Source organism: Mucilaginibacter pallidiroseus (assembly GCF_007846085.1).
In the GTDB taxonomy this organism is placed as follows: domain Bacteria; phylum Bacteroidota; class Bacteroidia; order Sphingobacteriales; family Sphingobacteriaceae; genus Mucilaginibacter; species Mucilaginibacter pallidiroseus.
In genome coordinates this window covers 576,716-692,058 of record NZ_VOEJ01000001.1, presented here as the reverse complement: position 1 = coordinate 692,058, position 115,343 = coordinate 576,716, and the positions used below count along the sequence as shown (strand labels likewise).

102 protein-coding genes and 3 tRNA genes (2 of these 105 running past the window's edge) are annotated in these 115,343 nt (G+C 42.2%); 58 read left to right on the top strand and 47 right to left on the bottom strand.

Going from position 1 to position 115,343, the window contains the following annotated elements; genetic code table 11:
• Together FPZ43_RS03085 and FPZ43_RS03080 are read left to right on the top strand one after the other, a co-directional pair.
• On the top strand, positions 1 to 108 hold the 3' portion of the coding sequence (locus tag FPZ43_RS03085; RefSeq protein WP_146380371.1) for a DUF4268 domain-containing protein. The gene continues 351 nt to the left of window position 1, outside the view; only the last 108 of its 459 coding nucleotides appear in the window; the start codon falls outside the window, past its left edge; it ends in the stop codon at positions 106 to 108.
• 42 nt (positions 109 to 150) lie between these two features.
• Positions 151 to 1,353, top strand: coding sequence for a DUF763 domain-containing protein (locus FPZ43_RS03080; RefSeq protein ID WP_146380370.1), 1,203 nt, complete (start codon positions 151 to 153; stop codon positions 1,351 to 1,353).
• Here FPZ43_RS03080 and FPZ43_RS03075 read toward each other — a convergent pair.
• From FPZ43_RS03075 to FPZ43_RS03065, 3 genes are all read right to left on the bottom strand, one after another.
• The gene (locus tag FPZ43_RS03075) at positions 1,345 to 1,881 is read right to left on the bottom strand and encodes a DUF4142 domain-containing protein (protein ID WP_186461748.1); all 537 of its coding nucleotides are present in this window, start codon (positions 1,879 to 1,881) and stop codon (positions 1,345 to 1,347) included. The two genes, FPZ43_RS03080 and FPZ43_RS03075, sit on opposite strands and share 9 nt — an antisense overlap.
• A 115-nt stretch (positions 1,882 to 1,996) precedes the next feature.
• Positions 1,997 to 2,296 (bottom strand): CHC2 zinc finger domain-containing protein, encoded by a 300-nt coding sequence (locus tag FPZ43_RS03070; protein WP_146380368.1) that lies wholly within the window; start codon positions 2,294 to 2,296, stop codon positions 1,997 to 1,999.
• A gap of 155 nt (positions 2,297 to 2,451) precedes the next feature.
• Positions 2,452 to 5,025: a phosphoenolpyruvate carboxylase gene (locus FPZ43_RS03065; RefSeq protein WP_146380367.1), complete on the bottom strand. Its 2,574-nt coding sequence runs from the start codon at positions 5,023 to 5,025 to the stop codon at positions 2,452 to 2,454.
• Between the two features lie 200 nt (positions 5,026 to 5,225).
• Between FPZ43_RS03065 and FPZ43_RS03060 the strand changes: the two genes are divergently transcribed.
• On the top strand, positions 5,226 to 7,394 hold the full coding sequence (locus FPZ43_RS03060) for an FUSC family membrane protein (RefSeq protein WP_146380366.1): 2,169 nt from the start codon (positions 5,226 to 5,228) through the stop codon (positions 7,392 to 7,394).
• Between the two features lie 61 nt (positions 7,395 to 7,455).
• Here the strand turns inward: FPZ43_RS03060 and FPZ43_RS03055 are convergent, their stop codons facing one another.
• Complete coding sequence (locus tag FPZ43_RS03055) at positions 7,456 to 8,631, bottom strand: glycosyltransferase family 2 protein (protein ID WP_146380365.1); 1,176 nt, start codon at positions 8,629 to 8,631, stop codon at positions 7,456 to 7,458.
• Positions 8,628 to 9,551, bottom strand: coding sequence for a glycosyltransferase family 2 protein (locus tag FPZ43_RS03050; protein WP_146380364.1), 924 nt, complete (start codon positions 9,549 to 9,551; stop codon positions 8,628 to 8,630). The genes FPZ43_RS03055 and FPZ43_RS03050 overlap by 4 nt, the downstream gene beginning before the upstream one ends.
• A 76-nt stretch (positions 9,552 to 9,627) precedes the next feature.
• On the opposite strand from FPZ43_RS03050, the gene FPZ43_RS03045 reads away from it, so the two are divergent.
• The 7 genes from FPZ43_RS03045 to FPZ43_RS03015 all read left to right on the top strand — a co-directional run bounded on the left by FPZ43_RS03045 (position 9,628) and on the right by FPZ43_RS03015 (position 14,471).
• The gene (locus tag FPZ43_RS03045) at positions 9,628 to 10,125 is read left to right on the top strand and encodes a hypothetical protein (protein ID WP_146380363.1); all 498 of its coding nucleotides are present in this window, start codon (positions 9,628 to 9,630) and stop codon (positions 10,123 to 10,125) included.
• Between the two features lie 8 nt (positions 10,126 to 10,133).
• Positions 10,134 to 11,264: a fused response regulator/phosphatase gene (locus FPZ43_RS03040; RefSeq protein ID WP_146380362.1), complete on the top strand. Its 1,131-nt coding sequence runs from the start codon at positions 10,134 to 10,136 to the stop codon at positions 11,262 to 11,264.
• Between the two features lie 3 nt (positions 11,265 to 11,267).
• Positions 11,268 to 11,603 (top strand): STAS domain-containing protein, encoded by a 336-nt coding sequence (locus FPZ43_RS03035; protein ID WP_146380361.1) that lies wholly within the window; start codon positions 11,268 to 11,270, stop codon positions 11,601 to 11,603.
• Positions 11,604 to 11,605: 2 nt separating this feature from the next.
• Positions 11,606 to 12,157 (top strand): ATP-binding protein, encoded by a 552-nt coding sequence (locus tag FPZ43_RS03030; protein WP_146380360.1) that lies wholly within the window; start codon positions 11,606 to 11,608, stop codon positions 12,155 to 12,157.
• The gene (locus tag FPZ43_RS03025) at positions 12,154 to 13,308 is read left to right on the top strand and encodes an acyltransferase family protein (protein WP_146380359.1); all 1,155 of its coding nucleotides are present in this window, start codon (positions 12,154 to 12,156) and stop codon (positions 13,306 to 13,308) included. Before FPZ43_RS03030 ends, FPZ43_RS03025 begins: the two co-directional genes overlap by 4 nt.
• 38 nt (positions 13,309 to 13,346) lie before the next feature.
• Positions 13,347 to 13,820, top strand: coding sequence for a response regulator transcription factor (locus tag FPZ43_RS03020; protein ID WP_146380358.1), 474 nt, complete (start codon positions 13,347 to 13,349; stop codon positions 13,818 to 13,820).
• 111 nt (positions 13,821 to 13,931) lie between these two features.
• On the top strand, positions 13,932 to 14,471 hold the full coding sequence (locus FPZ43_RS03015) for a DUF4199 domain-containing protein (RefSeq protein WP_186461747.1): 540 nt from the start codon (positions 13,932 to 13,934) through the stop codon (positions 14,469 to 14,471).
• An 81-nt stretch (positions 14,472 to 14,552) separates the two neighbouring features.
• Here FPZ43_RS03015 and rseP read toward each other — a convergent pair whose 3' ends face one another.
• The 6 genes from rseP to FPZ43_RS02985 form a co-directional block, all read right to left on the bottom strand.
• A complete protein-coding gene (gene rseP / locus FPZ43_RS03010; RefSeq protein ID WP_146380356.1) occupies positions 14,553 to 15,884 on the bottom strand; it encodes an RIP metalloprotease RseP in 1,332 nt (443 codons plus the stop codon).
• A gap of 27 nt (positions 15,885 to 15,911) precedes the next feature.
• A complete protein-coding gene (locus FPZ43_RS03005) occupies positions 15,912 to 17,093 on the bottom strand; it encodes a 1-deoxy-D-xylulose-5-phosphate reductoisomerase (RefSeq protein ID WP_146380355.1) in 1,182 nt (393 codons plus the stop codon).
• 10 nt (positions 17,094 to 17,103) lie between these two features.
• The gene (locus FPZ43_RS03000) at positions 17,104 to 18,603 is read right to left on the bottom strand and encodes a GH3 auxin-responsive promoter family protein (protein WP_146380354.1); all 1,500 of its coding nucleotides are present in this window, start codon (positions 18,601 to 18,603) and stop codon (positions 17,104 to 17,106) included.
• A gap of 2 nt (positions 18,604 to 18,605) precedes the next feature.
• Positions 18,606 to 19,334: a hypothetical protein gene (locus tag FPZ43_RS02995; RefSeq protein WP_146380353.1), complete on the bottom strand. Its 729-nt coding sequence runs from the start codon at positions 19,332 to 19,334 to the stop codon at positions 18,606 to 18,608.
• A 9-nt stretch (positions 19,335 to 19,343) separates the two neighbouring features.
• Positions 19,344 to 20,312, bottom strand: a complete 969-nt coding sequence (locus FPZ43_RS02990; protein WP_146380352.1) for a glycosyltransferase — start codon at positions 20,310 to 20,312, stop codon at positions 19,344 to 19,346.
• Positions 20,313 to 20,439: 127 nt separating this feature from the next.
• Positions 20,440 to 21,390 carry a glycosyltransferase family 2 protein gene (locus FPZ43_RS02985; RefSeq protein WP_146380351.1) on the bottom strand — a complete coding sequence of 317 codons (951 nt, stop codon included), beginning with the start codon at positions 21,388 to 21,390 and terminating at the stop codon, positions 20,440 to 20,442.
• A 368-nt stretch (positions 21,391 to 21,758) separates the two neighbouring features.
• Here FPZ43_RS02985 and FPZ43_RS02980 point away from each other — a divergent pair, with 368 nt between their 5' ends.
• Complete coding sequence (locus FPZ43_RS02980; protein ID WP_186461746.1) at positions 21,759 to 22,520, top strand: energy transducer TonB; 762 nt, start codon at positions 21,759 to 21,761, stop codon at positions 22,518 to 22,520.
• Positions 22,521 to 22,526: 6 nt separating this feature from the next.
• On the opposite strand, the gene FPZ43_RS02975 is transcribed toward FPZ43_RS02980, so the two are convergent.
• Positions 22,527 to 24,026, bottom strand: a complete 1,500-nt coding sequence (locus FPZ43_RS02975; RefSeq protein WP_146380349.1) for a malate:quinone oxidoreductase — start codon at positions 24,024 to 24,026, stop codon at positions 22,527 to 22,529.
• Positions 24,027 to 24,288: 262 nt separating this feature from the next.
• On the opposite strand from FPZ43_RS02975, the gene FPZ43_RS02970 reads away from it, so the two are divergent.
• Positions 24,289 to 24,819 (top strand): hypothetical protein, encoded by a 531-nt coding sequence (locus tag FPZ43_RS02970; protein WP_146380348.1) that lies wholly within the window; start codon positions 24,289 to 24,291, stop codon positions 24,817 to 24,819.
• A gap of 266 nt (positions 24,820 to 25,085) precedes the next feature.
• Entirely contained in the window at positions 25,086 to 26,096 is a 1,011-nt protein-coding gene (locus FPZ43_RS02965; protein ID WP_146380347.1) for a glutamine synthetase beta-grasp domain-containing protein, read from the top strand.
• Positions 26,097 to 26,132: 36 nt separating this feature from the next.
• Here the strand turns inward: FPZ43_RS02965 and FPZ43_RS02960 are convergent, their stop codons facing one another.
• Positions 26,133 to 26,543, bottom strand: coding sequence for a gamma-glutamylcyclotransferase family protein (locus FPZ43_RS02960; RefSeq protein WP_146380346.1), 411 nt, complete (start codon positions 26,541 to 26,543; stop codon positions 26,133 to 26,135).
• A 117-nt stretch (positions 26,544 to 26,660) separates the two neighbouring features.
• On the opposite strand from FPZ43_RS02960, the gene FPZ43_RS02955 reads away from it, so the two are divergent.
• The 5 genes from FPZ43_RS02955 to FPZ43_RS02935 all read left to right on the top strand — a co-directional run bounded on the left by FPZ43_RS02955 (position 26,661) and on the right by FPZ43_RS02935 (position 32,357).
• Positions 26,661 to 28,019 (top strand): glutamine synthetase family protein, encoded by a 1,359-nt coding sequence (locus tag FPZ43_RS02955; protein ID WP_146380345.1) that lies wholly within the window; start codon positions 26,661 to 26,663, stop codon positions 28,017 to 28,019.
• Positions 28,020 to 28,170: 151 nt separating this feature from the next.
• Positions 28,171 to 29,208, top strand: coding sequence for a hypothetical protein (locus tag FPZ43_RS02950; protein WP_146380344.1), 1,038 nt, complete (start codon positions 28,171 to 28,173; stop codon positions 29,206 to 29,208).
• Positions 29,209 to 29,245: 37 nt separating this feature from the next.
• Complete coding sequence (locus FPZ43_RS02945) at positions 29,246 to 30,115, top strand: HAD-IIA family hydrolase (protein WP_146380343.1); 870 nt, start codon at positions 29,246 to 29,248, stop codon at positions 30,113 to 30,115.
• A 5-nt stretch (positions 30,116 to 30,120) separates the two neighbouring features.
• A complete protein-coding gene (locus FPZ43_RS02940) occupies positions 30,121 to 31,161 on the top strand; it encodes a glycoside hydrolase family 43 protein (RefSeq protein ID WP_146380342.1) in 1,041 nt (346 codons plus the stop codon).
• Positions 31,161 to 32,357, top strand: coding sequence for an aldose epimerase family protein (locus FPZ43_RS02935; RefSeq protein WP_261380973.1), 1,197 nt, complete (start codon positions 31,161 to 31,163; stop codon positions 32,355 to 32,357). The genes FPZ43_RS02940 and FPZ43_RS02935 overlap by 1 nt, the downstream gene beginning before the upstream one ends.
• Before the next feature lie 43 nt (positions 32,358 to 32,400).
• On the opposite strand, the gene FPZ43_RS02930 is transcribed toward FPZ43_RS02935, so the two are convergent.
• On the bottom strand, positions 32,401 to 32,976 hold the full coding sequence (locus FPZ43_RS02930; RefSeq protein ID WP_186461745.1) for a nucleotidyltransferase family protein: 576 nt from the start codon (positions 32,974 to 32,976) through the stop codon (positions 32,401 to 32,403).
• A gap of 154 nt (positions 32,977 to 33,130) precedes the next feature.
• Between FPZ43_RS02930 and FPZ43_RS02925 the strand changes: the two genes are divergently transcribed.
• The 4 genes from FPZ43_RS02925 to FPZ43_RS02910 are packed head-to-tail and all read left to right on the top strand — an operon-like array spanning position 33,131 to position 37,015.
• Positions 33,131 to 34,324 (top strand): molybdopterin molybdotransferase MoeA, encoded by a 1,194-nt coding sequence (locus FPZ43_RS02925; protein WP_146380340.1) that lies wholly within the window; start codon positions 33,131 to 33,133, stop codon positions 34,322 to 34,324.
• Between the two features lie 16 nt (positions 34,325 to 34,340).
• Entirely contained in the window at positions 34,341 to 34,823 is a 483-nt protein-coding gene (gene moaC / locus FPZ43_RS02920; RefSeq protein WP_261380972.1) for a cyclic pyranopterin monophosphate synthase MoaC, read from the top strand.
• A complete protein-coding gene (locus tag FPZ43_RS02915) occupies positions 34,804 to 35,979 on the top strand; it encodes an NTP transferase domain-containing protein (protein ID WP_222430913.1) in 1,176 nt (391 codons plus the stop codon). Before moaC ends, FPZ43_RS02915 begins: the two co-directional genes overlap by 20 nt.
• On the top strand, positions 35,969 to 37,015 hold the full coding sequence (locus FPZ43_RS02910) for a HesA/MoeB/ThiF family protein (RefSeq protein ID WP_146380339.1): 1,047 nt from the start codon (positions 35,969 to 35,971) through the stop codon (positions 37,013 to 37,015). Before FPZ43_RS02915 ends, FPZ43_RS02910 begins: the two co-directional genes overlap by 11 nt.
• 20 nt (positions 37,016 to 37,035) lie before the next feature.
• Here FPZ43_RS02910 and FPZ43_RS02905 read toward each other — a convergent pair whose 3' ends face one another.
• The 3 genes from FPZ43_RS02905 to FPZ43_RS02895 all read right to left on the bottom strand — a co-directional run bounded on the left by FPZ43_RS02905 (position 37,036) and on the right by FPZ43_RS02895 (position 38,185).
• The gene (locus FPZ43_RS02905) at positions 37,036 to 37,455 is read right to left on the bottom strand and encodes a molybdenum cofactor biosynthesis protein MoaE (protein WP_146380338.1); all 420 of its coding nucleotides are present in this window, start codon (positions 37,453 to 37,455) and stop codon (positions 37,036 to 37,038) included.
• A 1-nt stretch (position 37,456) separates the two neighbouring features.
• Positions 37,457 to 37,699: a MoaD/ThiS family protein gene (locus FPZ43_RS02900; protein WP_146380337.1), complete on the bottom strand. Its 243-nt coding sequence runs from the start codon at positions 37,697 to 37,699 to the stop codon at positions 37,457 to 37,459.
• A 63-nt stretch (positions 37,700 to 37,762) separates the two neighbouring features.
• Positions 37,763 to 38,185, bottom strand: coding sequence for a secondary thiamine-phosphate synthase enzyme YjbQ (locus FPZ43_RS02895; protein WP_146380336.1), 423 nt, complete (start codon positions 38,183 to 38,185; stop codon positions 37,763 to 37,765).
• A gap of 413 nt (positions 38,186 to 38,598) precedes the next feature.
• Between FPZ43_RS02895 and FPZ43_RS02890 the strand changes: the two genes are divergently transcribed.
• Positions 38,599 to 39,045: a BLUF domain-containing protein gene (locus FPZ43_RS02890; protein WP_146380335.1), complete on the top strand. Its 447-nt coding sequence runs from the start codon at positions 38,599 to 38,601 to the stop codon at positions 39,043 to 39,045.
• Between the two features lie 169 nt (positions 39,046 to 39,214).
• Positions 39,215 to 39,517 carry a hypothetical protein gene (locus FPZ43_RS02885; protein ID WP_146380334.1) on the top strand — a complete coding sequence of 101 codons (303 nt, stop codon included), beginning with the start codon at positions 39,215 to 39,217 and terminating at the stop codon, positions 39,515 to 39,517.
• Between the two features lie 12 nt (positions 39,518 to 39,529).
• Here the strand turns inward: FPZ43_RS02885 and FPZ43_RS02880 are convergent, their stop codons facing one another.
• Positions 39,530 to 41,518 carry a tetratricopeptide repeat-containing sensor histidine kinase gene (locus tag FPZ43_RS02880; RefSeq protein ID WP_146380333.1) on the bottom strand — a complete coding sequence of 663 codons (1,989 nt, stop codon included), beginning with the start codon at positions 41,516 to 41,518 and terminating at the stop codon, positions 39,530 to 39,532.
• Positions 41,519 to 41,676: 158 nt separating this feature from the next.
• Between FPZ43_RS02880 and FPZ43_RS02875 the strand changes: the two genes are divergently transcribed.
• Positions 41,677 to 42,096, top strand: coding sequence for a GNAT family N-acetyltransferase (locus tag FPZ43_RS02875; RefSeq protein ID WP_146380332.1), 420 nt, complete (start codon positions 41,677 to 41,679; stop codon positions 42,094 to 42,096).
• 76 nt (positions 42,097 to 42,172) lie between these two features.
• Here the strand turns inward: FPZ43_RS02875 and FPZ43_RS02870 are convergent.
• A tRNA-Gly gene (locus tag FPZ43_RS02870) sits at positions 42,173 to 42,248 on the bottom strand.
• 264 nt (positions 42,249 to 42,512) lie between these two features.
• Between FPZ43_RS02870 and xylA the strand changes: the two genes are divergently transcribed.
• The gene (gene xylA, locus FPZ43_RS02865) at positions 42,513 to 43,841 is read left to right on the top strand and encodes a xylose isomerase (RefSeq protein ID WP_146380331.1); all 1,329 of its coding nucleotides are present in this window, start codon (positions 42,513 to 42,515) and stop codon (positions 43,839 to 43,841) included.
• Positions 43,842 to 43,897: 56 nt separating this feature from the next.
• Here the strand turns inward: xylA and FPZ43_RS02860 are convergent, their stop codons facing one another.
• Positions 43,898 to 44,728: a glycosyltransferase family 92 protein gene (locus FPZ43_RS02860; protein WP_146380330.1), complete on the bottom strand. Its 831-nt coding sequence runs from the start codon at positions 44,726 to 44,728 to the stop codon at positions 43,898 to 43,900.
• Between the two features lie 154 nt (positions 44,729 to 44,882).
• Between FPZ43_RS02860 and FPZ43_RS02855 the strand changes: the two genes are divergently transcribed.
• From FPZ43_RS02855 to FPZ43_RS02845, 3 genes are read left to right on the top strand one after another with little or no spacing between them, the layout of a single operon-like run.
• Positions 44,883 to 46,307, top strand: coding sequence for an inorganic phosphate transporter (locus FPZ43_RS02855; protein WP_146380329.1), 1,425 nt, complete (start codon positions 44,883 to 44,885; stop codon positions 46,305 to 46,307).
• A gap of 6 nt (positions 46,308 to 46,313) precedes the next feature.
• Positions 46,314 to 47,129 carry a universal stress protein gene (locus tag FPZ43_RS02850; protein ID WP_146380328.1) on the top strand — a complete coding sequence of 272 codons (816 nt, stop codon included), beginning with the start codon at positions 46,314 to 46,316 and terminating at the stop codon, positions 47,127 to 47,129.
• Entirely contained in the window at positions 47,126 to 48,184 is a 1,059-nt protein-coding gene (locus FPZ43_RS02845) for a metallophosphoesterase family protein (RefSeq protein ID WP_146380327.1), read from the top strand. The genes FPZ43_RS02850 and FPZ43_RS02845 overlap by 4 nt, the downstream gene beginning before the upstream one ends.
• A gap of 67 nt (positions 48,185 to 48,251) precedes the next feature.
• On the opposite strand, the gene FPZ43_RS02840 is transcribed toward FPZ43_RS02845, so the two are convergent.
• The gene (locus FPZ43_RS02840; RefSeq protein ID WP_146380326.1) at positions 48,252 to 50,195 is read right to left on the bottom strand and encodes a TonB-dependent receptor plug domain-containing protein; all 1,944 of its coding nucleotides are present in this window, start codon (positions 50,193 to 50,195) and stop codon (positions 48,252 to 48,254) included.
• A 95-nt stretch (positions 50,196 to 50,290) separates the two neighbouring features.
• Between FPZ43_RS02840 and FPZ43_RS02835 the strand changes: the two genes are divergently transcribed.
• Entirely contained in the window at positions 50,291 to 51,769 is a 1,479-nt protein-coding gene (locus FPZ43_RS02835; RefSeq protein WP_146380325.1) for an aminotransferase-like domain-containing protein, read from the top strand.
• A 65-nt stretch (positions 51,770 to 51,834) separates the two neighbouring features.
• Here FPZ43_RS02835 and FPZ43_RS02830 read toward each other — a convergent pair whose 3' ends face one another.
• From FPZ43_RS02830 to FPZ43_RS02815, 4 genes are all read right to left on the bottom strand, one after another.
• Complete coding sequence (locus tag FPZ43_RS02830) at positions 51,835 to 52,350, bottom strand: DUF4145 domain-containing protein (protein WP_146380324.1); 516 nt, start codon at positions 52,348 to 52,350, stop codon at positions 51,835 to 51,837.
• Between the two features lie 492 nt (positions 52,351 to 52,842).
• Positions 52,843 to 52,927, bottom strand: a tRNA-Leu gene (locus FPZ43_RS02825).
• A 67-nt stretch (positions 52,928 to 52,994) separates the two neighbouring features.
• Positions 52,995 to 53,067, bottom strand: a tRNA-Gly gene (locus tag FPZ43_RS02820).
• A gap of 107 nt (positions 53,068 to 53,174) precedes the next feature.
• Positions 53,175 to 53,660, bottom strand: coding sequence for a regulatory protein RecX (locus FPZ43_RS02815; protein WP_146380323.1), 486 nt, complete (start codon positions 53,658 to 53,660; stop codon positions 53,175 to 53,177).
• Positions 53,661 to 53,719: 59 nt separating this feature from the next.
• Here FPZ43_RS02815 and FPZ43_RS02810 point away from each other — a divergent pair, with 59 nt between their 5' ends.
• Both FPZ43_RS02810 and FPZ43_RS02805 read left to right on the top strand, forming a co-directional pair.
• Positions 53,720 to 56,179 carry a bifunctional UDP-N-acetylmuramoyl-tripeptide:D-alanyl-D-alanine ligase/alanine racemase gene (locus tag FPZ43_RS02810; RefSeq protein WP_146380322.1) on the top strand — a complete coding sequence of 820 codons (2,460 nt, stop codon included), beginning with the start codon at positions 53,720 to 53,722 and terminating at the stop codon, positions 56,177 to 56,179.
• On the top strand, positions 56,180 to 56,776 hold the full coding sequence (locus FPZ43_RS02805) for a DUF502 domain-containing protein (protein WP_146380321.1): 597 nt from the start codon (positions 56,180 to 56,182) through the stop codon (positions 56,774 to 56,776).
• Here the strand turns inward: FPZ43_RS02805 and FPZ43_RS02800 are convergent, their stop codons facing one another.
• The 4 genes from FPZ43_RS02800 to FPZ43_RS02785 form a co-directional block, all read right to left on the bottom strand.
• Positions 56,777 to 58,048 carry a TCR/Tet family MFS transporter gene (locus FPZ43_RS02800; RefSeq protein ID WP_146380320.1) on the bottom strand — a complete coding sequence of 424 codons (1,272 nt, stop codon included), beginning with the start codon at positions 58,046 to 58,048 and terminating at the stop codon, positions 56,777 to 56,779.
• Positions 58,045 to 59,283 (bottom strand): TCR/Tet family MFS transporter, encoded by a 1,239-nt coding sequence (locus tag FPZ43_RS02795; protein ID WP_146380319.1) that lies wholly within the window; start codon positions 59,281 to 59,283, stop codon positions 58,045 to 58,047. The genes FPZ43_RS02800 and FPZ43_RS02795 overlap by 4 nt, the downstream gene beginning before the upstream one ends.
• Before the next feature lie 106 nt (positions 59,284 to 59,389).
• Positions 59,390 to 60,097: an LOG family protein gene (locus FPZ43_RS02790; protein WP_146380318.1), complete on the bottom strand. Its 708-nt coding sequence runs from the start codon at positions 60,095 to 60,097 to the stop codon at positions 59,390 to 59,392.
• Positions 60,098 to 60,212: 115 nt separating this feature from the next.
• Positions 60,213 to 61,697 (bottom strand): sodium:solute symporter, encoded by a 1,485-nt coding sequence (locus tag FPZ43_RS02785; RefSeq protein ID WP_146380317.1) that lies wholly within the window; start codon positions 61,695 to 61,697, stop codon positions 60,213 to 60,215.
• 124 nt (positions 61,698 to 61,821) lie between these two features.
• Here FPZ43_RS02785 and trpA point away from each other — a divergent pair, with 124 nt between their 5' ends.
• On the top strand, positions 61,822 to 62,613 hold the full coding sequence (gene trpA, locus FPZ43_RS02780) for a tryptophan synthase subunit alpha (RefSeq protein ID WP_146380316.1): 792 nt from the start codon (positions 61,822 to 61,824) through the stop codon (positions 62,611 to 62,613).
• On the opposite strand, the gene nhaA is transcribed toward trpA, so the two are convergent.
• The 6 genes from nhaA to sucC all read right to left on the bottom strand — a co-directional run bounded on the left by nhaA (position 62,603) and on the right by sucC (position 67,575).
• A complete protein-coding gene (gene nhaA, locus FPZ43_RS02775; RefSeq protein ID WP_146380315.1) occupies positions 62,603 to 63,769 on the bottom strand; it encodes a Na+/H+ antiporter NhaA in 1,167 nt (388 codons plus the stop codon). The genes trpA and nhaA overlap by 11 nt on opposite strands.
• Before the next feature lie 6 nt (positions 63,770 to 63,775).
• Entirely contained in the window at positions 63,776 to 64,108 is a 333-nt protein-coding gene (locus FPZ43_RS02770) for a DMT family transporter (protein ID WP_146380314.1), read from the bottom strand.
• A gap of 6 nt (positions 64,109 to 64,114) precedes the next feature.
• Complete coding sequence (locus FPZ43_RS02765) at positions 64,115 to 64,735, bottom strand: L-threonylcarbamoyladenylate synthase (protein ID WP_146380313.1); 621 nt, start codon at positions 64,733 to 64,735, stop codon at positions 64,115 to 64,117.
• 169 nt (positions 64,736 to 64,904) lie between these two features.
• Positions 64,905 to 65,312 carry a hypothetical protein gene (locus FPZ43_RS02760; protein WP_146380312.1) on the bottom strand — a complete coding sequence of 136 codons (408 nt, stop codon included), beginning with the start codon at positions 65,310 to 65,312 and terminating at the stop codon, positions 64,905 to 64,907.
• A gap of 342 nt (positions 65,313 to 65,654) precedes the next feature.
• Positions 65,655 to 66,185, bottom strand: coding sequence for a YceI family protein (locus FPZ43_RS02755; protein ID WP_146380311.1), 531 nt, complete (start codon positions 66,183 to 66,185; stop codon positions 65,655 to 65,657).
• A 199-nt stretch (positions 66,186 to 66,384) separates the two neighbouring features.
• Entirely contained in the window at positions 66,385 to 67,575 is a 1,191-nt protein-coding gene (gene sucC / locus FPZ43_RS02750; RefSeq protein WP_146380310.1) for an ADP-forming succinate--CoA ligase subunit beta, read from the bottom strand.
• Positions 67,576 to 67,808: 233 nt separating this feature from the next.
• On the opposite strand from sucC, the gene FPZ43_RS02745 reads away from it, so the two are divergent.
• The 4 genes from FPZ43_RS02745 (at position 67,809) to FPZ43_RS02730 (ending at position 71,017) form a co-directional block, all read left to right on the top strand.
• Positions 67,809 to 68,468 carry an ABC transporter ATP-binding protein gene (locus tag FPZ43_RS02745; RefSeq protein ID WP_146380309.1) on the top strand — a complete coding sequence of 220 codons (660 nt, stop codon included), beginning with the start codon at positions 67,809 to 67,811 and terminating at the stop codon, positions 68,466 to 68,468.
• Position 68,469: 1 nt separating this feature from the next.
• Positions 68,470 to 68,772, top strand: coding sequence for a hypothetical protein (locus FPZ43_RS02740; protein ID WP_146380308.1), 303 nt, complete (start codon positions 68,470 to 68,472; stop codon positions 68,770 to 68,772).
• Complete coding sequence (locus tag FPZ43_RS02735) at positions 68,753 to 69,370, top strand: HAD family hydrolase (RefSeq protein WP_146380307.1); 618 nt, start codon at positions 68,753 to 68,755, stop codon at positions 69,368 to 69,370. The genes FPZ43_RS02740 and FPZ43_RS02735 overlap by 20 nt, the downstream gene beginning before the upstream one ends.
• 63 nt (positions 69,371 to 69,433) lie before the next feature.
• Positions 69,434 to 71,017, top strand: a complete 1,584-nt coding sequence (locus FPZ43_RS02730) for a S41 family peptidase (RefSeq protein ID WP_146380306.1) — start codon at positions 69,434 to 69,436, stop codon at positions 71,015 to 71,017.
• A gap of 56 nt (positions 71,018 to 71,073) precedes the next feature.
• On the opposite strand, the gene smc is transcribed toward FPZ43_RS02730, so the two are convergent.
• The 6 genes from smc to FPZ43_RS02700 form a co-directional block, all read right to left on the bottom strand.
• Entirely contained in the window at positions 71,074 to 74,628 is a 3,555-nt protein-coding gene (smc, locus tag FPZ43_RS02725) for a chromosome segregation protein SMC (RefSeq protein ID WP_146380305.1), read from the bottom strand.
• Between the two features lie 100 nt (positions 74,629 to 74,728).
• Positions 74,729 to 75,514: a PhzF family phenazine biosynthesis protein gene (locus FPZ43_RS02720; RefSeq protein WP_146380304.1), complete on the bottom strand. Its 786-nt coding sequence runs from the start codon at positions 75,512 to 75,514 to the stop codon at positions 74,729 to 74,731.
• A 10-nt stretch (positions 75,515 to 75,524) separates the two neighbouring features.
• Positions 75,525 to 76,181, bottom strand: coding sequence for an ATP-binding cassette domain-containing protein (locus FPZ43_RS02715; RefSeq protein ID WP_146380303.1), 657 nt, complete (start codon positions 76,179 to 76,181; stop codon positions 75,525 to 75,527).
• Positions 76,162 to 76,482 (bottom strand): hypothetical protein, encoded by a 321-nt coding sequence (locus tag FPZ43_RS02710; protein ID WP_146380302.1) that lies wholly within the window; start codon positions 76,480 to 76,482, stop codon positions 76,162 to 76,164. The genes FPZ43_RS02715 and FPZ43_RS02710 overlap by 20 nt, the downstream gene beginning before the upstream one ends.
• 145 nt (positions 76,483 to 76,627) lie before the next feature.
• Positions 76,628 to 77,488, bottom strand: coding sequence for a sigma-70 family RNA polymerase sigma factor (locus FPZ43_RS02705; RefSeq protein ID WP_090466905.1), 861 nt, complete (start codon positions 77,486 to 77,488; stop codon positions 76,628 to 76,630).
• A 176-nt stretch (positions 77,489 to 77,664) separates the two neighbouring features.
• A complete protein-coding gene (locus FPZ43_RS02700) occupies positions 77,665 to 78,504 on the bottom strand; it encodes an MBL fold metallo-hydrolase (protein WP_146380301.1) in 840 nt (279 codons plus the stop codon).
• 120 nt (positions 78,505 to 78,624) lie between these two features.
• Between FPZ43_RS02700 and FPZ43_RS02695 the strand changes: the two genes are divergently transcribed.
• From FPZ43_RS02695 to FPZ43_RS02645, 11 genes are all read left to right on the top strand, one after another.
• Positions 78,625 to 79,317, top strand: coding sequence for a class I SAM-dependent methyltransferase (locus FPZ43_RS02695; protein WP_146380300.1), 693 nt, complete (start codon positions 78,625 to 78,627; stop codon positions 79,315 to 79,317).
• Positions 79,318 to 79,457: 140 nt separating this feature from the next.
• Positions 79,458 to 80,015 carry a hypothetical protein gene (locus FPZ43_RS02690; protein ID WP_146380299.1) on the top strand — a complete coding sequence of 186 codons (558 nt, stop codon included), beginning with the start codon at positions 79,458 to 79,460 and terminating at the stop codon, positions 80,013 to 80,015.
• A gap of 186 nt (positions 80,016 to 80,201) precedes the next feature.
• Positions 80,202 to 81,128: a hypothetical protein gene (locus FPZ43_RS02685; RefSeq protein WP_146380298.1), complete on the top strand. Its 927-nt coding sequence runs from the start codon at positions 80,202 to 80,204 to the stop codon at positions 81,126 to 81,128.
• Between the two features lie 10 nt (positions 81,129 to 81,138).
• Complete coding sequence (locus FPZ43_RS02680; protein WP_222430912.1) at positions 81,139 to 82,683, top strand: phosphatase PAP2 family protein; 1,545 nt, start codon at positions 81,139 to 81,141, stop codon at positions 82,681 to 82,683.
• An 11-nt stretch (positions 82,684 to 82,694) separates the two neighbouring features.
• Positions 82,695 to 83,495: a hypothetical protein gene (locus FPZ43_RS02675; protein WP_146380296.1), complete on the top strand. Its 801-nt coding sequence runs from the start codon at positions 82,695 to 82,697 to the stop codon at positions 83,493 to 83,495.
• 73 nt (positions 83,496 to 83,568) lie between these two features.
• On the top strand, positions 83,569 to 84,666 hold the full coding sequence (locus tag FPZ43_RS02670; RefSeq protein ID WP_146380295.1) for a hypothetical protein: 1,098 nt from the start codon (positions 83,569 to 83,571) through the stop codon (positions 84,664 to 84,666).
• A 91-nt stretch (positions 84,667 to 84,757) separates the two neighbouring features.
• Entirely contained in the window at positions 84,758 to 85,225 is a 468-nt protein-coding gene (locus tag FPZ43_RS02665) for a RidA family protein (RefSeq protein WP_146380294.1), read from the top strand.
• A 2-nt stretch (positions 85,226 to 85,227) separates the two neighbouring features.
• A complete protein-coding gene (locus tag FPZ43_RS02660) occupies positions 85,228 to 86,337 on the top strand; it encodes a D-TA family PLP-dependent enzyme (RefSeq protein ID WP_146380293.1) in 1,110 nt (369 codons plus the stop codon).
• An 86-nt stretch (positions 86,338 to 86,423) separates the two neighbouring features.
• Positions 86,424 to 87,494: a dipeptidase gene (locus tag FPZ43_RS02655; protein WP_146380292.1), complete on the top strand. Its 1,071-nt coding sequence runs from the start codon at positions 86,424 to 86,426 to the stop codon at positions 87,492 to 87,494.
• A gap of 3 nt (positions 87,495 to 87,497) precedes the next feature.
• Positions 87,498 to 90,101, top strand: a complete 2,604-nt coding sequence (locus tag FPZ43_RS02650) for an MGH1-like glycoside hydrolase domain-containing protein (protein WP_146380291.1) — start codon at positions 87,498 to 87,500, stop codon at positions 90,099 to 90,101.
• Between the two features lie 97 nt (positions 90,102 to 90,198).
• The gene (locus FPZ43_RS02645) at positions 90,199 to 91,128 is read left to right on the top strand and encodes a sugar phosphate isomerase/epimerase family protein (RefSeq protein WP_146380290.1); all 930 of its coding nucleotides are present in this window, start codon (positions 90,199 to 90,201) and stop codon (positions 91,126 to 91,128) included.
• A gap of 17 nt (positions 91,129 to 91,145) precedes the next feature.
• Here FPZ43_RS02645 and FPZ43_RS02640 read toward each other — a convergent pair whose 3' ends face one another.
• From FPZ43_RS02640 to htpG, 3 genes are all read right to left on the bottom strand, one after another.
• Positions 91,146 to 91,424: a hypothetical protein gene (locus FPZ43_RS02640; protein ID WP_146380289.1), complete on the bottom strand. Its 279-nt coding sequence runs from the start codon at positions 91,422 to 91,424 to the stop codon at positions 91,146 to 91,148.
• Positions 91,425 to 91,458: 34 nt separating this feature from the next.
• Positions 91,459 to 91,971 (bottom strand): DUF4251 domain-containing protein, encoded by a 513-nt coding sequence (locus tag FPZ43_RS02635; RefSeq protein ID WP_146380288.1) that lies wholly within the window; start codon positions 91,969 to 91,971, stop codon positions 91,459 to 91,461.
• Positions 91,972 to 92,229: 258 nt separating this feature from the next.
• On the bottom strand, positions 92,230 to 94,113 hold the full coding sequence (htpG, locus tag FPZ43_RS02630) for a molecular chaperone HtpG (RefSeq protein WP_146380287.1): 1,884 nt from the start codon (positions 94,111 to 94,113) through the stop codon (positions 92,230 to 92,232).
• A gap of 198 nt (positions 94,114 to 94,311) precedes the next feature.
• On the opposite strand from htpG, the gene FPZ43_RS02625 reads away from it, so the two are divergent.
• On the top strand, positions 94,312 to 94,809 hold the full coding sequence (locus tag FPZ43_RS02625) for a hypothetical protein (RefSeq protein WP_146380286.1): 498 nt from the start codon (positions 94,312 to 94,314) through the stop codon (positions 94,807 to 94,809).
• 192 nt (positions 94,810 to 95,001) lie between these two features.
• Here FPZ43_RS02625 and FPZ43_RS02620 read toward each other — a convergent pair whose 3' ends face one another.
• Genes FPZ43_RS02620 through FPZ43_RS02610 form a run of 3 tightly spaced genes read right to left on the bottom strand, consistent with a single transcriptional unit; the run spans position 95,002 to position 98,346 of the window.
• A complete protein-coding gene (locus FPZ43_RS02620) occupies positions 95,002 to 95,574 on the bottom strand; it encodes a thioredoxin family protein (protein WP_146380285.1) in 573 nt (190 codons plus the stop codon).
• Positions 95,575 to 95,627: 53 nt separating this feature from the next.
• Complete coding sequence (locus FPZ43_RS02615) at positions 95,628 to 97,001, bottom strand: sensor histidine kinase (RefSeq protein ID WP_146380284.1); 1,374 nt, start codon at positions 96,999 to 97,001, stop codon at positions 95,628 to 95,630.
• The gene (locus tag FPZ43_RS02610) at positions 96,991 to 98,346 is read right to left on the bottom strand and encodes a sigma-54-dependent transcriptional regulator (RefSeq protein ID WP_146380283.1); all 1,356 of its coding nucleotides are present in this window, start codon (positions 98,344 to 98,346) and stop codon (positions 96,991 to 96,993) included. The genes FPZ43_RS02615 and FPZ43_RS02610 overlap by 11 nt, the downstream gene beginning before the upstream one ends.
• 313 nt (positions 98,347 to 98,659) lie before the next feature.
• On the opposite strand from FPZ43_RS02610, the gene FPZ43_RS02605 reads away from it, so the two are divergent.
• The 9 genes from FPZ43_RS02605 to FPZ43_RS02565 form a co-directional block, all read left to right on the top strand.
• A complete protein-coding gene (locus tag FPZ43_RS02605) occupies positions 98,660 to 99,913 on the top strand; it encodes an efflux RND transporter periplasmic adaptor subunit (RefSeq protein WP_146380282.1) in 1,254 nt (417 codons plus the stop codon).
• Between the two features lie 133 nt (positions 99,914 to 100,046).
• Positions 100,047 to 100,724, top strand: a complete 678-nt coding sequence (locus FPZ43_RS02600) for an ABC transporter ATP-binding protein (RefSeq protein ID WP_146380281.1) — start codon at positions 100,047 to 100,049, stop codon at positions 100,722 to 100,724.
• Between the two features lie 115 nt (positions 100,725 to 100,839).
• The gene (locus FPZ43_RS02595; protein ID WP_146380280.1) at positions 100,840 to 103,215 is read left to right on the top strand and encodes an ABC transporter permease; all 2,376 of its coding nucleotides are present in this window, start codon (positions 100,840 to 100,842) and stop codon (positions 103,213 to 103,215) included.
• Positions 103,216 to 103,291: 76 nt separating this feature from the next.
• The gene (locus tag FPZ43_RS02590) at positions 103,292 to 105,721 is read left to right on the top strand and encodes an ABC transporter permease (RefSeq protein WP_146380279.1); all 2,430 of its coding nucleotides are present in this window, start codon (positions 103,292 to 103,294) and stop codon (positions 105,719 to 105,721) included.
• A 106-nt stretch (positions 105,722 to 105,827) separates the two neighbouring features.
• Positions 105,828 to 108,188: an ABC transporter permease gene (locus tag FPZ43_RS02585; RefSeq protein ID WP_146380278.1), complete on the top strand. Its 2,361-nt coding sequence runs from the start codon at positions 105,828 to 105,830 to the stop codon at positions 108,186 to 108,188.
• Between the two features lie 51 nt (positions 108,189 to 108,239).
• Positions 108,240 to 110,627 (top strand): ABC transporter permease, encoded by a 2,388-nt coding sequence (locus FPZ43_RS02580; protein ID WP_146380277.1) that lies wholly within the window; start codon positions 108,240 to 108,242, stop codon positions 110,625 to 110,627.
• A 107-nt stretch (positions 110,628 to 110,734) separates the two neighbouring features.
• Positions 110,735 to 111,763, top strand: coding sequence for a DUF4097 family beta strand repeat-containing protein (locus FPZ43_RS02575; RefSeq protein WP_222430911.1), 1,029 nt, complete (start codon positions 110,735 to 110,737; stop codon positions 111,761 to 111,763).
• A gap of 22 nt (positions 111,764 to 111,785) precedes the next feature.
• Positions 111,786 to 114,155 (top strand): ABC transporter permease, encoded by a 2,370-nt coding sequence (locus FPZ43_RS02570; RefSeq protein ID WP_146380275.1) that lies wholly within the window; start codon positions 111,786 to 111,788, stop codon positions 114,153 to 114,155.
• Positions 114,156 to 114,417: 262 nt separating this feature from the next.
• On the top strand, positions 114,418 to 115,343 hold the 5' portion of the coding sequence (locus FPZ43_RS02565; RefSeq protein ID WP_146380274.1) for an ABC transporter permease. The gene runs 1,537 nt beyond the window's last position; 926 of the gene's 2,463 nt are visible here — the first part of the coding sequence; the start codon lies at positions 114,418 to 114,420; its stop codon lies off the right edge, out of view.

The window sequence follows — 115,343 nt, the reverse complement described above, 5'->3', positions numbered from 1 at the left end:
GTTTATCAGCAGGAAAACTGGCCGCAACTGATATCATTTTTTAAACCACGCATTATAGCGCTTGATGAGTTTTGGACCGATGTTAAATATGCTTTTGGAGCGGTGTAAGTCTCTTCGCTAACTCAAATTTTTATTGCTAAATTTGTTAGCATGAAAAGATCGGGTAGTGCAGATATGCCTTTACACCATGGCCATGTTCCGTTATGGCTTGCCGAGCGGATGGGTAAATTGGGCATTGCTGTAATTGAAAATATTGTGCTTGATTACGGCAAAGACGAAGTGCTACGCCGCCTCAGCAATCCATTTTGGTTCCAAAGCCTTGGCGCTGTGATGGGTATGGACTGGCATTCGTCGGGAATCACCACATCAGTGATGGGCGCTTTAAAACGCACCGTAAATGTAAGATGCCGGGAGTTAGGCATATACATTTGCGGTGGAAAAGGCAAAGCATCTAAACGCACGCCCGATGAACTGCTGGCTGTAGGTAATACCACGGGTTTGGATGCCAATTACCTTGTTAGGTGCAGTAAGTTAAGTGCAAAGGTAGACAACACCGCCATTCAGGATGGCTTTCAACTTTATACGCATAATTTTATACTTAGTGACACGGGTAAATGGGCTGTGGTGCAGCAGGGGATGAGTGATAGCAGCAGCACCGCAAGGCGATATCATTGGCACTCGGAGCAGTTAACCTCTTTTGTAGATGAGCCGCATACTTTTGTTTACGGTAAGAATAGTGGTTTAATTTTGAACATGACCGACAGGCAAGCGGCCGGAAGCCGTAATGCGGTAATGCGGATTGCTGCCGAGCAGCCCGACCGTATGATGAAAGAGATTAACCGGTTAGTAATGCCATCACACCACGATTTAAAGGCTAAGGATATTGACCTGAAAAGGTTAGGAGCAGTTTTATGGCTTGCGCACGAAAAAGAGCCTAAGGATTTTGAGGAGTTGCTGCTGTTGCAGGGCTTGGGGCCGCGTACGCTGCAATCACTAGCGCTTGTAAGCGAAGTTATACATGGCACGCCATCCAGGTTTAATGATCCGGCCAGGTTTTCATTTGCGCATGGTGGAAAGGATGGTCATCCGTTCCCGGTACCATTGAAGGTGTATGACGATACGATTAACACCTTGCAAAAAGCAATGTACAAAGCCAGGTTAGGTAATAATGATACGAATGAAGCGATCAAGCGCCTCCACAAAATATCAATGGAAGCAGAAAATGGGTTTACGCCCAACGCCAATTTTGACAAGGTTATTGAAAAGGAGAGAAGCGAATCGTGGAAATATGGCGGACGCACGGTTATGGGTTACGCCAAGCCGCCTGTAGATCAGCAACTGAAACTATTTTAAACCCTCGCTTTGGCAAATGGCATTTGCGTTTTTTAAATGCTCCTGCAATTGTGTAATGTATTTGGCCGCAAAGTCGCTCACCTCTGCGTCGGGATCATTTTGAGCAGTATTAAATAACTTTACAGCTCTCTCATGGTCGGTAACAGCTAACTGCACATACTCCTTATCAAAAGCCGAAGCTGTTTTTGCAGATAAGCTTTTCAAATGGTACGCTTCATTTTCGCTTGTAGTGCCATTGACATTTACACCTTTTTTTGAAGCAAGTTTATGTAGATTCGATAGCAGGTCGGTTTGGTCTGCAATTATCATTTTTGCAAGCGCCCTAACGCTGCTGTTTTTTGAATTTTGAAGCGCTATGCTACCGTACTTAACCTCAGCATTACCAAATGCTACAGCCGATTTAAGAAATGCTGATGTAGAATCGGCCGCCGCAACATTATTGTAATTTTTTGACTTCCGCGACCGGTTACAAGCTGTAAAGCTGCTCAGCATTGTCGCGGCAATAAGTATATAAACAACGGTCTTCATTGGGGTTGTGTTAAGTATAAATAAACACAACAACGAAAAATTCATTCAGTTTTCACAATCATAACCGCCAAGTTTAGCAACGCGACTGAAAGGGTACGATAAATGCCGTAACGTGTTAAGCCACTACCTTTTTTGTAACACCAAAAGTTTGTTGTGCCAGTTGAGATATTACCTCGTTCCGCGACTTGCCGTCAATGCCCATCAAAAACTCAACGGCGCCACCCTCTGCGCCGCAGCCAAAGCATTTAAAGGTGTTTTTTTCTGGCGATACCATTAGGGAGGTAGTATCGTCTTTGTGAAATGGGCATTTGCCCTTTAAGGCTTTCCTGCTGGGTTGCAGCAAAACGTAACGTGAAATTATATTAACCAAGTCCAATTGCGCATACTTCGCAACATCATTTTCGTCGAAATTCATTAGGATAAAATAGCTCTTCAAATATACAAAAAGCGTATTTGCCAAGGAAAACGTTAAGCCGCTTGTTGAAAAATTAAAAAGCCAAATACATGTTGCGAAAAAGCCCCATCAGCATTCAGAGCTAACGGGGCTTTTGAGTTGAGAACAAATTTACATTATACAAGATTACGGCCGGCGTTGATGATGCCATAAACCGTACGTATAACCAATTTTTTATAGATACCCTCCAGTTCGCTATCTTTTACGGTGTCAAGTTGGTTTAAGGCATAGTGCTGTATTACAACCAATGGTAATATTATCTTTTCACGTATCGCGATAGAGCGGCTTTCAATAGGGTATTCTTCCATTAACACTTTGCTGTCGGTAAGTTCAAGCAACAGGCTTCTGGTAAGTTCAAATTCAGCTTTAAGCCCTTTCCAAAATTTCCCAAATTTCTTGTCCTTCTCCATGTACGCCGTAATCCTGAAATCCGATTTGGACATAGACATCATGCAATTGTCCAACATGGTTTTAAAGAATCCAGATGCATGGTAAAGTTCCTTTACTTCTTGCCAGTTGCCTGCATCTTTCATTTTCTTAAGTGCTGTACCTACGCCGTAGAAACCGGGGATGCTTTGCTTTAGTTGGCTCCATGATGTTACGAAGCTAATTGCTCTTAAATCTTCCAGCCTTAACTTGGCATCGGCGTTACGCTTTGTTGGGCGGCTGCTGATATTGATCTGCGACAGCAACTTAAGCGGACTAAATTTTTCCAGATACTCCACAAACAATGGGTCTTCCCGTAAAGCCAGGAACAACTCATGGCTTGCTTCCGCCATTTCTGCAATCAGAGCCTTATGTTTTTCGTCAAGTAAATCCTTATGATTTGGATGCAGGGCAGATATAACACCGGCGTTTATCAATTGCCCGGTGTTAAAGCGCGCAGTCTCTACTGATCCATATTGCGAACTTACGGTTTGCCCCTGTATAGTCAGCTGGATATGTTCATTCGCTATTTCCTTACCCATTGAAGCATAAAAACGATGTGTTTTGCCGCCGCCACGTGCCGGTGGGCCACCTCTGCCATCGAAAAACGCCAGGGCAATGCCATATTTGCGCGCCATGGCAGTAAGCTCAACTTTGGCTTTGTATATGGACCAGTTGGCCATTAGATAGCCACCATCCTTTGTGCTATCCGAGAAGCCAAGCATGATTGTTTGTTTGTTGCCGCGCTGCACAAGGTGCGATTTATAAAAGGGGTGGTTGTATAACGTCTCCATAACCTCGGCCGCGGCCTTAAGGTCATTAACGGTTTCAAACAACGGCATAAAATCAACCGTAAGCTTGTTTTTTTCCCAGCCGCTCCATAAAAAGAGGTCGATAAGCTGTAATATGTCTGAGGCTTTTTGGCAGTTACTTATGATAAAACGCTGGCAACCTTTTTGGCCGTTGCTGTGTTGTATTTGTTTCATCAGCCGTATCGTGTCCAGCGTATCACGGGTCATGTCGTCGGCTGTTTCCGGGCACTTAAAGTCGGCTTGATTGAAGGGCAGGCTTTTCAGCTTCTGTTCCTCATTCATTTCCTGGTATTCTTTAGGTACACCAGTATATATTTTGGCGGTGCAATATTTAAATACATCGCGCAGTACACGGCTATCCTGCCGTATATCTAACGTTGCAAAGTATGAACCAAACAGTTGAACCTTTTGTATCAGGTTTTCAACTACTTTGATAAACAGCCCGTCGTGCTCAGTTTTCAGCTGGTCGCGCATGGCTTGCAGCGTGGCCAAAATTTCCGGCTGCAAGTCCCTAGCATCCGTTTGCTTGTTAAAGGCATTGTTATAAAGCAACTGTTCCAGATTGCTTATGGTTTCGTCGAAACCCCTGAATGTGATACGGCGCTTTACTTCCCTAAAGTCGCGATAGTAGCATCTGAATATATATTGCCTCAGCAGGGATGATACCTGGCGGGTAGTTTCGGTATTTACGTTCGGGTTTCCGTCCCTGTCGCCTCCGGGCCAAAAGCCAAGTTCAAGCAATTGGTGGCTGCCGTCAAGGTCAAATTCAGTTTCCAGTTTATCCTGTATGCCCGACAATGCATGGTAGAAAACATTTTCAAGGAACCATACCAGGCTAACCGCCTCATCAACCGGGGTTGGCGACTTTTTATTAAAGAAAGGCGTTTTGCCCAATTGCTGTAATAAACCGTCGATGCTATTGATATCGTTGGTTTTTAGTGCGTCAATCAAGTCTGTCATGATACCTAAAACCGCACCAGGGTAAAATTGCGTAGGGTGGGCGGTGAGCACAAGCCTTAGCGAGAAGTCTTTTAGCTGCTTGCTTATGTTTTGGCGCGTTTCATCATCAATAGATGCTTGCTGCACCATGTTTTGCAGTGTGCCAGTATCATCGGCCCGTTCAAACTTGCCAAAAGATGAATCTTCAATGGCGTCAAACAAAACTACTTGACGCTCAATGTATTGGATAAATCTGAACAGACGGTTTATTTGCTCGCGGTTATCAATATCAGGTACGTATTTACTAAAAAATGATTGGATAATGGCATCCGGCGAGGCGCCTTTTTGTACTTCTTCTTCGCAGTGTGAGCTAAAAAACGGCAACAGGATACCTGTATTTTTAACCTGGTAAAAAGGCAACGTTTGGAACAAACTGTTATACAACTCGAAACGTTTTACAACCTCGTTGTTAAAAATGGTTTCGCGCTGGATGGCCCTTTGAGTAGATGGCATAATAAAGCGGTTTTTGAAAGTGAACAAATGTTGCAATCAATGGCAACACCGGCGTGAATTTAAGTATCTAAAATTAAAATCGTCCTAAAAACTAAAAATTTATAATACTTAATACATTTCAATGCCAAAATTGTTACGGGTAAGCCTCCGCATTAAATTGCGTAGATTTGAACATTATTTTATAAGGAATACCAACGTAAATGAGTAACCGGCAGCGCGAAATAAAAAGCTTCTTTTTTAGTCAATACTTTTCTGACGGGTTGCGTATTTCTGCCGGAATACTGATACCTGCTTTGGGTATGATGCAATTGGGCCATTTCGACCTTGGCCTAACACTATCATTGGGTGCATTATGTATTTGTACAATTGATAGTCCGGGGCCGGCAACACACAAGCGTAACAGTATGGCCATTGGCTCGATATGCGTATTGCTGGTAGCAATTATTACGGGCTATGCCAGGATGAATGTGTATGCGTTAGGGTTGGAGATCACTGTATTTTCGTTCCTGTTTTCGATGTTCGTGGTTTATGGAAACAGGGCAGCAGCGGTAGGCACAGCGTCGTTATTGATAATGATATTTATGCTTGGTAAAGATGAGCCGGGAAACGAAATAATACCCTACTCTTTAACCATTTTTGCCGGCGGCGTATGGTATATGCTTTTTAGCCTTGTTTTTTTTGGGATAAGGCCCTATCGCGCTGCCCAGCAAACGCTTGCCGAGAACGTTACAGACATTGCCAGGTTTTTACGCATCAAGGCAGATTTTTACCGTCCAAATGTAGATCTGGATGAAAACTACCGCAAGTTGGTTTTACAGCAGATACAGGTAAGCAACCACCAGGATGCCGTACGCGAGCTATTATTTAAAAGCAGGTTGGTGGTAAAGGAGTCGACTTGGGCCAGCAGGATTTTGGTGCTCACGTTTATTGACCTGGTTGATATGTTTGAGCAAATAATGGCTACGCATTACGACTATTCGGAAATTCGCAAACGCTTTGTAGGGACGGGGATCATTACAGATATAGCAGATTTTCTTGACCTGCTTGCCGAAGATCTTGATAATATTGGATACGCCGTGTTGGCTAACGCCCGCCCTGAAAAGTTAAGCAATATTGAACCAGGCCTTGAAAAACTTAAAACCAAGATTGACGCGATAGGTAATGACCAAACTGTTGCAAGCAACATCGTGCTAAAAAAAATCCTGATTAACCTCCGCGAATTGGGTAAAAGCATCAACAACCTTTACAAATACTACCATTCAAAAGCGTCCGACGGGCTCTTAGATACAGATAGTCCCGAAGTTGAATACTCCAAATTTGTAAGCCACCAGGACTATGCACCGCACATTTTTTGGGATAACTTCACATTAAAGTCGGCCACGTTTAAACATGCTTTGCGCGTGGCGCTTGTTTGCCTTATTGGATTTATAACCGCTAAAAACTTTGCGCTTGGCGGACACAGTTATTGGGTACTGCTTACCATCATCGTAATTCTTAAACCTGGTTTTAGCTTGTCCAAACAGCGTAATTATCAACGTTTAATTGGAACAATAGGCGGGGGGCTTATAGGTATATTCATCTTAACCTTTATACCTAATAAAGATGTTCAGTTTGTTTTCCTGATCGTATTTATGTTAGGCACATATAGTTTTTTACGGCTAAACTACGTTGTGTCGGTAATATTCATGACCCCTTACGTACTTATTTTGTTCAAGTTCCTTGGGGTAGGCTTATTAAATGTGGCACAGGAGCGTATCATTGATACCATCATCGGCTCAACCATTGCATTTGTAGCCAGCTACGTGATTTTCCCTACCTGGGAGTTTGAGCAGGTGCAACAAAACATGAAGGCGGTGCTAACCGCAAATATAAATTACCTGCAAAAAATCGCTGAAAGCGTAGCAGGCAGGCTGGTAAGTGTTACTGAATATAAGCTTGCCAGAAAAGACGTTTTTGTAAACTCGGCCAACCTATCGGCTACGTTCGAGCGAATGACATCCGAGCCCAAAAGCAAGCAATATCACATCAAGGACATACACAAATTTGTGGTGCTTAACCACATCTTATCATCTTACACGGCTAACATGGCATCTGCACTCGTGCGCAATATGCCGCAACAACCACATGCCGATACGCAGAAACTAGTAAAGCGCAGTATCGCGGTATTAAAAGATACTGTTGCCAAAATTGACGATGTGATTGTAAGTACAGACGGCCCGCAAATTGAACCGCCAAAAACGGAACCTGTAAAGCCGCCATTTACCGAAGCGCAACCGACACCTGATGAAATGCTAATGAAAGAACAGCTCGGCTTCATCAATAAAATAACGGTAGATATCGCGAAAATTACGGAGACGATACTGAGGTAGGATCGTTTTTAGATGGCCGTAAGTTTAAATATTTACCCAACTACTAAGACCAACAACTATATCAAGCCCTACGTTGTGCTTTTTCCCAGACTGCACTTTGTTTTTTGGTGAAGTAGCGGATTATACCGGCCAGTACAGCGTAATTCATTACGCAGAAGTAGTAGGGGATAAAAAGTACTTTAACACGGAGCTGCCGTTTCTCTAAAATTAATCCTAAAAATGCCGATGCGTAAAACATAACTTGCCCAACAAGCAACAGCATGTATAGCCAGCTAAAGCTTTGCGCAATAATTAAAATATTCAACACAAAGGCCAGTATCATAAAAAAGGGCGTAACCGTCCATCGTAATACACGGTGACTAATGTACTGGAAGGAGAGAATAGGATATTTGAACGGCAGCAGCAAGCTCTTTAGCCATATTATTGATTGGATACCGCCGGCCGCTATCCGTATTTTACGTTTCAGCTCTTCAGTCACGTTTTCTGATGCTGTTTCAAGCGCATAAGCGTCGGGCTCGTAAATAATTCTGTAACCTTTATCAGCTATCAGCATGGAAATCATAAAGTCATCAAGAACGGTATTGGCAGGCACATCCTGGTACAGATTACGCCTTACGCTAAATAATTCTCCGGCGGCACCAACAACCGAGTAAAGTTCCGAATCCCATTTCTTTAGTGTCGATTCGTATTTCCAGTAAAAGCCTTCGCCTGCCGCACTCGCATCGGCATTTTCGTCAACCTGTACACGTTTTTCGCCGGCAACTGCGCCCACAGTCTTATCGGCATAATGCCTGCAAATGCGGGTAATAGCCTCCTTATTCAAGAAAGTGTTAGCATCTGTAAATACAACAACTTCAGTATCTACATTCTCCATAGCGCGGTGTACCGCGGCGATTTTACCGGCTCGCTCCGGTTTGTGTAATAGCTTAATTTCGGGGTGTTGCGCAATAACAGAGGGGGTACCGTCGGTAGAACCATCGGTAACAAATATGAAATCCAGCTTACCTTGCGGGTAGTCCAACTGCAGGCAATTGGCGATCTTTTGGTGCATATAAGCCTCCTCGTTATAGGCAGCCACAACAAGGGTACACGTTGGCAGTTGGTCGTCAATAATCGGTGGCAACGCAGGCTTACCCTTAACTGCTCGCTTTATCTTTATTATAAAATATAGCAAAATGCCGTAACCGGCGTATGTGTAAAAAGCAATAAAAAGGCTTATCCAAAAGGCAACTATCATTTAACTTTATTAGGGGTAAAACCAAGTTCGGTGCTGTGCTTGCTATGGGTAACGTTCCACCATATGGCCCGGAAAAGGATGCTTATAAATTCGGTTTTTCCTTCTTTAATATAGTTTACAATATTACGGGGCACCACCATCAGCATAAAATAAAAGTAAAACACCAGCGCCTTAAACGCAGGCGCATTATGCCTGATGAATAATATGCGGTTACGATTCATGAAGTACTCCTTAAAAGCACTTTTTTTACCAACCGTCATCGATTCTTTGTGGTAAATAACAGCATCGCCGCGCACCCAAGCCTGGTAGCCCGATTTGTTTATACGCTCGCCCCAATCAACCTCTTCGTAATAAATAAAAAAGTTATCGGCCATTAAGCCTGCCTTTGCGCAGGTTTCGCGCTTTACCATCATGGCGCCGCCATGGCAATAGCCAGTTTGGCCAAGCAAGTTATCATACTGCCCCTTGTCGGTTTCATTTTTGCCCACAGCGCGGTTGCGGCAGGTATAATAATCAACTTGGGTGAAGCCTACGTACTGTATAATGTTTTTATTAAAATGGTACATCAACTTGGGCGATATAATGCCAACATGGGGGTGCGTATCAAGTATATCCACGAGCTTCTGAACCAGCCCGGGTGTAAACTCGGTATCATTATTTACCAGGAAATAGTAGTCGCCCGTTGCATCGGCAATGCCCAAATTATTACCACCAGAGAAACCCAGGTTGCTTTCTGACCGTATAAACTTAACATCGGGAAATTTGGTAGTCCACTCGGGCACCGGGTTGTGCGTACTGCCATTGTCAACAACAATTGTTTCAATGTTAGCGTAAGTATTGGTTTCGGCTATGGATACTAAAAGTTCTTCGGTTATCTTGTCTTGATTGTAATTGATGGTAACTATCGAAACCTTATTCATTCCTTATTTTTTAAGATATGTTGTTTAACGGTATAATAATAACAAAAGTAACTCAATTTAAATAACGTTTACCCAATTGGATTATAAAGAACATGCAGATGAGGCCGCGCTGTTAGAGCAAAAGGCAGATGAGCTGGTAACGCTATTAAAGCAGGGTGTTATTAACCGCGACCGCGCAAAAGCTATTCAACGGAAAATCAACCAGGCAATTGATGAATCGCCCTCGGTAAGCTTGCAGGCATTTAAGGATATTGATACCGGGCAGGATAGGATGGATATGCTTAACAATTTTGAGTTTTTGCTTAACCAAACTCCGCTTGACAGCAAAATATCCAAAAAATATATTTTCCAGGAGCGATTGAGGAAATCATTAGTAGGCATCATTGGCACCTTGATGATAACGCTGGGTATGGCTATGATAATAATGCCAGCCCCGCCTTATTTTGAGATGTTTACCATTTATTATTTTAACCCAAATGATGGTATTACCTTAATGGATTTAATATCGTTGTTAATTGTGTTTACAGGCGTATATTTGCTGGTAACAGCCCTGATAAAAAAGCAGGACGACTAACAAATCCTATGCCGCCATCAAAAAAAATACTGCTGGTAGATGATAATCCGCTTGTGCTGGAGATGATGGCAAAGGCGCTAAGCAAAGAAGGGTTTAAGTGCCTGAAAGCAATATCGGCAAATGCAGCCATGTTGGTGCTTAAACAGCACACGCCAGACGTTATCCTGTCCGACTATCACATGCCCGATATTGATGGTTTTGCCTTTAGGCAGCTGCTAATTGATGAACCGGCATACCGCGATATTCCGTTCATGTTTTTAACATCCGAAGCAGATAACCAGGTTATGCTTGCCGGTGTAAACATGGAAGCCATTGATTATATATTAAAAGATACGCCGGTACCGGTTATAGTTACCAAGATCAATAACTTCCTTACAGCCGTTCACGAGCAGCATCAGCGCAGTGTACAGGAGCTTAGCAGGGCCGCTTCGGCCTTGAACCTGCACTCGGTACCAAAAGCGCTGCCCGTTGTAAAAGACTTCGAGGTGGATTTTTGGCACAAGCCATTTCAGGATTACCCCGGCGGCGATTTTATAGATTTTATAAAAGTAAGTGAGCGCTACACCTTCATTGTATTGGGCGATGTGATGGGCAAAAAATGGGGAGCATGGTTCTTTTCATTTGGCTACCTTAGCTACATTAGGGCCGCCGTACGCATTTGTATTGCCGAAGAAGATTTTTCGACCAAAAGCATCCTGCAGAAAATAAACAACGTGATTTTTCATGATCCGGTGGTTAGCGATGTACTATCCAGCCTTAGTTTGGTTTTGATAGATGCAGACACAGCCATGGTGACTTATTCCGGCGCCGGCGACTTACCATTATTGCACTATGATTGTAACAGCAAAAGCTTATCAAAGGTGCAATCATCTGGTATGCTGCTTGGCTTAATGCAGGACGGTAGCTTTGATGAACAAACCATTAACCTTAATGCAGGCGATAAGCTGTTTATGTTTACTGATGGCCTAATTGACTATGAAGATGCTGATGGAAAAAAAACGGACTACGCATTATTTGAAAGTGAATTGTCGCCATATTTAAGCAGACCATTTGCTGAATTTAAGCAAAGTGAATTTATAAGTAGTATAATCGCTGCACACATTGATGATTGCAGCCTTATTTATATAGAAAAAACTTAACTGATGACAATTATAGCAGATGTGCATAGCAATGCCGTAGTGGCCAACATACAACCAGCCGAAGCCAACCTTACTGTGGCCGACTCGTTTAAAACCGAATTGAACACCCTTGTGGATGAAGGTTATAAATATCTTGTTGTGAGTTTTGATAACGTTGTTTATGTAGACAGTTCCTTTTTGGGTGCCCTGGTATCCTCTTTGAAATATGCCATATCAAATAAGGCCGAAATTGTGCTAAGCGGTTTAAATAAGGACATCCAAAACCTTTTTGGATTGATACGGTTGGATAAGGCGTTTAAAATATATCCAACAACCACCGCAGCACTCTCAGCTCTTTAAAAATGGGCTCGTCATCCAGGGATTTTACTTTCAATAACACTGCAGACGCGCTTTATAAAAAAGTAGTTGAGATAACCGTGTATCTGGAGGAATGTGGTGTATCAGCCCGAGTTATCGATAATATCAAACCTGTGCTTGTTGAATTACTTACCAATGCTGTAAAGCATAGCGGTGCAATAAGTACGTTGATAAAAGTAGCTGTTGATGAAGACAATATTGTTATCAAAAAAATTGATTGGGGTACGCCTTTAATGCTTAACATACTGGGCAGGCAACTCCTATGGCCAATATCTGCCAACTTTAAAAAGGAAATTATTTCCATTTACAATGACTTCAATTGTACATTAAAAGCTAAATTGCAGGCAGGTAACAGGGTTTCATTTTTTGTTGAAGACTTTAATGACACCCACCAAATGCCGGATATTGGTAATGTTACAGAACATTTTGGTTTATTAATTATAACCAGTGTATGTACCAGTTTCGAGTATCACTACGATACTGCCGGCGCAAACAACAACTTTATCGCTACTATTAGCCGCCAACGTACCTTATGAGCGAAACGCCGACGGAAGTAAATCATAAAAAAAGTTACTTATACTTTGCCAATCTGGATGGCATTAGGGCAATAGCTGCATTGATGGTAGTTATATCGCATATTGAGTACCACAAGGTTGATTATGGTTTCCAACGTTTCGAGTTTTTAAATCTATCACATTTCGGAGGAATAGGGGTAACCATATTTTTTTCGCTAAGTGGTTTCCTGATAACCTATTTGTTGCTCGAAGAAAAGAAAAAGTTTAACGGTATAGGCATGCGCGATTTTTACACACGCCGCATATTACGCATCTGGCCGTTGTACTTCCTGGTGGTGTTGACCGGCTTTTTTATTTATCCGGCCCAAGGCTCAACCACTGGATTTTTAATGAGTGTGTTTTTTGTTCCCAGCCTTGCGTTTTGTATGCATATGTTACCGTCGATATTTGACCCAATATGGTCAATTGGTACCGAGGAGCAATTTTATATTTTCCATCCGCATATCTTTAAAATCAAAAAGCGAGAAAATATCCTTAAAGTGCTTATCATCATCTGCTTATCCATAATTGTGTTTGCCACTATTATACATAGTATGCCGGTGCGTAGCAAAGGATTTGAAGCGTTTAATAAGGTGCTTTATTATGCCCGTTTTGATAATATGATGATTGGTGCAATAGTTGCCTTGCTTTACTATAATACCAAATGGCCGGAGTTTACCTTTAGATACCAAAAGCTATTTAACGCATTGTTTAACAAGTATATGCAGTGGTTAATTATATTAGGCATTATCATGATTACATTGCTAGATGTTACGCATGGTATTCCAAGGGCCGATTTACCCTTGTCCATTTTATCGGCTTTATTAATTGCCAATTTGTGTGAAAGCCAAACAAGCGTGTTGTCATTTAAAGGCAGTGGCCTTAAGTTTATTGGCAAAATATCCTACGGGATATACCTCTTGCATAAGTACCCTTTGTTTTTGACTTTTTACCTGGTTAAGCGCTACCTGCCAGATGCCGGGCCTGTAAGCCAAAACCTGATCTTCTATTTCGGTAGTATGGTGCTTATCATTGCCCTGGCCACTGTTTCTTATTACGGTTACGAGCGTTATTTTCTGCGCCTAAAAACCCGCTTTCAAAAAATTTCTCAAAGCAAAGCAGCAACCGTTTAGCTTGAATTGCTATTTTTAAGTTATAAACCAATCTTGAAATGTCTACTACGTTGTTGATGCGTAACCGATCGCTTATCATATACGGCTTTTCGCTTGCGCTTCTAATGGTACTGCTGAAATGGCTGGAGTGGAAGTTTATTATTACTGATCATGCTGTTGAATTATATGCTGGTCTTATAGCCGCAGTGTTTTTAGGTGTGGGCGTATGGCTTACAAAAAAACTATCCAAACCAAAACAGCAAACCGTGTATGTTGACCGCGAAATTGTTGTAAGGCCAACTGACGACTTTGTATTTAACGATGCCGAGTTCAGCAGGCTTGGGCTTAGCAGGCGAGAGGTAGAGGTTCTTCAACTCATAGCTTCGGGTGCAAGCAATCAGCAGATTGCTGATGAACTTTATGTATCTGTCAATACAGTCAAAACACATACTTCGAGGTTGTTTGAAAAGCTAAATGTAAAGCGGCGAACGCAGGCAGTTGATATGGGGAAGAAACTCAGCATTATACCGTGAAGGTCTTAATACTTTTGTATTAAATCTCGCTTAATCAATAAAATCACCCTTTAGTATGAATGAATTTTTAAAGCGATAATTCACCTTTGAGGCATTAAATAATATTAAATGATGAAAAACAAACTATTGAAATTCGGGCTGATAAGCGGCGTTGTGGTTAGCGCCGGTATGCTTATTAATGTAACATTATGCTATCGGTCAAACAGTTTTGAGGGCGGTATGGTGCTGGGCTACACCTTCATGATTTTAGCATTGGCCATTATGTACCCATATGTCAAAAGCTATCGCGATGCCAACGGCGGTACAATCAGTTTCGGTATGGCATTTAAACAAGGGCTATATGTAGCTTTAATAGCATCAACCATGTACACGGCAGTATGGATGATATATTACTATACAGTAGTGCCCGACTTTATGAATAAGTTGGTTGCATACAACACCAAGCAAATACAGGAAAGCGGTAAATCTGCACAGGAAATAAAAGACAGCATAGCGGAGATGGAATCGTTCAAAGATATTTACCGTAGTCCGTTTAAAATAGCGTTGTTCACGTTCTTTGTGGAGATCTTTCCAATAGGCCTTATCGTTTCCTTAATCGTAGCGTTACTGTTAAAAAAGAACAATAAAGCTGAAGCGTTGACCACTGCCTAGAGACCTTAAAAAATCTTATATCAAACATAATGGCCGGAATTGAAAACTCCGGCCATTTCGTTATTCTTAATTTCTTATATACTATTTCTTGGTTATCTGCTTCACAATGTCATTACCAAATGCAAACACCATTAACGAAATCAGTAAAACGAAGCCAACTATCTGCGCACGTTCCAAAAACTTATCGCTTAGTGGTTTGCCTTTAATCATTTCAATAATCAGGAACAGGGTATGGCCACCATCCAAACCTGGGATTGGCAGAAGGTTTGTTAGCGCTAAAACCATTGATAGGAAACCTACAAGGCTCCAAAACCTAACCCAGTCTACACTGCTGCCAAACATTACTGCAATGCCTATAGGGCTTGATATTGCCTTGCGTGCCTTAACCTGACCGGTAAAAATCTTGGCTATGCCTTTGGCGTTATCTGTAAACATTCCCCACGCTTTAACGGCGCCAATTGGTAATGCCGCGAAAAAGTTGTAATGAACTGTTTTTAAATTAGGCAGTACCTCTTTGATAGGACGGGCGAAGCCAATGTGACCTTCCGCATCAACCTGGATAGGTCGGTTGAATACACTGTCGTTACGTTTCACTGAAAGTTGTACAGTTTTACCTTTATTAGCTTGTAGCTGCGTCTGTAACTGATCAAAAAACAAAGTTGGATTGTTATTTACAGCTACAATACTGTCACCCTTTTGAAGACCAGCTTTTTTAGACGCACCATAAACCGAATCGACACTGAATTTGTTACGTGGCGCCCTGCTAATAAACTCTTCAATACCAAGATCAGAAAGGTCATTCAGTATAGTAGGGGGTACCTTGATATCAAAGTTTTGGGTACCGCGCTGTACGGTTAATACAGTGTTATCCAATAATACTTTCGAGCTTGTAAGGTCTTCAAAACGCTCTACAGGTTTACCGTTAACAGCGGTGATCTTGTCCCCAACTTTAAGGCCCATACTACGGCCAATTGAGCCGGGTACAATACCGTATTTAATGCTGTTATTGGGCGTGTAGCTTTCGCCATACCTTATGGTAAGCATCCAAAAGATAAATATACCCACAATGATGTTGACAATAATACCGCCCAGCATCACTATTAAACGTTGCCATGCAGGTTTGGCCCTAAATTCCCAGGGTTGTGGCGGGCCGGCAAGTTGGTCGGTATCCATCGACTCATCTATCATGCCGGCAATTTTAACGTAGCCTCCAAGGGGCAGCCAGCCTATACCGTACTCTACACCTTTATAATTGAACTTAAAAAGGCTAACGCCCCATGCGTCGAAAAACAGGTAAAACTTCTCTACTTTTATCCCGAAAGCGCGGGCAGCCAAAAAGTGCCCAAACTCATGTAGTATCACTAAAATTGAAAGACCAAGTATTAATTGGCCGGCCATTATCAAAACGCTCATTCCGTTGTATCTCTTCTGTTAAGGTTATCAGTACACAGCCTTTAACGGCTTTTTTTGTATTAAATTTTGCGCAAATATGCGCGTTTGTTTATCGGTAGTCAAATAGTCGTCAAGTGTGGGTTGTGCTATATAAGCTATTTGTTGCATGCAAGTCTCAACAATATCGCTCATTTCTAAAAAGCCAACTTTGTTGTTTAAGAAAGCTTCAACCGCTATTTCATTTGCTGCATTAATTATGCATGGCATGTTGCCACCGCGCTGTAAGGCATCATACGCTAATTGAAGATTACGAAAGGTACCGGTATCTGGTTTTTCAAACGTCAAATTAGGATAATTTGTAAAATCGAAACGCTTAAAGTCGGTTTTTATTCGCTTTGGGTAGCTTAATGCATACTGTATAGGCAGTTTCATATCAGGCAAACCCATTTGTGCCTTGATGGATCCATCTTCGAATTGCACCATCGAATGGATGATTGATTGCGGATGCACAATCACATCAATTTGATCGACCTGCAAATCAAATAACCATTTCGCCTCAATTACCTCAAGCCCTTTATTCATTAAAGAGGCCGAGTCGATAGTAATCTTAGCACCCATTACCCAGTTAGGGTGTTTAAGCGCATGCTCGCGGGTAACGTTAGCCAGCTGTTCCAGAGTTTTACCCCTAAAAGGCCCGCCGGACGCGGTCAAAATAACTTTTTCTATTGGGTTATGCGACTCGCCTGCAATACATTGAAAAATGGCCGAGTGCTCACTATCTACCGGTAATATTTTTACGTTGTGCTCTTTTGCAAGGTTGGTTATCAGTTCGCCTGCAACAACCAGGGTTTCCTTGTTAGCCAATGCAATATCTTTCCCGGCTTTTATTGCATTTATCGTAGGTTCAACACCGGCAAAGCCCACCATTGCTGTCAATACAATATCGATCTCAGGTTGGGCTACGTATTCGCTAATTGCATCGTGACCGGCCAGCACTTTAACAGGCAGGTGTACCAAAGCGTCACGAACCTGCCGGTACTTGCTTTCGTCGCATATAATGGCATATTTCGGCAAAAATTCGGTAGCCTGCGCAATCAGTAGCTCGGCGTTTATGTTTACCGTAAGCATAAAAACGCTAAACAAGTCGGGGTTTTGCCTAACTACGTCTAATGTTTGCGTGCCTATGCTTCCGGAAGAGCCAAGAATGGCAATTTGCTTTTTATTATTCAAACCAGGTTATTCAATTAACAAATACTTTTAATCCGTCGGCTATTTTTCTGTCGTTTGATAACCTTGGCACTTTGTTTTGCCCGCCAAGTTTGCCCTGGCCACGCATATAGTTTATAAAAGTATCCTTTTTAAGACTTCTGACAATCAAAGGCTGCAAAATGTTACCCTCAATAAGGTCAAAATAGTAAATATTTTTTTGTTGCAATGCTTTGTCAACCTCAGCGGCAAACGTTGCCATATCTTGGGGCTCTTTACCAAACTCTATAAACCACTCATGGTAAGGTAATTGCCCTGCATCAGGTGTTACCTGTGGCGCAACCGTAAACTCAATTACGTCAACGCCATGTTTTGCGGCGACACTCATCAGCGCATGTTCCACTTCTTCGCCTATCACGTGCTCTCCAAAAGCAGATATATAATGCTTTATACGGCCCGTTACCACAATACGGTAAGGGTTTTTAGAAACAAATTTTACCGTATCGCCAATACTGTAACCCCATAGGCCGGCACTGGTGTTGAGTATCAAAGCATAGTTTTTATCAAGTTCCACATCCTTTAGGTTAATGCGGGTAGGGTTTTCGTTATAGTACTCGTCAGACGGAATAAACTCGTAAAAAATACCGGCATTCACCATCAATAGCAAGCCTTTTTCCTTTTGCGAATCTTGAAAAGCAATAAAGCCCTCAGATGCGGGGTAAGTTTCTATGGAATCGATCTTTGTGCCGATAACCTCCTCCATGCGTGAACGATATGGCTCGTAATTTACGCCACCGTGCACAAATAATTTAAAGTTTGGAAAGATGTCTTTTATCTTTTTGCCGCCACTTACGGCCGACAACCTATCGAAATACATTTGACACCATGGAGGTATGCCGGATATAAGGCGCATATCCTCGTTAACGGTTTCGTTGACAATGGCATCAATCTTTTCTTCCCAATCTTCAATGCAATTGGTTTGGTATGATGGCAGCCTATTTTTTTGGAGATAAGCAGGAACGTGGTGCGCAACAATACCAGATAGCCTGCCGGTGTTAATGCCAGCATTTTCGCTGAGCACCGGGCTGCCTTGCAAAAATATCATTTTGCCGTCTACAAAGTCGGCCTTACCTGTTTCGTGTATGTAGCTTAACAAAGCATTGCGTGCCGCTTTGATATGCTCGGGCATGCTTTCTTTTGAGATCGGAATATATTTTACCCCAGAAGTAGTTCCTGATGTTTTTGCTAAGTATGCCGGCTTGCCGGGCCACATTACATCTTCCTCGCCATTTACCACTCGGTCTATGTAGGGGCGCAAATCCTCATAATCACGAAGGGGAACATTCTTTTTAAAGTCCTCATAGTTGTTGATCGAGATAAAATCATGATCCTTGCCGAAGGCAGTAGGTATGGCAGCATCAACCAGGTTGGTAAAGGTTTTTTGCTGCAGGGCAACCGCATTGCTACGTATGCGGTTGAGTTGCCTGTTTACCAGGGCGGCAAATACTTTACTTAACGATGCTTTTAAACCCATAATTAGTTGGTTTCGGCAATATCATCATCAACATCCTGATGGCTGTAAATCAACTTGCGATAGGTAACCGCAAGTATAATATTTACAAAAGGATAGGTGAATAGAATAGTTAAGGATATTAACGGGTAATATTGAGCCAGCTTTGCAGGCAAGGCAATAAATAATATGATTATTGCAAGTATCGAAACTACCTTTAATAAATAACCACGCGTAAGTTCAAAGCTTTGCTTTAATGATTCAATGGGGCCGGAGGCATCATCAACTATAAACGTGTTAAAAAACATAATCCGCAAGGCCAGATATAAACCCAGTACACCGGCAACAACTTCAACTGCAAACTGAAGGTTTGGGCTTTGCTCCAGATAATCTACTAAAATACCCAGGTTTGTTACCAGGAATGCAAAGATGAATACCACCGCAAGATAACTCCACACCATTTTGGCTTTAGGTATTACCTGTATAAATTCGAAGTCGTAATACTCGCTGTCGATTACGGTAAAGATCAGTTTGTATAGGCCCAGGGTAGTATAGGCCTGCAACCATATCAATATGAACGATACGATCATGGAGCCAAGAAAATCTTCAGGAGAGTAAATAAAGCCGATGATAAGGCTGAGCACACCTAATAAAAAGAATGCAATAACGGAGTATACAATTATAGTTACAAAGTTCTTTCTGAAGATATTCCATGCAGCCGTAACGGTTTCTGCAACAGAAAATGGATGATACATACTACGCTTTTATGACCTTTTTAATATAACACGCTTCCAAAAATCCTGCATAAATCCTAATCCGTAAGCGGTAAGTTGGGTAACTGATGCTATAATGCTCAAAAATGCAATTTTTGCCGATTTGTTTTTATACAACGAATGAAAAAATATTAACAAACTGTAAACTACCAACACGATGTTACATAATGCTGAAATGCGCCAAGCCATTATGTTAGCAATAATGGTAAACAACAATCCCAATGTTGCTAATGCCGGGAAAAAATGCACAAGCTTCAATTGCGACGGAAAAAACTTATATATGTTGATACGTGCGCGTCCAAAAAAATGTAACTGCTTGTAAAATTTATAAAAGTCGGTACGGCGCTTGTGGTATACAATAGCATCAGGTATCAGCCCGATCTTAAATCCTGATGCGTGGATGCGAATGCTGTACTCAATATCTTCGCCCAAGCGGGTAATAACAAAACCGCCTACTTTTTCCCATACCTGCCTTGACACACCCATATTAAAGCTTCGCGGGTGAAACTGGCCAATAGCTTTTTTATTACCGCGTATGCCGCCGGTGGTAAAAGGGGAGGTCATGCTGTAACTTATAGCTTTTTGTACAGGCGTAAAGGATTGATGGGCACCATCCGGGCCGCCGTAGGCGTCAAGCCAATTTGCAGCTAAGGAGTTATTTACTATTTCAAGATAGTTCTCTGGTATTAAACAGTCCGAATCGAAAATGATAAAGTAATCCCCTTTGGCACGCTCAAACCCAAAGTTCCGAGTAAAACCCTGGCCTTCGTTTTGTTTTTCAAAATACTGCACATCAAGCGTACCGCTATAGCGCTTTACAATTTCTTCTGCACGATTAACCGACCCATCTTCAATAACCAAAACCTCAAAGTGCTTATAAATTTGCCGTGTGAGCGTATTAAGCAGTTCGTCAATCTCTTGCGGCCGGTTATATAAGGGGATTATTATAGAAAAAAACATTTTATAGATAGGCAGATGTCAGGTATGCAAATTCCAAATGTTTAATTAAACGTTTGCAAATATGCTGATGTACAAATTAAAAAAGTGCGATGTTTATAACTCGTCTACTATTCAAGCAACCTGCACGTCAAATAGTCTCCGCTATCTGATATTGATTTCGGTCGTTTGAACTGCGTGATACCAACTCGGCCACAAAGCCTGTGAGAAAAAGCTGCGAGCCCAAAATAATAGCTACCAAAGCAAGATAAAATAGTGGGCTGTCTGTTACATCACGATAATGCTCATTATGTGCAATGCGATATAGCTTTTCGCCTATCATCCAAATGGCAATGATGATACCTGTTAAAAAGCTAAGCGTACCCATCGAACCGAAAAAATGCATGGGACGTTTACCAAACTTGCCTACGAAAAATATCGACAGGAGATCTAAAAAACCGTTTATAAAACGCGACCAGCCAAATTTGGTTTTACCGTATTTACGTGCTCGGTGCTCAACCACCTGCTCACCAATCTGTGTAAATCCTGCCCACTTTGCCAGCACAGGTATGTAGCGATGCATCTCGCCATACACCTCGATGTTTTTTATAACAGCTTTGCGGTATGCTTTAAGCCCGCAATTAAAATCGTGTAAGTTATCAATGCCGCTCATTTTGCGAGTAGCGGCGTTAAAAAGTTTGGTAGGAATTGTTTTAGATAACGGGTCGTAACGCTTTGCCTTCCAGCCTGATATTAAATCGTATTTGTCATCCACTATACGGCTATACAACGCAGGAATTTCGTCCGGGCTATCTTGCAAGTCAGCATCCATGGTTATGATCACATTGCCCTCGGCAGCATCAAAACCAACGTTAAGCGCAGCCGATTTGCCATAGTTGCGACGGAACCTGATGCCTTTAATAAAAGGATTATTTTCCCTTAATTTACATATCATACCCCACGAGCCGTCCTTGCTGCCATCGTCAACCAAAACTATCTCATAGGTAAAATTATTCTCGTCCATTACACCGCTTATCCATGAGGTAAGTTCGGGTAATGATTCAACTTCATCGTAAAGTGGTACTACAACAGATATATCCATTTAACAGGCCGAGCCCTTTGTATTGGGCAATTGCAAAAATATAAAAAATAGGGAATGGTTTGCCTTACCGCGCACAAAGCTTTTGTTATTGCCGTAGCTTGGCTTTTTTTGTATATTACAGTGCCTTATTCAATTACTACTATATGCACCGCGCTACCAAATTTTTATTTAAACAATTGCTTTTTTTAACCTTGTTAACAGGCACCGTCAAAGCACAAATTACTTTACAGAAAAACGCTTTGGTTCCGGACAGCATTGCTTTTTACATGTTAAATGATTTTGCAATAGCTGAAAATGCAAATGTCGCAAAATTTGTACGTCTCATAACCAAAGGCGATTCAGGCTTATATAATATACAAGACTATTATATGGATTCACAGCCACGTCTCATCACAAAATCTTTAAACACAGACGGACTTTTACAGACGGGCGCTACCGGGCCCTGCATGGAATACTACCATAATGGAAAACGCAAAAGTATCAGAAATTATAATCGGGGTATACAAATTGAAGATGAATTAACCTATTACCCAAATGGCAAATTGTACACTATCAAAACCTATTTAAATAACGCTGTGTCGTTAAACACCTGTTACGATTCTTTAGGAGTTTTGATGGCAGAAAACGGAAACGGGAATTGGGTTGATTTCGATGATGAATTTTTAGTTAAAGAGGAAGGAATTGTTATTAACGGAAAAAAAGACGGTGTTTGGAGACATACGCACAATGTATCCGGAAACATTTACTATGATAACGGCGTTGAGAGCCACCCGGATATCGAAGCGAATTTTGTAGGTGGTCATAATAAATTAGACGCTTACCTTAACAGGGCCATAAAATTTAGATATCAGGGTAGCTACAATAACAAACACGGAAGGCTGATGATGACATTTCGTGTAGAAAAAGATGGCGCAATTACCAACGCCAAAATAATCAGGAATGTTGATCTTGAGTTTGATAAGATAGCGCTCGAATCATTACAAAGGATGCCGAAATGGTCACCAACCAAATTTCGCGGCCAGCCCGTGTCATCAATTGTTCCTCTAACTATTATGGTTAGCAACACAGGTTACAGCTCTGATTCTATACCTACGCAAAATACGTTTCCGGCGCGGAAAGTCAGCTTTTAAGCAACGCTATTGTAATCCAAGTGCTTTACTTGTCCTCGCTCTGGTTTCATCCGCCAGGGTCTCATTATCAGACAACGACCGCCCGAACGACGGGATCATTTGCTTGAACTTTTCCTGCCATGCATTTGACGAGCCTTGGGCTTTAAAGCAACGGCTTATCAGTTCGATCATGATAGGTACTGATGTTGATGCACCCGGGGAAGCACCTAACAAGGCAGATATGGAGCCATCTGCGCTGGTTACTACTTCAGTACCAAACTCAAGCACACCGGTACGCTTAGCATCTTTTTTGATGATCTGTACACGCTGGCCCGCAATATCCAGGTCCCAGTCCTCATTTTTAGCAGCAGGGAAGTATTCCTGCAAGGCCTTTAACCTATCAGCAGGCGATTGCATTACCTGGCCAATTAAATACTTGGTGAGAGCCATATTATCGCGACCAACAGCCAGTAGTGGCAATATATTGTTAGGCTTGATGGACTTAAATAAATCAAGCAATGAACCTTTTTTAAGGAAACGGGTAGAGAAACCGGCGTAAGGACCAAACAGCAAAGACTTTTTACCATCTATCATGCGGGTATCCAAATGCGGTACAGACATTGGCGGCGAACCTACCGAAGCTTTACCGTAAACTTTTGCATTGTGCTGCGCCACTACGGCAGGGTTATTACAAACCAGCCATTGCCCGCTTACCGGAAAACCACCAAAACCTTTGCTTTCCGGAATACCCGACTTTTGCAATAAGTGCAAAGCACCACCACCTGCGCCAACAAATACAAACTTTGCATTTAGCTTGCGCGTAGTGCCGTTAATTTTATCGCTTACTTTTATGCTCCAGGTATTTTCTTTATTGCGTTTTACGTCGTCAACCTCGTGGTTAAGGTGTAACGATACATTAGGTTTTTGTTTAAGTTTATCGATAAGGCTACGTGTAAGCGAACCGAAGTTAACATCGGTGCCTATATCCATAAACGTTGCCGATACTTTATCACCTTCGTTTCGGCCGTCCATAATAAGGGGTACCCACTGTTTTATTTGCGATTGGTCGTCAGAGTAAAGCATACCTTTAAAAAAGTGGTGCTTTACTAACGCCTCGTGGCGCTTTCTCAGGTATTCAACATTGTTGTCGCCCCACACAAAACTCATGTGCGGCGTTTTGTTTATAAAAGTCTGCGGCGGACCAACGTAATTTTGCTCAACTAAATAAGCCCAAAACTCTTTGCTTAGCTCAAACTGCTCGGCGATTTTAATAGCCTTGGTAATCTCTATAGTACCGTCTTTGCGTTGAGGCGTATAGTTAAGTTCGCAAAATGCTGAGTGTCCCGTGCCCGCATTGTTCATGGCGTCAGAGCTTTCGGCAGCAACAGTATCCAAACGCTCAAATATCTGTATGCTCATATCGGGCTGTAACTCCTTAAGCATCACACCAAGCGTGGCGCTCATTATACCTGCGCCAATTAAAACTACATCAACCGTCGAATCTGAAATATTGTTGCTATTGCTCATGATAACACCGAATGTGCTGACACACTCAAATAATTTGACTAATACTTGTAAACCCCAAAATACCCCGAATTTGTTTTAGGATAAATCAGACAATTTTAATGATTTTTCCGACAAAATGCTCTATCAAATTAAGTTTAAATACAATAATGGCATTTAATTTACCGCAGTATTATAAAATGCGCAAATCAAAAGCTGTGTGGCATCACCCATAAACACAAATAATTTTTGCTGCTGTTATAGTGGATAATTAAACGATCGAACTATGTATAAACACATTGTACTATACAGCTTTACCGGGTTGATCTTAATGATGCAGGCATGTAGCGGCAAAAAACAGCAGTCAACAGCCGATAGCATTACAAAAACGCCGGTAACCATAAATGGAAAGCGTGATAGTATTATTAATAATCCGCAGGATAAGTACGGAAAAGTGGCAACCATTCCCGACCCTTGCATTAAATGCATAATACAAGCGGCACAGCAAAGCAGCCAATTCAAATCGCTCAACATCGATGCAGCAGATAAGGATATTTTATATGTAGTTAACTGGGTTAAAGCGAGCGGCCTTCCCGATACCATACAAAACAAAGGCGCCACAAACGGTTTGCGGCTGGACATTGTGAAAAAGGGTCATAGAGAAAGAATGATAGCATCTTATATATATGATAACAGTTTAGCATTGCTTTTTATCTCGTTAGAAGCCGGCAAAAGCAAAACTGAAGTAACAATTGATCATTTACTTCTTAAAAGAATCCGAAATACATGCTATTGGGGAGTAGCATCAAGTAAATAGAACGCTAACGATCCATGTACTTATTATTTATACATCTCTAAATAACCATATATTTTAATAACGCATTAATAAGCCACAGTTATAATGCATGCATAGTAACTTTTATCAGATTTGAGTATTTGTAGGATGATTTATTGTTATTTTCTTTAAAAAATAATGTCAATACTATGAAATTTGTAAAATTAAATTAAATTCGCCTTTGTAAATTGAACTAATTGATCTTTTGAAGAGCTATTATTTAAACTAAAATTACAAAAAACATAGAAATGGCAACAAAACTGGAGTACATCTGGCTTGATGGTTACAAACCAACACAAAGCCTGCGTAGCAAAACAAAAATTGTAAAATCTTTTAGCGGCAATGTTGAAGAACTTGATAATTGGAGCTTTGATGGTTCATCAACCGAGCAGGCACCAGGCGGTTCATCAGATTGTATTCTTAAACCCGTATTTGCTTGCCCTGATCCTCAGCGCAAAGACGCATACCTTGTAATGTGCGAAGTTTTAGATTCAAAAGGCGAGCCTCATGAATCAAACGGTCGTGCGTTGATCCAGGATGATGATAACGATTTTTGGTTTGGATTTGAGCAGGAGTACTTCCTTTGGGATCCTCAAACAAACAAACCGCTTGGTTTCCCGGCAGGTGGTTACCCAGGTCCGCAAGGCCCATACTATTGCTCGGTAGGTGCTAACAATGCTTACGGTCGTGAGATAGTTGAAGAACACTTAGATGTTTGCCTTGAAGCAGGCTTAAACGTTGAAGGTATCAACGCTGAGGTTGCAGCAGGCCAATGGGAGTTCCAGATTTTTGCTAAAGGTGCTAAAGAGGCCGGCGACCAGATTTGGGTTGCACGTTACCTGCTTGAGCGCATTGGCGAGAAATACGGAGTATCAATTAACTGGCATTGCAAACCGTTGGGTCAGTTAGACTGGAACGGTTCTGGTATGCATGCAAACTTCTCAAACACATTGTTGCGTACTGCTAACAGCGAAGAAAAATTCAAAGCTGTATGTGAGGCTTTCCGCCCTGCAGTTGCTGAGTGTATTGCTGTTTACGGTGCCGACAACGATCAGCGCTTAACCGGTAAACACGAAACAGCATCAATCCACGATTTCAGCTACGGTGTATCTGACCGTGGTGCTTCTATCCGTATCCCGCTTTACGCAGTTGACCACAACTGGAGCGGTTACCTGGAAGATCGTCGTCCTAACTCTGCTGCAGATCCATACAAAGTAGCAGCAGTTATCATTAAAACTGTAAAATCAGCTAACGTTTAATTAGCAGATCAAGCATATCTAAAATCCTGCGGTGCATCAAGCATCGCGGGATTTTTTTTGCGCTAAATATTCGATATAATTTCCGGATACAATCGGGGTTAGGCCAGTTATGTCATGATCATAGATATACACCCAGGCTTTCACAATCACCTTGTCGGTTTCAATATCTTTCATTTCCCGCAGGTACAAAAAAGGTTCATCCTGCCCGGGGCCAAAGCCTTCGTAATCATCAACTATTTTCAAAGCCACTTCGTCAACCTCATAAACATTGCCTTGTACCAAAGCGACTGTTGGTGAATTCATGATCAATCCGGGGTATTCGCCAATGTCGTACAATGCACCCCTGATTGTACCATGCGTTACAAAACAGGAATGTTGCCTTAGTTGCCTTACAATGTCGTTATCAGCTAATAGTAACGTGCCATATACAAAAAGCAGGTGTTGCATAGTTGAATGTACAAAACATTGTGTTAACCAAACCAGGTGTTTACGATTTAGGCTTTGGCCAAGGTGGCACAATAAAATAAATTCTTTTAACTTGCCTTATCGTAATATCTAAACCATATGAATCAGGAGCAAGTACTCTCATATATAAAAGAGAACAACATACAGAAAGTAAAATTTGCTTTCGCTGACATCGACGGGGTTTTGCGCGGTAAGGTTATCAGCCGCAAAAAGTTAATTGATGGGATGGATGCCGGTTACGGCTTTTGTGATGTAGTTTTTGGATGGGATAGCAATGATGTAACATATGATAATGTTGAGCTAACCGGCTGGCACAGTGGCTACCCTGATAAGCTTTGTTATATCGACCTGGCCACATTCCGTACTATTCCATGGCAGGATGATATTCCGTTTTTCCTGGCAGACTTTACCGGCCCAAATGGTGCAACAGTAGCTGCCGATCCTCGCAGCCTACTTAAAACAATTATTGCCCAATGTAAGGATATGGGCTTCCATGCTGAGTTTGCGCAAGAGTTTGAGTGGTTTAACTTTAAGGAGACGCCGCAAAGCCTGCAGCAAAAGGGTTTTGCCAATCTTGAACCTTTGAGCCCTGGCATGTTCGGTTACTCTATACTCCGTACATCCCAACACAGTGATTTCTATTACAATCTGTTTAACCTGCTTACGAAATTTAATATTCCTGTAGAAGGTATCCATACAGAAACGGGACCCGGTGTTTACGAAGCTGCAATAATGCACGACGAAACATTGGCAGCTGCAGACAAAGCTGTACTTTTTAAAACAGCCGTAAAAGAGATTGCAGCCAAGCATGGCATAACGGCTACCTTTATGGCAAAGTGGAATCAAGAGCTACCGGGTTGCAGCGGCCATGTGCACCAAAGCCTGTGGACGAAAGATCTTTCAAAAAATCTTTTTTACGATGCTGCGGATGTTAACAAAATGAGCGAATTGCATAAGCAATATTTAGCGGGGCAACTGTATTGTTTGCCGCATTTACTGCCTATGTACGCGCCAACCATAAATAGCTACAAACGTTTGGTAGAAGGTGCATGGGCGCCAACTACCATAACCTGGGGAGTAGAAAATCGTACTACAGCATTAAGGGTGATTAATACGAATGAAGGTTATACTCGGTTGGAAACGCGCATCCCGGGTTCCGATACAAACCCATATCTGGCTATTGCAGCCGCTTTAGCATCGGGGCTTTACGGCATTAAAAATAAACTCACACTTGATATTGAGCCAACAAAAGGCAACGGTTATGCCAACAAAGCCAACGGCGTTTTACACAAAAACTTGTTTGATGCCGCAACAGCAATGCAAAACTCGGCAATAGCAAAGGAGCTTTTCGGCGAGGGCTTTGTAAAACACTTTACCCAAACCCGCCTTTGGGAGCACCGCCAATATGCCAAGAGTGTAAGCGACTGGGAATTGAAAAGGTACTTTGAAATTATATAACCGTGATTTAGCAGATTTTTAGGATTAATGGTATGTGACCACTTTTATCAGCTTAATCCTGGTTATCTTTACCCGCCAATAAATTTAAATCAAGTGCGAAACGGGCTAATCAAAATCCTTAAATCGTACCAATCAGCTTAATCCTGGTTAAATGGACTTTCATCTTATTATAAAATCGGCCTGGGAAGGTTACGATAATTCAAAGGTTATAGAAACCATTGAAGACATTAGTGCAATGGTGTCTACCAACCATGTGTACCGTATAACTTTTGACGACGATGACATCATCATAGCTAAACTTTCGTTTTTCGGGAAGTTTGAGCACTTTAAAGAAGATCATCGCATTATACAGGCACTGTCAAACAACCTGCTATACCCGTTTGAAAACCTGCTTTCGAAATCATTGCTCAAGAACAACCGTGTATACATTTACCGTTATAAACAAGGTAAGGACGACGCCTGGGTGGTTTTTTATAACCCTACCCGAATGATGGAGAGGTTGCCCCGCCGGCTGGACGATGATATGATCAGGAAGCTTGGCTCACAGTTGGGCAAATTTCATAAAGCATGTTCACGGGTAAAAAACGTATTGCCAAAATCGTCAAAAACTTTGCGTACAGATATATATGACCTGCAACGGCAGATAGAAAAAGACGAGCGCAAATTTGGTACTGCCATGCAGGTTGATTTCCTGAAATACCATTGCGAGCAATTTCTTAAAAACCGCTCGAGGTATAACATGAGCGAGTTTGAGATTATACCAGTTTTTATTGATTGGAACATTGGTAACTTTTCGGTAACGCCCGATCTCGATCTTTTTTCGCGTTGGGATTATGACTGGTTTAGGATGAGCTACAGGCTGCTAGACTTTTATTTTTTCAGCAGGGTAGTATCAGACGCAGGCGACCGTACCGTATTCAGTTACGTAATTGGGCCGATGATGGAGGACCGCTTTATAACGTTTTTAAAGGAATATCATAGCGTAAACCCTGTTACAGCCGACGAAATACGCTTTTTGAAGGATGCTTATCGCTTTTTTATCCTTAACTATGTAATTAAAGATGGCAAATACTTTTTTAGCGAACAATACGCCAAAAAACTGCAGGCCGAGGCATTTGAAATTTACTTGCCATCTGTCGACAGGGACTTTGATGCCGAGAAAATCATAAAAGCACTGGGATTAGTATAGTACATTGAAGATCCAAAGAAGGTAAGATCAAAAGTGGATGAAACGTATAGAAGATTTTAAATCAATTATTGACCGTTACGAAGTTGTTTTTTTTGATGCATTTGGGGTTTTAAAAAACCATTCGGGCTTGTTATCAGGCATTGGTCGCACGTTTGACTATCTGGCCCAACAAAAAAAGGAATATTACATCGTCACCAACGATGCATCGCGCAGTCCCTCGGAACTGGCAGAATCATATCATAAAAAAGGACTGCATTTAATTACTGCTGATAGAATCATATCGTCAGGACAACTGACAAAAGAGTACCTCGACCTGAAAGTTGACGGAGGTATTGTAGCCTATCTGGGTACCGATGAATCTGCCCATTACATTGAAAGCGCTGGTTTAAAAACGCTTCCGGTACGCGATGTAAACAACTCCAATATTGATAAAGTAAATGCCCTGGTCTTTCTGGACGATGAGGGTTTCGACTGGTTTTCAGATCTTAATAAGGCGGTTAATATATTACGTAGGCGCACAATACCTGCAATTGTTGCCAATACAGATCATGCCTATCCGGTATCATTAACAGACGTAGCCATCGCCATAGGCGGCTTATCCAAAATGGTTGAAACCATTGTAGGTAAAAAGTTTATACGCTTTGGCAAGCCGGATTCGCAAATGTTTATGTTTGTTTATGATTTGATACGCAGCTATCGCGAAATCAACAAAAAGCAAATTGTAATGGTAGGCGATACCTTACAAACCGATATTATTGGTGGCAATAAGTTTGGGTTAGATACCGTGCTGGTGCTATCGGGCAATACCCGGCCAGATGATGCCGAAAGCTGGATTTCGGCAAGCGGCATTGTACCAACTTATGTATGCAACAGCGCAGTATTAGGGCCCGAAGCTTTAAACTTATAATTGAAATGAAAAAGATTCTTTTAAGCTTAATTGTAAGCTTGTTTATAAAATCTGCAATTGCACAAGCTGTGCCGGGGCAAACGTTCACCAATCCACTGTTACCCTCGGGTGCCGATCCATGGGTGATATATCATCAGGGATATTACTACTACACAAATTCGCTTCAGAACAAATTAATGATCTGGAAAACCAAAGATGTGTCGCAACTTGCTAATGCAGATAAGAAGACTGTTTGGGAACCACCTGCAGGCAAGGCTTACGCAAAGGAACTTTGGGCACCCGAGTTACACTACATCAACCACAAATGGTATATGTATTTTGCTGCCGACGATGGCGACAATAATAACCACCGCATGTATGTGCTTGAAAACACCAATGCCGACCCAATGAAGGGCCAATGGGTATTTAAAGGGCAGGTAGGAGATGCAACCAATAAGTGGGCTATAGATGGCTCTGTATTTGAGCACAAGGGTAAACTTTATATGATTTGGGCAGGTTGGGAAGGCGATGTAAACGTTCAGCAGGATATATACATTGCTAGGATGAAAAACCCCTGGACCATAGACGGCTCGCGATCAAAAATATCAAGCCCTTTGTTCGATTGGGAATTACACGGCGATTTGCCAGGTAACCCGTCTCACGTAAATGTTAACGAAGGTCCGCAGATTTTAATGCATGGCAATAAAGTGTTCCTCATTTATTCAGCAAGCGGATGCTGGACGGATTTTTATGCGCTGGGCATGCTTACCGCATCGGCAAACAGTGATCTTACTAATCCTAAATCTTGGGTTAAATCCAAACAACCTGTATTTAAGCAAGCGCCGCAAAACGGCGTATACGCACCGGGCCATAATTCGTTCTTTAAATCGCCAAACGGTAAAGAAAACTGGATTATTTATCATGCAAATTCGGAGCCCGGTCAGGGTTGCGGTAATAAGCGATCGCCAAGGATGCAGCGCTTTACCTGGAAAGGAGATGGTACGCCCGATTTTGGTATCCCTGTAAAAGCAGGCGAGCCATTAGCCAAACCCGCATCTAACCAATAATGAACAACAAAAATATTATGCAAACATCTATTAAAAACACATCTTTGGCTGTAGCTATTGCTTGCAGCGCTGTTTTTGCATCCTGCAATCAATCAGCCAAAGAAACATCTACAAAAATGACCGATAGCACCATTACCGCCATTAGCCTGCCGGATACAGCAGCTTTCCAAAAAACTATTAACGGCAAACAAACCCATTTATACATTTTAAAGAATAAGCACGGAATGACTGCTGCGGTTACCAACTACGGCGGCCGTATTGTGAGCCTGTTTGTGCCTAACAAGGATAGCGTAATGACCGATGTTGTGCTTGGTTTTGAAAGTGTTGAAGGCTTTGAGAAATCCAAAGAACCTTACTACGGTGCAACTATCGGCAGGTTTGGTAACAGGATAGCCAAAGGTAAATTTAAGCTTGATGGCAAGGAATATACACTTGCCACAAATAATGGCTCCAATACTTTACACGGCGGCCACCCGGGTTTTCAGGAAGTGATTTGGGATGGTAAACAAATTGACCCATCAACGCTGGAGTTAAGTTACCTTGCGAAAGATATGGAAGGTGGTTTTCCGGGCAACTTAAAGGTAAAGGTTACTTACCAAATTACCGATGATAATGCTATGAAAGTAAGCTATGAAGCCACTACCGATAAAACAACAGTGGTTAACCTAACCAATCATGCATTTTTTAACCTTAACGGCGAGGGTAGCGGCACCATACTTGATCACCTGGTGCAAATACATGCCGACAACTACACCCCGGTTGATGCTACTTTGATACCAACAGGTAAAATAGAAGCAGTAGCCAACACACCTTTTGATTTTACTAAGCCCGAAAAAATAGGTAAACGTATCAATGATAAAAATGATCAGTTAACCGACGGAAAAGGTTACGACCATAATTTTGTTTTAAACAAGCACGATTTAAGCACAGCTATCGCTACCGTAGTTGGCGACAAAAGCGGCATTAAAATGGAAGTGTTTACCGAGGAGCCTGGTCTGCAATTTTACAGCGGTAACTTCATGCAATCGCAAAATATGATGAAAGGCGGTAAGAAAGATGATTTCCGTACATCATTCGCAATGGAAACGCAACACTATCCCGATTCGCCAAACCAATTATCGTTCCCAACAACGGTGTTAAAACCCGGCGAAACTTATCGTACACAATCTATCTATAAATTTTCGGTAGCGAAATAAGCAAACAAAAAGAGGCGCATCATGCGCCTCTTTTTGTTTATAACTACCTGAAACGCTCCCAATCTTCTGGTGTGTCAATATCAACCTCCCCAAGCGGGAAGTCAATCGGTTCAACATCATCAGCGTGCTGCTGTATCAAATTGCGGGCGCCTTCAGCTCCTTTAAGTGCTATTAAATACGGAAAGTACTTTGCTTTAAATAACACTGGTGCACCTAACGTATCGTTGTAGTGGCTTGCTATTATGCCTTTATCGTTTTGAGCCGCATTCACGATTTTTAACAATAGATCGGCATCAGCATAGGGCTGATCGCACAACATAAATAAGGCCGAGCTTATTTGTAAAAAGTCTGTACGCAGTTTTTCAACGGCCAGCCTTACAGATGATGCCATCCCTTCGGCCCATTCAGGATTGTAAAGTATGGTTACAGGTTGATCTTTTATTGAAAACTCGATTGACTCTCTGTTGGCGCCCAAAACAACTAACACCGTATCAGATACTGCCATCGCATGTCTTATGGCGTTTTGCAAAAGGCTCTCGTTAGGGTGATAAGTAAGGTTTTGCTTGGGCAAACCAAAGCGGGTAGATGCCCCGGCTGCAAGTATTACTATAGCATTCATGATAATAAGATTTTGCATGCAGACTAACGCCTGCGCCTATTTAACACCGATGCGTAACTAAAGTTCCCGATTACTTACATAATTGCAATAAGTTGAAGTTTATTAGGTATTAAAACGTTTAACTTTACCATGCAAACGCAAACACACCCGCTAAATGATTACTGTAGAAGAAGCCGAACGAATAGTATTGTCGCAGTTGCGTGATTATGGTGTGGAGGCTATCGGCTTCGAGCATGCGGCGGGGCGCATATTAGCTGAGGATATTGTGGCCGATAGGAATTTGCCACCATTTAACCGTGTTACGGTGGATGGTATTGCAATTAGCGCACGGTCTTTTAGCAGCGGCAACTGGCATTTCAAAATAGCAGGTACGCAAGCCGCAGGCGACCAACCTTTAAACATTACTGCCGGAGATGAATGTGTCGAGATCATGACAGGTGCTGCGTTACCGCCATCAGCTGATACCGTTATAAGGTACGAGGATATTGCTATCAAGGACGGCTTAGCTGAAATTAATATCGAGGATATTTCAATAGGACAAAACATCCACTTTGAAGGTGCCGATAAAAAGCGGGGTGACGTTTTAGTAAAAGCTGGCAGACAAATTACTGCTCCAATTGTCGGCATTGCTGCATCGGTTGGTAAAGCTGAATTAATGGTAAAAAAATTGCCTCGAGTGGTTGTTATTACCTCAGGTGATGAATTGGTAAACGTAGAGGATTGCCCGGGTGACTATCAGATAAGAAGATCCAACAACTATACGGTAAGCGCTGTTTTACAAAAGCAAGGCGTTGCGGTAAGCACGTTGCACATACCGGATGATGAACTGGTAACCGAACAGGTACTTGAACAATGCATTAACAATTATGATGTATTGATATTGAGTGGTGGTGTATCCATGGGGAAATTTGATTATATCCCTAAAGCGCTTGAGAACTTACAAATTACAAAGCTGTTTCATAAAGTAAAACAACGCCCGGGCAAGCCTTTTTGGTTTGGCGGGCATGCAAATGGGGCGGTGGTATTTGCGTTTCCCGGTAACCCTGTGGCAACGTTTATGTGCCTGCATAAATACTTTTTAAATTGGCTTTATGCTGGGCTTGGTGTGTCTGTAACTAAGCCGATATATGCGGTATTGGCAAGCGACTTTGCCTTTAAGCCCGATTTAAGTTATTTCTTACAGGTGGCATTGAGCCATGATGAGCAAGCAAGACTAGTAGCTACCCCTGTTGAAGGCAATGGTTCAGGAGATTTTGCTAACCTGGCAGATAGTGATGCTTTTATTGAGTTACCCGCCGGCCGGGATAACTTTATGGCCGGAGAGCTGTTTAAAGTAATAAGTTTTTAAAACGAGGAAAGATAAATTGATAGAAGAAAAATTTAGTCATTTAGATGCAGCCGGCAAGCCTTCCATGGTTGATGTATCTGCCAAGCAGGTTACGCATCGTACAGCCACGGCACAAAGTGTTGTTGTATTGCCCAACGTAATACTTGATCAGTTTGTTAACGGCGACTTTAATACAAAAAAAGGTTCTGTTTTCCAGACGGCAGTTATTGCTGGCATTATGGGTGCAAAAAAAACAGGCGAGTTAATACCGCTTTGCCATCCAATAGGCATGGATAATTGCGACATCAGTATCAAATTGAATGATGACAACGAAGTTGTAATTTTATGTACCGCCAGCATCACCGCTAAAACAGGTATTGAGATGGAAGCATTGGTAGGTGCATCTGTAGCGGCTTTAACTATATATGATATGTGTAAAGCGTTAAGCCACGATATTGTGATTAAAGAAACTAAGCTGATATCAAAAACAGGAGGGAAGCGTGACTTTGCACGGACATAAAAAACATGCAGCTATCGCCCAACCTGCTTTGGGTAATTTTGCCCGTAACGAATGGGCTTTTATGGGCAGCACTTGCAATGTAATCAAGTCACTTGCCGAAGGTTTGACAGAATCGCTATCTGCAAAATTTATGGTGGCTTACGCCGATACCACGCACGATGACGATGCAAAACTACCCGGCAGACTAGCAGCAGGTGCTTGCCTTGAATTTACCGATCAAATAAATTTCAGCCAGTTGATCTACAAGCAGCCTATAACGCCGTTTATGCAACGCCAGTTGTTTTCAGATGCTGACATAGTGTTTGTAAACGGTAACCACCAACAAGCAAAAGCCCAGGTAGTTATAATAGATGATAATAAAGTTGAATCGTTGCGAAAACGCGTTGGCCAATTAACCAAGGTGGAACTTTTTATTTTAACCGATAACGGAACTGAAGTCTTTGATTTTTTAAAAGAGGTAGTACCTAGTTGGCAAGAAGTTCCCGTTTTAAAAATTACCGACCTGCCTGCATTAATTACATTCTTTGCTGGCAAACTCCAAACCAACAAACCCAAACTTAAAGGGTTGATACTTGCAGGCGGTAAAAGCGAGCGAATGGGGCAGGACAAAGGCAGGATTGATTGGCATGATAAACCGCAGCGTTACTACGCAGCCGACCTTTTGAAAAACTATTGCGATGAGGTTTATATATCTTGTCGGGACGAGGAGCAAAAGGAAACCATTCAATTCGAGTACAGTACCATCACTGATACGTTTACAGGTTTAGGACCTTATGGTGGTATCTTATCGGCTTTTCGCCACGATCCCGATGCAGCTTGGCTTGTACTTGCCTGCGATTTACCCTTGGTTGATAATGATGTTTTACAATCCTTAACAGCTAATCGTAATACTGCCAGGATTGCTACAGCGTTCAAAAACGCTGAAAACGATTTCCCGGAGCCATTGATAACTATTTACGAGCCTAAAGCGTACCCGGTGCTTTTGCAATTTTTGGCTCGGGGCTATACGTGCCCCCGCAAGGTACTTATCAATACGGATGTGGAATTGTTGCCATCGCCAGCCAATAACGTTTTGGCGAACGTAAATACGCCTGAAGAAATGGAGCAGATTCAATCTATTATTCGGAACAGTAATGTATTGCAAAATGCAAAATAACTTTGAGCGATACAGTTGCCAAATGGCGTTACCTGGTTTCAGTGAATCGGCCCAACAAAAACTGAAGGATGCAAAGGTTTTGGTTATTGGGGCAGGTGGGTTGGGTTGTCCGGTGCTTCAGTACCTGGTGGCATCAGGAGTAGGTACAATTGGTATTGCAGATGGTGATACAGTGTCGGTATCTAATTTGCATCGGCAAATCCTATACGGGCCAGCTGATGTGGGCAAATCAAAAGTGTCCGTTGCGGCAGAAAAGTTGAGAGCGCAAAACCCAGATGTAGCTATACAGGAGTTTGGATATTTAATTGCTCCAGATAATTCAATTGAACTTACTGATAAATATGATGTTATTGTAGATTGTACCGATAATTTCGAAGCAAGATATCTTATCAACGATACTTGTGTCATAGGCAAAAAGCCACTGGTTTACGCAGCCATTTATCAGTACGAAGGCCAGCTTGCCGTTTGGAACCTGCCGGCTTACGGAGGGCTATATTCGCCTAACTACCGTGACCTTTATCCGGATGTAAATACTTCGCAGGTGCCTAACTGTTCGGTTGGGGGCGTTATACCGACGCTTGCCGGCATTATGGGCAGTATGCAGGCTAACGAAGTGATTAAATACATTACAGGTACAGGTGATTTACTTACCGGCCGTATTTTGATTTTTGATGCTGCAAGCATGCAAAGCCGGGTAATTAAGATTGGTGACGTAACTAAAACCAGTATCACACAGCTACCACAAAATGCAGCTCTACCGTTAATATCGTTCGATGAATATAAACAATTAAGCTCGAAGAAGCAGACAACATTAATTGATGTACGCACACTTGCCGAAAGGGACCTGGAAGATATCGGCGGACTACATATCCCGCTTGATGAACTTGAAGAGGGGTTGCCTAACTTAAATCAAGATAACCTTCTTGTATTTTACTGCGCCACCGGCAAACGCAGTGGAGAAGCGGTTAAATTACTCACTAAACACTATCCAAATATTGATGCGCGGTCGCTGGCAGGTGGGCTCCAGGGAATGTAAATCAGGGTGGTGCTTATTCCTTATGGATGCGCCGCTACCCAAACCTCGCCATCTTCAAAAAACTCCTTTTTCCAGATTGGTACGGTTTGTTTTAAAGTATCAATAATGTAACGGCAAGCATCAAACGCGGCATCGCGGTGGGCAGCAGAAACGGCTATTACAACGGGTATTTCCCCAACTTCTAAGGCACCTGTGCGATGGTGTATCAGCACCTTTTGCAAATTCCATTTACTTAAAGCCTCATCAGCAATTTTATGCATTTCTTTGATAGCCATCGGGGCGTAAGCTTCAAATTCAAGCTTAAAAACGGTCTTTCCCTTTGTGGCGTTACGCACTGTGCCTATAAAAATGTCTATTCCACCGCTCTCAGAGGTAGTTACCCAGTTGATGCATTTACCAACATTTATTTCGTTATCGTATAATTGTACTTGTACCTGCATATCATCCTCCACTTACCGGTGGTATAATAGCAACTTCGTCACTGGCTGAAAGTATTAAATCATCAGCAGCATATTCATTATTAACTGCAACCATGTATGATTTTAAGGCTTTGAACTTTGGATAATTCAGTTCGATTTTTTCTTTTAAAATAGAGACTGGTGACGCTTCGTTAACTGCGACAGTTACGGAAGATGCTCCAAAAATATCTTTGGCAATCCCAAAGGCTAATAGTGTTATATCCATATAAATTATACAAATATGCGCTTTATCAGCATGGAATAATAAACGGCACATCAATTTTTAAATTTATTGTCCCCACGCTGTGATCACGATCGAGCGATGACCGCCATGATTGCGGTGTTCGCAAAGGTAAATACCCTGCCAGGTGCCTAATGCCAGCCTGCCGTTATTTATTGGGACTATTACCGAACTGCCCAACATGGCTGCTTTCAAGTGGGCAGGCATATCATCATCACCTTCATAATCGTGGCGGTAGTCAGGGTCGCGCTCCGGAACGGTCTTGCTGAAATACATTTCAAAGTCTTGCCGTACAGTAGGGTCAGCATTTTCATTTATGGTTAGCGATGCTGATGTATGCTTTATAAAAACCTGGCAAAGCCCTACGTTAATCTCATTTATTTGTGGCATTGCCCGCAAAATATCCGCGGTGATGATATGAAAGCCACGTTTACGCTGATCAAGGAATATGTTATTTTGAAAAATTCTCATCTCGGTTTTTAATTTGGGGTTAAAAAACAGTTTTTATCTGATTATAAGTTAACAACTATTAAATCTGTTTCAATCATTTTTAAATTGTAAATAACTGTATTTAAGTAATTTATAAATTTTGCTCTATCTTTTAAAAACTAAAGTTTTATATTAAGCGTAGTTGGGTCGACATGATTATTTATTGATTGAGCCTTAACTCAAAAGCTTCTCTCGCAAATACTCAGGCTTAAATTTTACGGAATAATCGTGAAATTTGCTTCAAAACCTGCCTTTCCTGCATTATCCTTTGCTTATTGAAGCTGTTTACTCACATAATAGCTACATGACAATTATAATACAGGATATTCCATTTTTTGTTGCAAAATATACGTTTACTCCTGTTACATTATTTCAAACAGTAGTTTATCTATTTTATGTATTACTTGGTTTATATTAGCGCCGCTTCAAAGCTAATGGATGATTTTGAGTTGAGTGAAATTTTAAAAACTAGCAGGCAAAACAACAAAGAACGAGATATTACCGGAATGCTATTATATAGCGAAGGCACCTTTATGCAGGTACTTGAAGGCGAGGAGCATGATGTGATAGCTCTTTATAATAAAATTGAGAAGGATGACCGCCATAAAGGCATTATTAAGTTGGCAAGTGGCCAACTGGATGAGCGCATTTTTGGTAGTTGGTCTATGGGCTTCAAATCTGCCACATCACAAGAGTTTTCTCAAATAAGCGACTTTGCTAATTCACAAAATGCTGGGTCGTCAGTGCACCCATCAGTTGCCATGCTCAAATCATTTTTTGAGAATAATGCCATGCAGCTTTGCGTGTTTGCAACAGTTTTTGGAAGCAACTTTGTTTTTTGATAGGTGTAGCAAAAGGCACAGTCAACCTGTGTCTGTTCATTCATATCAAAATCCCCAATATCGACCAATGTTACCAGCATATTAATTTTCACTTGTCTAGTTATAAAAATTAAAACTTGTTGAAACAAGTGCCCATCATTGCAGTTATTCAATTATAAAAATAAAAGCTATGGTAATCTTAAAAGTTGGAAAGCAAGATCAAGACGAAAATCAGATAGAAATTGTTTCGGAAAGAGGCGTTTGGGGTAGTGGCATTTATAATTTATTCAAAGCAAAATTTTTAAACGCCTTGTCGCCTCGTGAAATAACGAATGAACCAACAGATAAAAATGACCCTTCATTTTTAGGTGAAATTCATGTTGATAGCGAACGAGAAAAGTGGGAATACAAAGGCAATAAACTTAACGCATCTGTTTTAAAAGAAATTGCCGACTTTATATTGGATTACAAAGCACCTGATGCGGTTTATTAATATAAGCTTGCGCTAAGATATCGAACCCGCATTTAATGTAATTGAAAATATTGAACCTTCACCGGGGGCGCTCTCAACAGAAATGCTGCCCCCGTTAAGTTCAGCAAACTCTTTACAGAGAAGCAGACCTAGGCTGGTGCCTTTTTCATTACCTGTGCCCCTGGTGCTGATATTATCGATATTGAATATATTGTTTAGCCTTGCCGGTTCAATACCAATACCTTTGTCCGCTACACTAATTACTACTTGCTTTAATGCTCTGTTATAATTAGAAGTCACCGTGACATTCCCTCCATATTCGCTGTATTTGATAGCGTTGGAAAGCAAATTACGTATCATAAACTCGAAGTGATCAATATCAGCCACTACTGCAACGTATTCCGCTACGTTGTTTTGGATTTCGATCGCCTTGTCTTCGGCTACGCCTGATAAAAAGTGAATAGTTCGGCTTACAATAGGCTCAATTGCAAACTCAATTTTATTGAGCGGTGTACCCTTAATTTGTTTTTGTCCCCAACGCAGCAGGCTATCCAGCGTTTCTAATGATGCGCGGCTCGTAAAGTCCAGTTGCTCGAGTATCTTATCACGCTCCGGGCCGGTCAAATCAGGCTCATCAATAATCTGCAGCATATTGATGATAGATATAAATGGCGATCTGAGATCGTGACCAAGCACCGAAAACAATTTATCTTTTACCGTATTAGATTCGTTCAGTGCTGCGTTTGTTTTATTCAGCAGGTTATTTAGTTGTCGTGTTTTAAAGTAAAAAAATACAACAACCAGTAAAACCACACACAGGCCTGCCAAAAACACATTTGTTATTTTACGCTCCAGTTTCTCCTTATTATTAGCAAACTTCAATTCCTCAACCTTAGCTTTAGACTGGTTCAGCTCGTAATCGGCCTGCAAACTTGCTATCTGGGCCGACATCTTTTTATAAAAAAATTCGTCAGCCAATTCATATTGCCGCTCTTTGGCATCAAAGGCTGCCTTGTAGTTTTGTTGCAATTTGTATAGCTGTGCTATTGCCTGCAGTTCGTCAATTTCTTCTTTATGCGCACCTTTACTTTTCGATAATGCCAGCGCTTGCTGCCAGTAATCCAATGAAACGTGCGCATCTATTCTACTGTAAGTTGTAGCCAGTCCGGTAAGCGTTTGTATCTGCCTTATATAGTTATTTATCTTCTTAGCCTTTTCAAGCGCTTGTTTCTGCAACTTTATGGACGTTGCTATATCGCCCGATTTAGCATATACCGAAGCGAGGGTATTGGTAAGCGTTATATTCAATCCCTGATATTGTTTCACGTTACTCAAGCTTATACCTTTATGTAAGTAAGGCTTGGCTTTGTCTAGTCTGTTGGTTTCACGGAGAGAAATACCGATATCGTTAAATAAATTAAGGCTCAAATTTGAAAAAGGTACCTCGGCATTCAGTTGCTCAGCCACCTTATAATACTTCAGCGCTTCACCATATTTCTTTTGCCCGGCATAAGCTTCGCCAAGGGTTATATAGGCTTCCATTTCGCCGGGTTTACTTGCGTTCGCTTTACTAATTTGTAGTGCCTGTAAAAAATATTCAATGGCTTTATCATAATTGCCCTTTCGCATCTCAACAACGCCGAGCCTGATGTTAACTGCTGCCATGCCCTTTTTATTGGCAGTTTTAGTGTATAATGCTAAAGCGCTTAAATATTTTCGGCGCGAATCATCAAACCGGCCAACGTTATCATCTATCATACCAAGCTGATTAAGCATCATTGCCTGGCCATTGGTACTTTTATATTTCCGGGAATAACTTAATCCTTGCTGAGCCAAGAAGAGGGCCGAGTCGGGCTTATCATAACGGTATTGAGATATCAATTTGTTATATTGGTCAATCTTTACCTGAACGGTATCGCTATCAACTGTTTGAGCCGAAACGTTGTTACTTGCAGCTACGAAAATAGCCAGCAACAAAAGTAACACGCGTTGATAGTAAAAAGATAGCCTTGAAATAATCACAATAGTAGTAAGCTATGAAGTGGGCATTCATAACCGTAACACAAATATATTGATTAATAATTTTTTACGAGTTAATTATTTTGATTGATAATAATCATTGATACAATTTACTTGTTACCATTTAATCAACAGTAATACAAACACAGCAATAGTTAAAAATGAACATAACATACCAACGCGAAACTACCTTAGCTGCCGATGAATTTATTGATGTATTGATACGCAGTACGCTTGCAGAGCGCCGCCCTGTGGACGACCGAACACGGATAGAAGATATGTTAAAAAACGCAAACCTGATTGTGACAGCACGCATTGATGGCAAATTGATAGGCGTGAGCCGTTGTTTAAGCGACTTCAGCTTTTGCACTTACATGTCTGATTTAGCGGTAGATGCATCTTACCAAAAAATGGGTATAGGCGTAAAACTTATTCGCGAGGCAAAGTTGCATAGCCCAATGGCAAAGCTCATTTTACTTGCAGCGCCCAAAGCCGTTAATTATTATCCCAAAACCGGCATGCAGCACTTTGAACATTGTTTTTTGCTCGACGATGTAAATGCTTTGAACATCAAAGAATAGTAAACCTCTTTTTGGACGATAGGAGAGTTGAACCAATATTAAATAAAAAAATCCCCTTCTGAAACAGAAGAGGATTTGGAGCGAAAGACGAGATTCGAACTCGCGACCCCGACCTTGGCAAGGTCGTGCTCTACCAACTGAGCTACTTTCGCTTTTTGCGTGTGCAAATGTACAATTTTGCAACGTTTTTGAAAATAATGGAGTAAGAAATTTGTGTGTTATTTTGTAAACAATTGACAATTAACGCGAAATTTTTGGGTGGACAGTATTTCCAAAATGTAAATTGAGTTATAACATTGTACTAACACCTTTTTATTATTTCTGTAAAGCTGACAGTTTTTAAATTTTTAGTCTAAATTCGTTAATCCGATTTCTGTCGGTAACAAAACCAATTTTTAATACCAAAACATAATACTATGTCTATCGTAACTGGCGAGAAAGAATTTTTTAACGGAATAGGACAAATAAAATATGAAGGCCTCGAGTCTGACAATCCACTTGCTTTTAGATGGTACGATGCAGACCGCGTAGTGGCCGGCAAAACCATGAAAGAGCACCTGCGGTTTGCCTGTGCATACTGGCATTCTTTTAATGGTAACGGGGCAGATCCTTTTGGCGAAGCTACATTGCTGTTTCCATGGGATGCTAAAGCTGACGTGATTGAACGCGCTAAAGATAAGATGGATGCTGCGTTTGAGTTTATCACTAAAATGAACCTGCCGTACTACTGCTTTCACGATGTGGATGTGGTTGACTATACTAACGATGTTAACGAAAACGACAGGCGCTTAAAAATAATGGTTGATTATGCTAAGCAAAAGCAGGATGCAAGTGGCGTAAAGCTGCTATGGGGCACATCGAACCTATTCAGCAACCGCCGTTACATGAACGGGGCATCAACAAATCCAAACTTTCATGTTTTGGCACATGCCGGTGCGCAGGTTAAAACTGCTATGGATGCAACAATTGCACTTGGTGGCGAAAACTATGTTTTTTGGGGCGGACGCGAGGGTTATATGAGCCTGCTTAATACCAACATGAAACGCGAGCAGGAGCATCTTGCCAAGTTTTTGCATACTGCAAAAGATTACGCCCGCAAGCAGGGTTTTAAAGGCACCTTCTTTATTGAGCCGAAACCTTGCGAGCCAACAAAGCACCAGTATGATTATGATGCAGCAACCGTATTGGGCTTTTTACAGAAATACGACCTGCTGAACGATTTTAAACTCAACCTTGAAGTGAACCATGCCACGCTTGCCGGCCATACTTTCCAGCACGAATTGCAGGTAGCTGCAGATGCTGGTTTGTTAGGATCTATAGATGCCAACCGTGGCGACAATCAAAACGGTTGGGATACCGACCAGTTCCCTAACGATGTAAATGAAATTACCGAATCAATGCTAATCATACTGGAGGCTGGCGGTTTCCAGGGTGGGGGTATCAACTTCGACGCTAAAGTTCGTCGCAATTCTACAGATCGTGCCGACTTGTTTTATGCGCACATTGGCGGTATGGACACATTTGCAAGGGCATTGGTTGCTGCTGATGATATCCTGCAAAAGTCAGACTACAAAAAGATTCGTACCGAGCGATATGCATCTTTTGATAGCGGCGCCGGAAAAGATTTTGAAGATGGCAAGTTATCGCTTGAAGACCTAAGCACTTATGCCGCCACAAACGGCGAGCCCGAAACCATAAGCGGCAAACAGGAGTATCTTGAAAACCTGATTAACAGGCACATTTAACTCATTCGTTAGTAAGAAAGTAAAGGGGGATGATGAATGACATTCACCCCTTTACTTTATGATTGGCTTTGCAATTGTGCAACTATTTCAAGTATAGCGGTGTCTTTAACAAAGTTCGAGTCGACGTCATGATCATGAAAATGTGTTATCAATCTTTCTATTGAGTCCACATCCGACCGTCCTCTTTTAATTTTCTCCTGATACTCCTCTAACGTACGGCAGTAGTAATGGTTTATTTGAATTTTGTTTACGCTCACATCTGAGAATGCATCTTTAATGGGATTAAAATTTTCGTTTACCGCATACTTTCCACTCTGATATTTAAAGCAATGAGGGTTAGACGTAGCGCGTACATACCGGGGCTGTACAATACTTTTTATATGCTTGTTGATTGATAAGGATTCTTTAGACCTGAAAACAAAGCTCTCAAGCTGCGGGCGATTAGTTTTGGCTTTGAGCCCGCTAGAACCGAATACCAGCCAGTTTATGCCTAGCCCGGCAAATTTTTCGAACTGCTTTAAAAACGCGGGCAAGTTGCCATTTGTTGATTTAGGTACTATAAACTCATCCAAATCAATAAAAGCTATCCACAGCGAAAAGCGGCCAAATTTGTTTAGGCAATCATTATAAGCTTTAATCTGCATAGACTTGCCCTCAAACAAGACCACGGTAGCATATTGCGACAAGCCAATCTCTTCGAGCGTTTGCTTAACAGGAACGGCACTGCCATTATCATAAATGTAAAAGTGTTCAAAACCTATTTTTAAGTGATAAGTAATCCACTCTTCCAGGTAAACGTTTTCGTCTTTAATGATACAACATACCGAGGCGTAATATTTATAATTTGAAAATAAGCTTTGCAGGCGCCTGCCGTAAGATTTAAGCATAAGAAGTTTATAAGCTTCAAATTTAAAAGATAAATTGTTAATCTCTGCTTATAACAATATAGCAAACCTATTTACCGCTGTTACTTTACATGACGTAACATTTTGTTAACCCAACTATCGCTTTAACAAAATGTTAAAAGGGGTTATTTGATGTATGCAATTACCATTGTTAGCGGCCAGGTTCCCCTTGCTGGGCCCGGTTGATCTAAGCGGATACCTTCTTCTTGTTTTCGGTTTATGTATTCTTGCCGTTGTAGCGTTCGAGTTTGTAAACGGGTTTCATGATACTGCAAATGCAGTGGCGACAGTTATATATACAAAAGCGTTGAAACCTGTTTACGCGATCCCATGGTCGGGCTTGTGGAATTTCCTTGGCGTTTGCCTTGGTGGCGTATCGGTAGCAATGGGGATATTGAAACTGGTGCCGCTTGATTCGCTAATGACTTTGCCGGTAAGCGTTGGTGCATGCCTTGTATTGGCAGTGCTGCTATCATCCATTATCTGGAACCTTGGCACATGGTATTTAGGGATACCTTGTTCAAGCTCGCATACCATGATCGGCTCAATGATAGGCGGGGGGCTAGCATTTACATTTTATTATAGCGGCCCGGGTGTAAATTGGGATAAAGCGGGCGAGATAGGCTTATCACTGGTATTATCGCCATTAATTGGCTTTGGTGCGGCAGCATTGCTAATGCTGTTCTTAAAACACGTAACAAAATCGCACTCATTATTTCATATCCCGAAGGGTGAGAACGACAGGCCGCCAATACATATTCGGATACTGCTCATCATCACGTGCACGTTGGTAAGCTTTTTTCACGGCAGCAACGACGGCCAAAAAGGCGTTGGCCTTTTTATGTTGATACTGATTGCATTTTTGCCGGCCAGGTTTGCTGTTAATCACCAAATACCAAACAGCAAAGTATTGGCTGCTTTAAACCAAACGGAAGTTGTTGTAAGCAAAAAGTTAAGTAAGGGAGCAACAGATTATTCTGTGTTAAAGGCCTTGTCAAAAGCGGTATTGCAAACAAAGGCATCGTTGGCCGCCAAAAGTGAAATTGATGTGGCCAAAACATATCAATACCGCAAACAGGTAGAAAGCGTTGTTAAAGATATAAGAGCAGTTGCAAAAGATGAGCACATCAAACTAAGCGAAAATGAACGGCAAACGTTGCATAGTGCAGCCAATGAGCTTGAGCATGTAACAGATTTTGCACCGGTTTGGGTAATTGCAATCATTTCATTATCTCTTGGATTAGGCACCATGATAGGCTGGAAGCGTATTGTAGTAACCATTGGCGAAAAAATAGGTAATGAACACCTTAATTATGCACAAGGCGCTACATCGGAAATTGTTGCGGCATCTACCATTGGTTTAAGTACCGGATTTGGCCTGCCGGTAAGTACCACGCACGTACTATCAAGCGGCATTGCCGGCTCAATGGTAGCATCCGGAGGAAAGGGCAACCTTAATAACCAAACTTTAAAAAGCATTGCCATTGCCTGGATACTAACTTTACCTGTTGCAATTGTGTTAGCATTTTTATTATTTGTGTTTTTCCATCTGTTTATATAATTCGTCATGAAAAAAATACTGGTAGCTACCGATTTTTCAAAATGCGCCGCTAATGCGATGATCTACGCACTTGAACTGGCGAGTGTTTTGGGTCGTGAGGTATGCGCAATACATGCTATACACCCCACAGAAGGTATTAACAATAGCACTTACAACGCTATTTTTATAGAAGACTATTACAAAAATAAACGTGAAGCTTTACAAACGTGGGTTGATGATCTGAGCATAAATTACGATCATGTGAAAGTGACCAACCTATGCGAGGTTGGCTTTTTAAAGGCAGTGATAAGCAAATACATTAACCAACACCAGGTGGATATGCTGGTGATGGGTATTGTTGGCTCAACGGGTATCACGGGTATCGTTGGCAGTAACGCAGGTTTGGTTGTATCACAAATTAAAATTCCTACTTTAATTATTCCGCTAGAGAGCACATTTACCAAAGTGCCAATAATAACCCTTGCTACAGACTTTGATACGCGACTATCGGCAGTAGACGTTAATGCCTTAAATGAAATGGTAAAGGCATTTGGATCGGGCAGGATGCAAGTATTATACATTACCGATAAACCGGGCGAACCTGATTTTAAAGTAAGCGAAGCGCGTTTGCGGGACCTGATACCGCATGCACAACTCGAATTTAATTATTTACAAAACAGTAGCGCACATAACGGTATAATTGAGTTTATTGCATCCAACAATACCGACATGCTTTGCCTGGTTAAACACCACCATAACATTGTGTACCGGTTATTTACCCGCAGCACAGTTAACCAGGTAATGAATAAGTCGGTAAAAGCAATATTGGTACTGCACGAATGAGATATAAAACACCCGTAATAAAACAAAATCAACCAAACGACGAATATAAATTTCGGGCGTTGCCACAACCAACCGGTAAATATCCTTACCATCTGGATATAGGGGATGTCATTAATGCAGGCTTTAACGACCGGATGATTTTCCATCTGGTTGGTGATACCGGCGGAAGCATTGCGCCCGAGGCAAGGCAAAATATTGTAAAACGCATGACCGGGCGGCTTGATGGCCCAAGCTTTTTGTATCACCTTGGCGATATTGTTTATCATTATGGCGAAGCCGACCAGTACGAAAGCCAGTTTTTCAAATCGTTCGAGGATTACCCGGGGCCTATTTTTGCTATAGCAGGCAATCATGACAGTGATGTTAACCCCGATGCCAAGGTACCTTACCAAAGCCTTGATGCTTTTAAAAGTGTATTTTGCGATACGGTTAGCAAACGGGTAAGCTTTAGCGGTGACAGTAAACGCCAAAGCATGATACAGCCGAACGTATACTGGACATTGGAAACGCCTTTAGCAACCTTTATAGGTATGTACAGCAATGTACCTAAATTTGGCATTATTACGCCCGATCAGCAGCAGTGGCTGCGCAATGAATTGCTGTCGGCATCCTCCGATAAATTTCTGATCATTTGCCTGCATCATGCACCTTATTCGGCAGATACCAACCACGGCTCCAGTTTGCCTATGATTAAGGAATTAAATGATGCCTTCACAGAAACAGGTGTGCTACCTGATGTCGTTTTCAGCGGACATGTACACAATTATCAGCGTTTCGAAAAAGTATTTGAAAACAACAAAGCCGTACCTTTTATAGTTGCAGGCGGCGGCGGGTTTAACGAATTGCACAGCATAGCAACCCTGGATGACAATCGTTTTACAGCCCTTAATGAAAACAAAGTAACCTTACAAGCATTTAACGAGTCGGCTCACGGTTTTCTGAAAATTGATATCCAAAAGAAAGATGGCCAACTTACCTTAAGCGGTGAGTATTATGCAATGGACCATGTATTAAAACCGTTTGATGTTTTTAACCTGTCTAAGTCTGTCGGTTAATATTATAAAGCTAAGCTTTAGTTTGTGCGTGAGTATATGATAAAGGCAGCGGAATATACCGGCTGCCTTAATGCTTTTTAATAGGGGTAATTTGTTGAATTTGTAACGATAGCCCACCCATCAACCACCGGCCGGGCATTTGGGCACCTAGTAAATCGGCATATTTTTTATCGAAAACGTTATCAGCCTCCGCAAATACACTCAACCTGTTCCGGATAATGTTGAAAGTACCTTTAACGTTTGCCACAAAGTAAGACTTGTCCACAGCGCCATTCAAAGCAGCTACTGATTGCGCTGTACGCACCTTATACAAACCGTTAATGCTTAAATTCCATTTGTCGGCATCGTATCTCAACATCGCGTTGGTAAGGTATTTTGCATGAGATGATGTGTAAAAGGAAGGCACGCCATCGCTTGTTACCGAGTTAAGCCAAACAAAACCAGCCGTCGCGTTTATAAATTGCTTGTTGCCAACCGCGTGTTTCCACATTACATTGGCCTCAATTCCCGTAGTATTGACTTTGGTGATATTACGGGCCAAGGCATAAGTTCCGGTGGGCGACAGGTTGTCCTTTCGGGGCATGTTGGCATACGGTGTGGTTGTCCAGTCTATCAAATCGGTGTGTCGGCGCTGAAAATAGGTCGCCGCCAACTTTAGTTCGCTGCCTGCAAAAAAATCTGCCCCGGCTTCATAGCTGAACGATTTTTCGGCAGTAAGTGCCGGGTTACCAATGCGCCCGCTTGTAACTATTGGCTTGTTATAGTTATTGTATAGCTCGGTAAAATCGGCATTGCGTATGGTTTTACCCAGGCTGCCTCGTAAGTTAATCTTTCCGTACCTGTAAGATGTATTAAACTGCGGAACCAGTTGGGTACCTGCTGCCTCATCATGGTCAAGCCTTACAGCCGGGCTGATGTTCAAATTTTTTGCCAACTCGTAGTTAAGCACTGCAAATGCAGCAACCTGCTCAAGCATGTGGTTGCCACGGTCATTAGATGCAATGCTTTTGCGCTGGTATTGCAGTCCGGTTGTCAAATCAAGGATGCTACTGAAATCATGCTGATAGGTAGCCAAGCCTTGCCAAAGTTTTGACGTGTTATTGTTAGCGGTCGAAATACTGTTGTAGAGGTAATGATCTTTAACGTTTTTGTAGCCTGCGCGTACTGTTAAATGGTTGTTGCCTTTGTCATAGCTTAAATTTAATTGCGACCACAGGCTGTTTACACGCTCCGTAGCAGTATCGGTGGCAAAGCTGGTGTAAAAATTCTGTGCAGCAAAACGGCGGCTATCGTAGCTCACACGGTAGGCAATGCGCCAATTATCATTAAATTTATATGCAGCCGCGCCCGAGAAAGTATGCAAGTTAAAATAACCTTTTATGCCGCGTTGTTGTTGCCCGTCGGCATTGTTGCTTAAGGCTCCTGCGCTTAGCGTCCATTTATTGGTATTATAATTTACGTTTCCGTTGGCGTTGAACAGGCCATATGCACCACTGCTTACATTAAGCTGGCTTGTTGTGCCGATAGGATGATTGCGCGAAAATGTCTTAGTAAATACATTTATTACGCCGCCAACCGCGTCAGAACCATATATGGCTGAGGACGGCCCCATCAATACTTCAATCCGCTCAATCTCTGCCGGTACTATAGGTATATAGCTATTAAAGTGCCCGGTGTTAGGGTCATTAACGCGCAAGCCGTCCACCACAACCAATACCTGCTGAAATGTGCCGCCTCTGATTACAAAATCACTTTGTACACCCATTGGTCCGCGCGATTGCACCTCTATACCGGGAATATATCTCAAAACCTCATCAAGCGAGTGTACAGGATATTTTGCAATATCTTCGCCTTTTATAACAATAAGGTTGCGACCTGTTTTTGACCCTGCCATTGGTTTAAGAGTTGCCGTAATTGTCACCGGGTCGAGGGCGTTAACACGTGCTGTATCTTGCCCAAGAACGGCAAGCGGTAAAAAGAGAGTAAATACGGATAGTAAAGTTTTATTCATCTAAATTTTCTTATGTTATTATATCCGGCATTGCCCGGATATATCTGCAAATGTGATAACTTGCCGGCTTATCAAAGTGCACCAGTTTTTAAGTAATGGGTAGTCCGGTTAGCTTAGCGTTTTCAAGTTTTATTACAATCGAGCGCCAATCAGCTACGCCGGTTTATTTGCAAATAGCGCAACAGGTTACCAATGCCATTCAGCGCGGTTATTTGCCGGTAGGCACAAAGCTCCCGGGCACAAGGCTGTTGAGCTTGCAGTTACAAGTACATCGCAAAACAGCAATAGCCGCCGCAGCCGAATTGGAGGCGCAAGGCTGGCTGCAATTGGTGCCCAACAAAGGCACCTACGTGGTAAGTAAACAAGCATTGGTTAAGTTACAACGGCCGAAACAAAACATGCCTTTGTTAAACAGTTACCCGGTGCAAACAGGTTACAGTGTGAAGCAGTCGCAGATTTTGGATGCTCCGTTCGAATATCAAAACTGCACTTATTATTTCACAGACGGCACACCTGATGTCCGGCTAACGGCCATTAAAGAACTTAGCGGCATGTACACCGCATCAATGACCAGGCGCCGAACGCTATCAAAGCTGCAGTACCATTCGGCAGATACCGATCAATACTTTAAAAGGCAGCTTAGCAACTACCTAAATTTAACACGGGGGCTACGCATTAGTCCGGCTAACCTGCTTTGTACCAGCAGCAAGGAGATGGGTTTATATCTTATTGCGCAATTGCTACTGTCGGCAGGAGATACCGTAGTGGTTGGCGAACTGGGCCACTTTGGTGCCAACATGGTTTTTCAAAATGCAGGGGCATCATTAAAGACAATTCCCGTTGATGAAGAGGGGATATGTACTGATCACCTTGCAAAGTTATGCGAGCGCACAACCGTAAGGATGGTGTACGTAAATTCACAACATCATTATCCAACAACGGTTACACTTGGCGCATCCCGCCGGATGGAATTATTGAACCTGGCCGGTAAATATGGTTTCATTATAATTGAAGACGATCACGACTTTGAGTTTCAATACGGCAGATCGGTATCCATGCCTCTAGCTAGTGCGGATAACAATGGCATGGTAGTTTACCTCGGTACATTCGGCAACTCATTGGCACCCGGCTTCAGAACGGGATTTATCGTAGCCCCACAAAACCTGATACACGAGTTGCAAAAGCACTTGTTGCTGATGGATAAAAAGGAAAACGTAATTGCAGAGTTGGTGTTGGGGGAGATGATAGAAGAAGGAAATATACACCGCCACTTAAAGAAAACGCTAAAGATTTATCAGCAACGCCGCGATGCGCTATGCCAGATACTCGAGGATAATTTTAAGGATACAGTATCATTCACTAAACCCGACGGCGGACTTGCGTTATGGTCAGTTTGGAGTACTCAAAATTCACTTTTAGATGTATCACGTAAGTGTGCAGCCAAAGGTTTGTTCATCCCCAAAACACTATTGTATCAAAACAAAAAGCTCACTGCCATGCGCATAGGCTTCGGCCACATGGATGAGACCGAAATGAAGTCAAGTTTGGAAATATTGAAGGGATCCATGTTGTAGGATGTTGAAATTTAGTGGTTAGCGCATAAGTGATCAGGAACCTTTTATTATGCGAAGAATTGATTTTAATACGGCCAGTTACGTTTGGTTATTTTCGTCTTTTCAACATAATGAGGTCGATTTGTCAAATTAAGGATGATAGAGGTAGCCCCCGTTGTAAATTGGCCTTTCGAGCCAACAATTACATCGTCGTAGCTTTTTGCTGAATGATGTAACTTTGAGCAATGGTCAACTATTTTTTGTGTTTTAAAAGACATGTGAATGGTGTGAGCAAAATCGTTGCGTACCTTTCTAATTATCTCAATGTCTTCGTGCTCATTATCGGTGATTAGTCCCATAGCCGCACAGGCAGCAATTTTTGCAGAAAAAGTACCGAGCGGGGCGTTAAAGCCTGTTAGCAAACGATCAGCGGTTTTGCCTTTTATTAAAAAAGAATGCAATACTTTCTCTAACAAATCTTCAATCATTGTGGCGGCGATTAGCACAGCGCCACGATCACTTTCTTCATTTAATTTTGGAAGAAAATCTAAAAAATCTTTTAAGTGTGGATGGGTGTCGAGAATGTTCTTTTTATTGTTCATCAATTGACCAACTTAATTTAATTGTTCTTACGATTACGCCGTCTAATGTTAAGAATCTTTCGAGGTTTGAGACGGCTGGACACTCATTAGTATTAATTTCGTTTCTTCTTTTTCAGAAACTTTTGCTTCTTCCAATATTTCGTTACAAATAATTGTATAAATCCATTGAGTATCTAATGTTATACCAAGTACGGAGTTTCTTCGTCGCTTCTTCTCCAGTTATCCATTTATCTTCTTGTTTGCCGCCTTGATCTTTTAAACGCTAATAAACTTTTGCAACCAGTGCATAAAAAGCAGGCTCTTCCAGACAGATTATTTCTATCGGCATCTCAATATGGTTTAGATCGGGAAATTAAGAATAGATTAACGAAAATGCAATACGTAGAACTACGCAATCTTTAGAGAATTAGAAAACATTTTTGTTCAGGTGAAATGTTGTCCTAAAATAAAAAAAGCAGTTAGTGTCTTTAACCTAACTGCTTCATTTTCAAGTACTCAGAGCGGGAATCGAACCCGCACTCCGTTTACGGGAACAGGATTTTAAGTCCTGCGTGTCTACCAGTTCCACCATCTGAGCAGGTGTTTAATCCCGAGTCGTCGGGATAACCTTTTAAAAATAAATCCCTTCATTAAAAAGGGATTTGAGCGAAAGACGAGATTCGAACTCGCGACCCCGACCTTGGCAAGGTCGTGCTCTACCAACTGAGCTACTTTCGCGTTGGTTTCCTTTAGTCGCCTTGGCTAGTGCCTTACTGCGTTTGCGGGAGTGCAAATATAGGCAGAAAAGCATGCTTTGCAAGATAAATTTAAACTTTTTTTCAGATTTATTGTAACTCGTTGGTTTTCAAAATCTCTGCGGCCAACTCCGGCTCGTAGCCCCGGCTATAGGCATATTGCTGTAACTTATATCGCCTTTTGATAGCATTGCTATCCGTTAAGGTGCGAGCTTTTTTTTCTAGGATGTTTTTCAAGGTAGCTATGTAGTCGTCCAAATCGATTGTTAACAAAGCTTTTTTAATAAGCACAGGTGGTACCCGCTTTAACTGAAGGCCTTGCTTTATCTTTATTTTACCCCAGCCTTTCTGGTTAAACTTGCCTCTGGTGTAGGCATCGGCAAATCTTTTTTCATTTAAAAAGTTGTCCTCTATCAACCTTACTATAATATTTTCTACAGCATCGGGCCATAAACCCCATTCATAAAGTTTGTCGCGCATTTCCTGCTGTGCCCTGTCCTGGTAGGTGCAGTAGTGTTCGGCCTTGGCAAGTGCAACCTTTTCATCGGTAATCTTAATCTTCCGGGGTTCATCCATCAAAATCAAAATTCGTTAAAAATTCGTCTATTCATGTAAATAATCATCAAATTCGTGACATGCAATTCACTTACCAAATCAGCGAAGTAAAGCAAATTATACTGGCAGAGGGCAACATTATCAATAACGATTTGATAAGCGTTTTACTTACCGACAGCCGACGGATTGTAAGTGCCACGGGCTCTTTATTTTTTGCGCTTAGCAGCAGGCGCAACGGGCACGAGTTTGTTATAAATGCATACAATGCCGGTGTGCGCAACTTTGTAATAAACAGCCTGCCGGAAGCACCCATGCCTGATGCTAACTTTTTATTGGTAGGGGATGTGTTGCTGGCCTTACAAACGCTTGCGGCTCATCATAGGCAAAGGTTTGATATTCCGGTTATAGGGATCACTGGCAGCAACGGCAAAACCATTGTTAAAGAGTGGCTGTACCAGTTGTTGTGCCCCGAAAAACATATTGTGCGTAACCCAAAAAGTTATAATTCGCAAATAGGTGTGCCCTTATCTGTTTGGCAGTTGAACAGCACACATGAGATGGGCATTTTTGAGGCCGGTATATCAACCACGCATGAAATGGACAGGTTGCAGGCGGTTATTAAACCTACGATTGGCATACTTACCCATATGGGCACTGCGCACGATGAAGGTTTTAGAGATCGAGATGAAAAGATTTCTGAAAAGCTGAAACTCTTTAGGGAGAGCGAACTTTTGATATATAATTACGAAACACTGTTAGATCATAAGGTCGAGATAGAAAACATAAAATGTTTTACCTGGAGCCGAAAGTTTAAAATTGCTGATTTATATGTATTTAGCGAGACCACCATATCCGGCAGGTATTACCTGCGCGCGCTATTCAAAGATGATGAAATTGAGTGCCTTATTCCGTATCGTGACGAAGCTTCGGTAGAGAATGCTATTATTTGCTGGGCAACTATGCTGGCGATGGGCTACAGCCCTGATATTGCCGACGACAGGATTGAACGACTTACCGCAGTAAGCATGCGGCTCGAACTTAAACAGGGCATCAACAACTGCTCGGTAATAGACGATTCATATAACTCCGACATTCAATCATTGGAAATCGCACTTAACTTCCTGGATCAGCAAAATCAGTATCCTAAAAAAACGCTGATCCTGTCGGATATTTATCAATCGGGCGTGGAGCAGCCTGTGTTGTATGAACAGGTGGCGCATATGATTAGTAGTAAACATATACACCGCTTTATAGCCGTGGGCGAAGCGCTCGGGCAAAACAAACAGCATTTTACGCTACCGGAAATGCATTTTTATAAGGATACGCAGGCCTTGATCGATGCTTTACCCAAACTGAATTTGCACGATGAAACAATACTCATAAAAGGCTCTCGTGCCTTTGAATTTGAGCGGGTAAGCCGCTTGCTGGTGCAAAAGGCGCACGAAACAGTACTGGAGATCAATCTCAATTCGGTTATAAACAATCTAAACTTCTACAGGCTTAAACTGCAACCGGGTGTTAAGATCATGGCTATGGTTAAAGCCTTTTCTTACGGTAGCGGCACTTTCGAAATAGCCAACGTGTTGCAATACAACAAAATCGATTACCTGGCGGTAGCTTATACCGACGAAGGCGTTGAGTTACGCGAAGCCGGCATCACCGTTCCAATCATGATATTAAACCCGGAGCCGCTTGCGTTTGACAAGCTGACATCCAATAAATTAGAGCCATCCATCTATAGTTTTGGTTTATTTGACGAGTTTATAAAGTATGCACAGGAAGCTGAACTGATTAACTACCCGATTCACTTAAAAATTGATAGTGGCATGCACCGGTTAGGTTTTGAAAGTACCGAAATAGATGCCCTTTGTGATCTACTTGAAATTAATACTTATGTGCGTGTACAATCTGTCTTTTCGCATCTGGCTGCCAGCGATGCAGCTCAGCACGATGAATTTACCATGCAGCAAATAAGCGTTTTTGACAGCGCAGTTAAGCAGATTGAAAACACGTTAGGCTATAACGTCATCAAGCATATCAGCAATACATCGGGTATAACCCGTTGGCCCAATGCCCAATACGATATGGTTAGGTTAGGAATTGGGCTTTATGGAGTTGATGCCGCCGTGCCTGCCGAACTTACCGACCTGCGACCGGTTGCAACGCTGCGAACAACGGTATCGCAGGTAAAAAAGGTACTTGCTGCCGATACCATTGGCTACAACCGTAACGGGAGTTTAACCGCTGATGGCAAAATTGCTACCGTGCGTATTGGATATGCCGATGGCTACCGTCGTGCTTTTGGAAATGGGGTAGGCAGGATGCTCGTAAACGGAAAACTTGCGCCAACGGTAGGCAATATATCGATGGATATGTGTATGCTTGATGTTACCGGGATTGAAGTGAAAGAAGGTGATGAAGTTATTGTATTTAACGACACCTTGCGTATAGAACAATTGGCAAAAGAGATAGGCACCATACCGTACGAAATATTAACAAATGTTTCGGAAAGGGTAAAAAGGGTGTACTTTTACGAATAAATGAGAAAGATTTTTGGCGCGTTACTTAACTATTTCATCAAGGGCATGCTCGTTGTGGTGCCTTTGGGCGCTGCGTTTTTTTTGATCTTTTGGGCTATATCCAGTATAGATAACGCATTAAATATCAGCGACCTGTTTTGGGCTAACAGCAAAACCGGCAAGCCTGTTTATATACCGGGTTTGGGTATTTTGAACGTTATCGTAATAATCATGGTGGCTGGTATCCTGGTTACCAATGTGGTAACAGACCCGATTAAAAACTGGTTTCACAGGTGGTTGAACAGGTTGCCAATATTTAAATTTTTATACTCGTCGATAAAAGACCTTACCGAGGCTTTTGTTGGGGACGAAAAAAAATTTAACGAGCCGGTGTTAGTTGAGGTAAATGAGTTTGGCCTCAAAAAAATAGGCTTTTTAGTGCAAAAGGATCTGGCTATGCTTGATATGCCTGGTGAAGTTGCCGTTTACTTTCCATACTCTTACTCATTTGCCGGGCAGGTGGTCATCATTTCTGCTAATAAGATTAAGCCCTTAAATATAACTGCAGCAGAGGCTATGAAATTTGTAATTTCTGGCGGCGTTAGCGGGCTCGAGTAATTAAACCTTCGGTAACGATGGCATAGCTGGCGTATCAGGTTGATCAGTATCCTTCTTTTTAAAACTCCGTATAGTTAATACAACTGCAATAGCCATTAAAATAGCACCCATTAAAAAAGGTGCCCCAGGGAAATAAACCGGTGCACCAACTTTGGTAAAATGATGGAACAATGACGTCATAATCAGCGGGCCGATAACCGTTGTTATGCTTACCAGACTGGTTAGCGCTCCTTGTAATTCGCCTTGCTCGTTAGCCCCTACATGCTCGGATATAAAGCCTTGTAAAGCTGTGCCGCCCAATCCTCCCAAACAGTACGGAATCATGTAAACGTACATTAGCCAGCCAACGTTATTAAAGGAAATCAGCAATAGGCCTATCCCGTAAAAGGCAATGCCGGCCATAATATTTTTGCGCAGGCCAAATTTGGGGATCGTCCATCGCACTAAACCACCTTGTATACCCGCAATAAGCAAGCCCAAAAAAATCCCTAATGAACTGATACTGGGCAGCGTCCATTTGAATTTTTCGAGCAGGTAGAAGGGAAGCGTGCTTTCTACTGCTTTCTGGCCAATGTACACAATTGTATATGCGGTAATCAAGGTACTTACCGCTAACGAATATTTCCTTAATCGTAGCAACGATCCAACCGGGTTGGCACGTTTCCAATCGAAATTGCGACGGTTTTCGTTGCTCAGCGACTCGGGCAATACAAAAAAGCCATAGACAGCATTCAGCAAAGCAAGGCCTGCTGCCACCATAAACGGTAACCTTATCCATATCGCGCCCAAAAATCCGCCCAGACCGATTCCTAAGATAAAACCTATTCCTGTTGCAGCGCCTATCAGGCCAAAATTGGCTGCGCGTTTGTCGCCGGTGCTAACATCAGCAATATAGGCGGTGGCTGTAGTGGTGCTGGCGCCCGCAATTCCGGCAATAAAACGCCCTGCAAATAGCCAGAGCAGGGTAGGTGCAAAAGCCATTAAAAGATAATCGATGCCAAAGCCAAATAACGAAAACAGCAAAACCGGCCGCCTGCCTATACGGTCGCTCAGGTTACCTAAAACCGGGGCAAACAGAAACTGCATGGAGGCGTAAGTGAATGTTAGGTAGCCGCTTATCTGGCTGGCCATACTCAGGTCGGCGTGGCCAACCTGCTCCAGCAATTTTGGCGTGATGGGAATAATGATACCCAGACCAAGCACATCGATAAATATTGTTACAAAGATAAACCCTAATGCCGCTTTACCGTGATTACCCGCCGCCTGTGTCATACAAAAACTGTTTTGCTTTGCTTTTTAAAGCTTCGTACGGCTAAAATTGCGCCAATTATCATCAAGGCTGCAGCTATATAGTATGGTGCTCCGGGTAATTGCACTGGAGCCTTTGGGTTGGTAAAATAATAAAATACATAGGTCATAAACCACGGGCCAAAAATTGAGCTTAAACTCATTAAGCTGGTTAAGCCGCCCTGTAATTCACCTTGCTCATTAGCAGGCACTTCGCTGGTCATAACACCTTGCAATGCAGGCCCGCAAATGCCACCCAACGAGTACGGAATCATAAAGGCGAACATCATCCAGCTTTTATTGGCCAGGCCAAACAGGAGCATCCCTATACCATACAGTACAAGACCTATCCAAACGCTGCGTTGCTCGCCCAATTTGGGGATTGCAACTCGTATTAAGCCACCTTGTACAGCAGCTATGGTTACACCAATAAAGCCCAGCGAATAGCCTACTACATCTTCACTCCATTTAAATTTCTCCATGGTGTAAAAAGTCCACACGCTTTGTACTGCGTGCCCAGCAAAATACACAATGAACAAGCAAACGGCTAAGCCAAATACCTGCGGATACTTTTTAAGTTGCATTAAGCTCCCCAGCGGGTTGGCGCGTTTCCAACTAAATTCGCGGCGGTTGGCTTTGTCTAACGATTCGGGCAGGATGAAAAAGCCGTAAGCCGCGTTGATAAGGGCCAAAGCAGCGGCCGCATAAAACGGGTAGTGCACATTCATCTTACCCAACACGCCACCAATTACAGGGCCGATAATAAAACCTAAACCAAAAGCTACACCAATCATCCCAAAGTTTTGGGCGCGTTTTTCAGGAGTGCTTACATCCGCAATATATGCTGATGCTGTAGTAAAACTTGCACCGGTGATACCGGCAATAATTCGCCCTACAAACAACCAGCCTATGGTTGGCGCGAAAGCCAGGAAAAGGTAGTCGATACCGAAACCCAACAATGAAAAAAGCAGTACCGGCCTGCGTCCGTATTTATCACTTAAGTTGCCTATGATAGGCGAGAACAGGAACTGCATAACCGAATAAGCCACCAGCAAAAGGCCCGAATACCTTGAAGCTTCGCTTACCGTACCATGTATCAACCCTTCAATCAGCTTAGGAAAAACCGGGATAATAATAGCGAGGCCAATAACATCTATCAGTAATGTAATAAAGATAAAACTCAGGGCTGCTTGCTTTTTAGGTTTGGTTAGCTCGTCCATGCTACTAAATAACCAATTAAAAACCACATAACTGTCAATTATTAAAAGATATATGTAAAAACAAACGGCCCTGCGTATACAGGGCCGTTTATATGTTTGGCAATTCTTAAAAGTTCGGTTTCAATACATATTTGTCGTAGAAGCGGAAAATATGTTCTGTTGCTTCTTCGGCAGTATCTACAACTCGGTACAGGTTTAAATCATCCGAGCTGATGTTGTTCTCTTGTTTAAGCATACGCTCTTCAACCCATTCAAATAAGCCTTTCCAGTATTCAACGCCCACAAATACAATTGGGAAGCGGGCTATTTTACCGGTTTGGATCAACGTGATCGCCTCAAATGATTCGTCCATGGTGCCAAAACCACCAGGCAAGATGATAAAGCCTTGCGAATACTTCATAAACATTACCTTACGGATAAAGAAGTAATCAAACTCCAGTATTTTATCCCTGTCGATATACTTGTTATGAAACTGCTCAAAAGGTAATTCAATGTTTAACCCAACAGATTTACCGCCAGCTTCATAAGCGCCCTTATTAGCAGCCTCCATAATACCTGGGCCACCGCCTGATATTACACCATAACCACGCTCGGTCAACAAACGTGCAGTATCCTCTGCAAGTTTATAGTACGGGTTATCATTATGTGTACGCGCCGATCCGAATATGGATACGCAGGGACCGATTTTGGCAAGTTTCTCGAAGCCGTCAACAAACTCGGCCATTATCTTAAAAATCTGCCAGGAGTCTGTTACTTTAATTTCGTGCCAGTCCTTATTTTCAAAAGCTCTTCTTATTTTTTCTTCTCCAGTCATCTATCATTTTATTAGTGCGAGGTTAGCCATAACCTCATAAGTGAATATCAATATAGTACAATAAATTTTATGTTAAGTTTTGGCGCCACACAATTACCCTCAAGTAGCATCAGGCTTAGGTTAGAACCGGTTCGGTTTTGCGTTTAGATGTCAATAGCAAGCCGAGAAACGTTATTAATCCGTTTACGATGATTAATTCGTTATCAAACACATAGCCGCCCAGCAATTCCTTCGACTCGGTGTTCAGGAAATAGCATACAGCCGGCGATATTAAACAGATAAATGGCACCAATTTATCATTTACCTGTCTGCTGCTTACAAACAGGCCAAAGCTGTACAGGCCAAGCAATGGGCCATAGGTGTATGATGCAACTTTAAATATGGCGCTTACAACGGCATCGTTATTAATGGCGTTAAAAATTATGATCGTGAAAAACATCAATCCCGAGAAGGCGATATGTACCCAATGGCGAACGTTTACCATTTTCTTGCTGTTCACATCGCTGCGCTTATTAAAGTTGAGGAAGTCGACACAGAACGAAGTAGTAAGCGCGGTGAGTGCAGAGTCTGTTGTGGCGAATGTTGCAGCTGTGAGCCCCAGCATAAATACCATAGCAGGCACCATGCCCAAATGATTTAATGCAATGGTTGGGTATAGGTAATCAGTCTTTTCCACAGTGATGCCGTTACGCTGCGCATACATGTAAAGTAACGCGCCCACACTTAAAAAGAAAATGTTGATCACAACAAAAACCCCTGTGAAGCTGAACATATTTTTTTGCGCTTCGCGGATGTTTTTAAGGCTCAGGTTTTTCTGCATCAGGTCCTGGTCAAGGCCGGTCATGCCGACGGTTATGAACAAGCCACCCAAAAATTGCTTGCTGAGGTGTAGTTTGCTGCTCGTAAAATCATCAAGGAAGAAGATCTTTGAGTAGCTGCTATCTTTAATAGCTTCTGCCGCCTGCAGTACATTCATATCAAGGCTGCGGCAGATAAAGTATATCGACAAAAATACCGATGCCACGAGGAAAAGCGTTTGCAGGCTATCAGTTATAATAATAGTTTTAAGTCCGCCCTTAAACGTATATGACCATATCAATAGTAAGCAAATTAACACAGTGGCAGCAAATGGAACACCGTAGCTGTCAAATATAAAACGCTGTAATACAATTACTACCAGGTATAACCTAAAGGCCGAGCCGATGGTGCGACTTAGCAGGAAAATACCGGCTGCTGTTTTGTAACTCCAGGTACCCAAGGCATGTTCTATATAGCTATAAATTGATGTAAGCTTCATGCGATAGTACAATGGCAGCAGCACCGTTGCAATGATGATGAAGCCTGCAGCGTTACCCAAAACAAACTGAAAGTAAGCAAACTGATCGCCGCTTGGGGCACCTACTTTACCAGGTACCGAAATAAATGTAACGCCGCTAAGAGCAGTACCTATCATACCAAACGCCACCAGGTACCATTTAGAGTTACGGTTGGCTACGAAGAAAGTATCATTATCTGCCGATTTTCGGGATGTGATGTACGAGATAACCATCAGCACCAAAAAATAACCAATAATAAAGGAGAGCAATATTCCGGGAGACATAGGGTAGATGTTTCAGTTTGCCCTAAAGTAGCGGTTTATGATATACTAAACAAAAAAGCGGAAAAGATATTTAATAACGATATTTTTGCGGGTACGAACAGCCCAATTGCTTTCGCTTTAATTTATGCCCGTTTCTACCACTTCCACAAATCGCCTTAATAAACTATTTGCCGAAAAGAACCAAAACCTGTTATCGATATACTTTACCGCCGGTTACCCGGCCTTAAACAGTACACTTGATATTGCAGAAGCTCTTGAAAAAGCCGGTGCCGATTTTTTAGAAGTGGGCTTCCCATATTCGGATCCTGTTGCCGATGGGCCTACCATACAACATAGCTCGCAAACTGCGCTTGATAGTGGCATGAACCTAAAAGTATTGTTTGAGCAACTGTCTGACCTGCGTAAACGTATTACCATCCCTATTTTGCTAATGGGTTATGTTAACCCCATTGTGCAGTACGGTGTTGAGGCATTTTGTAAAAAGGCGGCAGAAGTAGGAGTGGATGGCATTATAGTACCTGATTTGCCGATGTACGAATATGAGAGCCTGTACCGCAAACATTTTGAAGACAATAATCTTAGCAACATATTCCTTGTTACGCCGCAAACATCAGAGGAACGGATACGTAAGATAGACGATTTGAGCAACAGCTTTATTTACCTGCTCTCGTCGTCATCAATAACGGGTGGAAAGTTAAACCTTACCAACAGCATTGAAGAGTATTACAAACGTATAAAGGGTATGGAGCTTAATAATCCTACTATTATTGGCTTCGGTATATCTGATAGCACATCATTTAATAAAGCCTGCCAATATGCAAACGGAGCTATCGTAGGCAGTGCTTTTGTGAAGTTGTTAGGCGAAGACAACTATCTGGACAAAATCCCCGCCTTTGTAGAAAGCATTAAGCCTTAATTTTTTTCAGGTTTAGTACTACGTAACCGAAGAATGCAGCCAAAAGCGACGCTATCAAAATGGTTAGCTTGGCTGTATTTTGTAGTTCGACGTCTGAAAAGGATAACAGCGCCATAAATATTGACATGGTAAAGCCAATGCCTGCTAATTGGCCAATGCCCCATACCTGCGGCCATCTTACACCTTCGCTAAGTTTAGATAGCTTGAGTTTTACAGCTATCCAGCTAAACAGCGTTATGCCTACCGGTTTTCCTAATATCAATCCCAACAATATTCCCCCCTGCAACGCGCTGATACCAGTGCCATTTTTGAGGCCACCGGCTATATCAATATTGGCGTTAGCTATGGCAAATACAGGTATAATGAAGTAGTTTACCGGGTTCTCTAATAAATGAATTAACTTCTTTAAAGGCGATACGCCGGCTTTCACGCTATGAGGTATGGCAATAGCGGTAAGCACACCCGCGATGGTTGCATGTATACCTGAGTGATGTACAAAATACCACATAAATACGCCGGGAATAATGTAAGCCCACAAGTAACGCACGCTCAGCTTATTCATAAACAACTGAACCACGAACATGGCCAATGCGAGCAACAGGTAAGTGGAGTGCATGCCCGTATTATAGAAGATAGCGATTACGATGATGGCGCCAAGATCATCAACTATGGCCAGTGCCTTTATAAAAACCTGAAGTGATAATGGCACTTTAGATTTGATGGTGTTGATTATGGCTACCACAAATGCTATATCCGTGGCCATTGGTATGCCCCACCCACCAACAGTAATAGTATTTTTATTTATGAGCCAGTATAACAAAGCGGGTATAAGCATTCCACCAATAGCAGCAAATATTGGTAGCGAGGCCGACTTAATATCTGACAGTTCCCCGTTAAGGGCTTCGTCTTTTATCTCTAATCCAACCAATAGAAAAAATATGGCCATCAAACCATCATTTATCCATTCGAGCGTTGTGTAACGTAAATTTACGCCGTTTAATTTGGGGCCGATGTGCGTTGCCAACAAATTATTAAAATGTTCGGCAAAACTGCTATTGGCCATAACCAGCGAAAGGATGATACAAAAAATCAATATCCTGCCGCCTGTGGCATTCGATTTTATAAAAGCAGTAAATTGAAGTAAATTTTTTATCAAACCAGATTAATTATGGACACCGCCCGAATAAAGGTTTACAATAACGACGCCTACAACAATAAATGTAAGCCCGATAATGACAGGAAGGGTAGGCACTTGCTTAAAGAATATTGCACTAATAATTGATATGCATATAATACCCACAGCAGACCATATCGCGTAGGCTATACCAACCGGAATGGTTTTTATGGCCTGACTTAAAAAATAGAAAGCGCAAGACATAGCTACCACTACTATAATAGATGGTACCAGCTTTGTAAAGCCTTCTGACTTCTTTAAGAATGTGGTTCCCGTAAGTTCACAGGCTATGGCAAGAAAAAGGAAGATGTAATTCTTCATTTCTGTTTATAAATATTCTTCAAGCACACCTTTACCTTCACGGATAATCTCAAAGTCGCCGTTGGTACAGTCAACAACTGTTGATGGGATGTTATCGCCGTAACCACCATCTATCACTAAATCAACCAGCTCTTCATATTTCTCGTGGATGAGTTCAGGGTCGGTTGAGTATTCAATGATGTCGTCATCATCGTGTATAGACGTTGACAGGATAGGGTTGCCTAAAACCTTCACAATTTCACGTGCTATACTATTATCGGGCACGCGGATACCGACCGTTTTTTTATTAGAACTTAATAGTTTTGGCACCGCGTGGCTCGCATTGAATATAAATGTAAACGGCCCCGGTAATGCTTTTTTAAGCACGCGAAATGTCGAGTTATCAATAGGCTTTATATAGTCAGATATATGGCTGAGATCATAACAAATAAAAGAAAAGTTAGCCTTCTCAGGCTTAATGTTTCTGATCTTGCAAATGCGCTCTATTGCTTTTTGGTTGGTAATATCACACCCAAGCCCGTAAACCGTATCAGTAGGGTATATGATGATGCCGCCCTTTCGCAACACTTCGACCGCCTGCTCGATAGCTTTAGGATTAGGATTTTCAGGGTAAATTTTAATGAGCATAATAATATTATTTCTTTTCAATAGTGTGAATATTGAAACTCTTGTGTCATACTTAAATAAAAGTAGTTTGTTATTAAACCGTCTATGTGGCTTACTGTTTCAAATAGCTCTTTTTTAAGAACTGGTTTTTCGTCTGCAGCAATGTCAAAATTGGCGTTTAATTCGTCGGTTATATATTGCTTAAGCGAATTGACATAAAGCCTCTTTTGGTTAAGTATATCGTATTCTTTATGATAGTGTCCATCAGATTATCCTCCGAAAGCAAGTACGTTGAATATTCTGCATAGCCAACGGCTCTTGCATATTGATGGCCGAAGAATGTACCCCCCTGCGCCAGTTGTTGCATTATTGAATTAATGTCACGATAGATCGCTATCAGGTGTTGACGCTCGTTATTATATTCGCCACAGCCATATTTCAATCTTAAAAAGAAAGCGTATAAAAGGTAGTAATCGTCCTGGCAAAGTTCGCAATCAAAATAAACAGCGGTGCTGTCATTAGGTTGTTTTTCCATTGCACCTTTACCACGTAACGCATAAGTAACATTCGGTGGCTGCACAAAATCGTTAAAATACATTCAGGATAGTACTTTAAAATATTTCTTAAGTAGCCCTTAGTAACTGTAAAACGTGATGTCGTTTCTAAAGATATATCAACCGAATCGGAATCACTTCCTGATATAGGGTCATATGAACTACTCTGGGATATTGGCTTTAATACCTTATGTTTCGAATATTTATTACAGGAAGCAAAAAATGCGATCGTGATTAGTAAAGCGAATGCTGCTTTCATAGGTTGTTATAACCAAATATACTTATCAATCGGCTAAAAACAGCAAAACCACCCGCAATAACGAATGGCTTTGATTATAATGATGAGTGGCGACTAATCTTTAATCAACCAACCTCTATCCTCTAAATTACGCTTGTTTAGCAAACTGCACGTTGATGATCAGTTTGATATCTGAGCCTAACACTACAGAGCCGGCTTCAGTTACCCCATCCCATACCAGGCCAAAGTCTTTACGGTTAACTTTACCGGTAACTTCAAAACCTGCTTTGGTGTTACCATAAAAGTCGCCTGCTACACCGCCATGCTCAACATCAAGGCTAACAGGTTTAGTAACATCTTTAATGGTAAGGTCACCGTTTAACTTGTAGTCGTCGCCATCTTTGGTAAACGAAGTTGATTTAAAGCTGATTTTTGGGAAATTTTCAGCATCAAAAAACTCTGCCGACTTTAGATGTCCGTCACGTTGTTCCTGGTTGGTATCTATACTGTTAACATCTAATGAAAAGTCAACCTTCGCATCGGTAAAATCATCGTTCTCAGTTTCTAATGAACCTTCAAACGTTTTAAATGAACCTGTTACGGTTGAAATTACTAAGTGTTTAACCTTAAATTGAACCTCTGAGTGCATTGGGTCCAAAACCCATTTAGTTGTTGCCATGATTATTTAGTTTAATGTTGTTTCTGATACTTAATAAACAAAGATAATAATATATGTTTAAACATGTATTATTGTAACCGGATTTTACAATTAGTAGACAAACTGCTGTAACGGCTGGTTTGAGTGAATGTCTATGTAAAATTACAATAAAAAAGGGAGCCCTTTTGGGACCCCCTTGTTATTAAGACGTTAATTTATCTTATGCTAAAACTTCTTCAACACGCTCGGCAGCTTCTTTCAATAAAATTGCTGAGTAAACTTTAAGGCCGGAGTTATCGATAAGCTCTTTCGCTTCTTTAGCATTTGTACCTTGTAAACGTACAATGATAGGCACGGGGATGTTACCAATTTCATGGTAAGCATCAATTACACCTTGTGCAACACGGTCGCAACGTACTATACCACCAAATATGTTGATCAGGATAGCTTTCACATTCGGATCAGATAAGATGATGTTAAAACCAGCCTTAACAGTTTGCGCGTTTGCGGTACCGCCAACGTCAAGGAAGTTAGCAGGCTCGCCACCGGCAAGTTTAATAATGTCCATAGTGGCCATAGCCAAACCTGCACCGTTTACCATACAGCCAACGTTACCGTCAAGCTTTACGTAGTTAAGGTTTGATTTGCTTGCTTCAACCTCAGTAGGGTCTTCCTCGTCAGTATCACGCATTGCAGCATAATCAGGGTGACGGTATAAAGCGTTATCATCAAGGTTTACTTTAGCATCTACCGCTAAAATTTTATTGTCAGATGTTTTTAAAACCGGGTTAATTTCAAACTGAGATGAGTCGGTAGCATCGTAAGCTTTGTATAAAGCGGTAATAAATTTTACCATGTCTTTAAAAGCTTCGCCGCTTACGCCAAGGTTAAAGGCAATTTTGCGCGCCTGGAAACCCTGTAAACCCACTTTAGGATCAATTTCTTCTTTAAATATTTTTTCAGGAGTTGAGTGTGCAACTTCTTCAATATCCATACCGCCTTCGGTACTGTACATGATAATATTGCGGCCTTTGGCACGGTCAAGCAAAACGCTCATGTAAAACTCTTTTACATCGCTTTCGCCAGGGTAATAAACATCCTGCGCAATAAGTACCTTTTTAACAAGTTTACCTTCCGGGCCGGTTTGTGGGGTAACCAATTGCATACCTATGATTTGGCTTGCAAGTTCTTTAACCTGATCGTGGTTTTTGGCAAGCTTTACGCCACCGCCTTTACCACGGCCACCTGCGTGTATCTGCGCTTTAACAACTACCCAGTCAGACCCAAAGTCTTCTTTCATTTTCTGCGCAGCCGCAACAGCCTCTTCGGGCGTATCTGCAACTATGCCTTCCTGTACTCTTACGCCAAAGCTTTTTAATATAGCCTTGCCCTGATATTCATGAATATTCATATTGTCGAAGTATTTGCGGTAAAGCTACAATTTTGTTTGACAGATTATAGTCCGACAAAGGGAGTTTTGTAAATATTTTACCGAATTACAGGCTTAATATTATGGCATTGTCAACTCCATAAAAACAAGCTCGGCATTTAAGCGGTTTCTGTTGAAGCTGAGGTAAGCAACAGTTTTTTAAAAGTATTCACGTGTTGGCAAATTAACTTATCAACTAATCACTAAATTCGCCCATGCTTAAAGCACAGTCTATCTTTAAATCGTACGGGCAACTGCATATATTAAAAGGTGTCGATCTTGAAGTATCGCGTGGCGAAATTGTTACCATAGTTGGCGCATCCGGCGCGGGTAAAAGCTCATTGCTTAACATTATAGGCACGCTTGACAAGCCCGACCAGGGACAGATATTTATAGACGGGGTGGAAGTTAGCAAGTTAAATAACCGTCACCTAAGTGAGTTTCGTAACCAAAAAATAGGGTTCATTTTTCAGTTCCATCACCTGCTGATTGAGTTCAACGCGCTCGAGAATGTATGCATGCCGGCCTTTATTGCAGGCACACCTCGTGAAGAAGCCGAAAAGCGTGCGAAAGAACTGCTTGCTATGCTTGGTTTGGGCGATAGGATGGAACATAAACCTGCTCAGTTATCGGGCGGGGAGCAGCAGCGCGTAGCCGTTGCTCGTGCGCTCATTAATAAGCCCGCCCTTATCTTTGCTGATGAACCTTCCGGTAACCTTGACTCGAAGAACGCACTGGAGCTTCACGAGTTATTTGTAAAACTACGTGACGACTTTAACCAAACATTTGTAATTGTTACCCACAACGAAGATCTTGCCGCAATGGCTAATCGCACTATTTTAATGAAAGACGGTTTAATAGTTGAAAACCTATAACGTGAAAGTATTAATAACAGCTGCGACATCTGCAGCGGCACATAAATTAAAAAACAGCCTTGGCAACGCTGAAATACTATTAGGTGATTTTGCCGACCTACCCGCATTTATGCGAAATAATATAATTAAGCTTCCGGATCCGGCATCAGACACTTATGCTCACCAGATGCTTACCTTGTCTCTTGATAACGAAATAGAGCGATTGTACGCCATGCTGCCTGCAGAAGCAGGTACATTGCTTAAATCTCAGCAATTATTTAGCGAATATAATATTGAAATAGTTGATGGCAGCGCTAACCTATAAAGATATTGACCCGGGCAAAAAGGCTTTTATATTTGAGCTTGATAATGTGCTGTATCCCGAGAAAGATTACCTGTACCAGGTTTACTACCTTTTTTCGAGCCTTTTAGAATATACTGATCTTTCCGATGCTAAACGCACAACCGACAGGATGATTTCTGCGTATAATAATAGAGGGGCTGCCACAGTATTCGATACAATAAAGGAAGAGCTTGGTGTTGACGAAAAATATAGATTACCTTTAGATACACTGATGCTGAGCGCAAAGCTGCCGCTAAAACTATTACTTTATCAAAACATGCTTACCTTGTTGCAGGAGATAGTGATGGATAGAAAAAAGATATTTATCATTACAAATGGTAACCCGCAGCAGCAATTAAATAAGATAAAGCAGATAGAGTGGAATGGCCTTGAACCATACCTGACCTGCTATTTTGCTCATGAGATTGCACCTAAACCAGCAACTAATGCGTTGGAAATGATTTTAGAACAACATGGTTTACAACGGCGCGAAATTGTGATAACGGGCATTAGCGATACCGATGAATTGTTTGCGCAAAATACAGGTGTTGATTTTATTGCTGCAGATGATATACTTTAATTTAAATAACTGATAATATTGCACTTGCCGTAACGTTTCGGATTATGTATTAATGATTTGTGTATGAGAAAATCACTTTACTTTTTATCGTTTGTTATGTTGTTGGGCGCAGTGGCCTGTAAAAAGAGCAAAACCCCTACACCTGACGAGGACAACACCACAACCGGCCCTTCAAAAACAGGTTCAACGCTTGATTTGATGCGCGATTCGGTTTACCTGTATGCCAAGGAAACATATTACTGGAATACCGCCATACCTGACTATGCAACCTTTAAGCCGCGTAGCTATACCGGCAGTAACGATTTAGATGCGTTGCAGGCCGAGATTGACGCGATATCTCAGTTGCAAATAAATCCCGATACTAAAAGGCCATATGAGTACAGTCCGAATGATGTTGGACACGCGAAATACTCTTTCATAGATGAAGGAGAAGTAGCTGCCAATTTAAGTGCCGTTAAGGGCGATTTTGGCTTTGCGCCAATATGGATTACCACTACGGATTTACGTGTACGCTATGTGTATCCGGGTTCGCCGGCAGACCAGGCTGGTTTGAAACGTGGCTATCAGATCACAAAAATAAATGATCGCACGAGTTTGAATTACGATGGCGATTCATCTAACCCGACCACGGTTAACTTCGTGATTAATGCTTATGCAAACTCAAGCAACATCACAATGACGGTTAAACGCCCTGACGGTACATCTTTCGATGTAAACATGAACGTGGCAAGCTATGCAACTAACCCGGTGCTAAAAACGTCTGTAATAAACACAGCCAATGGCCATAAGGTTGGCTACATCGTGTTCAACAGCTTTACCGAGCCGGATAACGCAAAGCCAAAACTTAATGAGGCTTTCGCTACTTTTTCCGCAGCAGGTATAACTGATCTTGTTGTTGACTTGCGTTATAACTCCGGTGGTTACGTAAGCACTGCCGAGTATTTAACTAACTTGATTGCACCTGCATCTGCAAGCGGTCAATTAATGTACAATACTTATTTTAACAGCACACTGGCAAGCGGGAAAGCTGTTTTACTTAAAAACCAGGTACGTAAAAATAACGGCACCACTTACAGCCTTGGCCAGCTGGATTACTCTGTTGAGGGCAACGCTACCAATTTCAGCAAAACAAACGTACCATATACTTTTAGTCTCGGTAACGTGTTTTTTATTGTCACAGGATCAACCGCGTCTGCAAGCGAGTTAACCATCAACAATTTAAGAGGTGTAATGGATAATGTTAAACTCATAGGCACCACTACATATGGCAAACCTGTAGGCTTTTTTGATATCGACATCAATAAATACAAGATGTACATAGCGCAATTTGAAACAAAAAACAAAAAAGGTGAGGGCGGGTACTATTCGGGCATGACACCAACCAGCGCTAATGTGCCAACTAATTATGCCGGCGTGCGCGATGGCGACGATGTTAGTAAGGATTTTGGTGATCCTACAGAACGTCTACTTGCACATGCCTTAAACTTCGTAAACACCGGCTCTTACAGTACTACCGGCGGCCAGCAAATCCAAAGCTTATCAAATGCGCCGGGAACTTTCTCTATCGACGAGCAAAGGGCAGCAGCCATTCAGCTCGACGGAAAACGTTTCAACGGGATGATATTTGATAATCTGAAGAAGAAATAAAGTCATCAAATATTTATGCGCCAGAAAGCGCTTCATGCAAATGAGGCACTTTTTTATTAATCGGCAAACTGCCGTAAATCCACCGGCACCACACGAGAGACACCTTGCTCAACCATGGTTACGCCATAAACAATATCTGTACAGGCTATTGTGCGCTTGTTGTGAGAGATGATGATGAATTGCGATTCCTTTGAAAATTTGCGAATGATGTTATTGAACTTATCAATATTAGTATCATCCAGCGGAGCATCAACCTCATCAAAGATGCAGAAAGGGGCAGGCTTTAGCAGGTACAGCGAAAACAGTATGGCAGTTGCGGTAAGCGTTTTCTCGCCTCCCGAAAGCTGGTTGATAGATAACGGGCGTTTTCCTTTCGGCCTGGCTATAATATCAATATCCGATTCCAACGGACGGTCGGGTTCTGTCAGTATCAAATCGCAGGAATCTTCTTCGTTAAATAACGATCTGAATACTTTGATAAAATTTTCACGAACCATGATAAATGCGTTCATGAATTTATCTTTTGCGGTATCATCGATCTCCTGAATAGTGGCCAGCAAGGATGCTTTGGCCTCGGCAAGATCTTTCTTTTGCTCTTTTATAAATCCGTGCCGCTCATTCATCTCGTTATAAGCTTCAACCGCCATTGGATTTATAGCTCCAAATTCTTCGAGCTGTTTTTTAAGCTTTTCGGTGCGCTGGCGCACATCTTCTTCGTTATCCGCTTCGTTTATATCAGTTTCTAAAAGGTCGTTTATGTCCACATTAAACTCAATAGACAGACGCTCTTTAAGCGCGTTAAGTTCAAGTTTTAAATTGTTACGCTCGTCTTTCAGCTCATTCTCAAATACTTCAGCGCGGTCTTTTTGCTGCCTTAACTTTGACACCTCGTTTTCAGTTTCCGTAATCTTGGCACGCCATGCGTAGTATTCTTGCTCAGCATCAGCAGTGCCCTTTTCAAGTGCCTCTTTTTGCTCATACATTTCCAGCAGGCTTTCGTCACTATCACCGGTTTGCTGTAAGTTTTCGAGTATAAGTGCCTTTACTTTTTCAAGTTCTGCACTGTTTTGCGTTACACGTACCTGCAAATGCTCCAGCTGCGTTTCGCGGTAATCAAGATCTTTCAATAGACCTGATACTTTGTTTTGTTGCTGATGGAAACGAATATTTTCCTGGTTATAGGTGTTGGATTGCACCGAAACCATTTCATTAAGCTCATTAAACGCTTGCTGCTTATCAAGCATCAGGTCGGTTTGTATTTGCTTTTGGGTTTTAAGCTCTTCAACAAGCGGCCCTAGTTGTTGTATTTGGGTTTGTATATCTGCTATTTTATTGGCTATATCCTGCTTACGGTTAAGGCTGTTTTCAATAAAGGCCTGGTATTGTTCCTGCCTGGTTTTAACGGTGACCAACTCTGTGTTGATTTGGTTGAGCGCGTTCTGTTTTTGCCTTATGTCGTCGGCCCGGCCAGATGCTTTTAGCGCCGCCAGTTTGCTCTGCAGCTCATCGGCACGTTGCTTTAGTGATGAAATGTGCGTTTCGGCCTGTTTAATTTCCTTAAGTAAGTTGTCGAGGTTTTTTGCGCGCCCAATACGTTTACCCTCAAATAAACCGACTGAACCACCGGCCATTGTATGAACCGATTTGTTGAACTTTCCGCCTTTGCCAATTAATATAATATCAGCAGGCAAAGCGGCGGAATTAATATCGCTTTCGCTTTGGTCGTTGACCAGGTAAACCTTCTGCAACAAATTATTGCATAGCGGCTTATATCTTTCTTCAACCTCAACAACTGATAAGGCGGGAACAGGGTTGGAGCCCGGAATGTTCTCAAAATTAACGGGCGGCGATGGCGCTTCATTTAAAAAGCTATCCAAAATAAAAAACTGCGCCCTGCCTTTGGATGAATTACTAAGCAGGTTGATTGCAGCTATTGCCTCCTCATAATTGTTGACCACATAATGGTTCATTAAAGGCTCCAGATAGTTCTCAATAGCCACCCGGTATTCTTCGCGGCAAAATAAAATGTCGCTGAAGAGGGTAACGGTTTTTGCCCAATTGGTATTTTTTTTCAGGAAACGTATCGACTCGGGGAAGCCCTCCAGGTTGTCTACCAAACTTTTCGTTAAGTTATATTCGTTTTGCCGCGCATCCAGTTTGCGGCTGTCAGCAGCTATATCACTTGTAACTGTTTTAAGTTCTGCTTCTGTCTCGGCGATTTGATGTTGCAGTTTGTTTTCAAAATCTACCGCCTGTTCGTATTCTTGCTTAATTGTATCTGTACGGCTTTGCAAATCAGCCACCACAACATTAAAGTGCGAAAGCTCGGCCTCTTTGTTGGTGGTATCTTCCATATTACGCTGGCTTTCCTGCTCAAGCGCTTGTTGTTGAATGTTAAGGATATCTATATCCTTTTCGGCTTTATACGCCTGGTTTTGCAAACGATTGTTTACATTATTCAGCTCATTCAATTCGTTACGCGCTGCTGTTTGTTCTTGCCTTAGTTCATCAACAATCTCTTTAAGTTCTGCAACGCGTGCTGTAATACTTTGAAGGTTTTCTTCCTCCTGCAATTTTTCCTCGTTCAGGCGTTTGATGTTGTATTGTACGTGCTTCAGCTGGTTACCGTCTTTCTCGAGTTCATCCTTTAAACGGGCCTCCTTGTCCTGCTGGTGTTTTAACTGCTCATTCTTGATGCGCTTTTCGCTCTCATAGGCGCGAATCCTTGCAGTATATTCGTTACTGGCCTTTTGCTGCGCGGCAAGGTTTTTCTCACGGGTAAGGCTTTCCAGTTTTGATTGTTGCAAACCGGCTTCAAGCGTGTCTATCTGGCTTACAATACCTGTTTTGTCGGCACGATGGGCCTGCTCTTTTTCTTCAATTATGGCAAGCGCCTTACTAAAGTTAGCAATACGGAATGATGCCAGGGAAATACTCATTTCCTTATACTGATCCCTGAGCCGGTAATAACGCTCCGTTTTTTTAGCCTGGTTTTCGAGGGTCTTTAAATTTTTCTCGATCTCAAACAATAGGTCGTTCACACGCTCCAAATCAGCTTCAGTATCTTTGAGCTTGCTGAACGTTTGCTTTTTGCGAAGCTTATATTTTGATATGCCAGACGCCTCTTCAAACAAATTACGGCGCGATCCTTCTTTATTGTTTATGATCTCATCAATCATCCGCAGCTCGATGATAGAGTAGGAGTCGGCCCCGACACCGGTATCCATAAAAAGGTCGGTGATATCCTTAAGACGGCACTGCACATCGTTAAGCCGGTATTCACTTTCGCCACTACGGTAAAGGCGACGAGTAAGCGTAACCTGCGAAAAATCGGTAGGGAGGATGTTCTTTGTATTATCGAAAGTGAGCGATACCTCGGCCAGGTTAGCAGCCTTGCGGCCCTTGGTTCCGTTAAAAATAACGTTATCCATCTTTTCGGACCTCAGCATGCGCGTACTTTGCTCGCCCAATACCCAACGTATAGCATCAACTACATTGCTTTTACCACAGCCATTAGGGCCGGCAATAGCGGTAACACCCTCATTAAAATTGATGGTTATTTTATCGCCAAAACTCTTAAAGCCCTTGATTTCTAACTGAGTAAGCTGCATCTATCCTTATGCGTACAAATAAATTTGAGAGTATAAGATAACTATTTTAAAGCGAAACCCAAACTGTATACACAGGCCTATTACTAATAGTAAAGACGGACTATATGAATATCTCGCCCTTTAGATACGTAACCGCTTTGCCCGCCATTAATACACGGTCGCCTTTTAATTCGCACCATAATTCGCCTTTACGGGCAGATAGCTGGTAGGCGTGTAATGTGGTTTTGTTTAATTTATCGGCCCAGTAAGGTATCAGATTGCAATGTGCCGAACCGGTAACCGGGTCCTCGGGGATGCCGGCAGCCGGTGCAAAAAAGCGCGATACAAAATCAACATCTTTTCCCGGTGCCGTAACAATAAGACCAAGCGTATCTATCTTAGCCAATGCAGCATGATCGGGTTTCATATTGCTAATTACTTCCTCGTTATCATATACCAGCATGTAATCGCGTGATCGCAACACATCCTTAGGCTTATCGGTACCAAGCGCTTCTACCAAGCCCTCGGGCAGGTCTGCAGCAAATGGCGGCCTCGATGGGAAATCCATCGAATATCTGTCGCCGTCACGTTTTACAATCAATGTTCCTGCCTTTACCGTATCAAAATAAATAGTATCAGAATTGTACCCTAATTCGGTAAAAAGTATGTGAGCTGATGCAAGCGTTGCGTGCCCGCATAAATCAATTTCAAACTCTGGTGTAAACCAGCGCAGCAAGTACCCTGTATCGTTCTTTACAAAAAAAGCAGTTTCGGCCAGGTTATTTTCTACTGCTATCTGCTGCATCAAATCATCGGGCAACCAGTTTGTTAAAGGGCAAATGGCGGCGGGGTTACCGCCAAATAGTTTATCGGTAAAGGCATCAACCTGATAAATGGTGAGTGTCATGGCAATGGTATTAGTGGCCGCTAATATAACCGTATGTTATCAATTCATCAGTATGCACAATATGTTTTGTGCAGCCGTTGGTTAATAATACAAGCCTATTGCTTACCTCCAAAATATTGCGATACTGGTGGTCGGTTATAATAATACCCTTGCGTGTAGCACAATCTCGCAAAGCAGACTTAAGACGCTCTGCTTGTATGGGCGACACATGGGTAAAGGGCTCGTCGAGCAAAATAAAGTCAGCTTTGCTGTATAAAATTATCATAATCTCAAGCTGCCTTAGTTCGCCGCCCGATAAGCTGCTTATAGTTTGTTTATGGTAGTTTTGGTAAACGAGAAGCGTTGTAAACTCGTCCCAGTAATCTGCGTCCACTATTTGCCTGGCAAGCTTTTCAATCGCAATGCCGCCGGGCAAGTAATTATGTTGGGGGAGATAGGCGATACGGCTGTTATGATAGCCTGTATCAATATAATTATCATTTATGCTAATGTATTTATGATCGGGTTTTAGCGTTCCAAATATGATTTTAAGCAAAGATGATTTACCACAACCATTACGACCCAACAGGCCTACAATTTCGCCTTGTTTACAGTCAATAAAAATACTTTGGAGGATATTTCTGCCGTCGTAAGCAAGTTCAACGCTATCAACCTTTAAGTAATTCATTCCTGATAAGCATTGATACGAAAAGTAAAACGATGTATATTAAAAAGTCTATCCCGAAAACGTAAGCATACATGCGCCTGGTGCTATGGCCTGCATTGCGGTAATACATGTAAACGTTTTTAGTAGTTGCGCTTTGCAAGAAAATAGTTGAGGCGTATCCTAAAAATTTAAAAAAGAGCCCAAACGGAAGTGTATTGTAGCCGTGTAATATAAACAAAACTGCAAATACTAAGCTAAAAGTGTTGTTCCACAAGAAGATAGGTCTGTAAAAATACCAGATTAAGGTGCGGGTGTTTGCCATTGTGATATGTGGCCGGGCTGCCTGCCCAGGTTGCAAAAACAAACGTATAGCAGGTTATAATATTGTACTAATACAGGAGCTAAAAAACGTGAAAAACAAAAAGCCTCCGCTTTGCAGGGAGGCTTTAATAAGGATGCTATTCGCTTTAACCTAAATATGATTTAAGGATCTTGCTCCTCGATGTATGACGTAATCTTTGCAGCGCCTTGTCTTTAATCTGGCGTACACGCTCGCGGGTGAGGTTAAACTTCTCGCCAATCTCTTCAAGTGAAAGGGGATGGTTAGTACCCAAGCCGAAAAACAATACGATGATCTCACGCTCACGTTCGGTAAGGGTTGACAGGGAACGTTTGATCTCCTCAGATAATGACTCGTTAATCAATATAGAGTCGGTATTTGGCTCCTGGTTTTCCAATACATCCAACAATGTATTTTCTTCACCCTGCACAAAAGGTGCATCCATAGATACATGACGGCCGCTGTTGCTAAGCGTGTCAGAGATCTTATCAACCGTAGTTTCAAGGATATCGGCAAGCTCTTCCGGAGATGGCTCACGCTCGTATTCCTGCTCAAGTTTCGAAAATGCCTTGCTTATTTTACTTAGCGATCCTACCTGGTTCAGCGGTAAACGTACAATACGGCTTTGCTCGGCAATAGCCTGCAAAATAGACTGACGGATCCACCAAACGGCGTATGATATAAATTTGAAACCTTTGGTTTCATCAAAACGCTTTGCAGCTTTTATCAAACCTAAGTTACCTTCGTTTATTAAGTCGCCTAATGTAAGGCCTTGATTTTGATATTGTTTAGCAACAGAAACTACGAAACGTAAGTTGGTTTTAGTAAGCCTTTCTAATGCGGCCTGGTCGCCTTCTCTGATTTTCTGAGCTAAAATTACTTCTTCTTCTGCTGTGATCAGGTCAACTTTACCAATTTCGTGAAGGTATTTGTCAAGCGACTGCGACTCACGGTTGGTAATGGATTGAGTTATTTTGAGTTGTCTCATTTATTTAATTAACCTCGCTTCTTATAATTAGAATTGAACGTGCAAAGGTACAAATTTGTTTCTAAAAATAACAGATTAATAGTGAACTAAGTGTCCGTTATACGTTAAAATGAAAATAAAAAATATATGTCTGTAAATGACATCGCTTGGCCCATTATTTGTGGCTTTGCGAAATGTCAAATTTCGCTCAGTTTAAATGTTTCCTTGACTCTTATGCCTTTTTCAGTTTGTTGCAACGTGCAGCATTCATAAATAGGGTCATGCTCCAGGTAAAGTACATATTCGTTTTCTACAGCCTCATTCCAATAGCTTTTACGTTCGCTTAGTGTTTTCATGGGGAACATATCATAAGCCATAACATAGGGCAGGGGTATGTGGCCAACGGATGGCAGCAAATCAGCCATGTAAAGCAGTTGTTTACCTTTATAACTTACTTGAGGCAGCATCATGGCATCGGTATGGCCATAAGCATAGCGTATTTTGATATCATCTGTAAAAGTTACACCATCTTCAATATCTATAAATTTAAGCTGGCCGCTTTGCTGGATAGGCAAAATGTTTTCTTCCAGGAACGATGCCTTCTCGCGCTCGTTTGGTTTAACGGCCCAGTGCCAGTGTTGCGGGTTACTCCAATAGGTTGCATTTTTAAAAGCAGGTTTTAGCAATTCCCCATCACGCAGCACTGCCCCGCCAACATGGTCAAAGTGCAGATGTGTTAAAAAAACATCCGTAATATCATCCCTATGAAAGCCTGCTTTCTTTAGCGAGCTATCCATAGTTGCATCGCCATGTAAATAGTAGTGACTGAAAAACTTTTCGCTTTGTTTATTTCCTATACCTGTATCAACCAGTATTAAACGGTCGCCGTCTTCAATAAGCAGGCACCGCATGGCCCAGGTACATAAATTGTTGGCATCTGCGGGATTGGTTTTCTGCCAAATGGCTTTGGGCACCACGCCGAACATGGCACCACCATCAAGCTTAAAAAGTCCGGTATCAATAGTATGTAATTTCATAGTTTTTCAAGTATAAGCAATTTAAAAATTACATTAATGGCAGGTTTACAATCCTGTATAAACCAATAAATGATAATTAGGCTATGATTTGCTTACTTTGAATATACAAACAACAAATACGTGCAAGATATATTTGGGCAGGCCCTCGCAGATCAGTTTAATGGAATAAAAAGCAACAAGCTTTGGATTAATAACAAATATGGCAAAAAAGAAGAAATGCCATTGAACGTGTACTTCCGATCGGCTCACGATATGCCCGATCTGGAAAGCCTTGCACTTAACCTTTGTAAAGGCAGGGTTTTAGATATAGGAGCAGGGGCAGGCAGTCACGCACTATTGCTGCAGCAGCAAGGCTTTGACATATCGGCAATGGATATTTCACATCTTGCAGTAGATATCATGAAGCGTCGCGGTGTTAAGCATGCATTTGAAGGCGATATATTTAATTATAGCGACGATAAATATGATACGCTTATCCTAATGATGAACGGCATAGGGTTGTGCGGAACACTCGGCCAGTTTAAAGTTTTTCTAAACCATGCGCGGTTTTTGCTTAATGCTGGCGGGCAACTGATATTCGATTCTTCAGACATTGCCTACCTATATAATGGCAAACCGCCCGTTGGCGCCGGTTATTATGGCGAACTTGATTATCAATACGTTTATAAGGGAAAAAAGTCCGACTGGTTTAAATGGCTGTATATTGATTTGAATACACTTACAAAAATTGCGCTGGAAGAAAACTGGACGGTTGATTTAAAATTTGATGATGGATATGACCAATATCTCGTAATACTTACACCAATAGTATAGAATATTTATGAAAGGCGTAAAAAACGCTTACAAATGTGTCGTACATATTGTTTTAGCAATTATTATTTTATTTGTAAATAATTTGTGATAATAAATTACTTGTTTAAATTTACGCTGTATAACACCTGATAATCCAAACATTGAAGAAGTTTTGCGTACTTATGCTGCTTTGCATGCACCTGTTTTATATAGGTGGGTACCAACTATTTTTTCAATATTTCATAAACCGGTCCGAGGATCAGATGGTGAAACAGATCTACGAGAATAAGGTAGACGCCACTCAACTTATACAGATAAAGCTTCCTGTACATATGCCCGAGATTCAAAACTGGGCCGACTATGAAAAAGTGCAGGGGCAAATCCAATTTAAAGACAACTACTACAATTATGTTGGGGTAAAAATGACCAAAGATACTATGTATCTTGTTTGTATTGCCAACAGCGTTAAAACAAGGCTGGTAGGTGCTAATCTGATAGTTGCAAAAAACATAAGTGACACGCCGGTTGGCGCAAAAAAAGGTGCCGAATCTTCGGTTAAAAAAGCTGCTACCAATATTGATTACAACATAGCAAGATGTGAGTATAGGTTCTTAACTTTTCGAGATTTAGTTGAGCTTATACCTAACCCTATATCTTCCCTTTTAACAGATCCATACATCGAATCGCCGGGTAAGCCACCAAATTCTTTGGTTGGTTAATATTGATTTAAGACATAAGTTCTTTTTTGTTCGTATCATGAGCATGTATCTGCTTATGCAATGTAACGTCAATTACAGCTGCAGGGTAGGTTGCCATGCCCGTGATACGGACTAAAGGAAAATTATGCAACGGCCACCATTTGGCCAACCCGTCTTTATATCCTGATTAATTTCTTGAAACAACATATGAAATATATATACTCATATTTCATCTGCATGCTGTTATGTGCTGTAATTACCAACCAGGTAAAGGCGCAAACGGAGACAGATGCTTTAATGATACCTAAAAACTACTTCTGCGCTGCCGGTATCTATACCCACAATAGCTGGGATCACTACTGGGAAGGCACGCTTAAGCGCGAAAACCTAAATCTTGGTACAATTAGCAGCAATGTATATGCCCTTGGCGGCAACTACGGTTTAAGCAATCGTGTCAACGTTTTATTTATGGTGCCATACATAAAAACCAATGCAAGCGCGGGCACATTACGCGGCCAAAGAGGCGTGCAGGATTTGATGCTTGCCGTTAAGTGGCTGGCTGCTAAAGAAGAGATTGGAACAGGCTTATTGAGCTTTCACGCTATACTTTCTGGTAACATTCCTTTAGGCAAATATGAGGCCGATTACCTTCCATTGTCCTTAGGTTTACAAACCAAAAGTATTGCTATCCGTGGTTTGCTAAATTACCAGCTAGGCAGGTTTTTTGTAGCTGGTGCAGGCCAATATGTACGCAAGGATAATATCACTATTGACCGTGATAACTATTACACTACAGAAATGCATTATACCAATAAGGTTGCTATGCCAAACGCCACAAACTTTTTGTTAAGCGCAGGCTACCGTAGCTTAAAGTTTAATGCCGAGGGTGTTGTGTCTAAAATAAATACCATTGGTGGTTTTGATATTACACGTAACAACATGCCTTTCCCAAGCGCTAATATGGATGCTACAATGGTAGGTGGCGTTTTTAAATACATGTTCCAAAGCATTCGCGGCTTGGAGTTTACTGCAGGCGGCAACTATGTAGTATCTGGGCGTAACGTTGGCCAAAACAAGTCAATTTTCGGTGGAGTGTACTATGTATTCCCTATTAAAAAAGAAAAAGCTGAATAATCTTAAGCTGATGAAAATGAAAAGAAACTTACTATATATTTTACTTGCGGCAGCATCTCTTACATCATGTAAAAAGGACATTGTGGAACGTAATGAGGTATTCCCGGCTTTAGCGCCCAATAATATTGATGCCAATGCTGATGCCTGGACGCCTATCTTGACAGCGTCTAGCACGTTTACGGTAGCAGCACCTGATGCTATAACAACGCCTAACTATCTTGCAGACCTAAACGAGATAAAGAGCTACCAAAAAAACCTAACGCAAGAGCAAAAAGATATTATCAAATACTGGAGTGCAGGCTCGGTGTTGCGTTGGAACGAAATTTTGCGCGATTTAGTTGCCAAACACAACTTGCCGCCATACCAAAATGATGACGGCACATATCCGTTCCCAAGTGCGGCAAACCCACTGGCTTACCCGTTATTTCCGTTCTCAAACCCACCTTATGCAGCAAGGGCGTATGCTTATGTAAGCGCGTCGCAGTATGATGCATTAGTGCAGGCCTGGAAATTTAAAAAGCAGTTTAACCGTGCGGCACCATACAAAAATGATGTAAATGTACAGGCGCTTATCCCAAAATCGGACTTGCCATCATACCCGAGCGAAGACGCGGTTGTTGCGGGTGTAACGTCCAAAATGATGGAATTACTTTTTCCGGGCGATCTTGATTTCATCCAGAAAAAAGTAGCCGAAGAAAAGCTTTATCGTTTAATGTCAGGCGCAAATACGAGGTCGGATTGGGATGCGGGCGAATCATTAGGCAAACAAGTTGCAGCAGTATTTTTAGCGCGTGCACGTGCTGATAAGGCCGGAGCGGCCATAGGCACACAAGCTGATTGGACGGCGCTTGAAACCAATACTGCAGCCAAAGGCCAAACGCCTTGGATAAGCCTCGAACTACCAAAGAGGCCCCCTATGTTGCCGTTATTTACGAAAGTTAATCCTTTTCTATTCACCACTGCAACTGTCGAAGCACTACGCCCGCCGCCGCCATATTCTACCAGTTCTGCTGAATTTAAGAAAGAGGCCGAAGAAGTATTACAGATGAGCCAGAACCATAGCCGCGAGCATGAGCGCATTGTAGCATTTTGGGCCGATGGTGTAGGTACGCCAACGCCTCCGGGCCACTGGAATACTATTGCTTCTGAAGAGTTTGTAAAACAAAACTGGAGCGAAGTACGCTGGGCGCGTAACTTAGCTTTACTAAACATGGCCGAAATGGACGCGGCCATAGTTTGCTGGGATGCCAAGTATTACTACTTTAACCCAAGGCCTACACAAATGGTGCTTACAATTAAAACGCTTACAGGTATCCCTAACTTCCCGTCGTATACATCGGGGCACTCAAACTTTAGTGGTGCTGCTGCAACTGTTTTAAGCTACCTGCTGCCAGATAGGGGTAACAAGTTTATGGATATGGCAAAAGAAGCTGCAATGTCTCGATTATATGGAGCAATTCACTACCGCAGCGATTGTGAAGTAGGCTTACAAACAGGTAAAAAGGTGGGAGAGTACGCTGTGGCAAGAGCTAAGGCTGACGGCGCAGATAAATAAAATCAACAAGAATGCATTTTACGACCAACAATAAGCTTCATTACACTTTACGCATAGCTATAGCCATGTGCTTTGTTGGGCATGGGGCCTTTGGTATTATTACTAAAGAAATTTGGTGCAATTATTTCGCGGTGTTTGGTATAGGCAAGGAAACGGCCTATAGCTTGATGCCGTGGGTTGGTGGCGCAGATATTTTGTTTGGTGTAATTATGCTTTTTTACCCAATACGAGCTATTGCTTTGTGGTTGGTAATATGGGGGGCATTTACAGCATTTCTTCGCCCGGCATCGGGCGAGCCCTTCGCCGAGTTTATTGAGCGTGCCGGTAACTTTGGTGCGCCTTTGGCAATGTTAATCCTTTCGGGTGGGACAAAAAGCTTTAAACACCTTTTTGAGCCTATAGATCCAAATGCGGTTTACAGTGACAAAACGCTGGCAAGTGTAACTACCTGCCTAAAGCTCATTGTATTTATGCTGTTGATGGGGCACGGATGGTTAAATATTATTGAGAAAAAAGGTTTGCTAAATCAATACGCATCACTTGGATTTGGGCAACCAGGCAAGGTAGCCTTAGCGGTTGGTGCATTTGAAATTACTGCCGCATGCCTTGTTTTGGCAAAACCATTGCGCAGCGCGTTAATCATCTTGTTTATTTGGAAAATAGCTACCGAACTTTTTTACCCTCACTATGAAGTTTTTGAGTGGATAGAAAGGGGCGGCAGTTATGGCTCCATACTGGCTTTATACATATCTCTTAAATACATCAACACCGGTTACTTTGCCCGCAATGGCGCAACTACCAAACCGGTTTAATTAATCAATTAAAATCCTGCATATGCAGGTTGGTGCAACAACGGCACCATAAACCTATTCTTAAACAATTACAATGAAATTTTATCATAAAATTCTTGCAGCTGTTGCTGTGCTCACGCTTTTCAATAACCTAAAATCAAACGCGCAAGGTTGCGTGGCTATCAGGGGTAACGGGTCGTTCTTAACAATGGAGCACCCAATGCTTGATACGGTCTTAGGGTCAGACAAAGGCTGGTTGTTTACATCATCATATCGTTACTTTAAATCCTTTCGCCACTTCAGGGGCCGTGAGGAGCAAAAGGAACGCTTAGTGTTGGGCAACGAAGTTATTAACCATCAAAGCACTATCGACTTAAGCCTTACCCGTAACTTTAACCAATTTTGGTCGGTTACGGTTGGGATGCCTTACCTGATCAATACCCGCTCATCATTATATGAACACGGCGGCAAAGAGCGCCATACATCCAAATCAAATGGCATTGGCGATATGCGTATCGTGGCAAACCGATGGTTGTTTGACAGTCATAAAACGCACACCGGAAATATCCAGGTTGGATTGGGCGTAAAACTACCAACCGGCGATTACAATGCAACATCAACTTTTTATAATGTAACGCCTGCTGTTCGCCCTGTTGATCAATCAATACAATTGGGAGATGGCGGTGTAGGTATTATTGCCGAAGTGAATGGCTTTTTGGGCCTTGGCGGTTCGTTCAGCGGTTACACCAATCTGTATTACATGAGCAATCCGCGCAACATGAACGGCACACGCACTTATCGCGAAACGTTAAGGGCTACCCTGGCTAATGAGGCTATTACCAACGTGCCCGACCAGTATATGGCGCGTTTAGGTGTAAATTATGCTTTAAAAGGTGCATTTAGTGCGATAAATGTATCTGCCGGTGCAAGGATAGAAGGTATCCCGGTTTATGACATATTTGGTAAAAGCGACGGCTTCCGCAGGCCGGGTTATGTATTCTCGGGCGAGCCTGCTTTAAATTACAGCTTCCGTAAAGTAAATATTTTTGCAAGCGTGCCAATCGCCATCATCCGCGACCGTACACAAAGCGTTACTGACCGCGAGAACAGCAAAAACACCGGCACCTTTGTAAATGGTGACGCTGCTTTTGCCGATTACTCGATCAACTTTGGCGTGTCATTTAAATTGTAATATCCAACCTAAACATCATAATAACCAAAGGGCCCCGTTTTTCGGGGCTTTTTTTGTTTGCGTTGATGCCGATAAATAATAGTTTTACAAAATGAACACTGCTGAAGAAAACTTTGCGGCGCTTGGTTTAAACCTCCCGCCTGCACCAAAGCCGTTAGGCGTTTATAAACCTTGCTTAATTGATGGTAAATACCTTTACTTGTCTGGTCATGGTACCGTGCAGGACGACGGCACCCTTATAATAGGCCGCATTGGTGCCGATATGAGCCAGGATGAAGGCAAAGTTGCTGCACGCCAGGTAGGCTTGGCCATGCTTTCAACCATTAAAGCCAATATTGGCAGCCTTAATAAAATAAAACGTGTTATTAAGGTATTGGGAATGGTAAACTGCACTCCCGAGTTTGAAAAACACCCATTTATCATTAATGGTTGCAGCGAACTTTTTGCTGCAGTATGGGGTGAAGAAAATGGTATAGGTGTGCGCAGTGCAGTTGGCTTTGGCTCGTTGCCTGATAACATACCTGTTGAGATTGAAGCGCTATTTGAACTGGAGCAGTAAAAATGGCAGCCAACTGGTTTGACATAGCCAACACCGACGCCATTGATACACCTGCGCTGGTGATTTACCCGGAGCGGGTGCAATACAACATCGACCTGTTAAAAACAATGATTGATGATGTAGCACGCTTGCGCCCGCATGTTAAAACGCATAAAAGCCCGCAAGTATCGCAGTTAATGATACAGGCGGGCATTACCAAGTTTAAATGTGCAACCATTGCTGAGGCCGAAATGCTTGGCCAATGTAAAGCACCAGACGTGCTGTTAGCTTACCAGCCAAACGACCCTAAGCTGCATCGGTTTATTGAACTGATAAAGGCTTATCCAGATACAGCATTTTCCTGCCTGGTAGATAACATGGCATCTGCAAAAGCCATCTCCAAACAAGGAGTTGCTAATGGCTTACTGATAGACGTATTTATCGACCTGAATGTGGGCATGAACCGAACAGGTATTGCCCCTGCAAAGGCATTTGCCTTGTATCAGCAAGTTGCTTCCTTACCGTCGTTGACATTAAAAGGCTTGCATGCTTATGACGGGCATATCCATGATCATGACTACAATGAAAGGCAACTGAAACTGATCGGCTATATGCAGCAAGTTCTTGGCCTCATCGAACAGATAAAAAAGGCCGGATATCCGCAACCCGTCCTGATAGCGGGTGGCTCGCCAACATTTTCGATATTGGCCAAGTTTCCCCAGCTGGAATGCAGCCCCGGCACATTTGTATATTGGGATAAGGGTTATCAAACCGCATTTGAGGAGCAACCATTTAAAACTGCAGCACTTATTCTTGGTCGCGTTGTGTCATTGCCTGATGATGGTAAGATATGTATTGATATTGGCCATAAGTCCGTATCGGCAGAAAACGAATTGAATAAAAGAATTTACTTTTTAAATGCGCCGGATTTAAAATTGATAGGCCAAAGCGAAGAGCATTTGGTAGCTGACGGCGGGCGGGATTATCAATTTAAAGTTGGCGATATCTTGTATGGTTTGCCGCACCACATTTGTCCAACGGTAGCGCTTTACGAGCGGGCAATTGCAATAGAAAATGGCGTGCCCATAAGCGAGTGGTTTAATACCGCACGCGATAGGAAGATCAATATTTAATCAGGAGAAATTAAAATCGGTACGATTTGCTGATTAAAGCCCATGAAATCATTATCGTATCGGTGTAATCCAAAATTGTGAATAATATGTTTGTAATAGATGCCCATCTTGATCTGAGCATGAACGCTCTTGAGTGGAACCGCGACTTAACCCAATCGGTTGCAGCCATAAACCAACGCGAAGAAGGATTGACAGATAAGCCCGATCGTGCAAAAGCAGTAGTATCATTGCCCGAATTACGCAAGGCGAACATCGGCCTTGTTGTAGCTACCCAGATAGGACGCTATGTAGCTCTCGGCAACACTCTACCCGGATGGCACTCCCCCGAGCAGGCCTGGGCGCAAACACAGGGGCAGCTTGCATGGTACAAAGCCATGGAAGCGAAAGGAGAGATGCGACAGATCACTGACCTGCAACAGTTGGATCAACACCTGGCAATATGGGCTGATGCAAACGACAATACAACAAAACCTATAGGTTATATTTTGAGCCTTGAAGGTGCCGACTCGATTGTAGATGTAAGTTACCTTGAAGGTGCCTACAATAACGGTTTACGAGCCCTCGGCCCGGCACATTACGGGCCGGGCAGATACGCAAACGGTACAGATGCAACCGGCAAAATGGGACAACAAGGCTTGGAGTTGCTTAAAGAAATGGAGCGCTTGAATATTATACTTGATGCTACCCATTTGTGCGATGACGCCTTTTGGCAAGCGCTTGATAACTTTGGCGGCCACGTTTGGGCAAGCCATAACAACTGCAGGGCTTTGGTTAACCATAACCGCCAGTACAGCGATGAAATGATCAAAGTGCTTATTAGCCGGGGTGCTGTTATCGGCGCTGCTTTAGATGCCTGGATGATGGTGCCTAACTGGGTGCGTGGTATGTCAACGCCTGAAGGTATGAACTGTAACTTAGAGGTAATGGCCAATCATATCGATCATATTTGCCAACTGGCGGGTAATGCCCTGCATGTAGGCATGGGTACTGATTTAGACGGTGCATTTGGCCGCGAACAGTGCCCATACGACCTGGAGACCATTGCCGACATACAGAAAGTGCCGGATATTTTAATTAAACGCGGTTACTCCCAAACAGATATCGAAAATATGATGTATGGTAATTGGCTGCGTTTTTTAGAAAATGCCTGGAAATAATTTATGAGCATAGAAAAAGATAGGATAAAACAGCCTGGCTGGAAAAAATGGGGGCCTTATGTTAGCGACAGGCAATGGGGAACGGTACGTGAAGACTATAGCGCAAACGGCGATGCCTGGAACTATGTGAGCCATGATAAAGCACGCAGCTATGCCTATAGATGGGGCGAAGATGCTATTGCCGGCATTTGCGACCGTGAGCAGTTATTATGTTTTGGCCTTGCGCTTTGGAACAAAAAAGATCATATTTTAAAAGAGCGACTTTTCGGGTTAAGTAATGCGGAGGGTAACCACGGCGAGGACGTTAAGGAAATATATTATTACCTGGACAATACGCCCACGCACTCGTACATGAAGATGCTATACAAATACCCGCAGCAGCCATTCCCATATGATGAGCTTGTAGCCGAAAGCCGCAAACGCGACCGTACACAGGCAGAGTTTGAGATAATGGATAGTGGTGTTTTTGATGGCAACAACTATTTTGATGTCTTGATAGAATATGCCAAAGCTGCTACCGATGATATCCTGATCAAAATAACTGTGCATAACCGCAGTGGTAAAGACTCGGAAGTCAACATCCTGCCTACTATTTGGTTCCGAAACACCTGGGATTGGGGTTACGATAGTTACAAGCCAAACTTATCGGCTTTATCAAAAAATCAAATTGGCATCGATCACACAAATCTTGACATTGCTTATTTCTCAGCGCAAACGGAAGCCGAAACACTCTTTTGCGACAACCAAACCAACGCCCAACGGTTTGGCTTGGCGGTTAGTCCCGGCAGGTATTATAAAGATGGAATAAACAATTACCTCGTAGATGGTGCCGCCACCATTAACACAGGCAAGCAGGGCACAAAAGCGTGTTTCAACTATGATTTGAAGATACCCGCCGGGCAAAGCGTAACATTAAAATTCCGCTTGTCATCTATTGCTGAAGCTAATTTTGATGATTTCGATAACATCTTTACTTCGCGAATTGCAGAGGCCGATGAGTTTTACCAAACGCTAACGCCCGAAGATGCCAGTATCGAAAAGGCAATGATACAACGACAAGCATACGCGGGTATGTTATGGACCAAACAGTTTTATTACTTCGATGTGCACCAATGGCTTGCCGGAGACCCGGCCTATCCGCCACCAGCCGCAAGCCGCCTGGATGGACGCAATAGCAAATGGCAACACTTTAACAATAGGGGTGATATTATTTCAATGCCTGACAAATGGGAATACCCTTGGTTTGCAGCCTGGGATCTCGCCTTTCACTGCATCCCGCTGGCTGATTTGGATATGGATTTTACCAAAAACCAGCTTACGCTGCTTACAAAAGATTGGTATATGCATCCAAATGGCCAGCTACCCGCTTATGAGTGGGATTTCAGTGATGCTAACCCACCTGTACTTGCCATTGCGGTATGGGAAATTTATCAGCAGGATAAAAAACAAAATAACGGCAGGGGAGATACCTATTTTCTTGAACGCATCTTTCACAAATTGATGATCAACTTTACCTGGTGGGTAAACCGTAAGGACTCGGCAGGTAATAACATCTTTGAAGGCGGTTTTTTGGGGCTTGATAATATCGGTGTGTTTGACCGCAACACGGTATTCCCGGACGGGTCGCACCTGGAGCAGGCAGACGGTACAAGCTGGATGGCTGCTTATGCACTTAACCTTATGGGAATGGCTGCTGAGCTTGCCGTTACAAACGATGCGTATGAAGATATCGCATCGAAGTTTTTTGAACATTTTATTTACATAGCCGGGGCAATGTCAAGCCTGGGCGAGGGTGGTAATGCCGGCCTTTGGGATGAGCAGGACGACTTTTTTTACGACCAGTTACGTATGAGCGATGGCGGGGCTACCAAAATGCGTGTGCGTAGTATTGTTGGCCTTATGCCTTTGTTTGCAGTAAGGGTTTTGGATGATGTAGATATTGCTAGTAACCCCATATTCCGGAGCCGGATGGATTGGTTTAAACAAAACCGTCCGGACCTTGCCGCGCTCGTATCGCACTGGGACGAAAAGAGCGCAAATAACAAACACCTTATCAGCCTTTTACGCGGGCACCGGATGAAAGGCATTTTGGGTTACATGCTGGATGAAAACGAGTTTTTAAGTGATTACGGTATTCGTTCACTATCCAAATATCATCTTGAGCATCCTTTCACCGCAACCATACAGGGCACAAATTTTAGTATAAAGTACACGCCTGCCGAAAGCGATACAGCCATGTTTGGCGGTAACAGCAACTGGCGCGGGCCTGTTTGGCTGCCTATCAACTACCTGATAATTGGAAGCCTTAACCGTTATCACGAGTTTTATGGTGATGAATTTAAGGTTGAATGCCCCACAGGATCAGGCCAGATGATGACGCTTAAGGAAGTTGCCGATGAAATTTGCCGACGCCTTACCAGGCTGTTTTTAACAGATGCCGCTGGCCACAGGCCGTTCAACGGTACATGCGCTAAAACGCAAACGGATGAACACTTTAAAAGCAACCTGTTTTTTTATGAGTTTTTTGACGGCGATAACGGGAGAGGCCTCGGCGCCGCACATCAAACCGGATGGACAGGACTTATTGCTAACTGCCTTTACAAGTAGCGCCTTTAATTTTAATGCGTTTTATTGACACATTAAATTTCGTTGTTTCAAATTATTGATTTAGATTTACTTACCAAGTAACCACTAACCAATAATTATGAACTTAAACAGACGCAATTTTATAAAGGGCACTGGCGCAGCCGTGCTCTCGGGTGTGGCATTATCCGGCCAGGCTGCTAACGTATTCAATAACTTTGCCCCGCACCCCATAGGCGTGCAGTTATTTACATTTTTTAATGTAATTGATGCCGACGTAAAAGGCACGCTTTCAAAAATTGCTACCGATGGCTTTACAGAGCTGGAATCGGCATTTAGCAAAAAAGGCGGCTATTACGGTATGAAGCCTAAAGAATTTAAAGCCATGGCAAATGATCTCGGCCTTAAATGGAAATCGCACCATGTTTTGGGTGCACCATTTAAAATGCCTAAAGGTGCCAAAATGCCCTTGGATGCCGATGGCAAGCCAATGGTTTTACCGGTGATGCGTAACCTTACTTCAGATATGCAGCAACTTGTTGATGAAGCTGCAGAGGGTGGTGTAAAGTACCTTGTCTGCGCCAACATACCTACGGGCACGTTAGAAGAAGTTAAAGCAGCGATACCCGTTCTCAATAAAACCGGCGAAGCTTGTAAAAAGGCTGGTTTACAGTTTGCATATCATAATCATGACATGGAATTTAAACCAGTTGAAGACGGATCGGTGCCCTATGACATGTTCCTGAAAGAAACAGACGCCAAAATGGTGAAGATGGAACTTGACCTAGCCTGGACGATGAAGGCGGGTAAGAACCCTGTCGATTTATTTAAGGCGCATCCCGGACGTTTCCCGCTATGGCACTTAAAAGATTTAGATGCAAGCCGTGAAAACATCATGCCTGTAGGAAGTGGCACACTTGATTTTAAACCTGTTTTTGCTGCTGCTAAAATTGCCGGTATGGACAGCTTTTTTGTTGAGCACGATATGCCGAAAGACCCATATGAGAGCGTTGCCGCAAGTATAAAATACGTGAAAGCAAATTTCATATAGCGTAAATTTGTGCGGGCCTATTGTTTTAAATAGGCCTGTACAAATTCATCGTTACTTATTGCAGATACAATTTCGTTAAGTATCTGTTTTTCCGGCGCGTCGCTATCCAGCTCTGTGCCATAATCCTCAATAGCTTCCAGATAGGCTACCGCTTCCTCTTCATCGTCAAATAACAAAATCAGGTCGTTATTAATCTCCGTATCGGTGCCGTTGGGTGGTTTGGGTATATCAAACTCATTAAACACGGTTGCCGTAGTTTTGGTACTTTCGGTTGTTGGGATATCTATACGTAGCATGGCTTTATATATTTATACCTGTACAACGCGTTGCTTACTTTTTGGTTTTAGCTCGCTCGGTTATGAAACCATCATAGCGGATAGACTGCTTATTGTTACTTAAAACAGATAGCGTAGCATACCCATTGTTTGATACATTAAGTATAAGCTGATTTATATTACGTGCATCCTGTGGCTTTATCACAATATTCCACCTGTTTTTACCGGCATCTTTATTATATGCAAATTTGGTTGATGTGAACTTAATACCGCTGTCATCGGGAGAATAACCCACACCGAAGTACGCCACGCCAAAAAATGGCAGAAAGGCCACAACGCTGTCCTTACTTACGGTAAGGTCATAATAGTAATTGTTGATGTAGCGCTGGCCGCCACCTTGAGGGTACATGTACTGTGCCTGAAAAGTATAGTTTTGATTATCGATCAGCTGTTGTATCTCAGCTTCTTTTTTTTGCTGCTTAGTTTGTTTTGCTGTTTGCGCATTGGTTGTTTGCTGCAATACGAACATAAGCATAATTGATAGTGATATATTTATTAAGCGTTTCATTTTGATAGAATTAAAAATTTGCGATTATACATTATTAGACTTTTATTGGAGGGCTTGGTTTAAGTAAAGCAAAATTGATGCAAACTTTGCCGGGCCACTTATTTTAGCCAGATTCAAAGTAAATTATCTTGACGTTTAAGCTTTTCATCGATGTATTTTATTACAGGATGATACCACACATCAAATTCCATAAAACATTGTGAAATAAAAAAGCCACCCGTGATAACGGATGGCTTTACTATTATGAGTTTCTCGATATTAAATCAAACTTACGCTTCTGTTTACAAACTCGGTAAGTTCTGCACCGGTAAGCAAACCTTGAGACAACAGGGCCAGGTCAAATGCTTGCTTGGCTAATTGAGCCTGCGTTTCTGCGTTATCATTTTCAAGGATGCGGGTTATCAACTTATGGTTGCCGTTAACAACAACTTTGTAATTATCAGGCATGTTTCCATAAAAGCCCATGCCGCCACCCATAGCTGCCATATCTTTCATACGGCGCATAAATTCGTCCATGGTAACTGTAACAGGTAACTCATCAGGACTTAAGCTTTCCAACTCAACCTTGTAAGCCGGCTTTTTAATTGCATTATCAAATATCTCTTTGATCTTGGCAGATTGTTCTTCGGTAAGTACATGCTCCGGCGCATCATCTTTCTTGATCAATTTATCCGCAACATCGGCATCAACACGTTTAAGAGAAGTTTTTTCAAGCTTTTGCTCCAACTGGCTAATGAAGTGGTTATCGATAGGAGAGTCCATAACCAAAACATCGTAACCTTTTTTATTGGCTGACTGGATAAATGCGTCCTGCTTTTTAGCATCGTTGGTATAAATGTAAGTAAGCTGGCCGTCTTTGTCGGTTTGTGTCCCTTCAACCTTGTCTTTATATTCCGGCAAGGTAAAGTTCTGTTTTGCCGTGTTGGTAAGCAATACAAAGTCTTTCGCTTTGTCGTAAAACTTGTCTTCGCTTATCATACCGTATTTCACAAACAAGCCAATGTCGCTCCATTTATCTTCGAAAGCCTTACGGTCGGCTTTAAATAACTCAGCTAACTTATCAGCTACTTTCTTGGTGATGTAGCTATTGATCTTTTTAACGTTGCTATCGGCCTGCAAGAAGCTACGAGAAACGTTAAGCGGAATATCCGGCGAATCGATAACGCCATGCAGCAACATTAAAAACTCAGGAACAATATCTTTAACCTCATCAGTAATAAATACCTGGCGGCTAAATAATTTGATCTTGTTTTTTTGGAACTCAAAATCGTTTTTAAGTTTAGGGAAGTAAAGCACACCTGTTAGGTTGAAAGGATAATCAACATTAAGGTGGATCCAGAACAACGGATCTTCGCTGAAGGGATAAAGCTCTTTGTAGAATTTAAGATAATCTTCATCTTTCAATTCACTTGGCGCTTTTGTCCAGATAGGGTTGGTATCGTTGATGATGTTATCAACCTCTACAGATGTATATTTAGTTTTACCTTCTTCGTCAACGCCATCTTCTTCGCTTTCGGTTTTAGTGCCAAATTTGATGGGCACAGGTAAAAACTTGCAATATTTGTCAAGTATCTCCTGTAATTTATGCTCATTCAAAAATTCCTCAGATTCTGAATTGATGTGCAGTGTAATTTCGGTACCGCGTTCTTCAAGGCTACCTTCGGTAATCTCAAACTCGGTGCTGCCATCACAGGTCCAACGGGCAGGCTCGGCACCTTCCTGGTAACTTAATGTTTCGATATCAACCCTATCTGCAACCATAAAGGCCGAGTAAAAACCTAAACCAAAACGGCCTATAATCTCATTGGCATCTTTAGCATCCTTGAATTTCTCCATGAACTCGGTAGCGCCTGAGAAAGCAATTTGGTTGATGTATTTCTTGATCTCATCAGCCGTCATACCAATACCGTTATCTGATATTGTTATTGTCTTTTTGTCGGCATCAAAAGCAACCTCTACGCGTACGTCGCCAACTTCGCCGTTGTATTGGCCAAGTGCAGCAAGGCGTTTAATTTTTTGAGTTGCATCTACCGCGTTTGATACCAGCTCGCGCAGAAATATCTCATTATCAGAATACAGGAATTTTTTAATGATCGGGAAAATATTCTCGGTATGTATCGAGATCGTTCCTTTTTCTTGCATAATTATATGTGTTTTGAAATTTGTAAAGTTTGTAATACACAATTATCAAGGTGCGTTCCAAAAGGAGAAAGGTTGTCAAATTGGCAGAGTGGTTTACAATTCGATGAAAAATGTTAATAACTTATCCCTGTTGATAACTTGCTTAAAAAGTAGTAGTGTAAAAAGTGGAAGCTAAATTTTATAGTATAAATTTGTTTTGTGAGAGAACGCCTATGGTATGAACTAACCCAAGCTAAACATCATGCATGTTACTGCGTCTTGCTTTACGCAAAAAAAAAGCGTTTATTGGGTTACTTTAATGTTTTCACTTTAGCCATGTCAAGTGCGGGTATTATGGGATGGCCAATGTGGAAAACCATACCTCTAGTAGCATGCATAATTATATCGGCAGTTCAGTTGCTGAAACTTTTACAAAACCATTTGATTCCCTCAGAGAAGCAATTAGATGAATTGCATATTGTAATAGAGTTTTACGATGAGTATTTTTTAAAATTAGAAAAATTGTGGTTTGATTATGATTGTGAAAAATTAAACGAAGACGACGTTTCGCATCAATATTATAAGATAAAAAAAACGGAAAAGTCAATAAACAAAATTGTAAATAGTATACTAAAATCTGTAGATACTAAAATTAAAGAAACGGCAGACGAAGAGACTTTGAATTATATAAATAGAGTGTTTAACTTAACTAATTAAAAATGTCAAACAAGGATTCAAAACCAGCACCGAATTCCCAATCGCCCTCAATCAACGTTTCTGGGGGAGCCACTGAGATTAAACAAGGTAATGTATTACCTACTTTTCAAGCACCTCCGCCACCGCCAAAAAAAGACAAATGAAACCAGATGGGGTGTGACTATAGCTAATTTGCCCCCATTTGTTCAAGTCTTACTTCGGACCCGCTTTAGGCACAGGCTGATTCAAGGCGAAGCGTTTGCTTATAGCAGCCGCCTGGTTATCATTTAACTTTGATGTCGACTTAAGTATGTTCACAAAAAATGCAACTTCCTCCGGGCTGGCCGGGCAACCAACATTTTCGCCATAAGTATCTAACGATGCACCAGCCGGGCGCACCTGGCTATCTCCTAATTTATTCCCCTTGGCATCCAGCACGGCCCAATATGGCAGGCCTGATTTTTCGCCCTTGAGCTTAGTCATTACTTCTAACGCGCCGGGATTCTCGAGATCTTTTTTATCGGGGCGTTCCATTACGTCGAGCGTTGCTATTACGTAGTTATCGTCAAAAAACTGTTTAACAGACCGATCTTTTAATGAAGCTTCCATTTTTTTGCACCAGCCACACCATGATGCATGGAAAATGAGCATTACCTTTTTATTCTCTTTCGCTGCTTGCGCATAAGCAGATTTTAAAACGGCATCTGATGCTGGCATGGGCTTTTCTTGAGCAACCGCAAATTTAGATGCAAATATTACGGCTAATAGGATAATGGTATTTTTCATATTAAATGATTTTGTAAACCTAAATTACTTGTTTAAATGGGTAATGTAAATATTTACGCGTTCAAAGGAAATGTTAAAATGAATGCAGAGCCTTTGCCCTCAATAGATTGCACCTGGATGTTACCCTTGTGCAACAGCATAATTTGCTTGCAAAGGCTAAGGCCAATACCGCTGCCCGTTTTACGCGTGCTAAAGAACGGGATAAAAATCTTATCGAGCAGTTCATGCGGCATACCAACGCCATTATCTGTTACTTTAACTACCAACTTGCTTGACTGTACCTCGCCGGAAAGTGTGATGCATGGGTCTTCGCGGTCTTTAACTGCTTCAATGGCGTTAACTAATAAATTGATCATCACCTGATCCAGCAGGTTAATATCAGCCTCAATGGCAAGTGCCGGATCACGCAGTACAATGTCCAGCTCGATATTTTTCTTTTCGAGGGTTGGCGTCATCAGGCTGTTAAGGTTCTCGAACATGTCACGCACCAGCATCCGGTTAAGGTCGAGCTTGGTGATCTTATTAAGGCTACGGTAGCTTTCGGTAAATTTAAGCAGGCCCTCGCTGCGGCGCTTTATGGTATCAACACCTAATTCAATATCTTCCAGTTCGCCATCGCCGATGCGCTCGGCAATCTCCGGGCTTTTAAGCCTGTTCTTTAGTGTATCTGCCAGCGACGATATAGGCGCCACCGAGTTCATGATCTCGTGTGTCATAACGTTCAACAGCTTCGACCAGGCCTTTGATTCGGTTTCATCCAAAGCTTCGCTCACATTTTGGAAGGCAATAAGCTTATACATTTTATCGTCGCTGCGCATTACACTAGCCGATACCAGCATTTTTACCTGCTGTTGGTCGCGGGTAAGGGTCATTACGGTAGCATCACCTGGTTTGAGGCCAATAATACCCTTATATAAGTTTGGTTCGCGCTTTTCAAGCGAATGAATGGTCTTTAAGTATGGCACACCAATAAGCGATTTAAAGGCCTCGTTTATCCAGCCGGTTTCTCCGGTTTCCTGCTCGTACGATATGATGCCCGTATCAACCAATTCCAAAATCTTTTGCAGGTAATGGTATTGGGTCTCGCGTTCGCGACTTATCAGCTTAAATGTTGTGTTGATGTCGTTGAAACCTTTACGCAACGGCTTCAGCTCATTAGGTGCTTTGCGCACATCGAAATGGCGGCTAAAATCACGGTAATGTATCGATTCAACAAACTGGTTTACTTCGTCCTGCGCTTTCTTGTTAAAGCGTATCAAATCAAGTATCGAATACACAACCAGCGGAACTGTAATAACCGTGTACAGGAAAACGCCATGTACATCCTGCAAAACTGCTTTTACCACGATGATAGAAGTTGCCGTAACGGCCAAAAACAATAGCAAAACGCGCCATACCAGCCGCCACTCGTAACGGTTAAATATCATACTTGCTTAATCTGCGGTAAAGTGCTGTACGGGTAAGGCCAAGTTCTTTTGCGGCGCGTGTGATATTACCGTTATGTTTATCGATAACACGCAAAATGGCATTTTTTTCAAGCGTACTAAGCTGTATGTTATCCTCATCAAGTTTGGTTTCTCCTGGTGTTTCCAAAACAGAAAATATCAGGTCGTCTGCGCGTAGAATCGGATCGTCGGCCATGATTACAGCACGTTCAATCGTGTATTGAAGTTCGCGTACATTGCCTGGGTAGCTGTAAGATTTTAGCTTAACCAAAGCCCCATTATCAAAATCCATTGTTGGCTTTAAATATTTGGTGCTGTAAAGTTTTGCAAAATGCCTTGCCAAAACAATGATATCATCTGCACGACGGCGCAGCGGTGGCATATTGATCTCGACGGTGTTGATACGGTAGATCAAATCCTTACGGAAGCGATTTTCGTTGGCTAATTCCTGCAGCGGAACGTTGGTAGCACAAATCAGCCTGATATTTACATCAACCGCCTTATTCATGCCCAGACGGGTAACCTGCCGGTTTTGTAAAACGGTTAACAATTTGGCCTGCTGCTGTAAGCTTATGTTGCCTATCTCATCCAAAAACAATGTACCGCCTTCGGCTTCTTCAAAGCGGCCCATACGGTCTTCGCGGGCATCGGTAAACGCGCCTTTTTTATGACCAAACAGTTCACTTTCAAAAAGGGAATCGGTAAGGGCACCAACGTCAACCTTTACAAATGGCTTGCCTGCACGTAACGACCGTTCATGAATAGCTTTAGCCATTAAATCCTTACCGGTACCGTTTTCGCCTAATATTAAAATATTTGCATCGGTAGGGGCTATCTTGTTCACCTTATGGAAAATGTCTTCCATCACGTCAGATTCGCCCAGGATATTTGTTTGACCGGCCGCAGACTTGCTTGCCGACTTTGAAGTTTTGGCACCTTCCTTTTTATCGAGCAAATCTTTAATAATGTCTATAAGCTTCTCGTTATGCCAAGGCTTTACCACAAAATCGTTTGCGCCCTCTTTAAGTGAGCGTACGGCCAGGTCAATATCGCCATAAGCTGTGATCATAATCACGCAAACGTTGGGCTTCCATTCCTTTATTTTGCGCAACCAGTAAATACCTTCGTTACCGGTGTTTATGGCGCTGTTAAAATTCATGTCGAGCAGCACCAGGTCAACCTGATTGCGCTGCAATAACGAGTGAAGGTTTTCGGGATTCTTTTCGGTAATAATCTCCTGTGTCTCTGTTTTAAGTAATAACTTAACGGCGGTTAAAACGTCCGGGTCGTCATCAACAATTAAAACGGTAGCTTTTTTTAATATCATTTATCTTATCGGATATGGGTATCGGTTTGATGCCTGTGCGGTAAAATTGTTACCTGAACACAGTGATGCAATTTAATATTTTGATACTAAATATCGTACCAGTTGCGCTTATTAAGCTATAAAGCTACGTTTCAGCTATGGGTTAAGAGCGATGTTAAACTCGCGCTGTAAACGCACTGTATCATAACCGAACACTTGATGTAACAGAAGCGTACGGTGACTATCGGATATTTACATGCAAAACATTGATAAACAGATGTTTAATTTATGGCATGTGTTTTTGTATCCCTATACCAAAATATCAATAATTACAGTGGATAGAGTTATACAAAAAAAGAAGTGGAGTAATAAACGCCTGATGACCATAGCCGGTATTGCCGGGGTGGTTGTATTAGTTGGCGGCAGCATATTGTTTACATCTGGTAAAAGTAAATTGAATGTTGATACCGAGCGTATTACCGTAAGCGAGATCAAGAAAGGCACCTTCCAGGAGTTTATACCTGTTAACGGTGTGGTAATGCCTTTAACTACAATATATCTTGATGCTGTTGAAGGCGGCCGAGTTGAAGAAAAGTATGTTGAGGACGGTGCAAACCTTAAAGCAGGCGATGCGATCATCAAACTTTCCAACACCGATTTGGAGCTGAACCTTGCCAACCAGGAAACTGCTGTTTACGCTGCACAAACGCAAATGCAGATATCGCATAACAACGCGCAGCAAAATACCATAACCAAGTTAAACCAAATGGCCGATGTAGATAACGCTTACCTTGAAGCCGAGCGTGTTTACCAGCTTGATAAAAAACTGCTCGACCAAAAGGCTATAGGCTTACAGGAATTTAAGGCTGCTCAAAATGCTTACAAGTACCAGTTGCGTCGTAAGCGTTTAACAACGCAGATCCTGAAACAAGATACTACGCTAATTCGCCAGGAAGACCAACAGGCACGTGAGCAATACGCCCACATGCGCAGCACCCTGCAGCTGATGCGTAAAAAAGTGGCCGACCTTACCGTACGCGCACCTATTGACGGGCAGCTTACATCTATGGATGCCGAAGTGGGGCAAAACAAAAACAAAGGCGAGCACCTGGGCCAGATAGATGCGCAAAGCGGTTTTAAAGTAAGGGTTGATATAGAGGAGCATTATCTATCACGTATATATAATGGTTTGATGGGCGATTTTACCTTTGCCGATAAAACTTACAAGCTAACCATTAAAAAGGTGTTTACCCAGGTAACCAACGGGCGTTTCCAGGTTGATATGCAATTTGTAGGCGCAGTACCAAAAGGTATACGTAAAGGACAGACTTTACAAATACGCCTTGCACTTAGCGATGAGACTACAGCTTTATTAGTACCTAAAGGCGGCTTTTACCAGCAAACCGGCGGCAACTGGATATTTAAGGTAAGTGAAGACGGCAAAACGGCTTATAAAACTGACATACAGATAGGCAGACAAAACCCTGATTACTATGAAGTGATGCAAGGTTTAAAACCAGGCGACAAAGTAATAACTTCAAGCTACGAGAACTATGATAACATTCAGGAACTTGTGCTCAAAAAATAGCTTTTAAACTGTAACGTATTTGAGCAGGTAGCGTCTTGTATGATATAGACACAGAGATAATTAAACTAAAAGATATAAATCACAATTAAAACTAAAGGCTTGCGGCAAAACACACCGCAGCTGGGGAGGCCAAATGATAAAAATTACCAATCTTGAAAAATTTTACCGCACGGAAGAGGTAGAAACCATTGCACTAAACAAGCTTTCGATGCATGTTGACACCGGCGAGTTTGTTGCCATCATGGGCCCGTCTGGTTGCGGTAAATCAACCTTGTTGAACATACTGGGTATGCTTGACGACCCGGACGAAGGTAGCTATGTATTCAACGATATTGAGGTAGCACATTTTAATGAGCGCAAACGCGCCGACCTGCGCAAGCATAACATTGGTTTTGTTTTCCAAAGCTTCAACCTTATAGACGAATTAACAGTTTTTGAAAACGTTGAACTACCATTGATATACACAGGCGTAAGCGCTTCAGAGCGTGTTAAAAGGGTAGAAGAGGTATTGGATAAAATGCAGATCATGCACCGCCGCAACCACTACCCGCAACAGCTATCGGGCGGTCAGCAACAGCGTGTGGCCATTGCCCGTGCCGTTGTAAACAAGCCTAAACTTATACTTGCCGATGAGCCTACCGGTAACCTGGACAGCAGCAATGGTAATGATGTAATGGAGTTGCTAACAGACCTTAATGAGCAGGGCACTACCATTATAATGGTTACCCACTCGGAGCATGATGCCAGGTACAGCCACCGTATAATCCGCCTGCTCGACGGGCAAACCGTTATGGAAAATATTATGGTATAATTATACCATCGTCCCTTTTTAATAAATAGTTATAGTTAAGTGTGTTATCCTGTTTGCCCCCAAACCCTAACCAGGTTAGGGGGCCGGTAGGGTGTTGCCTTTTAAATTGCCTGCCATGTTTAAAAATTATCTTAAAATAGCCTGGCGTAACGTATACAAAAACAAAACGTTATCGCTAATTCATATACTTGGTTTAACCATTGGTATAACCGTTTGTATGATGATCTTCATTTTTATAATGAACGAGTTCAGCGTAGATAATTTTCATACCAACAAACAGCGAATTTACCGCGTTATGCGCAACACCAACGCCATAAAGGGCAGCATTCCTTATCTATCGGGGCCATACGCCACCGCGCTTTTGAGTGATTTCCCGGCAGATATAAAAAGAGCCGTAAGGGTTGAAGCCAGCCAGGGCCTCATCACTTTTGACGACAAATCTTTCGCTGAAAAAAAACTATACATAGTAGATAACGATTTCTTCCAACTATTTACCTTCCCGTTAATATTGGGTAACCCTGCGTCGGTATTGCAAGATCCATCAAGCGTTGTACTTACCGAAACCGCTGCAAAAAAATACTTTGGCAGTGCCAATGCGGCAATGGGCAAAGTGCTTACCCTCGATAAAAAGCAACAGTTTAAAGTTAGCGGTGTAGCTAAAGACGTACCTGTTAATTCGCATCTTGAGTTTGACATCGTTGTGCCGATTGCAAATTACGTAAATGATGATGGCTACAAAAGGTGGATCAACAACCGCCTTTACACATATATTTTACTTGACGAGAAAACCAATAAAGACAATCTTGAAGCCAAGCTACCACAGTTCATGGAAAACCATATGGGCAAAGATATGGCCAGGTTTGGTACAAAATTCAGCCTTTCACTTACTGCATTGCCCGATGTTTACTTCGAAAAAGTATCATCATTTGACAACGTGAAGCATGGCGACAAAACTGTGGTTTACATCTTCATTTCCATTGCTGTACTAATACTGCTTATTGCCTGCATCAACTTTACAAACCTCTCAACAATCAGGGCTGTGGAAAGATCTAAGGAAGTTGGGTTACGCAAGGTGTTAGGTGCGCTTAAAAATCACCTGGTACTTCAATTTATAGGCGAATCAATCCTGCTTACTGTTATATCATGCGCGCTGTCAATAGGCCTGCTTCTTATTCTGATGCCATGGTATCGCGAATTACTGGGTTACCAACTATCAGTAAGCTGGAACGCAGGGCCTATCTACCTCTTCCTTGTAGGTGTAATACTTGTTATTGGCTTTTTGGCAGGCAGTTATCCGGCATTTTTCCTTTCGGCCTTTTCGCCTATTCAAGCGCTCAAAGGCAAATTGCGTTTAGGCAAAGGTGGTGCTTTCTTCAGGCAGGCCCTGGTGGTTGTGCAATTCAGTATATCCTTACTGCTTATCATCGGTACAACGGTAATTATGAACCAAATGCGTTTTGTAAAGAACCAGGAATTGGGCTATACAAAAGAACAAACCATAATTGTACCTATAGATAACGACGAAATTTATAACCACAGGCAAGTCTTTAAAAAGGAGCTTGAGGCCAACAGCAACATTGCCGCCGTATCGTTAATGTCTGGCGAGCCGGGCGGTTACCACGATGTACATTCTTTTAATGTTGAAGGGCAGAACGAGATTTTTAAGGCTCACACCGAATTTGCCGACTTTGAGTTTGTAAAAACACTTGGTTTAAAAATAGTTGCCGGCCGCGATTTATCGCCACAGTTTAGTACCGACTCTACCGACGCAGCGCTTATAAACGAAACTGCAGCTAAACGCCTTGGCTTAACCCCGGAGCAGGCACTTGGCAAACTTGTAAAAAACACGGTACGTGACGATAAACCCCGCCGTGTAGTTGGTGTAATTAAGGATTATAATTTCCTGTCGCTTAAGGAAGGGATGGATGCTTTGGTTATCTCACCGTCTGACGACAGGCGGGTTGCCGTGATCCGTCTAAAGCCCGGTAATTTAAAGGCCTCTGTACAAGCTGTAAAGCAAATTTATGGTTCTGTTGCTCCTGCATATCCTTTGGATTTTAGTTTCCTTGATCAAAAGTTTGATACCACTTATAAAACAGATATACGCCAGCAAACCATGCTAACCATTTTTTCGGGCCTGGCTATCTTCATTGCCTGCCTTGGGCTTTTTGGGCTGGCATCATTCACGGCAGTTAAACGCACAAAAGAAATAGGGGTAAGGAAAGTACTTGGCTCATCGGTAGCAAACATTTTACTGCTGCTATCAAAAGATCTGCTTAAACCTGTTTTTGTAGCAACGTTTATTGCAATACCGCTGGGCTACTATTTTATGCAAGCCTGGTTACAAAACTTTGCCTACCGAACGCCTTTGCATTGGTGGATATTTGCTTTTGCTACCTTGTTAACCTTTGCCATAGCCTTGATAACGGTAAGCTTTAAATCATTAAAGGCCGCATTAGTAAATCCTGTTCGCAGCTTAAGGTCTGAGTAAATATATATCTGGTTTGGCTACTCAATTAATTTTACAGCCTTGCCGGTCCAGTCAATCTCATATAAACCATTGTAATATGTTTAAGAATTACATTAAAACCGCATACCGTAGCCTTTATAAAAACAAGGCTTTCACGGCTATAAATATACTTGGCCTTGCAATGGGGCTTGCAACATGTTTGCTTATAGTGCTTTATGTAGTAGATGAACTAAGCTATGACAGGTACAACATAAAACACGACAGAATTTTCCGGGTAAATGAAGATCTGAAATTTGGTGGCAATCATGTAGAATATGCTGTGGCGATGCCGCCGCTTGCCAAAACTTTAAAAGTCGAATACCCTTATGTTGAAGATGCAGCCCGTATTAAAAATGCCGGCACAACACATGTAAGGAAAGGAAATACCAATCTTGTAGAAAATAGGGTAGCTTTTGCCGATCCCTCAATATTTAATGTATTTACGCTGCCAATGCTTAGCGGGGATGCTAAAACGGCGCTTACCGAGCCTAACACTGTTGTGATAACGGAGAGTACGGCCCGCAAATATTTCAATACCACTGATGCGGTTGGCAAACCAATCATTTTTAATGATCACGAAAACTTTAAGGTAACAGGTGTAATAAAAGATATCCCCACCCAATCGCATTTTAACTTCGACATTTTGCTTTCGATGGTGTCCCTCCCGGATAGCCGTACGAATGAATGGTTGCGCAGCAATTATAACACATATGTGCTGTTAAAAGATAAATCTTACGCTGCCACTTTACAGGCAAGCTTTCCGGCCATGCTGCAAAAGTTCAGCGGACAGCAAATGCAGTCCGAATTAAAAATGAGCATAAAGGAGTTTGAGGCGGGCGGCAGCTTTTTTCACCTAAACCTTATCCCACTTACCGACATTCACCTTCAATCCAATATGACGGGCGAACTTGGTGCAAATGGTACTGAACAATATGTTTACATATTTTCGGCAATAGGGTTATTTATACTACTGATTGCCTGCGTTAACTTCATGAATTTAAGCACCGCACGCTCAGCAAATCGCGCCCGCGAGGTTGGTGTACGCAAGGTGCTTGGCTCATCGCGCAAGTATCTTATTTATCAATTCCTGGCCGAGTCGCTAATGCTTACTTCGGGTGCTACGGTAATAGCTGTTGTTGCAGTGTTTGTTTTATTGCCGATGTTTAACAACCTGTCGGGCAAACAAATAGCTATTGACGTAACTACAGCTAAGTGGTTTGCGCCTGCACTGCTGTTTGTAATATCGGCAGTGGGCTCTTTAGCCGGTTCATATCCCGCATTTTACCTGTCGGCTTTTCAACCTATTACCGTATTAAAAGGAAAATTATCTGCAGGATTTAAAAACAGCAGGTTGCGCAGCTTTTTGGTTGTGTTTCAATTCGGCATATCCGTATTTCTGATCATCGGCACGGTTGTAATTTATAACCAGCTACACTTTATTCAAACCAAAAACCTTGGCTTTAACCGCAACCAGGTATTAATCATCCAAAATACCGGTGAATTAGGAGACCAGGCCGGCGTTTTTAAAAAGGAATTGGCTACTATCCCAGGCGTAAAAAGTTCAACCCTCACAGGTTTCCTGCCGACAGCAGGCTGGCGTAACACGCGCATCTATTTTAAAGATGCTACGTATAATCAAAAAGATGCCCTGTTTCCGCAAACCTGGCAGGTAGACGCAGATTATATACCTACACTGGATATGAAAATTGTTCAGGGCCGTAACTTCTCGGCAGCTAATCTTTCAGATTCAAGCGGGGTAATTATAAATGAGGCCGCCGCCCGCTTCCTGGGTTTAAAAAATGCGGTTGATAAACCAATTTATCAATCTCAAGGAGGTGAGCGCGCGGCAGATAATATTAAACAATTACATATCGTTGGCGTGGTTAAAGACTTCCATTTCAATTCGTTAAGGCAACAGATAGAACCCGTTATTTTTACATACGACGGCAATAATGGTGCATTGGCAATAAGGCTGAATACAGCTGACATAAATGGCGTTATTGGGCAGGTTAAAAGCCGCTGGGCAACCATTTCGCCAAATATGCAAATGAACTATTCATTCATGGATCAGGATTTTGACGCTATTTATCGCACCGAGCAACGTATCGGAAAAATATTCATCATATTCACAACACTGGCCATCGTAATAGCCTGCCTTGGTTTGTTTGGCCTTGCAGCTTACGCGTCCGAACAGCGTACCAAAGAGATTGGCATACGCAAAGTATTAGGCGCCAACGTAACCATTATTGTGGGCATGTTATCAAAAGATTTTATAAAGCTGGTGCTGCTGGCAATTGTAATCGCATCGCCTTTGGCATGGTACCTAATGAATATGTGGCTGCAGGATTTCGCTTATCGTACCAGCATTCACTGGTGGGTATTGGCAGCAGCAGGTGCTGGCGCTGTATTAATAGCATTTGTAACTATTAGCTACCAATCTGTTAAGGCAGCACTTGCAAACCCGGTGCAAAGCTTAAGGAGTGAATAGTCATTAATCATTAGTCATTAGTCATTAGTCATTAGTCATTAGTCATTAGTCATTAATCGAAATTAGAGCCTTAGTGTTTAGTTTTTAGAATTTAACAAATCGCATCATGTTCAAAAACTATTTAAAAATTACCTGGCGCAACCTTTTAAAAAATAAAAGTTTCACAGCCATTAACATTGCCGGCCTGGCAATAGGTATGGCAAGTGCCGCTTTGATTTTATTTTGGGTGCAAAATGAAATGAGTTACGATCAGTTCCATGAAAAGGGTGATCGTTTGTATGTGATGTATAATCAATCTGTTTTTGACGGTAAGCTGTGGAGCTGGAACACTACACCTAAACCCATGGTTAAAGCATTAAAGCAGGATTACCCACAGGTGGAAGGCGCGTCACGCCAAAACGATGCAAACTTTTTATTTACAGTTGGCGACAAGCACCTCAATTTATCCGGGTCTTTTGTAGATCCCGATTTCCTTACAATGTTTAGCTTCCCGTTGGTAAAAGGAAACGTGAATGACGCGCTAAGTTCTATTAAAAAAATAGTTATTACAGAGGCGACTGCTAAAAAGCTTTTTGGCAATGAAAACGCAATGGGCAAAACCATAAAAATTGACAGTGTTGATTATATGACCGTTGCGGGCGTAATGAAAGATCTGCCCAATAACACCAAATTTCATTTTGAGTATCTGATGCCATGGAAATATTGGGAGAAAGTAAACGGCGGCGAGGAAAATAACTGGGGCAATAATTCGGTGCGTACATACATTACACTTAAGCCAGGCATTAGCGAAAGCGCCTTTAACGCCCGTGTAAAAAACATTACCCGCAGCCATTCGGACATCAAGGATATTGATGTATTCATACATCCGGCAAGTAAATGGCGCTTGTATTCGAAATTTGAAAACGGCAAAAACGTTGGTGGAAATATCACTACGGTAAGGCTCTTTTTAATTATTGCCGGCTTTATACTCTTGATAGCCTGCATCAATTTTATGAACCTGAGCACTGCAAGGAGCGAAAAACGTGCTAAAGAAGTAGGCATACGCAAGGTAGTTGGTGCAGGCAAAAGCAGTCTTATGGCGCAGTTCCTGGGCGAATCTATCATGATAGCGATTATAGCCGGGGTGGTGGCTTTGATTATCGTTCAATTATCCCTTTCGGGCTTTAATTTGCTTACACAAAAACAACTCTTTATCCCATATAAGCAGCCGGTATTTTGGCTGATATTCCTATCGTTTATTTTGTTAACAGGGTTATTATCCGGCAGCTATCCTGCGCTTTACCTTTCATCTTTTGCACCGGTTAAAGTATTAAAGGGCACTTTTAAAGCTGCTAATGCCGCGCTATCACCTCGTAAAGTATTGGTGGTTGTGCAATTTACCTTTGCCATTGTACTGATCATATGCACTATAATCGTAAAGCAACAACTGGATTACGCCCAAAACCGTGATACGGGCTACGCTAAAACCAAGTTGGTATACACCATGATGGTAGGTAACGTGGATAAAAATTATCGCTTGATACGTAACGAACTCTTGAGTACCGGAGCGGCTTCAGCGGTAACAAAAACGAGCGCGCCCATGACAGAAGGTTGGAGTGACACCTGGGGTTACGATTGGCAGGGCAAAAACCCTGAGGAGAAGATTGATTTCAATGTATTCAACACCGACGGTAGCTTCACCAAAACCATGGGCCTTAAAATTATCGAAGGTCGTGATATCGATCCTGCGCAGTACCCATCAGATTCTTTGGCCATATTGCTCAACGAAGCTGCTGTAAAAGTAATGGGCTTTAAACACCCGGTAGGGCAAATCGTTCGTCGCGACGGGAACGTTAATCTTACCGTGGTAGGAGTGGTTAAAGATTTCATTCTGCAGTCGCCTTATGATCCGGTAAAACAGATGATCATTCAAGGCCCTAAGTCGTGGTTCAACGTGGTACACTTTAAACTTAACGACAAACTCAGCACAGCCCAGTCAATGAAGATGGCGGAGAACGTTTTTAAAAAATACAATCCGGAATACCCTTTTGAGTACAAGTTTGTTGACGAAGCTTACGGTACCAAATTTGAATCGGAGCAGCGTATTGGCACCCTGGCATCGTTATTTGCAGGGCTCACCATATTTATTTCCTGCCTTGGTTTGTTCGGTCTGGCAACATACATGGCTCAAAACCGTATCAAAGAAATTGGCGTGCGTAAAGTGTTGGGCGCATCCGTAATGGGCGTCACCACCATGCTATCAAAAGATTTCCTTAAACTGGTTGCCATTGCATTTTTGGTAGCAACGCCGGTTGCCTGGTACAGTATGCACAATTGGCTGCAAGGCTATACCTACCGTATCGATATTAGCATCTGGATATTTGCATTGGCGGCATTACTCACCACCATTATATCAATCATTACGGTAAGTTTCCAGGCAGTAAAAGCAGCATTGGCCAATCCGGTAAAAAGTTTAAGGAGCGAGTAAAAGCACTTACAGGGCGTTCGAATCATTTAAAGCATTATAAATCTCATCACCATGATCAGGAATTATCTAAAAACAGCCTGGCGAAATATAGCCGGCAACAAGTTTTACGCTTCCATAAACATAACGGGCCTAACCGTTGGTTTGGTTGTTGGGATATTTATGCTGCTTTGGGTGCAGGATGAGTTAAGCTTTGATAAAAATAATACCAAGGCCGACCGTATTTACAAAGTGGCGATAGTGGGAGGCACGGGCATAAGCAAGCAAATCTTTAATCACATCATTGCACCGGTGGCTACGTTTGCCAAAAACGAAATACCGGAGGTTGAAGATGGCGTACGCGTGATGAGCGTTGGTAACGCCCCATTTAAATACAAGGACAAAATATTTATTGAAGATAACTTCGCCTTTACCGATCCTTCTTATTTTAGCATATTCGATTTCGGGCTGATTAAGGGAGATAAGCGGCATCCTTTCGCTGATAACGGTTCTGCAGTGATAACCCAAAGTACTGCCCAACGGTATTTTGGATACGAAGACCCTATAGGAAAAGTGGTAACAATGGGCCTGAACGAGCAAGTTAAAATTACGGGCGTTATCCCTGACTACCCGGCAAACTCAACCTTTCAATATCATGTATTGCTGCCGCTAAGCAGGTACAATGAGTTGGCTTACATAAAAAGCAAAACTACTTATGATGGGAAAACCATCGTATCATCCATGGACGCTGATTGGTCGAGCTTTATGTGTGAAACTTACCTGCTTTTAAAACCTGGCGCAAGCGAAGCTGTCATTGCCGAAAAGATGCAGGCTATACATGAACGCAACCGTCCCGAAGACAAGCCGGTTCCGTATCTGACACAATCGCTTACCAAGATGCATTTACACAAAGCCGATGGTACCGATGCCGGTTTTTCTACCGTGCGTACGTTTGCAATACTGGCAATATTGATATTGGTGATTGCATGTATAAATTACGTTAACCTATCTACAGCAAGGGCAATGTTAAGGGCCAAAGAAGTGAGCATGCGTAAAATTATAGGCGCAGGTCGTTTCCATCTCTTTATGCAATTCATGATCGAAACAGCATTGCTGTTTGTAATAGCATCCGTTTTGGCTTTTGTGCTGATGTTTATCTTACTGCCGTACTACAATCAGTTTGCCAATAAGCAGTTAAGCCTCAGTATTACAAACGTCAACATTTGGGCGTGCATAGCAGCCACATTAGCCGGAACGCTTATCGCATCCAGCATTTATCCGGCGCTGCTGTTATCATCCTTTGAGCCGCTTAAGGCCTTGAAGGGCAAAATAGCTGCGGGGATAGGTACAGCCAGTTTCCGTAAAGTATTGGTGGTAACGCAGTTTTCTGTTTCAATAATATTGGTAATTGGTACGTTGGTAATAGGCCGGCAGATACAGTACATATTAAATAAAGACCTTGGTTATGACAAAGAAAATGTTTTTGCATTTACGCTGCGTGGCGATATGCAAAAGGATTTTGAAGTAGTGAAAGCCAGGCTTAAAAATGACCCATCGGTAGTAGCCGTGACCAGGGCGAGCCGTAACATCGTGCTAAATGGGCCATCGACTGGGGATAACGATTGGGACGGAAAGCCTAAAAACTCCAACATGTGGTTTAACCAGTTGCATGGCGACGAGAATCTTATCCCATTCTTAAAAATGCAGGTGTTGCAGGGCGCAAACTTTACGGGCGCCGTGGCCGACTCAGCGCATTTCCTGATAAACGAAACCGCAGCAAAAGAAATGGGAATGAAAAACCCCGTTGGGAAGCGACTGCGTGTACAAACCACCAATGGAACAATAATAGGGGTGGTGAAAGATTTTAACTTTGCAAGCCTGCACAAACAAATAGAGCCGGTAGTATTTCAATACAAGCCCAAAAGCTGTTGGCAGGTTTATATAAAAACCACCGGCCGCAACAGTAACCGGGCAATAGCAGTGGCGCAAGGCCTTTGGAAAAATTACAATAACGACGTACCCTTCACTTACGCGTTCTTGGATGATAGCTTCCGTAAGCTTTACACCGACGATCAAAGGCAGGGTAGCTTGTTCAGTATATTTTCGGGCATAGCTATTGTAATTTCTTGCCTGGGTTTGTTTGGCTTGGCTGCGTACTCGGCACAAGTAAAAACCCGCGAAATAGGTATTCGTAAAGTACTTGGCGCAAGTGTGGGCCGCATAATTAGCCTTTTGGCTACAGAATTTATGGTATTGGTTTTAATTGCCATACTCATAGCTTCGCCAATTGCGTGGTACGCCATGAATAAATGGCTGCAGGACTTTGCTTATAGAACAGAAATAAATTATTGGATTTTCATCATAGCCGGCATTGGCGCTATGCTGGTTGCACTGGCTACAATTGGCTTGCAGTCGGTAAAAGCAGCTTTGGCAAATCCTGTTAAAAGCTTAAGAAGTGAGTAGTGAATGGCGCATGACTCTATTATAAGCGGTGTATCAAAAAAGATTTTTCACTCCGTGCAACTAATCCATCATAAGCTTAGTCTTATTGTTACAAACTTAAATACATCATGAAAAAAATATTCCTTTTATTAATTGCCGCAGCCTCGGGCCTTGCAGCAACAGCTCAAGACTTTAAAACGCCTTATATCACCAAACCTTTACCTGCCGATTTAAAGAAGGTTTTTGTAAACACAAGCGGTGGTAGTATATCTGTTAGCGGTACCGGAGAAGAACCGCGCGTGGAAGTTTACATCCGCGGCAATAATATGGATCAATCATTTACCAAAGATGAGATCACCAAAGCACTTCAAAAAGATTACATCTTTTCAGTCGAGGTAAGTGGCGGCGAGCTGCATGCTACAGCAAAGCGTAAAGGGAGCTTCAACTTTAATGGACGACGTTCGCTTAGCGTAAGCTTTAAAGTGTACACCGGCAGGCAGGTGTCGTCAAACTTGAATACAAGCGGTGGCAGCATATCACTGGCCAGCCTAACAGGCACGCAAAACTTTGAAACGAGCGGCGGCAGTTTATCAATAAATGATGTGGCCGGTGTTATTAAAGGTGAAACAAGCGGTGGCAGCATTAACGTTTCAAACTCGAAAAACGATATTGATCTTGAAACCAGCGGCGGCAGCATTACAGCTAACAATTGCCAGGGCAATATCCGTTTGGAAACCAGTGGCGGTTCTTTGAAGCTTGATAACCTTAACGGAAACATAAAAGCCAATACCAGCGGCGGAAGTGTAAACGGCAGCAAAATTACCGGCGAACTATACACAGGTACCAGCGGCGGCAGTATCAATTTAATGGCCGTATCAGGCAGTGTAGACGCGTCAACCAGCGCGGGTAGTGTGCACGTGCAAATGCTTAAGGTTGGCAAGTTTGTTAAACTTGACACCGGCGCCGGCCATATCGATTTAGAATTGCCAACCAAACAGGGCCTTAACCTTGATGTTACCGGCAACCGCATTACTATAGATATGGAAGGCACATTTAGCGGCAGCAAGGAAAAAGAAAAAGTGTTTGGCAAATTAAATGGCGGCGGCCCTGTAGTTGAAATACGCGGAGACAGCGGCGTAAGCTTAACAACCGAATAATCACAATTAACCAACCGGTGTTATGTTTAAAAATTACCTTAAAATTGCCTGGCGCAATATTTTAAAGCACAAGGTGTTTTCATCCCTTAATGCGGGAGGGCTTGCCTTAGGCATTGCCAGTTTCCTGCTCTTAATGTTATATGTAACGTATCATTACAGCTTTGATAAGCAATTTGACAACATCAATAACATTTACCTGGTAGAGAACAACCAGCCTGGCGATGGGAAAATTTATACGTTTGCTGCTACACCACAGCCTTTAGCGCCAACTATAAAAACCGAGGTGCCTGATGTTGTGCGTGCTGTGCGCACCATTACCTACACGGCCGAAGGCTTGCTTACTTATAAAAATAACAGTTTTAAGAAAAGCGGCATGTTTGCCGACGATGGCTTTTTCGATATATTTTCCTACAAGTTTATTGCCGGCGCACCGGCCAACGCATTAAAGCAGCCCAACTCGATAGTAATAACCGAGAAATTGGCTAAAACACTTTTTGGGTCAGAAGACCCGATGGGTAAAATTGTAAAACGCAATAACCAATTGCCTTTACAGGTGAGTGGTGTTATTGAAGATGTGCCATCCAACGCTACCTTTAAGTTTGAGTTTATTTTACCCTGGATAATGTTTGAAGATTCCAACCCCTGGGCTAAAAGCAGCGGATGGGGCAGCAACTTTGCCCGCACGGTTGTGCAGCTGAAAAATCCGGGAGCATTACCGGCAGCTAACCGCATCATGAAAGGTATGGTCGGCAGGCATGCAGAAGGTAATAAAAACGTTCTTTTTCTATATCCGTTTTCCAAACTGCATCTGTACTCTAAGTTTGAAGATGGCAAATCTGTGGGCGGTATGATAGACCAGCTACAGCTTTTTACCACCCTGGCCATCTGTATTTTGCTCATAGCCTGTGTTAACTTCATGAACCTTTCAACCGCACGGTCAGAAGAACGCGCAAAGGAGGTGGGTATTCGTAAGGCTATCGGCTCAAGCAGATCATCGCTGATGGGGCAGTTTATAACTGAGTCTGTTATCCTTTCTATGCTGTCAACAATTATAGCATTGGCGCTTGTCGTTTTGTCGCTGCCATATTTTAATCAGTTGTTGGGTTTGGAGTTGGTATTACCGTATAACAAACCTTTAGGCTGGCTCATTATAGCCGGTATAGGTGTGTTAACCGGCCTGATAGCAGGCAGTTACCCGGCATTCTACCTGTCAGCATTTGAGCCCATAAAAGTGCTGAAGGGGATGTTTAAAGGCGGAAAATCCGCATTGCCATTGCGCAAAGTGCTGGTGGTTGTGCAGTTTGGTTTTGCCGTGTTTTTAATAACTGCCACCATATGCATTTACAAACAGATAAAGTTTGTACAAAGTAAATCGACCGGGTATGACAAAAATAATTTGGTTGAAATACCTATAGAGGGCGACCTGTCCAAAAATGTAAATGTATTAGCAAATCAGCTTAAAAGCAGTGGTGCAATTACAAGCGCTACGGTATTTCAGCAAAGCATAAATGAATCGGGCAGTAATACCTGGGGTGTGAGCTGGCCCGGCAAACGGGACGACGAAACCATCCTATTTGATATTTTTAGGGCTGGAGAAGACTTTACAAAAACAGCAGGCGTAAAGCTATTGCAGGGCCGTGAGTTTTCTGCTGGTAACCCCGCAGATACAGCAGGCACAACCGTGCTGATTAATGAATCTGCCCAAAAAGTGATGAAACTTAAGTCGCCTATTGGTTCAATAATCAACTGGGGCGATACAAAACTAACCGTAGTGGGCGTTTACAAGGATTTTGTCTGGGGATCGCCTTATGAAAAAACGCGCCCAATGATAACACCTTTTGCCAACAATGGCAATAGCGTAATGGCCATGCGATTAAATCCAGATCGCAGCATTACCGCCAATATCGATGCAATTAACAAGGCTTTAAAAACGGTTAATCCGTTTTATCCGCCCACAGTTAATTTTGCAGACAGCGATTTTGAACAAAAATTTAAAGACGAAAAACTGCTGGCCACACTTGCAAACCTGTTTGGTTGCCTTGCTATAATTATATCTTGCTTTGGCCTATTTGGTTTGGCAGCCTATGCAGCCGAACAGCGTGTTAAGGAAATTGGTGTACGCAAGGTGCTTGGTGCTACAGTATTTGATTTAACTGCGCTTTTATCAAAAGACTTTTTAAAGTTGGTAACCATTGCCATAGTTATTGCCATACCTGTATCTATTTGGGCTATGAACCAATGGTTGCAAAAGTTTGAATACCGCATAAGTTTAAGCTGGTGGATGATGGCGCTGGCAGGGCTAATAACCGTGGTTATTGCCATAGCTACAGTAAGCTATCAGGCTATAAAGGCCGCGTTGGCTAATCCTGTAAAGAGTTTGAGGAGCGAGTAATTAACAAATTGTTACTAAACGAAGGGGTTAGTTCTGCAAAGGGCTAACCTCTTTGTCGTTATTACGAATTTCAAGCTGAAAAAAGATTGTATCGTATCCGTACGTTTGGTGTTACACTTGCGAACACCTATAGTAAACTAAAATAACTTAAATCACATAAATACAAACGGTTATGTAATTGGTATCTATTTGGCATTGGAGCTTTAGGTGAAAAGATCAGATTTTAAGATCCTATTTAGCATCAGCATATAATTAAACCGTCATGATAAAAAATTACTTCAAAATCGCCTTTCGAGGGTTTAGGAAACACAAATTATTTACGCTTATCAACGTTGTTGGTCTTTCAATAGGCATAAGCGCCGCATTGGTAATTTACCTAATTGCAAGCTATGATTTGGGGTTTGATAAGTTTCATGCCGATGCTGATCGTATTTATCGCGTAACTACCGATTACTCCTTCTCTGGCGAGATTGGGTATAACGGTGGTGTTACCATGGCATTGCCGGATGCTGCACGGAAGGAGGCAACAGGGATTGATGTTGCTGCACCTATATTTTTATATAACCAGGTAGATATAACTATACCAAACGGCTCAAGTGAGAGTACTAAATTAAAGAGGCAGGAGGCCATTGTATTTGCTGATGCAGATTACTTTAAACTGTTTAATTACGAATGGCGGGCGGGCTCGGCAAAAACTTCATTAGTTGAGCCTAACACAGTAGTACTTACTACAGATAGGGCACATCTTTACTTTCCAAAACTGAAACTTGAAGACATCATAGGAAAGCAGGTGATTTATGACGACTCGCTCAAAACTACGGTAACAGGTATTGTTGAACCGCTAAAAGGCCGTACAGATCTTTCATTTCACGACTTCGTATCGTACATAACGGGTACTACTGATAAACACATGAAAGATTATTTCCAGGTTACACAGTGGACAAATACAAACTCGGCTTCGCAGCTATTTTTGAAAATTTCCAATAATGCGCAGCCCGCCCAGGTACTTGTACAGCTTAACCAATTAAAAGTTAAGCATCATAAGGCACGCGAAACAGATAATTCTTACTCACAAAGCTTTCAATTACAATCTTTAAATGATCTTCACTTTGATCAGGTTTACGGCGGGATGGACGGTATGCGTACTGCCAACAAAAAAACACTTTACGGCTTATTAGCCATTGCAGC

Excerpts from the sequence above, each read along its gene's own strand:
- FPZ43_RS03080 (WP_146380370.1), top strand. The coding sequence starts at position 151 with ATGAAAAGATCGGGTAGTGCAGATATGCCTTTACACCATGGCCATGTT.
- FPZ43_RS03075 (WP_186461748.1), bottom strand. The coding sequence starts at position 1,881 with ATGAAGACCGTTGTTTATATACTTATTGCCGCGACAATGCTGAGCAGC.
- FPZ43_RS03070 (WP_146380368.1), bottom strand. The coding sequence starts at position 2,296 with ATGAATTTCGACGAAAATGATGTTGCGAAGTATGCGCAATTGGACTTG.
- FPZ43_RS03065 (WP_146380367.1), bottom strand. The coding sequence starts at position 5,025 with ATGCCATCTACTCAAAGGGCCATCCAGCGCGAAACCATTTTTAACAAC.
- FPZ43_RS03060 (WP_146380366.1), top strand. The coding sequence starts at position 5,226 with ATGAGTAACCGGCAGCGCGAAATAAAAAGCTTCTTTTTTAGTCAATAC.
- FPZ43_RS03055 (WP_146380365.1), bottom strand. The coding sequence starts at position 8,631 with ATGATAGTTGCCTTTTGGATAAGCCTTTTTATTGCTTTTTACACATAC.
- FPZ43_RS03050 (WP_146380364.1), bottom strand. The coding sequence starts at position 9,551 with ATGAATAAGGTTTCGATAGTTACCATCAATTACAATCAAGACAAGATA.
- FPZ43_RS03040 (WP_146380362.1), top strand. The coding sequence starts at position 10,134 with ATGCCGCCATCAAAAAAAATACTGCTGGTAGATGATAATCCGCTTGTG.
- FPZ43_RS03035 (WP_146380361.1), top strand. The coding sequence starts at position 11,268 with ATGACAATTATAGCAGATGTGCATAGCAATGCCGTAGTGGCCAACATA.
- FPZ43_RS03030 (WP_146380360.1), top strand. The coding sequence starts at position 11,606 with ATGGGCTCGTCATCCAGGGATTTTACTTTCAATAACACTGCAGACGCG.
- FPZ43_RS03025 (WP_146380359.1), top strand. The coding sequence starts at position 12,154 with ATGAGCGAAACGCCGACGGAAGTAAATCATAAAAAAAGTTACTTATAC.
- FPZ43_RS03020 (WP_146380358.1), top strand. The coding sequence starts at position 13,347 with ATGTCTACTACGTTGTTGATGCGTAACCGATCGCTTATCATATACGGC.
- FPZ43_RS03015 (WP_186461747.1), top strand. The coding sequence starts at position 13,932 with ATGAAAAACAAACTATTGAAATTCGGGCTGATAAGCGGCGTTGTGGTT.
- rseP (WP_146380356.1), bottom strand. The coding sequence starts at position 15,884 with ATGAGCGTTTTGATAATGGCCGGCCAATTAATACTTGGTCTTTCAATT.
- FPZ43_RS03000 (WP_146380354.1), bottom strand. The coding sequence starts at position 18,603 with ATGGGTTTAAAAGCATCGTTAAGTAAAGTATTTGCCGCCCTGGTAAAC.
- FPZ43_RS02995 (WP_146380353.1), bottom strand. The coding sequence starts at position 19,334 with ATGTATCATCCATTTTCTGTTGCAGAAACCGTTACGGCTGCATGGAAT.
- FPZ43_RS02990 (WP_146380352.1), bottom strand. The coding sequence starts at position 20,312 with ATGTTTTTTTCTATAATAATCCCCTTATATAACCGGCCGCAAGAGATT.
- FPZ43_RS02985 (WP_146380351.1), bottom strand. The coding sequence starts at position 21,390 with ATGGATATATCTGTTGTAGTACCACTTTACGATGAAGTTGAATCATTA.
- FPZ43_RS02980 (WP_186461746.1), top strand. The coding sequence starts at position 21,759 with ATGGATTCACAGCCACGTCTCATCACAAAATCTTTAAACACAGACGGA.
- FPZ43_RS02975 (WP_146380349.1), bottom strand. The coding sequence starts at position 24,026 with ATGAGCAATAGCAACAATATTTCAGATTCGACGGTTGATGTAGTTTTA.
- FPZ43_RS02970 (WP_146380348.1), top strand. The coding sequence starts at position 24,289 with ATGTATAAACACATTGTACTATACAGCTTTACCGGGTTGATCTTAATG.
- FPZ43_RS02965 (WP_146380347.1), top strand. The coding sequence starts at position 25,086 with ATGGCAACAAAACTGGAGTACATCTGGCTTGATGGTTACAAACCAACA.
- FPZ43_RS02960 (WP_146380346.1), bottom strand. The coding sequence starts at position 26,543 with ATGCAACACCTGCTTTTTGTATATGGCACGTTACTATTAGCTGATAAC.
- FPZ43_RS02955 (WP_146380345.1), top strand. The coding sequence starts at position 26,661 with ATGAATCAGGAGCAAGTACTCTCATATATAAAAGAGAACAACATACAG.
- FPZ43_RS02950 (WP_146380344.1), top strand. The coding sequence starts at position 28,171 with ATGGACTTTCATCTTATTATAAAATCGGCCTGGGAAGGTTACGATAAT.
- FPZ43_RS02945 (WP_146380343.1), top strand. The coding sequence starts at position 29,246 with ATGAAACGTATAGAAGATTTTAAATCAATTATTGACCGTTACGAAGTT.
- FPZ43_RS02940 (WP_146380342.1), top strand. The coding sequence starts at position 30,121 with ATGAAAAAGATTCTTTTAAGCTTAATTGTAAGCTTGTTTATAAAATCT.
- FPZ43_RS02935 (WP_261380973.1), top strand. The coding sequence starts at position 31,161 with ATGAACAACAAAAATATTATGCAAACATCTATTAAAAACACATCTTTG.
- FPZ43_RS02930 (WP_186461745.1), bottom strand. The coding sequence starts at position 32,976 with ATGAATGCTATAGTAATACTTGCAGCCGGGGCATCTACCCGCTTTGGT.
- FPZ43_RS02925 (WP_146380340.1), top strand. The coding sequence starts at position 33,131 with ATGATTACTGTAGAAGAAGCCGAACGAATAGTATTGTCGCAGTTGCGT.
- FPZ43_RS02910 (WP_146380339.1), top strand. The coding sequence starts at position 35,969 with ATGCAAAATAACTTTGAGCGATACAGTTGCCAAATGGCGTTACCTGGT.
- FPZ43_RS02905 (WP_146380338.1), bottom strand. The coding sequence starts at position 37,455 with ATGCAGGTACAAGTACAATTATACGATAACGAAATAAATGTTGGTAAA.
- FPZ43_RS02900 (WP_146380337.1), bottom strand. The coding sequence starts at position 37,699 with ATGGATATAACACTATTAGCCTTTGGGATTGCCAAAGATATTTTTGGA.
- FPZ43_RS02895 (WP_146380336.1), bottom strand. The coding sequence starts at position 38,185 with ATGAGAATTTTTCAAAATAACATATTCCTTGATCAGCGTAAACGTGGC.
- FPZ43_RS02890 (WP_146380335.1), top strand. The coding sequence starts at position 38,599 with ATGTATTACTTGGTTTATATTAGCGCCGCTTCAAAGCTAATGGATGAT.
- FPZ43_RS02885 (WP_146380334.1), top strand. The coding sequence starts at position 39,215 with ATGGTAATCTTAAAAGTTGGAAAGCAAGATCAAGACGAAAATCAGATA.
- FPZ43_RS02875 (WP_146380332.1), top strand. The coding sequence starts at position 41,677 with ATGAACATAACATACCAACGCGAAACTACCTTAGCTGCCGATGAATTT.
- xylA (WP_146380331.1), top strand. The coding sequence starts at position 42,513 with ATGTCTATCGTAACTGGCGAGAAAGAATTTTTTAACGGAATAGGACAA.
- FPZ43_RS02860 (WP_146380330.1), bottom strand. The coding sequence starts at position 44,728 with ATGCTTAAATCTTACGGCAGGCGCCTGCAAAGCTTATTTTCAAATTAT.
- FPZ43_RS02855 (WP_146380329.1), top strand. The coding sequence starts at position 44,883 with ATGCAATTACCATTGTTAGCGGCCAGGTTCCCCTTGCTGGGCCCGGTT.
- FPZ43_RS02850 (WP_146380328.1), top strand. The coding sequence starts at position 46,314 with ATGAAAAAAATACTGGTAGCTACCGATTTTTCAAAATGCGCCGCTAAT.
- FPZ43_RS02845 (WP_146380327.1), top strand. The coding sequence starts at position 47,126 with ATGAGATATAAAACACCCGTAATAAAACAAAATCAACCAAACGACGAA.
- FPZ43_RS02840 (WP_146380326.1), bottom strand. The coding sequence starts at position 50,195 with ATGAATAAAACTTTACTATCCGTATTTACTCTCTTTTTACCGCTTGCC.
- FPZ43_RS02835 (WP_146380325.1), top strand. The coding sequence starts at position 50,291 with ATGGGTAGTCCGGTTAGCTTAGCGTTTTCAAGTTTTATTACAATCGAG.
- FPZ43_RS02830 (WP_146380324.1), bottom strand. The coding sequence starts at position 52,350 with ATGAACAATAAAAAGAACATTCTCGACACCCATCCACACTTAAAAGAT.
- FPZ43_RS02815 (WP_146380323.1), bottom strand. The coding sequence starts at position 53,660 with ATGGATGAACCCCGGAAGATTAAGATTACCGATGAAAAGGTTGCACTT.
- FPZ43_RS02810 (WP_146380322.1), top strand. The coding sequence starts at position 53,720 with ATGCAATTCACTTACCAAATCAGCGAAGTAAAGCAAATTATACTGGCA.
- FPZ43_RS02805 (WP_146380321.1), top strand. The coding sequence starts at position 56,180 with ATGAGAAAGATTTTTGGCGCGTTACTTAACTATTTCATCAAGGGCATG.
- FPZ43_RS02800 (WP_146380320.1), bottom strand. The coding sequence starts at position 58,048 with ATGACACAGGCGGCGGGTAATCACGGTAAAGCGGCATTAGGGTTTATC.
- FPZ43_RS02795 (WP_146380319.1), bottom strand. The coding sequence starts at position 59,283 with ATGGACGAGCTAACCAAACCTAAAAAGCAAGCAGCCCTGAGTTTTATC.
- FPZ43_RS02790 (WP_146380318.1), bottom strand. The coding sequence starts at position 60,097 with ATGACTGGAGAAGAAAAAATAAGAAGAGCTTTTGAAAATAAGGACTGG.
- FPZ43_RS02785 (WP_146380317.1), bottom strand. The coding sequence starts at position 61,697 with ATGTCTCCCGGAATATTGCTCTCCTTTATTATTGGTTATTTTTTGGTG.
- trpA (WP_146380316.1), top strand. The coding sequence starts at position 61,822 with ATGCCCGTTTCTACCACTTCCACAAATCGCCTTAATAAACTATTTGCC.
- FPZ43_RS02770 (WP_146380314.1), bottom strand. The coding sequence starts at position 64,108 with ATGAAGAATTACATCTTCCTTTTTCTTGCCATAGCCTGTGAACTTACG.
- FPZ43_RS02765 (WP_146380313.1), bottom strand. The coding sequence starts at position 64,735 with ATGCTCATTAAAATTTACCCTGAAAATCCTAATCCTAAAGCTATCGAG.
- FPZ43_RS02760 (WP_146380312.1), bottom strand. The coding sequence starts at position 65,312 with ATGTATTTTAACGATTTTGTGCAGCCACCGAATGTTACTTATGCGTTA.
- FPZ43_RS02755 (WP_146380311.1), bottom strand. The coding sequence starts at position 66,185 with ATGGCAACAACTAAATGGGTTTTGGACCCAATGCACTCAGAGGTTCAA.
- sucC (WP_146380310.1), bottom strand. The coding sequence starts at position 67,575 with ATGAATATTCATGAATATCAGGGCAAGGCTATATTAAAAAGCTTTGGC.
- FPZ43_RS02745 (WP_146380309.1), top strand. The coding sequence starts at position 67,809 with ATGCTTAAAGCACAGTCTATCTTTAAATCGTACGGGCAACTGCATATA.
- FPZ43_RS02735 (WP_146380307.1), top strand. The coding sequence starts at position 68,753 with ATGGCAGCGCTAACCTATAAAGATATTGACCCGGGCAAAAAGGCTTTT.
- FPZ43_RS02730 (WP_146380306.1), top strand. The coding sequence starts at position 69,434 with ATGAGAAAATCACTTTACTTTTTATCGTTTGTTATGTTGTTGGGCGCA.
- smc (WP_146380305.1), bottom strand. The coding sequence starts at position 74,628 with ATGCAGCTTACTCAGTTAGAAATCAAGGGCTTTAAGAGTTTTGGCGAT.
- FPZ43_RS02720 (WP_146380304.1), bottom strand. The coding sequence starts at position 75,514 with ATGACACTCACCATTTATCAGGTTGATGCCTTTACCGATAAACTATTT.
- FPZ43_RS02715 (WP_146380303.1), bottom strand. The coding sequence starts at position 76,181 with ATGAATTACTTAAAGGTTGATAGCGTTGAACTTGCTTACGACGGCAGA.
- FPZ43_RS02710 (WP_146380302.1), bottom strand. The coding sequence starts at position 76,482 with ATGGCAAACACCCGCACCTTAATCTGGTATTTTTACAGACCTATCTTC.
- FPZ43_RS02705 (WP_090466905.1), bottom strand. The coding sequence starts at position 77,488 with ATGAGACAACTCAAAATAACTCAATCCATTACCAACCGTGAGTCGCAG.
- FPZ43_RS02700 (WP_146380301.1), bottom strand. The coding sequence starts at position 78,504 with ATGAAATTACATACTATTGATACCGGACTTTTTAAGCTTGATGGTGGT.
- FPZ43_RS02685 (WP_146380298.1), top strand. The coding sequence starts at position 80,202 with ATGAAATATATATACTCATATTTCATCTGCATGCTGTTATGTGCTGTA.
- FPZ43_RS02680 (WP_222430912.1), top strand. The coding sequence starts at position 81,139 with ATGAAAATGAAAAGAAACTTACTATATATTTTACTTGCGGCAGCATCT.
- FPZ43_RS02675 (WP_146380296.1), top strand. The coding sequence starts at position 82,695 with ATGCATTTTACGACCAACAATAAGCTTCATTACACTTTACGCATAGCT.
- FPZ43_RS02670 (WP_146380295.1), top strand. The coding sequence starts at position 83,569 with ATGAAATTTTATCATAAAATTCTTGCAGCTGTTGCTGTGCTCACGCTT.
- FPZ43_RS02665 (WP_146380294.1), top strand. The coding sequence starts at position 84,758 with ATGAACACTGCTGAAGAAAACTTTGCGGCGCTTGGTTTAAACCTCCCG.
- FPZ43_RS02660 (WP_146380293.1), top strand. The coding sequence starts at position 85,228 with ATGGCAGCCAACTGGTTTGACATAGCCAACACCGACGCCATTGATACA.
- FPZ43_RS02655 (WP_146380292.1), top strand. The coding sequence starts at position 86,424 with ATGTTTGTAATAGATGCCCATCTTGATCTGAGCATGAACGCTCTTGAG.
- FPZ43_RS02650 (WP_146380291.1), top strand. The coding sequence starts at position 87,498 with ATGAGCATAGAAAAAGATAGGATAAAACAGCCTGGCTGGAAAAAATGG.
- FPZ43_RS02645 (WP_146380290.1), top strand. The coding sequence starts at position 90,199 with ATGAACTTAAACAGACGCAATTTTATAAAGGGCACTGGCGCAGCCGTG.
- FPZ43_RS02640 (WP_146380289.1), bottom strand. The coding sequence starts at position 91,424 with ATGCTACGTATAGATATCCCAACAACCGAAAGTACCAAAACTACGGCA.
- FPZ43_RS02635 (WP_146380288.1), bottom strand. The coding sequence starts at position 91,971 with ATGAAACGCTTAATAAATATATCACTATCAATTATGCTTATGTTCGTA.
- htpG (WP_146380287.1), bottom strand. The coding sequence starts at position 94,113 with ATGCAAGAAAAAGGAACGATCTCGATACATACCGAGAATATTTTCCCG.
- FPZ43_RS02620 (WP_146380285.1), bottom strand. The coding sequence starts at position 95,574 with ATGAAAAATACCATTATCCTATTAGCCGTAATATTTGCATCTAAATTT.
- FPZ43_RS02615 (WP_146380284.1), bottom strand. The coding sequence starts at position 97,001 with ATGATATTTAACCGTTACGAGTGGCGGCTGGTATGGCGCGTTTTGCTA.
- FPZ43_RS02610 (WP_146380283.1), bottom strand. The coding sequence starts at position 98,346 with ATGATATTAAAAAAAGCTACCGTTTTAATTGTTGATGACGACCCGGAC.
- FPZ43_RS02600 (WP_146380281.1), top strand. The coding sequence starts at position 100,047 with ATGATAAAAATTACCAATCTTGAAAAATTTTACCGCACGGAAGAGGTA.
- FPZ43_RS02595 (WP_146380280.1), top strand. The coding sequence starts at position 100,840 with ATGTTTAAAAATTATCTTAAAATAGCCTGGCGTAACGTATACAAAAAC.
- FPZ43_RS02590 (WP_146380279.1), top strand. The coding sequence starts at position 103,292 with ATGTTTAAGAATTACATTAAAACCGCATACCGTAGCCTTTATAAAAAC.
- FPZ43_RS02585 (WP_146380278.1), top strand. The coding sequence starts at position 105,828 with ATGTTCAAAAACTATTTAAAAATTACCTGGCGCAACCTTTTAAAAAAT.
- FPZ43_RS02580 (WP_146380277.1), top strand. The coding sequence starts at position 108,240 with ATGATCAGGAATTATCTAAAAACAGCCTGGCGAAATATAGCCGGCAAC.
- FPZ43_RS02575 (WP_222430911.1), top strand. The coding sequence starts at position 110,735 with ATGAAAAAAATATTCCTTTTATTAATTGCCGCAGCCTCGGGCCTTGCA.
- FPZ43_RS02570 (WP_146380275.1), top strand. The coding sequence starts at position 111,786 with ATGTTTAAAAATTACCTTAAAATTGCCTGGCGCAATATTTTAAAGCAC.